Origin of the sequence: Pseudomonas aegrilactucae (assembly GCF_019168305.1) — a bacterium.
In the GTDB taxonomy this organism is placed as follows: Bacteria; Pseudomonadota; Gammaproteobacteria; order Pseudomonadales; family Pseudomonadaceae; genus Aquipseudomonas; species Aquipseudomonas aegrilactucae.
The window spans coordinates 1-115,343 of sequence record NZ_JAHTBI010000010.1; the positions used below are offsets into that span (position 1 = coordinate 1).

A 115,343-nucleotide genomic window follows, 5' to 3' on the forward strand; every position below is an offset into this window, starting at 1 on the left:
GAGTTGTCAGCCTTGGTGGTTCGACACCAGATCGCGGTGAAACCACTAAGTGCCAGACAGCATAGGTTGAGGCGCTCGATAGGCATCCTTCCTTGGAGGCGCGCCAGCACCGCACACCGCGGTCAGGTCATCTGCCGGAAACCTTCGAGGAAGTCCTTGGCCTGGGAGCGGAGCGCTTCGGGCATCGGCATGCTCTTGAGGTACGCCTCGCTTTTCTGCATTTTCTCCACCTCGTGGCCAGCCAGACCGCCGTATTGCGCGTACAGGCTGCAATAGAGCGCCTGGACGGTGTCCTTGTTGATCAGGTCGGGATAATCGCGCGCTTTCTTCATGCCTGAGCCATTGCCGGTCTTGATGTGGTCCAGGGTTCTTTCCAGCGAGTCGCCGTAGTAGCAGCGCCACAGCACGAACTGGGTCAGCGGGTCGATGCCGTCGAAGCAGCTTTTGCCAGTGGTGCTGATCTCGATGCCGGTCAGCAGCGGGTGGGTGTTGGTGATGATCTTGTCGATTTCGGCAGGGGTCTTGTCTACCCAACCATCGCCGATGCTTTTGCGCGCGGCGTCTACCCAGCCTTCCAGGGTCGTCAGCTTGTCGACGTTGAACGCGGAAAAGCCGGTGTGGCCGTCCGGGTAGGCGGGCATCAGGGCATTGGCGCCGTAGGACTGCACCAGGATCGTGGTGCTGTTTAGGCCCACGCTGGCTTCGGCCGCGATGGCCGACAGGGTCATGGCCGCCGAGGCTTTGGCGGTCATGTGGTTGACGATCAGGCGAAAGCCGGCGCCGTACTGCCAGCCGAGCATGCTGGGGTTGGTGGCCGAAGCGGCCTTGTGCAGGGTAGTGGTGCGCTCGTAGGAGAACACCACGATGCGCTGGTGCGCATCGCCTTCGGCCTTGGCGATGCTGCCGGTGAGCTTGGCGGCGGCGGTATAGTCGAGCAGTCGCGAGTTGATTTCCACCACCTCGCCGACCTCCAGCGCCCTGACCTCTTCAGGCGTGGGGAGGGTGACGTTGTCGAGATGGGCGATCTGTTTGATGTAATCCAGCGCCGTGACTTTTTCGCCCGGCTTGATCATGAAATAGGCCATTTGAGACTCCTTGTCGCTGTCCGGTAGTGAGTGATGTCGTTACGCCATCACTCAGAGTCTACTTGCGCCCCTATTGGCGTGGCTATCCCTGAGAGGGGGGATATTTGCGGAAATTTCGCTGATGGCCCCCCGGTGATCTCTCGTCTCAATGCATCCCGCGCGGCACTGTCTTGAGCAAGTCCTCAGGGCTGATATGCCCCACCACATGCTTCACGCTGCCCGGCTGCGGCAAATCGAGAATGTGACCCTTCATCTTGCCAATCACATGCATCTCGCACGGCTTGCAGTCAAACTTCAAGGTCAATACCTCATCACCATGAATCAACTGCATCGGCGCGACCTTGGTACGCACACCCGTCACGCCCTTGGCCTGCTTGGGGCACAGGTTGAACGAGAAACGCAGGCAGTGCTTGGTGATCATCACCGGCACTTCACCCGCCTCTTCATGCGCCTCGTACGCTGCATCGATCAGCTTCACCCCATGACGGTGATAGAAGTCACGGGCCTTCTGGTTGTACACGTTGGCCAGGAACGACAGGTGCGACTCCGGGTATACCGGCGGTGGCGTGGTCTCGGCCTTGCGCACGCCGCGCGGATGCGCCGCGATGCGCGCCGCTGTGAGCATTTCGATAACATCGCGACGCAATGCCTTGAGCTGCGAGTTGGGGATGAAGAACGCCTGCGGCGCATCCAGCACGACGCGTGTGGCGTGATAGTGGGTGGTGCCCAACTGGCCAAGCAGGTCTTGCAACTGCTCCAGCGCCTGCTCCGGCTTGTTGGCCGGGCCGAACGGGCCGGGCAGGGTGGCGCTGGCGTGCACGCCTTCCTCGCTGGTGGCGGTCAGCTCCAGGCGGTCTTCGCGCAGGCAGGCGTTCCAGTCAAGGCCGATGCGTCGCTCGGCAGAGGTCTTCTGCAGCGCCTGCTGCCAGTTATGGTCCAGGTTGCGGCTCAGCGGATGGTTGGGGCGCAACTGGTGCAGGCCCTTGGGCATCTCGTTGGGTTCGACGCGGTAGCGGTAGCGCTTCTCGCCGTCTTCATCGAACTCGCCTTTGGCTTCGGCAATATTGGCGCGGAAACCCACGACCTCACGCTTGACCAGCACGTTCAGGCCATCACCGTTGGACAGCGGGGCATGGGTGACCACCTGCAGGTCACGCTTGCCCACCTTCTCCACCACGCCCACCGGCAGGCCGGTAAAGGTCGGCGAGTCGAAGGCGCCGATGTCGATCTTGCGCTCGCTGACGAAGTAGTCGGTGCTGCCGCGGTGGAAGGTCTTGTCCGGGTCGGGCAGGAAGAAGTGCGCGGTGCGCCCGCTGGAAGCACGGGCCAGGTCCGGGCGGTCTTCCAGTACCTCGTCCAGGCGCTGGCGGTAGAAGGCGGTGATGTTTTTCACATAGCCCATGTCCTTGTAGCGCCCCTCGATCTTGAACGAGCGCACGCCTGCTTCGACCAGCGCGCGAATGTTGGCGCTCTGGTTGTTGTCTTTCATCGACAGCAGGTGCTTTTCATAGGCGATCACGCCACCTTTTTCGTCCTTGAGGGTGTACGGCAGGCGGCACGCCTGGGAGCAGTCGCCACGGTTGGCGCTGCGGCCGGTCTGGGCGTGGGAAATGTTGCACTGCCCGGAGAACGCTACGCACAGCGCGCCGTGAATGAAGAACTCGATCGCTGCATCGGTTTCGTCGGCGATCGCACGGATTTCCTGCAGGTTCAGCTCGCGGGCCAGTACCAGCTGCGAGAAGCCGGCCTGGTCGAGGAACCTGGCGCGCGCCAGGGTGCGGATGTCGGTCTGGGTGCTGGCATGCAGCTCGATGGGCGGAATATCCAGCTCCATCACGCCCAGGTCCTGCACGATCAGGGCGTCGACGCCGGCATCGTACAACTGGTGGATCAGCTTGCGCGCCGGCTCCAGCTCGTTGTCGTGCAGGATGGTATTGATGGTGGTGAACACCCGGGCGTGGTAGCGGCGGGCGAATTCCACCAGGCCGGCGATGTCGCTCACCTCGTTGCAGGCGTTGTGGCGGGCGCCGAAGCTGGGGCCACCGAGGTACACCGCGTCAGCGCCGTGCAGGATCGCTTCGCGGGCAATCGCCACGTCACGCGCAGGGCTGAGCAATTCGAGGTGATGTTTGGGTAGGGACATGTTTTTTTAGTCTGGCTGTTCACGGTAGGTGCGCATTGTAGCGGCGTAACGCGTGGCCGGCACCCTGTCGGGGTATAGTCCAGAGCAAATGGCCCATGCAGCGAGGAAGGACGGATGCACACTGACGCCAATGACACCCCGGCAGTCGCAGGCCTGGTGCTGGCTGCCGGGTTTTCCCGACGCTTCGGTACCGACAAGCGGCTGGCGCGCGTGCAGGACGGCCGAGCGCTGCTGGCGGCCAGCCTGCAGGTGCCGTGCGCGGTGCTGGAGCAGGTCTGGGTCGTATTGCACGAGGGGGATGACCCCGTGCAACTGGCGGTTTCACCCCAGGTGCGCATAGTGCACAGCCAGGACGCCGCAGAGGGCATGGGCAACAGCCTGGCCTGTGGTGTGCGCACCATTTCGCCGGCCAGCACGGCCTGTGCGGTGGCGGTCTTGCTGGGTGACATGCCGTGCCTGCAGCGCGAAACCCTGCAGGCGCTGGTGAGGGTCGCCAGCGCCGAGCGTATCGTGCTGCCGGTGTTCAATGGCGTAGCCGGTCACCCGGTGCTGTTCGGGCGACGCTTCTGGCCCGAGCTGGAGTGCCTACAAGGTGCCCAGGGCGCCAAGGCGGTGTTGCTGGCCCATGCTGATGCGGTGCAGCGGGTAGCGGTGAGCGACGCTGGGGTGCTGCTGGACATCGATACCCCCGAGCAACTGCACGCGCTGGTACACGAAAGGCATTGAACGGCTCACGCTACGCGCACGCTGCCCAGCGCGTCACGCTGCATCGACTGCAGGTTTTTCTCGATGGTTTCGCAGATGTTCTCCATCTGGATCTGGTGTTCGCTGGAGCGAAACGGGCTTTGCAGGTCGGTGCCGATGCGCTCGATGGCCAGCAGGATGAAGCCCACCACGGTCGACACCAGCGGGGTGAACCAGCCCAGCGCCTCCACCAGGCCCACCGGCACGATCAGGCAGAACAGCGAAATGAACAGGCGCGGAAAGTACACGTAGGGGTAGGGCAGCGGCGTATTGGCGATGCGCTCAAGCCCGCCCTGGCTGTTGGACAGTTCGACCAGGGTTGACTCCAGCCGCGCCAGGCGGATGCTGTCCAGGCGCCCGGCCTGATACTCGGCGGCCAACAGCGCGGCCGAGCCGTTGAGGATGTCGTTGGCAAAATTGTTGGTGGCAGTGCTGCGGGCAAACTCGTGCGCGGGGATGAACGCCTCTACCTCCTTGGGGCAGGGCTGGCCCTTGAGGTGCGCCGCCAGGCAGTTCACGTACGCCACGTGGCGACGCAGCAGTGTGGCCTTGATCGGGTTGACCCCGGCAGCCGGGTCGTCGAGCAAGGTCAGCACCTGACGCGCCAGGCTGCGCGAGTTGTTGACCATCGCCCCCCACAGCGTGCGCGCTTCCCACCAGCGGTTGTAGGCGCTGCTGTTGCGAAAGCTGATCAGCACCACCAGCGCCGAACCCAGCAAGGTCAGGGGCATCAGCGGCAGGTTGATCTTGCTGTTGAGAAACAGCATGAAGTCGACGGTGACGGCGATGTCCCACAGCAGCAGCCAGAACAGCGACCAGCCTACGTAGCCCAGGGTCTTGATGATCAGGCGGTATTTTTTGACGATGGCAGCTTTCAAACGGGAACCTCGCGGCGAGCGGTCAGCAACAGTGCGCTAGCTAGGACGTCCGCTACAGGGCAAAGGTTCGCATGCACAGCCTAAAGTTGTACAAAATACAAATCTGTACAGCTTTTACAGAAAGATGGCTTAATAGCGGCTCATTTCGGCATCGCCACGTACGCAACCGCCCCCGGAGTTCCCATGTTCACGCGCACTCGCAAACTTCAGGAAGCCCTGCTCGACAGCCGCACCCGCCAGGCATCCCTGGAGGCCGCGCAGGCTGCTCTCGGGCAGGCGATGGCAATCGTCACGTTCAGCCCCGAGGGCGAAGTCGTCGAGGCCAGCGAGTCATTACTGGCGATGCTGGGTTACGCCCTGAGCGAATTGCTTGGCAACCACCACCGCATGCTCTGCGAGCCGGCACACGCGCGCAGCCCTGAATACGCCGCACGCTGGCAACAGCTGCGCCAGGGGCGCAGTGTCGATGAGGAGTGCGTGTGGCTGGCGCGCAGCGGTCGGCGTTTCTGGGTGCAGGTCAGCTACGTCCCGGTGCGGGATGCCCAGGGCAGCGTGCAGCGTGTCATCACCTGCGTACAGGATATCGACGAGCGGGTGCGCCGCGCGCAAACCGCTGCCAGCTTCAGGCAGGCAATCGACCGTTCAATGGCGGTCATCGAGTTTGACCTCACGGGCAAGGTGATCAACGCCAACTCCAACTTCCTCAGGGTCATGGGTTATCGGCTGGAGGCGGTGGTGGGTCAGCATCATCGTCTGTTCTGCGCGCCAGGCGAGGTAAACAGCGACGCCTATCGAGACTTCTGGGCCGAACTCAACCGTGGCGACTATAAGGCCGGCCAGTTCCAGCGGGTCACCAGCAAAGGCGCCACCGTCTGGCTGCAGGCGACCTACAACCCGCTGTACGATGCCCAGGGGCATGTGTATGGCGTGGTCAAGTTCGCCACCGATATCACCCGCGAGGTGGTGCAGCGCGAAGCCGAGTCCAACGCTGCCCGCCTGGCCTTCGACACCTCACGTCAGACCGATGCCCATACCCGTCAGGGCACTGCTGTCGTGCAGCAGACCGTCACGGTGGTACAAAGTATCGCCGATGAGCTGGATCAGGTTGCTCAGAGCATCAGTGCGTTGAGTGCGCAATCGCAGGAGATCGGCACCATTGTCGACGCCATTCGCGGTATCGCCGACCAGACCAACCTGCTGGCCCTCAATGCCGCCATCGAAGCGGCCCGTGCCGGGGAGCAGGGGCGTGGTTTTGCGGTGGTCGCCGACGAGGTGCGCAACCTGGCACGGCGCACTGCGGCGGCCACGCTGGCGATCAGCGATGTGGTCGGCAAGAACCGCGAGCTGGCCCGGCACGCGGTGAGCAGCATGCAGTCCAGCACGCTCAAGGCCGGGCAGGGCGTGAGCCTGGCCAACCAGGCCGGCACGGTGATCCTGGAGATCCATCGCGGCGCGCAGCAGGTGGTGGAAGTGATGGGCGAGTTTGCCCAGGCACTGGACCAGCGACGCGGCCCGCTTCCCTAGACCGTGGCGCCACCCTGCGGGGTACAGCTCCAGTTCCATCCGAGGTGGATGCGTTTTGAAAGACAATGGCAATTGCGATTCGCACTCATGCGTCCTTCCCTGGAGGCTGCGTTTGCCTGGCGCGTGCTACGCGTCGGCCACCTGGCAGAGCACGGTGATGGCGGTGGTGCCGATGTTGACCAGACGGGAAGTCGCGGTCACTTTGCTTTATGTTGGATGCTGGCTTTAAGCTATTTATGTGATATCGCAGCGTCAATGACTTTGCAGAACGGATCGACTGACTCAACAGAACAGGCGTCAGCGGCAGGCGTGGGAGCGGCGCTCACGCCACCGGGTTGATGAACGGGCCACCGGTGAACTGGACGAAAAGCGAGCGGTACTCTTCGTTTTCCGGGGTGAGGATCAGGGCCTGGCGCAGGAACTCCAGCCCTTCGCGCGCATTGTCCAGCTTGCAGCTGAGGGCGAAGGCCAGGTAGAGGTTGTGCGGGTTGAAGAAGTCGAACGACAGCGCGACCTTGACCAGGTGCAGTGCGCCCTCGAGGTCTTGTGCACCCAGCCGCGCGCCCAGCGCGTCGTTGAACGCGTTGGCGTCCTTGAACCTGTGTGCCGACAGCCCAGGCTGCTTTCTGAGCACCACGGTGTGGCCGTTGCCGACCTTGGAATCGGTCTGTTCAACGCTTTCGAGCAACCAGTGGCCCAGGCCGACATTGTTGATCAGGTTGATCGCCCGCAGCATGCTCTGCAGCGAGAACACCAAATGGTGGCCGCGCCAGAGGTGCTCGGGGAGGCTGGTCATGTCGACGTGCTTTTCGTAGGCATCGATCATTTGTTCCAGGGTGGTCAGTGCGCGGACCCGGTCAGTGGGTTCGGCGTTTCGGTTGGGGAAGATGCAAAAGAAGACGCCCTCGTTCTTCACCACCCGCGAGGCTTCGACGTAGGCCGCGAACAGGTTGGGTACGTGCTCGATGACATGCGAGGTGATCAGGTAGTCGAAGGTCTCGTCCGGGAAGGGGATGTCCAGGAAGTCGCCCAGTGCGTCGACCCTGGCAGGTTCGGCAGCGTAGTTGGCCTGTTCCTGCTTGTAGTGGGTGTAGTCTTCCAGGTCTTGCGGGTACAGAAAGGACTCGCCGTCGCAGGGGGCCAGATTGATGCAGTCCGGCAAGTAGAAAGCGTTGTGCGCGGCAGCGCCGATTTCAAGGCCGCGACCCTGACAGTACTTGCTGGCCAACGCCATGCCTTTCACATTCATATCCACTCTTGTGTCCTGTGCAGATGAGTGCCAGTGCGGGGGCTGGCGCAGTAAGAGGGTATCGGCTGGGGGCAGAAACTATTGAGCGCCGGGGAGGCGTGACTCACATGCGCGGATCAGCCCGTTGCGGGCTCAGGTACCTTGCTGCACGTCGTCGGTCAGAGCAGGAACGTGTGGTTGCTCTGCTCGAAGTCGCGCAGTTCACCGTGCTCCAGCAGTTGCCGGATCCATGGTCCGAGCAGGTCCTGGGCGCTGTCCAGAGGCGCTTGCCGATGCCAGCGCAATGGCACCTGGGCGAAGCGCTGCTGGTTGGCGCTGACGTGCTCCAGAATCTTGCGGTCCTGCTTCAGGATCACCTTGAACAACGGCTGCAGCAGGCTGCGCTTGAGCCAGGCCGGCGCCCGCCCGCGGGCTGTGGCAACGCGCGCGAACAGGCGCAATTCACCTTCGCCAGCCGGGCTCAGCCAGGCGCTGACCAGCAGGTTGAGCCGGCCCTGGCGGTCGCGGTATTCGATCTCCGCCAGCCCCGGCAGGCGAAAGCGCCCCATGCTCAGGCCACGGTTGCCTTCGAGTAGGCGCGATAGGAGGCCCGATTGGGTGCCTTCTTCGCTGTACTGCGCTTCGATCCCGTCCTCCAGCTTGTGCACCCAGGCGCGAATGCGTTGGCGCTGGCGATCGTGGCGGATCCAGCCGGCATGCACGAAATGGGTGTGGAACCCATCGAGGAAGTTCTCCGCCGCGTCCTGCAAGGTGCAGCGCAGCTGGTCGCTGATCCAGAACACGTCCAGCGCCTGCGTCTGTTCAGCAGCCGTCACCGGCGCGGTGTTCGGCCGCTCGCTGGCGAGGCTGGCCCATACCAGCCCGTGGGCTTCGCAACTGTGCAGCGGTTGCAGCAAGGGTTGGCTGCAACGCTGCTGCGCCTGGCCCGGCAGGTGTGTGCAACGGCCCTGGGCGTCGAAGCGCCAGCCGTGGTAGGGGCACTGCAACTGGCCGTCGCGCAGCCGGCCTGCGCTCAGTGGGGCGAAGCGGTGCGCACAGCGATCCGGCAGCACGGCAGGCGCGCCGTCGGCATCGCGAAACACCACCAGCGGCACGCCGTGCAGGGTGCAGGCCAAGGGCTGCGTGTGCAACTGTCGGCTCAAGGCGACGGGCCACCAGGCAGGGGGGCTGTTCACAGTTTGAGTTTCCTCATCAGGGGCACGCCGATGCGTTGCAGCAGCACGGCCATCAAGTGCCAGACCGCGCGTCGTGCCCAGGGTAGGTGGGCGACATGGACCAGCGTGTATTCGATATAGGGCTGGCCGCCGCGCAGGCGCTTGAAGGCGGCCGCCCCGGCACTGAAGTTGAGCACCTGGCGGCGGTTCACCGCCTCTTGCAGGCACAGCCTGGTCAGTTGACGGTACAGGCCGCTGCGCTGGGGCAGGGCGGTGTCGTAACCGACGATAGGCGCGCTGATCAGGGTGCTGTTGGCGAACCAGCTCAGCGCACCGTCGATGCGCCCTTCGGGATTGCGCAGGGCGCGCAGCTCCAGCCAGCCCTCGGCGTGTCCGCGTTGCAGCCATTGCGCACTGTAGTGGGGGTTGAGGGTGCTGTACTTGTCCAGATAAAGCAGATTGTAGAGCTGCTCGATGCGCTGGAAGTCGGCCGCGCTCAAGGCACTGCCGGGCACCACGCGGTAGGGGCTGCGGCGCAGCAGGGTGGCGTCCAGGCGGGTGTTGTGGTGGCGCAGGAAGGCCGAGCCCTCGCCCTCGCGGCCGTCGAACAGGTACACCTGGCGACTGGGTATGGCCAGGTAGCCCAGCGCTTGCAGGCGCTCGCGCAGTGCGAGGTTGCTGAAGTCGTTGAGGGAGCGAAAGGCCAGGGCGTGGTCGGGAAACTGCTGGCGCAGCAGGTCGGTGATGGCTGGCAGGTCGGCGCCGCTCCAGTCGGCCGGGTAGAGGTTGGTCGACAGCAGCCAGTTGTTGACCTGCACCAGTCGGTCGACCTTGGCCGCACTCAGCAGGCAGTCGACACACTGGGTCAGCAGCTTGAGCGGCCAGGCCAGCCAGGGACGCTTCAGGCGCTGGAGCTCTTCGCGGGCATAGCCGCTGTAGGCGGTCTGGGGCGAGACCACATAGCAGTTGTCCGGCACCTCAGCGCCCTGGTTGATGCTCACCGGGAACTGATGGTGGCCGGTATCCAGCAGCGCCAGGGCGGTGGTGACGTTGCCGATCAGCGCCCCGCCCGCGCAGGTGCTGACGTAATGCCGGGCACTGCTGTCGCCGGTACGCGATGGCTGCAGGGCCAGTTGTTCGGGCATCAGCAGGTTCATGGGCATGGCGCCCCCAGCGGCTGGCCGTTCCATTCGATATCGGCGGTGGAGGCGGCCAGCAGCCCGCAGCGGCGGCTCAGGGCACGGCCGATGATCTCCGACAGGCTTAGCACCTGGCCCGTCAGCGGGCCGCGATCGCCGTCCTGCACGATCACGTCGCGGGCGTGCCGGTAGTCGTGCCAGAACGCGCGGTCCAGGACGCGCCGCGGCGCGGCCAGAAGCACCATGGCCAGGGCGATCATGCGTGGCTCCAGGGTCGCCTCCAGCGGTTCGGCGGCCTCGCTGCCGAGCGCTGCCACCAGTTGCACGCGCTGGTCGTCGAACAGGTGTACGCCGCTGGTGGCCCTGGGGTTGCATTCCAGCACATGGAAGCGGCCCTGGCTGTCCTCGATGAAGTCGAAGCCCACCTGTCCGGTGTAGCGGGTGGCCTGGCCGAACTGCTCGACAAAGGTGCGAATCGGCGCCGGCGCGCCGCTGTGAAAGTAGATCCCCGAGCCGCGCCCGACCCGGTAGCGCGGCTGATAGCTGCTGTGGGCGCGCAGCTGGCCGTCGACCAGCACGCTGAAGCTGCAGTGCTCCTGACCTGGCACAAACTGCTGGGCCACCCAGGGCGCCTGTGCGCTTGGCTTGACCTTCGCCAGTTGCGCGGGGCTGGGGCGGATCAGGGTCTGGGAGGCGAAGCGCGAGTAGGCCGGCTTGAACACCAGCGCATCGTGTTCGGCTACCCGTGCCTGCAGCGCCTGCGGGTCGCGTAGCAGTTGGGTGGGCGGCGCGGCCACGGCCCAGCCCTGGGTCATGGCGGCGAACTCACCCTTGTGGTGCAGGCGGTGCAGCACCTCGAAACCACTGGTGAACACCCGGCACAACGGGCGCAGGCGCTCCAGGCCGTGGGCCAGGTAGAAGACCTCTTCGCAGGTGGGCAGCAGCAGGTCGATGGCGTGTTGGCGCACCACGCTCGCCAACGCCTCGATCCAGGCCTCGGGGTCTTGCCGGGGCTCCGGCAGGCGCACGAAATGGTCCGCAGCGCGGCTGAAGCGGCTCAGGGGCTGGGCCAGGGAATCGGCGACGGTCACCGTCCAGCCCGCCTGCCGGAAGGCCCGGGCCCACTCCAGGCAGGCCGGGGCGCGGGCGCCGAGTATCAGTACACGCATGGCAGTCCTTCGGGGCGTTGCAGCATCAACAGGCGGCGTCTTTTCATCTGCGGCGGGGGTGCCTGCCAGTGACCGAAGCTCAGGCTGGGCGGCTGCAACCCTTGTTGCGCGCAGAGCTCGGCGAGGGCGTCGGTCAAGCGCTGGCACAGCCCGTGGTAGTCGCCCGAGGTGTGCAGGTTGACCTGCCAGAGCAGCCCTTGCTGGTGAATTTCGTACTCCTCGAGCTGCGCCCCCAGCATCAGCAACGCACGGCGCAGCACGTCGGGGTACAGCGGCGCCAGGTGCTGGCCGTCGAGGCGCGGCAGCCAGAGAATTTCGTCGGCGCGGCCCTCCACGGCAGCAATGGCTCGCTCCGCCCGGCCACAGGGGCAGGGCGTGTCGGCCACCCGCAGGATGTCGTTGAGGCGGTAGCGCACGATCAACTGCGTGCGCCTGGAAAAGTCGGTGATGATCGGCTGGAAGCGCGTGCGCTCGGGGTCCAGCCACTGTGGCTCGATGTGCAGGTGGCTTTCGTTGAGGTGCAGGGTGCCGGCCTCGCAGGTGTAGCCGAGAAAGCCTTCGCTGGCCTGGTAGATCTGCTGGGGCTTGCGCCCGAAGGCGTGCTGTACCACTTCGGCATCGCGGCTTTCCAGCACTTCGGCCACCGACAGGATATGCCGTGGGCGGATCGTCAACTGCCCGGCCAGCGCCGCCTGGGCCAGCCCGCGCAGCACCGTGGCCGGGGCCACCAGCACATCCGGGTTCTGCTGGTTGAGGCGTTCCAGAGAAGCCGCCAGGCCCAGGGTCAGGTCATGAAAGGCGAAGTCGATGCGCCGGCTTGCCAGGGTGGTGTACAGGCGGCTGTTGGCGCGCAGGAAAAAGGCGATGCGCAGCGGCGCAAGCCAGGGGCACAGCAACCGTGGCAGCAGCGCGCGCGGCAGGGTGCGTGCCAGCAGGATGCCGGCCCAGCGCTGGCGTTCAACGCTGCTGACCAGGAACACGCCCTGGGCACCGGAGGTGCCGCTGGACAGGCCCACCGTGATGTCCCCAAGTGTCGGGCTGAAGTTGCGCGAGTGTTCGGCCTGCAGGGCCACCGGCAGCACCTGTTCAAGGCGCAGGGCGCGGGTGTTGAAGCCAGCGAAATCGCCCATCAGGGTGGCCTTGTCCATGATCGGCAAGGCGTGCAGGTCGTCGTTGGCCAGCCCCTTGAAACGTTCGCCACGGGGCATGACCTTGGTCATGAAGTACGCCAGGCGCCGGGCCTGCCAGGCTTGCAGCCGCTCGCGGCGGCGAAAGCGCAGGCCATAGCGGCTGAACACGAACGCCCCGATGCTGCGCAGAGTCCCTATCAGGCGCTCACTGTTCATTGTTGAACGCCTCCCAGGCCTGGCTGCAATGCGACGGCAGCACCGCTACCGCAGGTTCGCGACGGATCAGCTGCCCCAGGCCGCTGTAGGTAGTCTGGTACTGCTTGCGCTCGGCGTTGGCGAACCACAGCGCCGGCGCCGCGGGCAAACGCTCGGCGCGGCAGGCCGGCACCGACCAGCAGGCGTCTGCCACCAGGAACGCGGGGCGCCCCTGGGCATCGGCGATGAACAGCCCCAGCTGGCCTGCACTGTGCCCCGGCAGCGGCACGCCGATCAGGCTGGCGTCGCCGAACAGGTCCAGGCCCTGCTCGAAGGGCGCCATCCAGCCCGGCAGGGTGCAGCGCGGGCGGGTGTCGGCCAGGCGCAGGCGGGCCGTGAAGTCGTCCGGCAGCAACCCCGGCAGGTGGCCACCGAGGGTTGCGCGCCAACGCTGGCCGCGCAGGCGCTCGATATGCCGGCAATCGGCTTGCAGGGCAATGAAGCGCGCATGGGTGAAGTCCCGCAGGCCGGCGACATGGTCGGCATGGAAGTGCGAAATGATCACGTAGCGGATATCCGCCGGGCCGATGCCCAGGGCATGCAGTTGTGCACCGAGCTGATCGGCGGCGGGCAACTGCACAGGCACCGCATGGCGGTACAGGCGTTCGGGCAGGGCGCGGGTGGCATGGAAGAAGTGCTCGGCGTAACCAGTGTCATAGAGGATCCAGCCGTGATCCGGGTGCTCGATCAGCCCGCATAGCGCCGGGAAGCGCACTGGCGCCAGGCGCCCGCCACGGTCAGCCATGCATTCCAGGTGCTGGCACCAGCCGGCCCGCAGGATCGTCAGTCGCACACGGCGGCTCATGCGCTGGGCCCCTGTTGCGCCCGCCACCACTGAGCATGCTGGGCGATGCCCTGTTGCTGGCTGATCACCGGGCGATAGCCCAGTTCGCGCTGGATGGCGCTGATGTCCAGGGTCTGGCTGAAGGCAAGCACCCCGGCGCCGTAGCGGGTGATCAAGGGCTCGGCGCCGTTGCCAAACTGCGCCTTCAGCTCCAGCAGGTGTGCCACGCCGTGCACCAGACGCCAGGGCAGGCGGCGGGTGCGCAGTGGCAACTGGAAGTGCTCGGCCATCTGTTGCAGCAGGTCCTTGAAAGCCAGGGGCGTGCCGTTGCTCAGGTTGTAGAGGCATAGTGGCCGCGGCAGGGGCCGGGTCAGGGCCAGCCACACGGCGTGCACCAGGTTGTCGATGCAGGTCAGGTCCAGTTGTGCAGTGCCGCCGCGCATCAGCGGAATCGCGCCGTGCTGCATGACCCGCAGCAGGCGCGGCATCAAGGTCGCGTCCCAGGGGCCGAACACGGCCCGTGGCCGCAGGATCACGCAGTCGGGCAGGCCGGCCTGGCCCAGCAGGGCTTCGGCCTGCGCCTTGCTGCGTGCGTAGTGGTTGACCGGTGCTGGCAGCGGCTGGTCTTCGCGGATGCCCAGGCGGTCGCTGAAGTCGAAATACAGGCTCGGGGTAGAGAGATGTACCAGCCGCGCAATGCGGTTTTCCTGGCAGGCGTGGATCACCTCGGCGGTGGAATCGAGGTTGGCCCTGGCAAATGCCTGGGGCGAACCCCAGGGCGAAGACAGGGCTGCGCAATGCACGATGGCGTCGTGCCCCACGCTGGCCCGGGTCAGGGCCTGCCTAGCGTGCGGACTGCCATGTTCGAGTGGCAGCCAGCACACGGGCGCCGCGCTATGGGCGATCACTTCGGCCGCCGCCTCGGGGTTGCGTCCGCTGAACTGCACCTGGCAGCCTTCGGCGGCCAGCCGCCAGACCAGATGCCGACCGATAAAACCGGTGCCACCGGTAACCAGGACTTTCATCAGAACTCCAGGATCATGCCGCCCAGGGACAGGCCGGCGCCGGTGCCGATCAGCATCAGCGTCTGCCCGCGTTGAATGCGCCCGTCACGCACCGCGATATCCAGCGCGGTGGGCAGAGACGCCGCCACCTGGTTGCCATGTCGGGCAAAGATATCGATGAGCTTCTCGGGGTCGACACTCAAGCGTCTGGCCGCGTGCTGCATGGCCTGCTGGCTGGCTTGATGGGGGATCACCCAGTCGATCTGCTCCAGGCGCAGCCCGGCCTGTTGCAACAGATCGTCCATCAGCGCGGGCAGGTATTTGGCCGCGAGGCGAAACACGCCCTTGCCTTGCATGGCGAAGCTGGTGAGGGGCTCGAATGGCACGTCGATGCGCCGTGGATGAAAGCGCGAGCCGCCGGCGGGTATCTCGCACAGGGCTGCGCCTTCGGCGTAGGTCTTGAGGCGCGAGGCGAGGATCTTCGGGCCGCCGTCGCCCGCGCCCAGCACCACCGCCGCCGCACCGTCGCCGAAGATGCCGCTGACTTCCACCTGCTGCCAGTCCAGCCCGCACGAGGCGATATCGGCGCACACCAGCAGCACGCGCCGGTAATGCCCGGCCTGGATCGGCCAGGACAGCGTATCCAGGGCGGCAATGAAGCCCAGGCAGCTGGCATTGATGTCCATCGCCGGGATACCCGAGTGCCCCAGGCCCAGCTCCCGTTGCAGCAGTGCCGCGTTGCAGGGCATGCCCTGGTCCTGGGTGGCGCTGGCACAGACGATCAGGTCCAGTTGCTCCAGCTCCACACCCGCCGCCTGCAGGGCCTGGCGTGCGGCGGTGGCGCCCAGGCTGGCGGCGTTGTCTGCCGGCCCGGCGACATGGCGCTGGAGCACACCGCTGATGCGCGCCACGCTGCCTGCCGGCAGGCCCAGTTGGTTGTCCAGCTCGGCACTGGTCACGATCCGCTCCGGCAGGGCGTGGCCGCTCCCGAGAATGGCCAGCACTCGGGCAGAGAGGGGGTAGGGCGCTGATCTGTGCATTCAGGTTCCGTGGGTAGGGGCGTCTGCAGTTGGCAGGTGTGATCAGGGATTCGAGGGCGCCACGGGGCACTGGCTCAGGAACGCCTGCAGCCCTTGCTGGTAGTCCTCGGCCGGCATCCGGTCGCTGTGCTTGGCGACCAGGCAGCTTAGGCCCTGGCGCACCATGTCTGCACACGCCACGCAGTAGAAGTCCGGCGTTTGCTGCACGCTCACGATCTGTTCCCAGGCCAGGGTGGTCTTGCCGCCGCGGGCCTTGTCCAGGGTGAAGCCCTGCTCGTCGAAGTTCAGGCAATACGCGCTTTCGATGGATTTGAGCGGCGCTCGCAGCCTGGCTTCGATCAGCCGCTGGTTCAGCCCGCGCACCGGCGCGCGAGGCTTGGCGTGGTTGGCGGCGATACGCGCTTGCAGGTGCTGGATCCAGCGCCCGGAAAAACGCCACCAGAGCGCACTGAATACCAGCGTGAACAGGGCCATGGTGATGCCGTTCTGCAGGGTGATGCTGCGCTCGGGGAAACAGATCGCCAGCAGGCCGCCGATCAGGCACAGCGTGAACATCACGGGCCCGACCAGACGGCTTTGCCACCGGGCAAAGCTGGCCATGACCCGGGCCTGCTGCTGGTCCTGCTTGAGCAGTTCCTGCTTCAGTGGCTCGGCGATCAAGGCTTCGATATGGGCAGGGGTAATGCTGTAGTGCAATTGCATGGGGTTTGGTCCGAGGTCCATGTTCGGTGAGGGCGGCAGTTTACCGACTTCTGCCAGGGTGGGTAGCAGGGGTCATCGACTGGGGGCCTCTGTGTGGGAATGTCAGAAGCCGGTCATAGTACAATTCTTCCTCACCGCTCTGCTCATATCCATAGAAGGAAGCACCATGCCCCGCGATGAGAACGTCGAAAGATCCGTCTGCCACTCGTTGCCCGGAGCGTGAATCGCCCCCTGTTCGTGTCTCTGGATGGCCCCAAGGGCGCCGGCAAGACCACATTGCTGGAGGCAGTCACGAAAGTACTGAGGGCCGACAACAGGAAGGTAATTCGGCTTTGCGAGAAAAAAAAGCGATCCTTATCGTGCTGAAACCATGGCCCTGGTCAACACACTGGTCAGAAACCCCAGCGCGGATCTGGAATGGGCGGTGTGTGAGCGCTTTGCCGATAGCCGCGCCTGGATCTCCCAGCACGTGCTGACAAGGCAGCCCGCCGACAGCATCATCCTGATCGATCGCTGGTACCCGTCGGATGCCGCGTTTCGCCGGATACTCCCGTTTGCAGAGATTCTGCGCTTGAACATCGAACGACAGGTGCGCGTACCGGACCTGCACGTAGGGGTTGTCACCCACCCGGACGTTTCATGGGCGCGGGCGGCGTCACGATCGCGTGGGTTGGGCAGCACGGTGATGCTCAAGCTGGAAGAGCATGTTGCAAGCACCGAGGCATTCGAGCGGGCGATTGCGGATCATGGCTGGGTGTTATGCCGTAATGAAGGCGCAATAGAGGCTGCAACCATGCAGGTGGTGCGCGAGATCTATCGGTTGCCGTCCCCAGGCGCCTGCGGGCGATGCTGATGGCTCAGCGCCGATAGCCTCATCGCCGGCACCCATCCATCGCCACGCCATTGCTCTGGCGTGACGGGCTGGCAGCACTGGCTTGACACCGACCCTGAGTTGTCAGGGGGAGGGCGGCTGCCCGATCGCGTGGGCTGGCGACGCTCGCTGCCAGCTGAAAAGTTTAGAAACATCTGAACTAAGTATTTGCCGCTAGCGATTTTTCTGACAGCGATACGCCACCAGAATGGTCGGATATTACTTAGAAAACTGTAAGGCCACGCGTGGACACGACCTTCCACCCGCCCTTGGGCGCCCATCAGATACCCCCCTTCGGTGGTATCGCGTCCAGGCTGCGCCTGCCCCTCGGTAGGTCAAGCGCGTGACCCACGCCCTCTACTGAAACACCCGATACCGAACGACAGCAGCCAGTGGGGCGATCCGTCCCGCCCGCGATCGGCTGACCCCATTAAACACGTCTTGTGTGCCTGGGATCACCTTTTCGCGAGTGCAGCTTGCTGCTTACGAGGTCGGTAACCCATCGAGAAAAGGAACATTGAATGGGCGTTACAAGGCGAAAACTATTGATTGGCGGCGGCGTGCTGGCGGTTGCCGCTGGCGCGGGGATTCTGACTCCCATGCTGACGCGCGAGGGCAGATTGGTCCCCGGCAAACCGAGGTTCGGCTTTGTGCAAGGCACCGAAGGGCCGCTTGCCAAGCAAGCAGACGTGGTGGTCATCGGTGCGGGTATTCTGGGCCTCATGACCGCGATCAACCTCACCGAGCGCGGTCTGTCCGTGGTCATCGTTGAAAAGGGTGAGATTGCTGGCGAGCAGTCCTGCCGGTTCTACGGTCAGGTCATGACCTACAAGATGCCTGATGCGACCTTCCAGTTGCACCACCTGGCCAAGCAACGGTGGCGCGAGATGAACGCCAAGGTGGGTGTGGATACCAGTTATCGCACCCAGGGCCGGGTCGAGGTGCCGTTCGATGAAGAGGACCTGGAAAACGTCAGAAAGTGGATCGATGTCAAAACCAGGGAAGCAGGCTCCGACATTCCCTTCAAGACACGGATCATCCAGGGTAGCGAACTCGAACAGCGGGTACGCGGTGCGTCGTCACGTTGGACAGTCGCAGGCTTCGAGGAAGACTCTGGCAGCCTGGACGCCGAGCGCGCCTCGTTTGTCATGGCAGAGTACGCGAAGAAACTGGGTGTGCGGATCTACACCAACTGCGCCGCGAGGGGGTTGGAAACCCAGGCGGGCGCCATTTCGGATGTGGTGACGGAGAAGGGTGCCATCAAGACGTCTCGCGTCGTCGTGGCCGGCGGTGCGTGGTCCCGGTTGTTCATGCAGAACCTGGGCGTCGATGTGCCGACATTGCCAGCCTATCAGTCGCAGCAGATCATCACCGCGGCCCCCCGTGCGCCTGGTGGCAACGTGGCGTTGCCTGGCAACATCTACTTCCGCGAGCAGGCCGACGGTACCTACGCCACCTCGCCTCGCGTCGTCGTTGCGCCGGTAGTCAAGGAGTCGTTCACGTACGGCTACAAATACCTGCCGCTGCTGGCCATCCCTGATTTCCCGGTGCACATCGCGCTCAACGAACAACTGATCAACTCCTTCTTCCAGCCTACCCACTGGAAACTGGATGAGGTTTCGCCGTTCGAGAAGAACAGGCTGATGACCGCGGCCCCGGACATTCCGGAGCTTGATGCATCCTTTGAGAAGCTGAAGGTCGAGTTCCCTGCCTTCGCAGAGTCGAAGTTGATCGATCAGTGGAGCGGAGCCATGGCGATCGCCCCGGATGAGAACCCGATCATTTCGCGGGTCAATGAGTATCCTGGCCTGGTCATGAACACCGCGACCGGCTGGGGCATGACAGAGAGCCCGGTGTCGTCCGAACTGACGGCAGACCTGCTGCTTGGCAAGGCGCCGGTGCTTGATCCAAAGCCGTTCAGCCTTTATCGGTTTTAATCACATTGGAATGGCCAGTGCACCTGTCATCTGATGCGTGCAGATACAACTGGCCAGTCATTTAGGGAGATACATATGAAGTTTGCTTTGAAGACCGTTGCCGCATTGGCCTTGACCGTTGCCGCTGTCGGCGGCGTTCAGGCACAGGATGTTGTGCGCCACAGTGCGGGTAGTTTCCCGATCTCGTCGGCGGTGGAGGTGCCTGCCGGCAAAGCGGTGGTCTATCTGAGCGGTAGCGTTCCGGCGGTCACAAATGCCAGTGCAGCCAAGGATTCGCTGGAGTCTTTTGGTGATACCAAGGCGCAGACGGTCAGTGTGCTTGAGCAAATCGAGCAACAGTTGAAAGCGCTGGGTCTTGGCCTCAAGGATGTGGTGAAGATGCAGGTGTTCCTGGTGGGCGGGCCGGAGAACGGCGGCAAGATGGATTTCGATGGCTTCATGGCAGGCTACACCCAGTTCTTCGGACCGGGCGCCAAGCAGCCTAACCTGCCTGCACGCTCGGCGTTCCAGATTGCCGGGTTGGCGCATCCTGCGTGGCGGGTTGAGATTGAGGTGACTGCGGTTCGTCCTTGAGGGGAGGGGATGCAGGCGGTTGACCGCAGTTGTTCAAGGTGAATAGTACAAGGAGTACGGATGTACTCCTTACATGAACCCCACGCCGCCTTGCAACTCAAACCTTAATCCGTTTAAGCCACTGGTTCACGCGCTCGCACTCAAATGCCGCTGGATCAAAAACATCGCCATGCCATTCAACCATCGCGTCATGCTCTGGATGATCGGGGTTGGCCATCACCTCCAGAAAGTCCTCGTAACCAGGCCCGCCACCCACGTCTTCCGGCGGGCAAGCATTGGCGCCCTCGATGCAGTACGGCAACTGAGGACAGGCAATAGCGGGTAGCGTTTTTTCGACCTTGATACTGTGATGCCAGCTGTCACCAAAGTCGTAGAGATAATTGAATGTGCGCTTTCCGCTCAGCGCCTTGATCAGCGTTTTACGGGCTTCCGGGTTCACCGCCGGCCCCCAGCCATCAGGGTCGGGCATGCCGTAATTCTCACCGGCAATTTCAAACTCATGCAGATGGCTATCACTCCAGCCCATCACGACCTGGATGACATGGTGCAGTTTGCCCAAGGTAATGTTCTCAGGCACCGCGAACCGACGCCAAATCTTCGGAGTGATCCACTTCAGCTCAATGTGCAGCAGCAACAAGTCGGGGGCGGGTTTGGGTAAACGGACAGTTTTAACCATGGATCAGGCGGCCTCGCAGTGTTCAGTGTGGTTCAAAGATATGTTCCAGGGCAGCAACGCAGTACCCACCAGGCTATAAATCGCAGCACCGCATGTTACTTGGGATTTTTTCAGCGCGGCAAGTCAGACCGCGAGGACGGGAGCTGTGACAACTGTGCAGCCGTTAGGGCTTCGCAGGTTTGAGAAACGGGAGATGACAAAATGCCTGAGCTTTGGATGCCATGGATGCTGATTTGCAAGGAGTACGGGGGTTTGTGGAATCGGCTGCGTAGGTTAGTGGAGACAGACAACACAGTATGAACATATCTTACATAGCATATGATTTAACATAATATACATTATGCGTACCTATCTATCCGATCACCGTACCCTGTGTAGGTCCGTTCTCAAGCTGCGCAATCATGCTCACGTCATGATCCCGATTGGTCATCGCGTCTGGTTTCCGATTTAATCCTGCGCTGGATCCCTCAACCCGCGAGGCTTTTGCATGAAGCAATGTATCACCGGGATTGTCAGCTTGTTGCTGCTCGCTGGCTGCGACATCTCAATCAACACCAACGCGCCCAATACAAGCACATCAACTGTAACGCTTTCCGACCCGGGCTCTGCGCAACAGCAGCGCCTGGTGGTCGATAAGGCTCTAGAGTTCTTGCTGTTGCTCGATGCAGGAAGAATCGATATGACCTGGCCGCCGTCGAGTTCAGCGCTCAAGGCGATCATGTCCGAATCTGTCTGGGTAAAAACAATCGGCGGCCTGCGTATGGGGCTTGGTGAGTTCAAGCAACGTGAGCGCGCGCAGATCTCTTTCACAAAACAGCTGCCTGATGCTCCTCCTGGCCATTACGCTGCGGTCCAGATCCAGTCGACCTTTGCAAACATGACCGTCACCGAGCTCATACTGCTTAGTGAAGAGGATGAACAATGGCGTGTTGCTGGCTATAACATCAGCAAAAGCGTCGAGGTTGCTGCGCAAGTGCGGCTCTTTTAATCAATAAGATCAAGCGTGCGGCCGCGCGTTGAAATGTAGACGTTGCACCGGGCAGCGCCCTGCCGCCGGAAAAAATTGATTGATTTTCATATAACTCAACTAAATAGACATTTAGTTGAGTTAAGTGTGTTGTCAAACCTGTCCGTGGTCATGCTGATCAATCGGCATGTCCTTCCCCTCTTCGTGACCGAGGCTACTCCGTCGTCCAGCACGCATACACCCCACACACCCCGCCCAGTGCACCCAACATCATCACACTGCCTGGAAAAACTCTCATCGCTAATCAGGTTCCTTCCCGCGCGCCTTGTGCAGGCACGGTTGCAAACGCGCAAGGCTCGCACGCTTTGGCGTGCCACTCAACGCCTTGCGCAACGTCGTATGGCTACAGCGTCGCTCGCAGTGCCTGCAACAGCGCAAGGTGCAGCGGGTAAAACCAGTACCCCCACTGCCCCACCGGCCAGACCTTGATCGCAATGGGCGTGCGCAGCAGCCACAGGCCGATCAGTGGCGCGGCGAACGCGCTACCCAGCACGGCCAGTGAGTAGGCATCCACGTCCATCGCCCTCGCCCACAGGCTGCTGCGGGTATTGATCGCCACGCAGAGTACGGCCGAAAGCACCCAACTCGGTCCCGGCCGTTTGATCGCCAGCAGCAACGCCGCCGGCAGCAGGCAACCCAGGAATCCGTACATCAACGGCCCGTCCATCCACGCGGCCAACGCGGCGGCGCCCACGGTCATGCCGGCGCTGAGTACGCTGCGGTAGTGAAACCCCCAGGCAATCAGCAGGCCCAGCAGCAAGGTGAACATCACGTTGAGCGTGCCAGCCGGGCTCATGGGGCGGTACACCGCCTCGGAAACGAGCGCGAATACCAGCATGTATGTCAGGTAACGAGCATTGGTGCTGCTGAACAACTGATCCGGTCGCGCACGTGCGACGTTGGCTGCGATCGCCAGGCAGAACAACGGGAATGCCAGGCGCCCGGGCACGAACAGGCTGTGCATGTATGGCCAGAGCAGGCGCAGATGGTCCAGCAGCATGGTCAACATGGCCAGCCACTTCACCAGGTCCAGCGCGGCATTGCGCGGGTACGCAGCGTATTCCGGGCGCAATGACGCGGGCTCAACCCTCATTCAACCTCCATGGGGCGCGCCACGGGAATACCCGGCAGCGCCCGATCGGGTGCGAATCTGGCTTGGAACATCATCGCCATCAGGCTGAATCGATTTTGACTGAACACCCTTACCTCCCTGTGCTGGGCAAAAAGCAGTGAATTGCCTATTCTTTCACGCTACCTTTTCAACAGCTCAACGGATTGCTCATGCTTGACGAACGCGACCTCGAGGCCAGCGCACTGATCGAGGCGGTCAACGGTTTGCGCACTTTGTTCAAACGGCTGGCGGATATCGATTTTCAACGCCTTGTGCTCTATACCGCAGCCGCACACTGCGTTGACCTGACGCAAGCCAACCATCGTATCGAGGCCTGGCTCAATAGTGACGCCTACACCGATACCCCCAACATTATCGAGATCATCAGTTTCCTGATGGCGCACTGTGCCATGCCGAAAACCGGCGTGACGCAGTCGTCGCTCAAAGGTACTGGTTTCGGGCAGTTGCAAGCGTTGCTGGCACACGCGTTCAAGCCTTGTAAGGAAGCTGACAGGCTATATCTGTTCGATGCGCTGTTTTTCCATGCGCTGGCCCGACTGTACAAGGGTAATGCGCGTCATTCAGCGAGTGTAGCGGCCCTGGCCAACGGGCTGCACCGCACCGGCGAACTGGTCGACATCCATGCCTACAGTGGTCAAGCCTTCGTGCTGGACCAGTCGATGCCGCAGGGAGAGCTGCCCTGTCTGCTTGACGCATTCACACTGCCCCATCAGGACCTGGTCACGCTCAGGCTGTACCTGTATGACGTAGAGCTCAAGCATGTGGAGGATTTCAAGGATCTGTGGGATGGGGGGCTGGCACTGATCGATACCCAGTTGCCGGGGATGTTCACGCCGGGCAAAGCGGTGGAGACGTTGCAGGAGGTGCTGCGACGCAGCCCCGTCAACCAACGCGTACTGGTTGTTCTGGGGCATACCCCGACTATCCCCAGTGCATTGAGGGAAAGGGTGATTGACGGCGAGTGGCTGGAAGCATTGATCGATTTCACCAGTTTCGACCAGCACGGCAAGCCGATACGGCTGACCGCCTGCCTGTTGAATCGCGATCATGCCAGTTCTGGCCAGGTGCTGTGTATCGATGCCTGCCTGCTGCAGACGCTTGCGCCGGATACGCCGGCAGCCCAGGCCATGTGGCTGGCGGCGGCAATCATAGATTTGTGGAGCCGTGCCCATCACATCACCCGCGAGTGCCACGCCAAGGTGACATCAGGCGCTTTCAGGCACTTGTTCGCCCAACGCTTCGGCAAGGCCTACAAGAACGTGGAAGGCCTGTGCAAGGCCGTGCCGATTGCAGATGCTCTGAGTGAACCGCTGACAGCGGCGCGGCACATGGACACCATTGCCACACTGTCGGGCTTGTCTCTGCTCGACACCCGACCATTGCATGACCTGCTGCTGAACGCGTCGGATACGCCACGCTGCATCTATGTGATTGGGGACAATGGCGCAGGCAAAAGCCTGATGCTCAATGCCCTGATCGAACAGCTAGACGAATGCAAGATCAACTCAGTCGGTATCGCATTCGGTCAGGCGGATCGCTTCCCCGTTGGCAAACCGCGCACGCGCACTCGTTTTCGCTACGAAGGCAACCGCACGGGTGATCAGAAGGTGTCACCACGACAGTCGGCAGCGCGACTGAACAAGCAACTGCTCAAGATCTACTGTGACGAACATCGCTTGCCTTTGTTCATGCACGCATTGCAGGGGCTGGATTTCAAACGCAGGCAGTACCTGTTGCCATTTGGCGTGCCGGACGAATTGCTCATGCACATGGGGGACTCTGCCGGCCAGGTTGCATTGACCGACGACGCCCTGCACAACACAACGTTGCTGGCCGCAAAAGATAGTCACTGGGAATTCAGCCTGCTGCGTGAGGATGCCTCGGCCGATACCCGCCACATCGTGCGATTCAGCCAGCTGAGTTCGGGCGAGCAACAGATCATTGCCTTGTTCGCCCGCATCGCGGCCACGGCAGAACGTGGTCAGGTGGTGTTGATCGACGAGCCGGAAATCAGCCTGCACGTCAGGTGGCAGCAAGCGCTGCCCTCGCTACTGGCCTGGACGGGCGAAAAAGTGGGTTGCAGCTTTGTGGTGGCAACCCACTCCCCTACCCTTGTCGCCAATGCGCAAGGCGACCACAGCCATTGCTTCCTTGCCAAGGGTGGCGCACTGGAGCCTATCCCAGCCGAGCAGCGACGCTCTGTGGAGACACTGCTGATGGAAGGGTTCCAAACCTACACACCGCACAACCGCGAGGTGCATGAGCGGTGTGCCGCCCTTGTGTCGCAAGCGATTCGGGCGAGCAATCAGGGTAATGATCAAAGCGTCAGCATGCTCAGTACACTGGGCGAACTGGAGCAGATCATGCTGCACAGCCTCCAGCACGACAATGGTCGTTTCAAGCAAGACCTCAACCTTGTGAAGCAGGCCAGGCGTGCCATCCGAGAGGTATTTGCACTTGCAAACGAGCCTGGCCACGCATGACCTACCGCCTTCCCGACCGCCTGACCATGAAGCGCGCGTATCGTCGCTACCTTGAGGGTGCCTATGAGCCCAGGAGCCGCCGCAAGGATGCGTTGCGACTGCTGATCCACTTGGGGCGTGTGGCACGTGCCGGCGATCGCACGGTATGGCAGCAATTGAGCGACCACCAGGACGGGACCCTGACCGGCGTACTGATCAAGAAGGCCCTGAGACGCTACCTGTTGACCGAGCAAGGCCATCGCTGTTGCTACTGCCAGCGTTGGTTGATGCATATCGCACACGCCTGCCCGATAGAACACGTGCTGCCGCGTAGTGCATACCCCCAGTTCACTGTGCAGTTCTGGAACCTGGCGCTGGCCTGTTACGACTGCAACCAGCTAAAGAAGACAGCGGTATGGGGCAGCCATGCACAAACCCGGCTGGATTACCTGCAGCCTGCCCAGGCGTTGGATTTCTTCCACCCCAGGTACCATCACTTCGATGAGCATGTTCGGTTTTTCAGAATTGAGACCAATCACGCGTGTTTCACTGCGTTCAGCGGCATAACCGAGCAGGGCAAACACCTGTGCACCGAGCTGCTGTACAAGGTCGCAGGCAAGGAAACCCTGTGCCGCAGCACCCCCGCCTTGGCTGGCCTGTTTGCTACGCTGGAGGCCTTCCAGGGGCCAGGCGAGGTTTTGCAGCGCCCGGAACTCGATGCGTTCCGGGCAGAGCTCGATACGGCGATCATTGACCGCCTCAACGACGGTGCTCGCACTCAGATGCTATAGCGTGGGACTGGCAGGGGCTGCGCTCACCTTCGTCAGCAGCACCTGAAGCGGATGCTGAATGCCCTGCCCCTCCTGGCGCTTGACCTGGCTGCGGCATGAGTAGCCGTCGGCGAGCAAGCGCCCGCCCTGGCCATGTTTGGCTACGATCGGCTGCCAGGACTGCTGGTAGATGATGTTGGAGGTCGCGACATTACGGGTTTCGTGACCGTAGGTGCCCGACATCCCGCAGCAGCCGCTGGGCAGCACGTGCAGCTTGAGACCCATGCGTTCGAACACCTGTTGCCACAAGCCGATCGCCGCCGGCTCGTTGGTCTTCTCGGTGCAGTGCGGCAGGAACTGATAGACCTCCTGGGCGGCCTCCCCCTCGGCCTTGGGCAGTACCGAGGCCAGCCACTCCTGCGGCAATGCCACGGTGGGCGCGTGATCATTGCCCAGGGTCTTGCGGTACTCCTGGCGATATACCAGCGTCATGGCCGGGTCCAGCCCCACCAGGGGAATGCCGCTGGCCTGCAACAGCAGCAGCGACTTGGCATTGAATTGCGCCGCCTTGGCGAACGCGCCCAGGAAGCCCTGGACCTGCAGCGGCTTGCCGTTGGGGGCAAAAGGCGCCAGATACACCTGGTAACCCAGGCGGCTGATCAGCTCCAGCCATTGCGCCGCCAGTGGCGTTTCGAAGAACCGGGTGAACGCGTCCTGTACCAGAATCACGCTGCGCTTGCGTTGCTCGTCCGACAGCGCCGACAGTTCGCCCACGCTCGCAACCCTGACGCTCCAGCGCTTGCATTCGGCTTCGAAGTCCAGCGTGCTGAGCAACGGGCTGTCGACCATGCCCGCCATATGCTGCAGCGCATAACGCACCGGGGTGGCGGCCATGATCGCGTTGTACAGGCGTGGCATGCGCGCCAGGTACGGAATGCTGAACTCCAGCGAGCCGATCAGGTAGTCCTTCATCGGGCGAAGGTAACGACTGTGGTACAGCTCCAGGAAGCGCGAACGGAACTCCGGCACGTTGACCTTGATCGGGCACTGGCCGGCGCACGACTTGCACGCCAGGCAACCCGACATGGCCTCGTACACCTCGTGGGAGAAATCCTTGCGCCCCACCAGGCGACTCAGGGAGTTCAGGGTACGCCGCGCCACCCCCGTCACCTTGCCTGCACTGGCCAGGTTGAGCACATCCACGCCCGCCTCGCCCTGGCGACGCAGCCACTCACGAATCAGCGAGGCGCGGCCCTTGGGCGAGTGAATGCGGTTGCGGGTGGCCTTCCACGACGGGCACATGGCGTCGTTCGGGTCGAAGTTGTAGCAGGCGCCGTTGCCGTTGCAGTGCACGGCGCTCTCGTAGTGTTGCCATACCCGCTCGTCGATGGTGCGGTCCAGGTCACCACGCAGGGTAACCGCGTCCACTTCGGTAAGACGCGCCGAGGGCACCGTCGCGGGGGTGGCGATCTTGCCCGGGTTGAGCTGGTTGAACGGATCGAACGCGGCCTTCAGGTCCTGCAGCGCTGGGTACAGTTCGCCGAAAAAGTCCGGCACGTACTGCGAGCGCAGGCCCTTGCCGTGTTCCCCCCACAGCAGGCCGCCGTACTTGTGGGTCAGCGCTGCGACTGCGTCCGAAATGGGACGGATCAGCGCCGCCTGGGCCGGGTCTTTCATGTCCAGGATCGGGCGCACGTGCAACACGCCGGCGTCGACGTGGCCGAACATGCCGTATTGCAGGCCGTGGCTGTCGAGCAAGGCGCGGAATTCGAAGATGTAGTCGGCGAGGTTCTCGGGCGGCACGGCGGTGTCTTCCACAAAGGGCTGCGGGCGCGCCTCGCCCTGCACATTGCCCAGCAGGCCGACCGAGCGCTTGCGCATGGTGTAGACCTGGTTCACCGCCTGTGCGCCGATCGCCAGCGTGTGCCCCAGGCGCACCACCGAGGTGTCCTGCTGCAAGTGCTGGATGAACGCGTCCACCGTCAGTTCCAGCGCGTCCAGGTCATCGCCGCTGAACTCGATCAGGTTGATGCCCAGTGTCGGGGTGTCCGGGTGCGCGGGGAAATACTGCGCCACGCCGTGCCAGACGATGTCCTTCATTGCCAGCATCAGCACCTTGGAGTCCACGGTCTCGATCGACAGCGGGCTGTGCGCCATCAATGCCTTGGCATCGCGCAGCGCATCCATGAACGCGGCGTACTGCACGTTGACCAGGATCGAATGCTTGGGGATGGGCAGCACGTTCAGCTTGGCTTCGACGATAAAACCCAGCGAGCCTTCCGAGCCGCACAGCACGCTGTTGAGGTTGAAGCGTTCGGGCGTTTCGCGCAGGTGCGCCAGGTCGTAGCCGGTCAGGCAGCGGTTGAGCTTGGGGAAGATCGCCTCGATCAATGCCGCCTTGTCATCGGCAATGCCCTGCGCGGTACGGTACACCTCGCCGATCTTGTCCGTACGGGCGGCCTGTGCCTGCAACTGCCGCGCATCGATCGGGGCGGTGTCCAGGCGGCTGCCGCCCAGCAGCACAGTGCTCAGCTCCAGCACGTGGTCGCGGGTCTTGCCGTAGGTGCAACTGCCCTGCCCGCTGGCATCGGTATTGATCATGCCACCCACGGTGGCGCGGTTGGAGGTGGACAGCTCCGGCGCGAAGAACAGGCCGTGGGGCTTGAGCGCGGCATTGAGCTGGTCCTTGACCACACCGCTCTGAACGCGCACCCAGCGCTGCTCCACGTTGATTTCCAGGATGTTGTTCATGTGCCGCGACAGGTCGACGATGATGCCGTCGGTCAGCGACTGGCCATTGGTGCCGGTGCCGCCCCCACGGGGTGTCAGCACCACCGAGCGGTGCAGCGGCAGCGCAATCAGGCGCGCCAGCAATTCCACATCCGCGGCATCGCGCGGGAACACTGCCGCCTGGGGCAGGCGCTGGTAGATGGAGTTGTCGGTGGCCAGCACGGTGCGCAGGCCCAGGTCGCGTGCGACTTCCCCGCGAAAGCCCTCGCTTTGCAGTGCATCCAGGAAGCGTTGGTAGTGGCTGGCGGGTTCACGGTCGGGGGCAAGCAAGGCGATCATGGCAAGGGTCCTGGGCGATAAATGACGCTAGGTCACATTCAAAACACGTATGCTTGGCAGCCAGGCAAGGTCTGCCGCATTCTTTATGGACGCTATGTTCCCGCTTGCGCAGCTGAGCAGCAACCGTATTTCGTGTGACTTTTGCATGAGTTTTATGAATGAATCCAAGACGGCTCACCCCCTCCATGTCGGTGCTGATCGCATTTGAGGCCTCGGCCCGCCACGGCAGCTTCACCAAGGCCGCCGAAGAGCTGGCGTTGACCCAGAGCGCGGTCAGCCGTCAGGTGCAGGCGCTGGAAGCCCAGCTGGAGGTAGCATTGTTCCGCCGCGAAGGGCGGCACATCGAGCTGACAGCGGCCGGGGCCTTGTACCATCACGAGCTCGCCGCCGCCTTGGCGCGCATACGCAATGCCACCTTGCAGACCATCGCCCACAAGGCCGGCGACGGGCCGTTGCACCTGGCGGTGCTGCCCACCTTCGGTTCCAAATGGCTACTGCCGCGCATGCAGGATTTCTACCGCCACCACCCTGGCGTACTGGTGCACATTCATTCGCGCATTGCGCCGGCTGATCAGGACAAGGACCAGATGCACGCGTCCATCAGCGTCGGCACCGGCCACTGGCCGGGGCATGTCGCGCATCGGTTGCTGTCCGAAAAACTCACCGTGGTTGCCAGCCCTTCTGCCCTGCCCGGCTATGCCGGCCTGGTGCCTGGCGATGTGTCGCAGCAGTCATTGCTCAGCGTGGTGTCGCGGCCCCACGCCTGGGCGGACTGGTTCGAGCAGAACGCCCTGCAACATCGGGCGATGCGCATGGGCCCGGGGTTCGAGCTGACCGCGCACCTGATCCAGGCAGCGGTAGCGGGCATCGGCATCGGGTTGGTGCCGCGCATTCTGGTACAGGACGAAATCCTGAGTGGCGAGTTGGTGGCGTTGTTCGACCCGGTGGACAGCGGGCGCGGCTATTACCTTACCTACCCCACGCGTTACCAGCACTTGCCGGCCTTGCAGGCGTTCACCCAGTGGTTGCTGTCGGTGGAGTTTCCGGACAGTTGAGTGTTGCTGGCGCCTGTACTGTGTACGCTAGCGAACAGACGCCTGCGCCCGGCGCCGCCACACTGGGGGCCAGACCCCGCGACGTGAGCACCGACAGGCCGTTATGGATAATTACTGGAGCCGTGCCTGCGCAACCCTGCGTAACCTGCGCCCGTGGCGCGATGCACCCCGCAAGTTCGAATACGAAGCCATCCTGCGTTCCGAGCTGTTCAGCGCCGAACAGATGGCCGGCCACGGCACCTGCCTCGCCCAGCACCACACCCTCAGCCCGCGCCATGGCAACGACGCCTTGCTGGCACGGCTTGCCGACAACGAACAGACCCTGGCCCACAGCTGCGTGGTGCTGGTCAGCGCCCAGCGCACCACACGGCGGGTAACGCCGGCCGCCGAGTGGCTGCTGGACAACTACTACCTGGTCGAAGAACACATCCGCATCGCCAAGTCGCACCTGCCCAAAGGCTACAGCCGTGAACTGCCGCGCCTGGCCAGTGGGGCTTCAAGCGGCCTGCCGCGGGTCTATGACATCGCGTTGGAAACCATTGCCCATGGCGATGGGCGGGTCGATGTCGAAAGCCTCGGCCGCTTCGTCGACGCCTACCAGCGCGTCACCTCGCTGACCCTGGGTGAACTCTGGGCGATCCCCATCATGCTGCGCCTGGCGCTGATCGAAAACCTGCGCCGCGTGGCGTCACGCGTGATGGCCAGCTGGGCCGACCGCGACCTGGCCAACGACTGGGCCGACCGCCTGCGCGAAACCGCCGAGCGCGACGCCAAGAGCGTGGTGCTGGTCCTGGCCGACATGGCACGCTCACAACCCCCGATGACCCCCGCCTTCGTCGCCGAACTGGCGCGCCGGCTGCACGGGCAAAGCGCCGCACTGATACAACCGTTGACCTGGGTTGAACAGATGCTCGCCGAAGCCGGCTTGAGCATCGAGCGCCAGGTACAGCTTGATGCCCAGCAACAGGCGGCCGATCAGGTGTCGGTGAGCAACAGCATTGCCAGCCTGCGGCTGCTTGCCACCAGTGACTGGCGCGAGTTCGTCGAGCACATGAGCCACGTCGAACGCCTGCTGCGCAGTGACCCGGCGGGCGTCTACCCGGCGATGGACTTTGCCAGCCGCGACCATTACCGGCATGTGATTGAGCGCCTGGCGCGGCACAGTGCACAGCCGCAGGATGCCATTGCCCAGGCCGCCGTCGAACTGGCTGGTGCCTCTGCGTCCACCCCGTGCGACGCCTGCGCAGCAGCGCATGTGGGGTATTACCTGGTCGGCGCAGGGCGGGTGCAACTGGAGCACCGCATCCAGGCCGGCGTACCGTTCGCCGAGCGCTGGCAGCGCCTGCTGCACCGCGCGCCGCTGGCCTTTTTCCTGGCCCCGGTGGGCTTGTTGACGTTGCTGTTCAGCCTGCCCCTGCTGTACATCACGCTGCGCGATGGCTGGCCGCTGGCTGTTGTGCTGGGCCTGGCGGTACCGACCCTGGTGATGACCAGTCGCCTGGCCATCGACCTGATCAACTGGCTGGTCACCTTGAGCATCACACCGCGCCTGCTGCCACGCCTTGATTTCAGCGAGGGCCTGCCGGCACAGGCGCGCACGCTGGTGGTGATTCCCACCTTGATGGCCAATGCCGCGGACATCGAGGAACTGGTGGAGGGCCTGGAGGTGCGCTTTCTGGCCAACCGCGACGATCACCTGCACTTCGCCCTGCTCACCGACTTCCTGGACGCCGCCAGCGAAACACTGCCCGCCGACGCCGCTTTGCTGGCCCTGGCCGGTCACCTGATCGACGGCCTCAACCAGAAGTACCCGCAGGCCGCCCGCTTTGCATTGCTGCACCGCCCGCGTCGCTGGAACCCCGCCGAACAGGTGTGGATGGGGTTCGAGCGCAAGCGCGGCAAGCTCGCCGAGCTCAATGCGCTGTTGCGCGGGCATGGCCATGAACGCTTCACGCTGCTGGTGGGCGATGTCGAGGCACTCAGCGGCGTGCGCTACGTCATCACCCTGGACACCGACACGCAACTGCCGCGCAACGCCGCCCGCCAGTTCGTCGGTGCCATGGAGCACCCGCTCAACCGTGCCCAGCCCACTGCACAGCCCGGCCAGGCCGACAGCGGCTATGCCATCCTGCAACCGCGGGTCGGCATCAGCCTGCCGAGTGCGGCGCGCTCGATGTATGCGCGGCTGTTCGGCAGCGATGCAGGCGTCGATCCCTATACCCGTGCGGTGTCGGACGTGTACCAGGACCTGTTCGAGCAAGGCTCGTTCATCGGCAAGGGCATCTATGCCGTGGATGCCTTCGAGCAGGCGCTGCAAGGCCGCCTGCCGGACAACCGTATCCTCAGCCATGACCTGATCGAAGGCTGCTATGCCCGCTGCGGGCTGCTCAGTGACGTGCAGGTGTTCGAGCAATACCCGGCCCGCTACGGCGCCGACGTGAAGCGCCGGCATCGCTGGATACGCGGCGACTGGCAACTGCTGCCGTGGGTGCTGCCCTGGGCGCCGACCGCCACTGGCGGCTATACGCGCAATCGGCTGGCTGCGCTGGCCCGCTGGAAGCTGTTCGACAACCTGCGCCGCAGCCTGGAGCCCGGCGCGCTGCTGGGCATGCTGCTGTGGGGCTGGCTGGCCTCCGGCAGGCCGGGGCTGTGGACCCTGGCGGCGCTGGGGTTGATTTCCACCCATGCGATCCTCTGCACCCTGCTGGAAATGCTGCGAAAACCGCTCGATGTGCCGGTTACCCAACACTTGTCGAGCGCCCTGCGCGGCGGTGCCCTGCACTTCGCCCGTGCCGGCTTGAGCCTCGCCTGGCTGCCGTTCGAGGCGTACTACAGCATGGATGCGATCCTGCGCACGCTATGGCGCATGCTGGTCAGCAAGCGCCGGCTGCTGCAGTGGAGCCCGTCACGCGAGGTCGAGCGCAGCAGCGTCAATCATCTGGGCAGCCTGTACCGCACGATGTGGAGTGCGCCGGCACTGGCGCTCGGCGTGGGGCTCTGCCTGCTGCCCGGCCCTGGCACCCTGGCGCTGGCTGCGCCGTTGCTGCTGCTTTGGCTGGCTGGCCCGGCGCTGGCCTGGTGGATCAGCCGACCCTCGGCGCGTGCGCGTTTCGACCCCAGCGCCGAAGACCTGCGTTTTTTGCGTAACCTGGCGCGCCAGACCTGGGCGTTCTTCGACCAGCATGTGGGCCCCGCCGATAACTGGCTGCCCCCCGACAACGTGCAGGAACTGCCGCTGGCCAGCGTCGCCCACCGCACCTCGCCCACCAACATGGGCATGGCGCTGCTGGCCCACCTGGCCGCGCACGACTTTGGCTACCTGGGTGCTGCACGCATGCTCGAGCGGCTGCAACAGATGCTCGACAGCATGGCGGGCCTGGAGCGTCATCAGCGTCACTTCTACAACTGGTACGACACCCTCACGCTCAAGCCCTTGCCCCCGCTGTACGTCTCGACGGTGGACAGCGGCAACCTCGCGGGCCTGCTGCTGACCCTCAAGCCCGGCCTGCTGGGCCTGGCCGACACAGCGCTGAACGATGTGCGCCTGATCCACGGTTTGCTCGATACCCTTGACGTGTTGCGCGACGCACTGGGCAGCGCAGGCCTGCCAGACACCGACGTCCAGGCGCTATGCCGTCGCATACGTGCCAGCCAGGCGGATGGCCTGGCCGACCCGGCGTCAATCAGTTCCGCCCGCCTGCTCGAATTGCTGCAAGCCGCCCTTGAATTGCCCGCACCCGCCGGCGCGCAGAGTTCAGAGGCGCGCTTCTGGTTCGACAGCCTGCACAGGCAGTGCACCGAACAGCGTGACGAACTTCAGCGTTTCATGCTGCCCACCCTCAGCGACCCGACCTTGGCGGCCCCCGCCCGTTGCTGGCGCGACCTGGCGGGCCTTGACGCCGAACAATGGCCCGGGGCCGATCGCCCGCAGGTGCTGCAGGTCAAGGCACTGGCGCGCCAGCGCATGCAGCAGGCCGCGCAGCTTGCCGAGCGTGCCGAGGCCCTGGCGGACATGGACTTCGGCTTTCTCTACGATGCCCACCGCGAGCTGTTCGTGATCGGCTACAACGCCGATGAGCGCCGGCTGGACAGCGCCTTCTACGACCTGCTGGCCTCCGAGGTGCGCCTGACCAGTTTCGTCGTCATCGCCCAGGGCCAGGTGCCGCAGGAAAGCTGGTTCGCGCTGGGGCGCCTGCTCACCAGCAATGCCGGGGTACCGGTGCTGCTGTCCTGGTCTGGCTCGATGTTCGAGTACCTGATGCCGATGCTGGTGATGCCCAGCTACCCGGGCACCCTGCTCGACCAGACCTGCCAGGCCGCCGTCGCCCGTCAGATCGAGCATGCCAGCCTGCTCGGCACCCCCTGGGGGGTCTCGGAGTCGGGCTACAACACCTTCGACGCGCATTTCAATTACCAGTACCGCGCCTTCGGCGTGCCGGGCCTTGGCCTCAAGCGCGGCCTGGGTGACGACAACGTGGTCGCGCCGTACGCCACGGTCCTGGCGCTGATGGTCGCGCCCACCGCCGCCTGCCACAATTTGCGCCGCCTGGCGCGCCAGGGGCTGGCCGGGCGCTTCGGCCTGTACGAGGCGGTGGACTACACTCCGGCGCGCCTGCCGCCCGGCACAGAGGCGGCGGTGGTGCGCTCGTTCATGGCCCACCACCAGGGCATGAGCCTGCTGGCCCTGACCTCGGTGCTGCTGGGGCAACCCATGCAGCGGCGCTTTGCTGCCGAGCCTGCGTTCCAGGCCTGCGCCTTGCTGCTGCAGGAACGCGTGCCCAAAAGCGCTACCCAGTACCTGCACGCGGCCCAGGCGCCGACCCTCGATGACGCGAGCCAGGGCAACGAGACCAAGCTGCGTGTATTCACCGACCCCGACCGTCGCCGCCCGGCGGTGCAACTGCTGTCCAACGGGCGTTACCACGTCATGGTCAGCAATGCCGGTGGGGGCTACAGCCGTCGCAACGACCTGGCCGTGACGCGCTGGCGCGAGGACATCGCCAGCGACAGCCTGGGTACCTTCTGCTACCTGCGCGATGTGGCCAGCGGGCGCTTCTGGTCCACGGCCTACCAGCCCACCCTGCACCGCGCACACAGCCAGGAGACGGTGTTCACCGATGCCCGCGCCGAGTTTCGCGTGCGCGAGCTCAACTTCGACTGTCACACCGAGATCGTGGTGTCGCCCGAAGACGATATCGAGCTGCGCCGCCTGCACCTGACCAACCGTGCACGCACCCGTCGCACCCTGGAATTGACCAGCTACGCCGAAGTGGTGCTGGCGTCGGCCATCAGCGACGCGCTGCACCCGGCGTTCAGCAAGCTGTTCGTGCAGACCGAACTGGTGCGCCCGCTGCAGGCCATCCTGTGCAGCCGCCGACCACGGGCCAGCGATGAGGCGGTGCCGTGGATGTGCCACCTGTTGGCGGCGCATGGCGTGGACATCGACCCTATCTCCTACGAAACCGACCGCGCCCGCTTCATCGGCCGTGGGCGCACCCTGGCGGCACCGGCCGCGCTGGAGGCTGGCTGTGAACAGCTGTCAGGCACCGCTGGGGCAGTGCTCGACCCGATCGTGGCGATCCGTTGCCGGATCACCCTGGACCCCGGCCAGAGCGCCACCATCGACCTGGTCAGCGGGGTGGCCGACAGCCGCCAGGCCTGCCTGCAGCTGATCGACAAGTACCGCGACCGACACCTGGCCGACCGCGTCTTCGACCTGGCCTGGACCCACAGCCAGGTGCTGTTGCGCCAGCTCAATGCGTCAATGGCCGACGCTCGCCTGTTCGAGCAGATGGCCGCGTCCATCCTCTATGCCAACCCCGCCTTGCGTGCCGAAAGCAGCGTGCTGGCGAGCAACCGGCGCAGCCAGTCGGGGCTATGGGGGCAGGCGATTTCCGGTGACTTGCCGATCGTGCTGGTACAGATCGCCGACCCTGCCAACATCGAGCTGGTGCAGCAGATGGTGCAGGCCCACGCCTACTGGCGCCAGAAAGGCCTGGTGCTGGACCTGGTGATCTGGAACGAAGACCAGGCCGGCTACCGTCAGCAGTTGCAGGACCAGATCATGGGCCTGGTGACCTCGGGGGTCGAAGCCGCCCTGCTCGATCGCCCCGGCGGCATCTTCGTGCGCCCGGCGCAGCAGTTGTCCAGCGAAGACCGCACCCTGATGCGCGCGGTGGCGCGGCTGATACTGAGCGACAGCCACGGCAGCCTGGCCGAACAGGTGCACCGTCGGCGCATCGAACCGACCCTGGCGCCCTTCACCCCAAGCGTTGCGAGCATGGCACCGCGTGCCGGTGCCAGCTATAGCCTCGAACCGCTGCCGATGGCACCCACCCTGGGTAACGCCTATGGCGGCTTCAGCGCAGACGGACGGGAATACATCATCAATCATCGCCCTGGCCAGCCGACCCCGGCGCCGTGGGTCAACGTGCTGGCCAACCCCCAGTTCGGCAGCATCGTCTCGGAAACCGGGGGGGCCTACAGCTGGTACGAAAACGCCCACGAATACCGCTTGAGCCCCTGGCACAACGACCCGGTCAGCGACCCCAGTGGCGAAGTGCTGTACCTGCGTGACGAAGACACCGGGCAGGTCTGGTCGCCCACCCCGGCGCCGTGCCCGGGCAGCGGCACCTACCGTACCCGCCACGGTTTTGGCTACAGCGTCTTCGAACATGTGGAGGACGGCGTGCACAGCGAGTTGTGGGTGTATGTCGCGCTGGATGCGCCGGTCAAGTTCTCGCGCCTGGTGCTGCGCAATACCGGTGAGCGCACGCGGCGTCTCTCGGCCACCTGCTATGTGGAGTGGGTGCTGGGCGATCTGCGCAGCAAGTCCGCCATGCATGTGGTCACCGAGGCCGACCCGTTCAGCGGCGCGCTGTTTGCCAGCAACGCCTACTCCATCGAGTTCTGTGGCCGGGTGGGGTTTGTCGACTGCGATTCGCCGCAGGCCAGCCTGAGCGGCGACCGGGTCGAGTTCCTCGGGCGCAACGGTACCCTGGCCGCCCCGGCGGCGCTGCGCCGGGCGCGGCTGTCGGGGCGCACCGGTGGTGGCATGGACCCCTGTGGTGCGTTGCAGGTGAGTGTCGAGCTGCTACCCGGCGAACGTCGCGAAGTGGTGTTTCGCCTCGGCGCCGAGCAGGATGCCAAGTCGGCCACCCGCCGTGTGCAGCAATATCGTGGCGTGCGCGCGGCCAACGTCGAGCTGGCGCGGGTCCGGGAGCACTGGCGCACCACCCTCGGCAGCCTCACCGTGCAGACCCCGGAGCCGGCGCTGGACGTGCTGGTCAACGGTTGGCTGATGTACCAGGTGATCGCGTGCCGCTTCCATGCCCGCAGTGGCTATTACCAGTCCGGCGGTGCGTTCGGCTTTCGTGACCAGTTGCAGGACAGCATGGCGATGGTCCACGCCGATCCCGCCAGCAGCCGCGCCCACCTGCTGCTGTGTGCCCGCCATCAATATGTGCAGGGCGACGTGCAGCACTGGTGGCACCCGCCGATGGAGCGTGGGGTGCGTACCCGCTGCAGTGACGACATGCTCTGGCTGGCCCTGGCCACCAGCCGCTACATCGAGGTCAGCGGCGATGTGGCGGTGCTGGACGAGGTGGTCGGCTATCTGGAAGGCCGGGCCCTCAACAGTGGCGAAGAGTCCTACTACGATTTGCCCGGCCACTCGCCGCTGCAAGAGAGCCTGTACCAGCATTGCCAGCGGGCGCTGGAGCACGGCCTTGCGGTTGGCGCCCATGGCTTGCCCTTGATGGGCAGCGGCGACTGGAACGACGGCATGAACAAGGTGGGCGAGCAAGGCATGGGCGAAAGCGTATGGCTGGGCTTTTTCGCCCACGAGGTGCTGCGCCAGTTCGCCGCCACGGCGCAGCGTCACGGTGATGCGCGCTTTGCCCAGCGCTGTGGCGAACAGGCAGCGATGTTGCGCGACAACCTTCAGGCCCATGGCTGGGACGGCGCCTGGTACCGGCGCGCGTATTTCGACAGTGGCCAGCCATTGGGCTCGGCAAGCAACCAGGAGTGCCGCATCGACTCCATCGCCCAGAGCTGGTCGGTGCTGTCGGGCGCGGCCCCGCTCGACCGTTGCCGCCGTGCGATGGCCGCCCTGGACCGCTACCTGGTGCGGCGCGATATCGGCATTGTGCTGCTGCTGGATCCGCCGTTCGACCAGGGTGCGCTGGACCCTGGCTACATCAAGGGCTACCTGCCGGGCGTGCGCGAAAATGGCGGCCAGTACAGCCACGCGGCAGTGTGGGCGGGCATGGCGTTTGCCCGGCTTGGCGACAGTGCCCGGGCCTGGGAGCTGATGCGCATGATCAGCCCGCAGAGCCAGGGCCGTGCCGAGCGCATCGACACCTACAAGGTCGAGCCGTATGTGATGGCAGCGGATGTCTACGGCGTGGCGCCGCATGCCGGTCGCGGCGGCTGGAGCTGGTACACCGGCGCGGCGGGCTGGATGTACCGGCTGATCGTCGAGTCGTTGCTGGGTGTGCAACGCCAGGGCGACAGTGTGCTGCTGCAACCGTTGCTGCCGCCTGACTGGTCGGGTTTTACCTTGCACTACCGCTACGCCAGCACGCTCTATCACATCGAGGTACGCCAGGGCGTGGACACGGAGCAGGTACTGAGTGTGGATGGACAGGTGATCGAAGGCGCGAGGCTGGCGCTGGTGGATGATGGCGTTGAGCATCAGGTCAGCGTGCTGTGTCGGCGCCGCTCCGCCAGCGGCACGCCGTGCACCAAAGGGGAGTACCCTAGGGCCTGACCCTGTGGATGCCGGCGCCCATGTCCAATGTTCACACCCCGCCATACAACTACCTGCTCGCCGCCCTGCCCGCCCCTGTACGCGAGCGCCTGCTACCCCACCTCGAACAGGTCGCGCTGCCGCTGGGCAAGGTGCTCTACGAGTCCGGCGACAGGCTGGAGCATGTCTACTTCCCCATCGACGCCATCGTTTCGCTGCTGTACGTGATGGAAAACGGCGCCTCGGCGGAGATCTGCGTCGTCGGCAACGAAGGCTTGGTCGGCATCGCCGTGTTCATGGGCGGTGAAAGCACGCCCAACCGGGCCGTGGTGCAGAGTGCCGGCGTTGCCTTGCGCCTGCCGGGGCAACGGCTGAAGGACGAGTTCCACCGTCATGGCGAGCTGTTGCTGCTGATGCTGCGCTACACCCAGTCGCTGATCACCCAGATGGCGCAAACCGCCGTGTGCAATCGCCACCACTCCATCGACCAGCAGCTGTGCCGCTGGCTGCTGCTGTCACTGGACAGGCTGGCCGGCAACCAGCTGAACATGACCCAGGAACTGATCGCCAACATGCTGGGGGTGCGCCGCGAAGGCGTGACCGACGCGGCGGGCAAGTTGCAGCGCCTGGGCGTGATTGAGTACAGCCGTGGGCATATCAAGGTGCTCGACCGACCACAGCTGGAGCAACTGAGCTGCGAGTGCTATGCCGTGGTGCGCCGGGAGACGGATCGGCTATTGCCGTACTTGCCCTCTGGCGACTAGCCGCAGGGGCGGTTGATGGCCTGCATGAACACATTTCCACGCGAATAAACGCCTTGACGGTCATGCCTGTCGGCGTTAGTTTCTCGCCCGCATTTTTGCAAGCCTGCACAGGAGTCCTGCATTGGACAGTTGCCCTAGTCGATTGCGACAGGTACAGCCGGCGAGCTAGTCCAGCAGCATCCTGCTGCCACTGGCTCACCGAACACGGTAGTCAGTGGCGATCCGCATCCGGTCCCGGATGACGCATCCCCCTTTCCTTCCCCATGGTTGACCCACCCGGTGTCGGGTGCAGTCGGCTGCGCGTACCCGTTGCCATCCTTATTTTTTTGCGCATGTGCGCGCCAGACGCCGACGGACTGTCGGCGCGTCGAGGTGGTGTATGGATTGGAAAGTATTCTTGCTGCGCGTAGCGGTCGCGCTGGTACTGGGGGCGCTGATCGGCGCCGAACGTCAACTGCGCCAGCGCCTCACGGGCCTTCGCACCAACGCGCTGGTCAGCACCGGCGCCTGCCTGTTCGTGCTGATGACCCAGGCCGTGCCGGGCATGCTCCCGGCCGACGCTTCACGGGTGGCGGCGTACGTGGTGTCGGGTATCGGCTTTCTGGGCGGTGGCGTGATCATGCGCGACGGCATGAACGTGCGCGGCCTGAACACCGCCGCCACGCTGTGGTGCACCGCAGCCGTCGGCGTGCTGTGCAGCCTGGGGCTGTTGCTGGAGGCGGCACTGGGCAGTTTGGTAGTGCTGTGCGCCAACATCCTGCTGCGCGACATTGCCCAGCGCCTCAACCAGCAGGACGTACTGCCGGCCAGCGAAGCCGAGCAGCGCTACGAGGTACGCATCGTGTGTCGCGCCGAAGACGAGATCCAGGTACGCAGCCTGATGCTGCACAGCTTTGGCAGCGGCGGCCTGCGCCTGCAGTCGCTGCACAGCGAAGACCTGCCCAACCCGGCCAAGCTTGAGGTACGGGCCGAATTGATGGGCGACCCGCAGGCACCCTCGCAACTCGAACACCTGGCAAGCCGGGTGAGCCTTGAAAAAGGCGTCAGCTCGGTGCGCTGGCAGGTGTTCGAGCTGGCCAGCGACTGAATGCACTCAGCAGTCGGCGCGCCACTGACGGATCTGGTCGAGGGTGGCGGTCACACCGCCGCACACCACCACCAGCACCGAGGTGTAGCGCTTGAGCGGCGCGCTCGGTTCATAGGCCAGCGCCAGTGCCGCACCGCAGGCAGGCTCCACCAGGATGCGGTGGTCGAGCAGGAAGCGTTCGCAGGCATCGAGCGCCTGTGCATCGGTCACGACATGGCTGTGCACCGCACGCTGCTGGCTCAACTCGAACGCCTGCTGGCACACCTGCTTGGCGCCCAGTGACGTCGCGACACTGGTGATCGCGTCCAAGGCTGCCGGCGCGTTGGCGGCCATGGACAGCGCCAGCGAAGCGGCGCCTTCGGTTTCCACGGCAAATACCGGAAGGTCTGCCCAGCCATTGCGCGCGAGCCCTTCGCACACACCGGCGAGCAAACCGCCGCCGCCGACCGACAGCACCACTGCATCGGGCTTGAAACCGCTGGCAACCACTTCGTCGATCAGGCTGGCATGCCCTTGCCACAACAGCGGGTCATCGAAGGGATGGATAAACGCGGCGTCCTCGGTCAGCAGCGACTGGGCGTAGGCGTTGGCTTCATGCCAGGCCTTGCCGTGCACGATCACTTCAGCGTCTTCCTGGCGTATCAGTTGCCTGGCGCGCTCGGTGGTCGTTTCAGGCACAACCACCGTGACCGGCAGGCCCAGGCAGCGCCCTGCGTACGCCACGGCGATGCCGGCATTGCCGCCGGACGACGACACGAAGCGTTGCTTGCCTTGCCGGGCATGTGCCTGGCAGGCCAGCCCCACACCACGCAATTTGAACGAACCGCACGGTTGCAGGGCATCCAGCTTGAGCCAGACGTTCTGGCCGCTTGCCAGGCTGAGCGGGCGCGACGGCACCAGCGGGGTTTCCAGATGCAGCGACATAGCAGGCTCCAGGTCAGGCCAATTCAACGATCAGTTCGATTTCGACACAGGCGCCCAGCGGGATCTGGCTGGCACCAAAGGCACTGCGGGCATGCTGGCCACGTTCACCCAGCACCTGCGCCAGCAAGGTCGAGCAACCGTTGGCTACCAGGTGCTGCTCGGTGTAGTGCGCCGCGCTGTTGACCAGGCACAGCAGCTTGACCACCTTGACGATGCGGTTCAGGTCACCGGTGGCGGCCTGCAGTGTACCCAGCAAGTCGATGGCCACCGCGCGCGCAGCCTGGGCGCCGGTGGCGGTGTCCAGGTCGAGCCCCAGTTGACCGACCCAGGGTGCACCGTCCTTGCGGGCGATATGGCCGGACAGAAACAGCAGCTTGCCGCTCTGCACCCAGGGTAGATAAGCGGCCGCCGGCGCCGCCGGGGCGTGCAGTTCGATGCCCAGCTGGGCGAGTGTCTGGTAAACGTCGGTGCTCATGTGGCGAACTCCTTTCAGTGGGTGGGCAGGTACACGGTGCCGCGCAGGTACAGCGCCGCCTTGCCGCTGATGATCAGCCGGCCGTTGTGCAGCACCTGGCATTCCAGTTGGCCCTTGCGCGCGCCGCCTTGCTCGGCACGCAGGTGAGCCTTGCCGAGCCTGCGTGACCAGTAGGCGGCCAGCGAAGTGTGTGCGGAGCCCGTGACCGGGTCTTCATTGACGCCCACCCGCGGCCCGAACCAGCGCGACACAAAATCATGCTCACGGCCTGGCGCAGTCACTGCGATACCACGCACCTCGAACTGCGCCAAGGCGGCGAAATCCGGCGCGAGCGCAGCGATCACCTGCGCATCGTCGACCACCACCAGGTAGTCGTCGCTCAGCAGCAGCGTTTCGACCGTGCACCCCAGCGCCTTGGCCAACCCGGCAGGTATTGGCGCGGGCTGCGGGTCCTTGAGCGGGAAGTCCATGGCCAGCCGGTCACCCTCGCGGCTGACCCGCAACTCGCCGCTGCGGGTAAAGAAGCGCAGGGTGTCGGCGCGCTCGCCCAGTTCGTTGAACAGCACCCAGGCGGCCGCCAGGGTCGCATGACCGCACAGGTCGACTTCCACCGTCGGGGTGAACCAACGTAACCGGTAGCCCTCACCTTCCTTGACGAAATAGGCAGTCTCCGAGAGGTTGTTCTCTTCGGCGATATGCTGCAGCGTGCTGTCGTCCAGCCACGCCGCGAGCGGGCAGACGGCTGCGGGGTTGCCGCCCAGCACCTGGTCGGTGAACGCATCCACCTGATAGATCGGTATTTGCATGGGGGCTCCTCAGCCTTTGCGGATTTCGTCGAGGTAGTTGTAGATGGTGTAGCGGGTCACCTCCAAGGCCGCTGCGGCCTTCTCCACCGCGCCCTTGACGATGAACAGCCCGCCTTCGTGCATCTGGCGCACGGCCTCGAGCTTCTGCGCCTTGCCGAACCTGCGGCCTTGGCTACGCGCGTCCGACAGCGCGGTATCGATGATCTGCGCCATCAGTTGTTCGAGGTCGGGTTGGCTGTCGGTGGAAGCGGCGCTCACCACCTCAGTTGCGGGCAGCAGTTGCTCCAGGCAGGCCTGGGCGGCGGCGATGCCACTGAGGTCGGTGTTCACGCACAGGCTGGCAAAGGGCTCGCCCTGGGCATCGCGGAACACCGCGGTGGCACTGCGAAAGGTCTTGCCGTCGCGGCCCTGGGTCGGGTAGTTGCCCACCACTACGGGGGCGTGACCGCCGGGTTCGCGCATCGCTTGAAGCACCGCGTTGAAGCCCTGGTCTTCGCGCGGGCCGGCGAGCACCGGGCTGCCGACGCTGCGCCCGCTGACATGGCCATTGGCGATGGCGATCACCGAATGCTCGGGGCGGGTGAGGTCATGCAGGACGATTTCGGTGTTGCGGCCCAGTACCGTACCCAGCATCTGCACGGTGGCCTGCAGTACATCTAGCACCCATTGGCGCTCTGAAGAAATGACCGGTTCGCGTGTCATGGTGTCTATCCAGAAGACGAACCGGGAAAATATCAACAAAAGGTATAAAAATCAACAAAACGTCTAATTCTGTCAGGGATGGCGCGTTAGCGGCGCTCATCCGACAGCGGCGTCGGCTGGTCTGGTTCAGGCACCTGGCGCGGTGCCTCGTCCGCAAGGCTCTCCACATCAGTGGGTGCCTCGCGCCGATCCCGGTCACCGTTCACGTTAGGATCGGTCACCGGGTCGTGCTCACGTTGAGGGTTGTTGATCGGGTCCTTCCACAGTGGATCATCCTGCGGGCGTGGGTCGCTAGCCATTGCAGTCACCTCGGGTCGAGGTCCAGCCAATCTGGGCCATACCTGTTCGAGGCTGACCAGGGCGGGCAGTGCCCGCCAGCCGATCAACGGCCACGCGCGTGACTCAGATGCGGAACTGCCCCACCAGCGCGCGCAGACGGCCTTCCAGCGACGACAGGTTCTGCGCGGTCTGGGCGCCCTGCCGGGTCTGTTCGGCCACACTTTCCACTGCCTGGGCAATCTGGTGCACGCTCTGGTTGATCTCTTCGGCCACCGCGGTCTGCTCTTCGGCGGCGCTGGCGATCTGCGCATTCATCGAACTGATGGTGCCGATCAGCGTTGCCATCGAGTCCAGCGAAACGCCTGCCTGGGTCGCCTGTTCCCGGGTGCTGCTGCCGGCCTCGCAGGACTGGCGCATCGCGTCCACCGCCGAGTGCGTACCGGCGGTCAGTCGATCGATCATCACCTGGATTTCCTGGGTGCTTTGCTGGGTACGGCTGGCCAGCCCGCGCACTTCATCGGCCACCACCGCAAAGCCGCGCCCGGCTTCCCCGGCACGCGCCGCCTCGATTGCCGCATTGAGCGCCAGCAGGTTGGTCTGCTCGGCAATGGAGCGGATCACCCCAAGCACCCCGACGATCGACTGCACGTCCTGCTGCAGGCTGTCGAGCGAGGTTTCGCTGCCACGAATATCTTCCACCAGTGCATGAATGCGCTGGATGCTGCCGTCCACCACCTGCTTGGCCTGCTGCCCCTGGCTATCGGTCTGCTGCGCTGCATTGGCGGCGTTCTGTGCGCTGTGCGCCACTTCCTGGGCGGCCGCCGACATCTCGTTGATCGCCGTGGCGACCTGCACGGTTTCGTGGCGCTGCTGTTCCATGGCGGTTTCGGAGCGTCGGCTCTGGCTCTCGACCGCTTGCACCTGGGTCGACAGCTGGCCACTGAGCTCCACCACCTGGCGTACCAGGCCCTGGATCTTCTCGACAAAGCGGTTGAACGAGCCCGCCAGTTGGCCCAGTTCATCGGGGCCTGCCGGTAAGCGGCGGGTCAGGTCGCCCTCACCAGCGGCAATGTCGTCCAGGTTGTCTTTCATCAGTTGCAGCGGGCGCAGCAACGTATTGCTCAGCATCAGGCCGGCAATCCCCAGACACACCAGCAGCACGGCAGCGATGGCCAGGATGCTGGTCAGGATCGACTCGATGCGCTGGTCGATATCGGCACGCAATTGCTGGATGCGCAGTTCGATGTTGTCCAGGTTCACCGCCGTGCCCAGCGCCATGTCCCACTTGGGCAGGTACAGGTTGTAGGCAAGCTTGGGCACCAGTACCGACTCGTTGCCCGGCAATGGCGAGCTGTAGTTGACGTAATGGCTGCCATCCTTGGCCACGCGCACCAGCTCGCGGTTGACGTACACGCCGTTGGGGTCGCGGCGCTCGCTCAGGTTGTTGCCCACGTCCACCGGGCTGTCACCGCGAAACACCCGCACGATCTTGGAGTCGTGGCCGAAGAAGTAGCCGTCCTTGCCGTACTTGATCTTCGACAGGATGGCCACGGCCTGGGCACGGCTGGCGGTGTCGCCGGGGCTGGCAGCGTCGTACAGGTGCTGCACCGAGCCCATGCCGATCTGGATGTAGTGCTCAAGGCTCTGGCGGCTTTCTTCCACCAGGCGCTCGCGGGTTTCGTTCACTTCGCTTTCGGCCAATTGACGCAAGATGCGGTCGGCTGCGCCACTGATCACCAAGGCAAAGACCAAGACTGGCAACACCGCCAGCAACAGCACTTTTGTTTTTAGTTTTATGTGCATCATTCCCTCCTCGAGGGGTTCTAGCGAATGCGAGAGGCGTGTTCAATGTCATCGGCATTGCAGGACACTTCTGAAGGAAAATATGCCCTTACCGCCCTAAAATCCGTATCGATAGCTGCGCAAGAACGGCGAAGGGCCGGTAAGGTAGGCAAAATCATCCACCAGAGGTGTTCCGTGGCGTCGTATACCCTGCGTCAGCTGAAATATTTCGTCACTACCGTCGACTGTGGCAGCGTGGCCGAAGCCTCACGCAAGCTGTATATCGCCCAACCCTCGATTTCCACGGCCATCAAGGGGTTGGAAGACGGCTTTGGCGTGCAGTTGCTGATCCGCCACCACGCTCAGGGCGTATCGCTCACGCCTGGGGGCGCGCGGTTCTATCGCAAGGCGCAGGAACTGTTGCGCATGGCCCATGAGTTCGAGCAGAACGCATTGGCCGATAACGACGTAGTGAGTGGGCAGATCGACATCGGCTGTTTCGAGACGGTGGCCCCGCTGTACCTGCCGCGTCTGATCGCAGGCTTTGGCCAGCGCTTCCCCGGCGTAGAGATTCGCCTGCAGGATGGTGAGCAGCAGGAGCTGGTACAGGGCCTGACCGGTGGCCGTTTCGACCTGGCGATCTTCTACGAGCACGACCTGGACAGCACCATCCAGACCGAGGCATTGACCGCACCGCAGCGGCCTTATGCGCTGTTGCCGGCCGGGCACCGGTTTGCAGGCCAGGCCCAGGTGTCGCTGCGTGACCTGGCGCTGGAGCCGATGATCCTGCTGGATGTGCAGCCTAGCCGTACCTATTTTGTCAGCATCTTCGAAGAGCTGGGGCTGAGCCCGAACATCGTGTTCAGCTCGCCGTCGATCGAGATGGTGCGCGGCATGGTGGGCCAGGGGTTTGGGTTTGCGGTGCTGGTGACGCGGCCCAGTTCGACCCTGACGTATGACGGGCAGCAACTGGTGTGCGTGGATATCGCCGAAGACGTGACCGGATCGGCGCTGGTGGCCGCGTGGCTCAAACGTGCGCAGCTGACCAAGCCTGCGCAGTTGTTTGTGGATTACTGCAAGGAGCAGTTCAGACAGTGGCTGACGTGAAAACGCATAGGCCACTGTCAGCTCGGGTTGCAACTGGCCAGCCTGGTCTCTTCGGAGGACAGCTTCGGCCGGAATGCTTCGAGATTCCACTGAGCGAAATCTCTTGCATATCGTGATACACATTCCAGTTGAGCACGCATGCCACCCCCGTCGTTGGTGGTCCATTGGCTGTCCAGGCCATGTTTATGCATCAACTCGGCGATGGCATTGTCGAGGTCTGCGTCCCCCACATATCTGCCACATGCCGAAGGCACTACCGACAGCGAAACCATGGTGCCACGGGTTATCCAGTTGGCGGAGTCGAAATAATTCGCACAGCGTGCAGACGGCGCGGCGGTACCCCGGATGATCGCCTGATCTACCGCAAAGAAATCGAATCTGGCTTCGCTTTTATCGACTTTGCCCGGAGGATCTCTGCGGTCAAAACTGGCTGGCAAGGTAATTCGGACAATCGGAATGACTCTACCGGCTTGGTTATAGAAATCCGTCTGGTTCTTCCTGGCTTCTTCAACACCCTGGCCGCTATAGAAAAACGCTTCCAAGGGTACGGTCTCAGGCGTGTTTTGCTGCCAAGGATAGAGCACCAATTCGTTCCACTGATCAAACAGGTCGTTGCCGAGCAATTTCATCGCATCTCTGATCGCCATGAAGTCCGCGGCTGGATTATTGTCTTTGGCATTTTTGCTGACGTCGAACCCGCACTTTTCATGCTGCGCGCCAGGTGACCTGAAATGAGCAAGCCACTGTGCCCCGGTGGTAATTCCTTTTCCCCGGCATGAATTTTCCGGTTTATCGCACGGCCCATCCGTCCTGTGCCAGCCATAGGCATCAACAGGAAACGCACACAGCACTTCCGGGTTCGACTTTCCCGCTGGCGCCGATAACTTCGGAAAAAAAATAATGCCGCTATTGTTATGCCAGGCCAGTGCCGCAAACTTCGTATCGGTTCTCATGTAGGAGAAAGACACACCTTTATGCCCCTCTTTTTGTGAGGTGCGACTGGTATTCCATACCGGGTTTACCTTGGCCCTGTCCACGACCCGCATAATGATCCCACTACATAAAAAAGCAGGGCGATTGCTGGTGCCACAATTATCGCGCGTATCGTAGTAGCGTTTTGTCAGGTTCTCGGCGAGGCGCATTCCGACAAGTAGCGTACTGCCACTTTCATCTCCAGCAGCAATCTGATTGAGCCGATCAATACTTTGTTGATCTATAGGGTTGCATCCCTCTGCCCAGAGTTGCGCTTGATCGGGGACAGAGGGGCGAAAGGGTTCGATGTTCCAGTCGTACTTTTCTTTTGTATAACGTGCGTGGCACTCGAATTGTTGTTGCATGACCCCACGATCGTAAACACGCCATTGCCAGTCCTGGCTATGGTTTCTCGAAAGTTCTTCGAATGCTTGGGCGAATTCCTGCTCGCCCATAGAGCGGCCTTTCGCTGTGGGCACGATACTTAGTGTCCAGGTGGGCTGTTTCGCTCGGGGGCTATCGCGCAACGCCCATGTGGCGCTGTCAATATAGATACCTTCCTGTGCATTGACACCAGACAATGCAGTGCAACTCAGGATCCATGCAGTGACGGATAGAAAGCCAGTGGTGATTTTTTTCATTTCAGCACTCTCCTTGTCGAGCAAAACATTACGTTCCACTCTGAGAGCGATCATAAGAGGTGATTGAAAAATCTCGCCACTGACAAAAATACCAGCGCTCTCCCGTCAGGCGGCTTGCATACTATTCGCTTTGTTGGATGATTAGGCGTACGCAGGCCCCGTGCAACTTTTCACGATATTTTTAGCGTCACTTACGGCGCAGTAACGCTCAATAGGTATCAATATAACAACATCGACCAATGATGATTCGATGACAATAGGCAGCGGGTCTTGAACACTTTGCGGATTGCAACTTTCCTTCACCGCAGCGTCGAGTGTCTAACACGGTCAGCGGGGTTCGACCCACTGTGCGGACTGGAGTCGCGCACATGCGTCGTTGCGCCACCTGCAACGCCGGTTACCGCCTGGTCGGCAGCCTACACCAGCGCGTCCCACCGCACTCCGCTCATGTCTCGCCCTCACCGTTGCCCCCTTGCAGGGCAAACAGTAACGATGAGCAACGACAGACCGCTACTGACAAAAATGTCAGTAGCGGGGCTACCGTACGAGCAGGATACTCACCAAACTCAACGTGCTGCCCAGGCGTTGAAGCGCTGCTCCAGCTCCTCGCCATGGTCAACCCAGAACTCTGCATCCACCGCGCGTGCGTTGGCCAGGTTGGCTTCGGCGGTCGGCAACTGCTTCTGTACATCGGCTGGCAGCAAGGCCAGCGCCTGCTTGTTCACCGGGCCATAAGGGATGTTCTCGGAGAACACCTTCTGGGTCTGCGGCTGGCTGGCGAACGCGATGAAGTCCTCGGCCAGTTTCTTGTTCGGCGTGCCCTTCACCACTGCCCAGTACTCCGGATCGTACAGGCTCTGCGGCCACACGATGCTCAACTTCATGCCTTCCTTCTGCGCCGCAGCGATACGCCCGTTGTACGCCGCGCTCATCACCACATCACCGGCAATCAGCCACTGCGCCGGTTGCGCCCCGGCTTCCCACCACTGGATGCTGGACTTGATCTGGTCGAGCTTGGCGAACGCACGCGAGACACCTTCCGGCGTACCCAGTACCTTGTACAGCTCATCGGCTTTGACCCCGTCAGCCAGCAGCGCGATCTCCAGCGTGTACTTGGCGCCCTTGCGCAAGCCGCGCTTGCCCGGGAAGTCGGTGACATTCCAGAAGTCGGCCCACGAGCTCGGCGCCTTGGCCAGCTTGCCCTGGTCATACGCCATGACCATCGACCACACGTAGGTGGCCACGCCACACTCGCTCAAGGTGCCGGGCACGAACTGGGCCGGGTCGCCAAAGCGCGCCGGGTCGAGCTTCTCGAACAGGCCTTCGTCACAGCCGCGCAACAGCTCCGGGCTTTCCACTTCGACCACGTCCCAGCTGGTGTGCCCGACATCGACCATGGCCTTGATCCTGGACAGCTCGCCGTTGTACTCGCCGGCAACGATGGTGCCGGCACCGCTGGCGTTGAACGGCTGAAAGTACGCCTTGTCCTGGGCCTGCTTGGTGGCGCCGCCAAAGGAGATGACGGTGAGGTTCTGCGGCGCGGCGAAAACACTGCTGCTCAACAGGGCCAGGGCAAACGGAACACTGCAACGCAAGGATCTGGACATGGATCACTTCCTCGACAAGACCGGCGCGCCCGTGCGCGGCGGTATAGGGGTGTTGTTAGGCAACCGGGTGGCGGTCGTCCTGCTCTACGGCAGTGAAAAGGTGCAATGGTAGCCGGCTGTACTCGCCGGTCTTCTGTTCAGGCCTGGCTCAGGTAAGCCGCCAGGCGCTCCATCAATCGATCACATGCGGCCAACTGCTCGACGCTGATGTATTCATCCGGTTTGTGGCCCTGCTCCATGTTGCCCGGCCCGCAGACCACCGCCGGTATCCCGGCCTGGTCGAACAGCCCGCCCTCGGTACCGAATGCCACCGTGCTGAAGGCCTCGCTGCCACACAGGCGGGCAACCAGTTGCGCGGCGGCACTGTCGGGTGGCGTGGCCAGGCCCGGGTAGCTCGACAACGGCTCGAAATGAATTGCGCTGTGCGCATTCACCGCCTGCATCGCAGGCTCCAGCTCGCGGGCGGCGTACGCCTGCAATTGATCGGCCACCGTTTGCGGGGCGAAATCGGGTAGCGCGCGCACTTCAAAATCGAAACGGCAATCAGCGGGCACGATGTTCAACGCGGTCCCGCCCTGGATCGTCCCCACCTGCACCGTCGAATACGCCGGGTCGAAGCGCTCGTCGTGCAGCTCGGGGGCGGCCAGGCGCTTACCGATCTCGCCCAGGTGGCCAATCAGGCGTGCCGCGTGCTCGATGGCGTTCACGCCATAGGGCGCATACGCCGAATGGCACGCTGCGCCTTTTATATGGCAGCGCATCGCCAGCTTGCCCTTGTGCCCGAGTACCGGCTTGAGTTCGGTGGGCTCGCCGATCAGGCACAGTGCCGGCGCCGGGATGCGCTGTGGCAGCACCTCCAGCAGGCTGCGCACGCCCAGGCAGCCGACTTCCTCGTCATACGAGAACGCCAGGTGCACCGGGCGGCGCAGCGGGCTTGCCAGAAACAGCGGCACGGCAGCCAGCACCGAGGCCAGGTAGCCTTTCATGTCCGCCGTGCCGCGACCGAACAGCTTGCCGTCACGCTCGCTGAGGCTGAACGGCTCAACCGTCCAGGCCTGGCCGTCGACCGGCACCACGTCCGTGTGGCCGGAAAGCACCACGCCGCCCGCCACGGCCGGGCCGATGCTGGCCAGCAGGTTGGCCTTGCTGCGCTCGGCGTTGTAGATCAGTTCACAGGTCACACCCAGCGCGGCCAGGTAGTCGCGCACGAACTCGATCAAGGCCAGGTTGGAGTCACGGCTGACCGTCGCGAAGCCGACCAGCTGTGCCAGCAGGCTGCGGCTGCGCCATTCACTCATCACCAGGTACTCCATAGCTGGGCGCCAGGGTCGGGTTCAGGGCGCGGGTCAGGTAGTCCTGCAGTTGCGGTTCGTAGGCGTGCCAGAGCCTGTGCAATTCACCGATCGGGTCTTCATCGGCCCAGTCCACCCGCAGATCGACGATCGGCCAGGTCAGATCGCCCACCACCGAGAGCGCCGCCGAGTGCACGGTGCCCGCCTCGCCGCCCGCCTGCTGGCCCGCTTGCAAGGCACTGAGCAGCCGGGCCGCCAGGCAACCTTCAGTGCCTTCAAAAGCCTCGACCATGCGCTGGATCACCTCGGCGCTGGCCAGCAGGTTGCCCGCCGCCACACATTGATCGCCCGCCACCGCGTTGTGCGTACCCAGGGCATGGCTGCCGCTGAAAATGGCGGTTTGGCCGTTGGCGTCCACTACCGCAACCTGCCGGTACTGGCCATAGCCGTTGCTGGACAGCGCCTGGTCCAGTGCGATGCCCGGCGCAAGGCCGCTGGCCAGGCCATCGAGAATCTGCGGGCCGAGTGCCGGCAAGGTGATGTTCTGGCTCGACACTGCGCCTACACCGGCGCGCAGCCAGGGGCAACGTGCGCCCACGGCAATGCTCGATGAACTGATGGCGATACCCAGCTGGCCGGTGTCGGCGCAGCGCCCGACGATAGAGAACGTCATGTGCAGCTCCTTATTCGGGGATCACCGCGATCACATCGATTTCCATCAGCCACTGCGGCTGGCCGAGGGCACTGACCACAAGCCCGGTGGAGATCGGGAACACGCCCTTGAGCCATTTGCCGACCTCCTGGTACACCGGCTCGCGGTAGCGCGGGTCGATCAGGTAGGTGGTGGTCTTGACGATATGGCTGAGGTCGCTGCCGGCCTCCTCCAGCAGTTGCTTGACGTTGCGCATGGCTTGTTCGGCCTGGGCCCGGGGGTCGCCCAGGCCGACCAGTTGGCCATCGAAGTCGGTACCGACCTGGCCGCGCACATACACCGTGTTGCCGGCCCGCACGGCCTGGCACAGGTCGTTGTCCAGGGTCTGGTTGGGGTAGGTGTCTTTGGTGTTGAACATGCGGATGCGGGTATGGGTAGGCATCAACGTACTCCCAGTTGCTGAACGTTCGAGTCGTGGTGGGTAGCCCCGCGTTGCGCGGCATCCTTGTAGTCGAAATAGGTGCGCTGTTTCACGATGTGCTCGGCGATATGCCGGGCGTCATGCCACACGCCCCAGATAAACGCCGAGCCGCGCCGCGACAGCCATGGCAGGCCGACGAAGTAGATGCCCGGCTCGCTGGACACGCCGCGTTGGTGCTGCGGTTTGCCGTCGGGCTTGAAGGCGTTGACCTTGAGCCAGCTGTAATCGGTCGAATAGCCAGTGGCCCAGATGATCGAGGTCACCCCGGCCTTGGTCAGGTCCAGCTCCAGAATCGGCTGGGACAGGCACTGCGGGTCGGGCAGCATGTGGCGCGCTTCGGGCTCCAGCGGCAAGTCCAGGCCATTGCGTTCTATATAGGCATCGGCGGCGTCCAGCAGTGCCAGGTAGTTCTCGTCGCCGCGGGCGATGTTGTCGGCAAGGTTGCTTTCAAAACTCGCCACGCCCTGATCGAAGGCACGGGTCAGGCCCACCAGCGTGATGCCCTGGTGGGCCAGCTTGCGAAAGTCCACCGTATGCCCGCCGCGTGCGCCACTCACAGCGATGGTCACGTGCTCCTTGCCGGGCTGCACGCCTTCGGCGTCCCATAGGCCCAGCACGCCCAGCCACCAGCAGAAGTCACGGTTGCGATACGCCCGTGGCGGCCGGTCATGTGCGCCTACCGACAGGTAGACCTGCTTGCCGGCGCGTTGCAGTTCATCGGCGATCTGCACGCCCGATGAGCCGGCGCCAACGACCAGCACGGCGCCCTCGGGCAGTTGCTGCGGGTTGCGATAGTCAGCCGAGTGAAGTTGCTCCACCCCTGCAAGCTGCGGGGCAATCGGCGGGATCACCGGACGCTGGAACGGGCCTGTGGCGACCACTACCTGATTGGCTTCGATCACCCCTTGGGAGGTCTGCACGGTAAATCCAGGGCGACCTTGGTTGCGTTCAACCTTGAGCACCTCCACGCCAGTACGAATCGGTGCGTTGATTTTCGCGGCGTAGGTTTCGAAGTAGTCGGCCACCTGGTCCTTGCCGGCGAAGGCGTCGGCGTCCAGGCCTTCGAATTCCAGCCCTGGGAAACGGTCATGCCAGGCCGGCCCGTTGGCCACCAGCGAATCCCAGCGCCCGGTGCGCCAGGCTTGCGCAATGCGGTTGCGTTCCAGCACCAGGTGCGCCACGCCGAGGCGGCCCAGGTGCTCGCTCATCGCCACGCCGGCCTGACCGGCGCCTACGACGAGCGTATCAATTCGAGTGTTATCAACGGTCATGGCGGTGTGCTTCTGCATGAGGGGGTTGCCCGCATTCTGTGCGCCGCCAGGTATTAGCGAAATGATGATTTATGTCGCCACTGACAAGGAAAAAGCGTGCCCCCCAAACGTCCCGCCGTGGTCGTGTTGCACAGCCTTGGTGCTTTGCGCAGACGGTGCGGCGGCGTCATTCACCGTTGCGGCTCACCCTCGCCTTGCACAGGCTCGGCTGCCGACCTCAATGCCTCCACCACCGCATCGCGCTCTTCTACCGACCGCTGCAACTGCTCGATCACCTGCATCTGCCGCTGATGCTCACCCACGCCCTGCTCCAACTGCTGCCCCAGCACCTGGTTCTGACGCAGCAACTCCTCCCGCGCGCCCAGCGACTGCGCAAGGCTGGCCATCAAGGTCTTGATCTCCTGGGCCTGCTGCGCCTGCTGATCCTGCAGTGCCTGGCGCTCACGTTGTACCTGCCGCGCTTCCACCAGCAACCGCTCATTGTCGCGGTTAAGCCGTGTCAGCTCGTCCTGCTTGACGATCAGGCTCTGCTGCAACTGGCGCACCTCCACCTGCAACTGCTGCACCTGCGCCTCATGCCGGCGCTGATCCTGCTCGCGCTGCTCACGCGTGGCGGTACGGTAATGCTCCAGCGCATCGCGTGCATGCTGGTGCTTGTCTTCCAGTGACTGGATCTGTTCGTCCTTGTCCGTCAGGCGCAGGTTCAGCTCACCCACAGCCTGATTCAACGTGGCATTGCGCGTCTGCTCGGTCTGCAAGGCGCTGCGGGTAGTGGAAAGCTCCGCCGACTCTACCGCCAGCGCCTGAGCCTGGATCTGATGCTGCTGTTGCAAGGCTGCCAACGCCTGCTGGCTTGCGTGCAGCTCTGCCTGCAGCGCCGCCTTTTCATGCTCGAACACGCCCTGCGCCGTCTCGATGCGCGCATCGCCCTCCTCCACCAACTGCTGCGCCAGTTGACTGACCAGGTTGGCCAGCGCCTCGCTCATGCCCGGCTTGTCTGCAGCCAGCGTGGGCTGCTGCGCATCCAGCTCCTTCAAATAGCGGTGAATCGTGGTTTTGGACCCTGTATTGCCCAGCTCGATACGTACCGCGTCGATGCTGGGGTGTTCACCACGGGCCAGCAGCGCCTGACGCGCCTTCTGAACGATTGCCTTGTTGATGCCGCCACGGGCCATGGGTGCTCCTACGATTTCGTAATGTGGTATGTACAATGTAAATACATACTATATCAAGGCAGAAAAATACCAATTTGTTTTTCATCAAAAGATGAAATAATCACGGCTTATCGCATGTGATACTTCAAAAACCGCACTATCGCGTCGCTCAGGCGTACGCCAGCAGGGAACCGCCCATGAACACCCTTGATCGCTACCTGGACGCCGCCGTACGGGATAACACCCGACGCAGCTATCGCGCTGCAGTGGAGCACTTCGAAGTGACCTGGGGCGGGTTCCTGCCGGCCACCGCAGACAGCATCGCGCGTTATCTGGCGGACTACGCCGAACAGCACTCGATCAACACCTTGCGCCAGCGCCTTGCCGCACTCGGCCAGTGGCACACCAGCCAGGGCTTCCCCGACCCGACCAAGGCGCCGCTGGTGCGCCAGATGCTCAAGGGCATCCGTGCCGTGCACCCGGCCGAGCAACGCCAGGCGGCAGCGTTGACGCTGGAGCACCTGCAGCAGACCATCGCTACACTCCACGCCCAGGCCGAGCAGGCGCAGCACGAGCACTGCCTGCCGACGCTGCTGCGTGCACGGCGTGACATCGCGTTGCTGCTGATCGGTTTCTGGCGTGGGTTTCGCGGTGATGAACTGGCGCGCCTGCGCGTCGAGCACATTCAGGCCCAAGCGGGTGTGGGCATGCAGCTCTACCTGCCGCAGAGCAAGGGCGACCGTCAGGGCCGCGGGGTGCACCACCGCGCACCGGCGCTCAAGACCCTGTGCCCGGTACAGGCCTATCTGGACTGGATCACCGTGGCCGGCATCGCCCACGGCCCGGTGTTTCGCAAGCTCGACCGCTGGGGCAACCTGAGCGAACAGGCGCTCAACAGCGCCAGCCTGATCGCCCTGCTGCGCAGGATCTTTGCCAGTGCCGGGCTGCCCGCCAGCCTGTACAGCAGCCATTCGCTACGCCGCGGCTTTGCCACCTGGGCCAGCGGCAATGGCTGGGACCTCAAGGCGCTGATGGCCCACGTCGGCTGGCGCGACATGAAATCGGCACTGCGGTATGTGGATGCGTCGGCATCGTTTGGCGAGCTGGCGCTATTGCCGGCCCCATGAGGGAGACGGGTGGTTGGCGTGCTCGTCATCGGGTGACGCATGCATGACGGCTTCCCCATGATTTGTGCAGTGTCCGTGCCTGGTACCTCCAGGCTAAGGAGGGCTACCGGCGCGGGCTACTGGCACAAATCACAGGTTTTCAGTCATGTTGTGAATAAGCGTGCGATCGAACGGTTATAGCTTGGCAATCGACACCTCGGTGGATTTCACAAAGGCAATCACTTCACTGCCAATGCGCAACTCCAACTCATGCACCGAACGGGTAGTGATGACCGAGGTGACGATGCCGGCCTGGGTCTGCACGTCGATTTCCGAGACCACCGGGCCTTCGATGATCTCCTTGATGGTGCCCTTGAACTGGTTGCGTACGTTGATCGCCTTGATGGTCATGGTGTAGCTCCTTAACGGTAGGGGGCACCGTGGTTGCAGTGCGTGATGAGCAGAGTGCACCCCTCGCCTAAAAATCAAAAAGAATAAATAACGACAAATATATTCTTTTTAGAAATATATGAATTCGCATATGCAAATGCCTATAAGTTATTTATTTATGGTTTTTTAGATCATTTAGGATCCAAGAAGCCCGGCCGCAAGGCCTGAACCTTATTCGTACAGGTAACCCGTGTGAGCGCCACGTTGCACACTTCACGACCCTCTCCATTGCTGATTGCACAAGACCTGGCCAGCGAGTTCGCCCGCAGCGTGGTCGAGCGTGATCACCAGGGCGGTACGCCCAAGGCCGAGCGCGATGCCCTGCGCAACAGTGGCCTGCTGGCACTGAGCATCCCACGTGAATTCGGCGGCCTGGGTGCCAACTGGACGCAGACCTTCGAGGTGGTGCGCGCGTTCGCCCGTGTCGACAGCTCGATTGCCCACGTGTTCGGCTTTCATCACCTGATGCTGGCCACGGTGCGTCTGTTCGGCGCCCCCGATCAATGGCAGCCGTGGTTCGAGCTGACCGCACGCAAGAACTGGTTCTGGGGCAACGCCCTGAATCCGCTCGACACCCGCACGGTGGTCCGCCACCACGGCAGTTGGCGTGAGTTCTCCGGCAAGAAAAGCTTCTGCTCCGGGGCCAGCGACTCCGAGATGCTGATCGCCTCGGCGGTCGATGAAAGCGCCGGCGGCAAACTGCTGATTGCCGCAATCCCAAGCGGGCGCACCGGCATCACCCTGCACAACGACTGGAACAACATGGGCCAGCGCCAGACCGACAGCGGCAGCGCCACCTTCGAGCGCGTGCGCGTCGAAGAAAGCGACCTGCTGCTGGACCCCGGCCCCTTGAGCACGCCGTTCGCCTGCCTGCGCCCACTGATCGCGCAACTGCATTTTGCCAACATCTTTCTCGGCATCGCCGAAGGTGCCTTCGACGAAGCCCGCGAGTACACCCTCAAGGAAACTCGCCCGTGGTTCAAGTCCAGCGCCCACAGCAGCCATGAAGACCCTTACGTGCTCGGCCATTTCGGTGACTTCTGGGTACGTCTGCAGGGCGCACGGCTGCTTCTTGATCACGCCGCTCGCGAACTCGATCAGGCCTGGACCAAGGGTGCAGCATTGAGCGCCGAGCAACGTGGCCAGGTCGCCGTGGCCATCGCCACCGCCAAGGTGGCCGCCAGCCGCGACGGGCTGGAGCTGTGCAGCAAGGTCTTCGAGGTGACCGGGGCCCGCGCCACGCAGACCTCGGTCGGGCTCGACCGGCACTGGCGCAACCTGCGCACGCAGAGCCTGCACGACCCGCTCGACTACAAACTCCATGAACTGGGTGACTGGGCCTTGAACCAGCGCCTGCCGATTCCGACGTTCTATTCATAGTGTGACTGCCATGCAATTGTTGACCCTACCGCCCTCGCCCGCCCTGGCCACCTCGATCCGCGCTACCGCGCAAGTGTTCGAAGACCCCAAGTCGCGGGCGCTGCTGGCGCACTTGCAACAGGTGGCGCCAAGCGAAGCCAGCGTGCTGATCATCGGCGAGACCGGTACCGGCAAGGAGCTGGTGGCACGCCACATCCACAACCTCAGCGGCCGGCGCGACAAGCCGTTCGTGGCGGTCAACTGTGGCGCGTTCTCCGAATCGCTGGTGGAGGCCGAGCTGTTTGGCCACGAGAAAGGTGCATTTACCGGCGCCCTGGCGGCCAAGGCCGGCTGGTTCGAGGAAGCCAATGGCGGCACGCTGTTTCTCGACGAGATCGGTGACTTGCCGATGCCGATCCAGGTCAAGCTGCTGCGCGTGCTGCAGGAGCGCGAAGTGGTGCGCCTGGGCTCGCGCAAGAGCATCCCCATCAATGTGCGAGTGCTGGCCGCGACCAACGTGCAGTTGGAAAAGGCGATCAATGCCGGGCACTTTCGCGAAGACCTGTACTACCGCCTGGACGTGGTCAGCCTGGAGCTGGTGCCGCTGCGCGAACGCCCCGGCGATATCCTGCCGCTGACCCGTCACTTTATCGAGGCCTACAGCCAGCGCCTGGGTTACGGGCACGTCAGGCTCAGTGCCAGGCCGAGCAGAAGCTGCGCAGCTACGGCTGGCCGGGCAACATACGCGAGCTGGAGAACGTGATTCACCACACCTTGCTGATCTGCCGTGACGGCGTGATCGAACAGGATGACCTGCGCCTGTCGAACATGCGCATCGAACGCGCCGACGACAGCCCGGGCACCGATGACTCGGCCCAGGCCCTGCTTGAACGGGCCTTCCAGAAGCTGTTCGAGGAACAGGCCGGTGCGCTGCACGAGCAGGTCGAGGATGCACTGCTGCGCGCCGCCTACCGGTTCAGCCATTACAACCAGGTGCACACCGCCGCCCTGCTGGGGCTGAGCCGCAATGTGACGCGCACGCGGCTGATCAAGATCGGTGAGCTGGCGGTCAATCGCCGCCGGCCCACCGGTACCACCCAGGGCGAGCGCGTGCTCAACCTGTCGATCTGATCACTCGCGCGCGGCGTATACCGCATTGCCCGCATCCGGCGCCAGGCGGCGGAACACCAGCGCCGATGCCATGCACGCCAGCCCGCACAGCAGCATGACCCAGGCCACATCGCTGGTGGCGGGCGTGGTGTGCCCGCGCAGGTTCATCAGCGCGCCCAGCAGCGACGCGGCAAGCCCCACCGACAGGCTCATGCTCAACTGCACCGTCATCGCCGACAGGCTGCTGGCCCGGCTGCTCAAGGCGGCGGGCACGTCGGCGTAGGTCAGTGCGCCAAGGGTGCTGTACTGCAGCGAACGAATCACCGCACTGCCAAACAGCATCAGCACGATCACCCAGTAAGGCGTAGTGCTGGTAAAACTGGCGCATGCGGCCAGGCTCAGGCCGGTCAGCAGCGCGTTGCCGGTGAGCGTGCGACGGATGCCGAAGCGGCGCACCACCCGCACCGCCAGCAGCTTCATCAGAAACGCACCGGCACCACCGGCCAGGGTCAGCAGGCCGGCATGCAACGGGCTCAGGCCGAAGCACAGCTGGAACAGCAGTACCAGCAGAAACGGCGATGACGAGGTGCCCAGGCGCAACACGTTGCCACCCCAGAAGCTGATGCGGTAGCTGGGGATGCGCAGCAGCGACAGGTCCAGCAGCGGCTCGGCGCAACGGCGTGCGTGGCGGATGTACAACGCACCGCACAGCAGCCCCAGCGCAATCATCAGCACCACCCAGGGCCGCGGCAGCAAACCATGCCCCAGCGCCTCGAAGCCGAACACCAGCGCCCCCAGCGCAACGGCGCTGAGCAGCAGGCCGCGCACATCCAGGCGCCGCCCCCGCACACCGGGGTACTGCGGCACATGGCGCAACACCAGTACGATGCCAAGCAGGCCGATCGGCAGATTGATCAGGAAGATCCAGTGCCACGACACGAAGGTCACCATCAGCCCGCCCAGCGGCGGCCCGATCATCGGCCCGATCAGCGCCGGGATGGTGAGGTACGACAGGTTGCGCAGCAAGTGCTCGCGCGGCGACCAGCGCAACAGGATCACCTGCCCCACCGGCACCATCATCGCCCCCGCCGCGCCTTGCAGCATGCGCGCCAGGCACAGTTGCAGGAGTGAGGTGGAGGCCGCGCAGGCCAGCGACGAGGCGATGAACAGCACGATCGCCACCACGAACAGGCGACGCGGGCCGAAACGATCGGCCGCCCAGCCACTGACCGGCACGCACAGCGCGGCGGCCAGCATGTACAGCGACACCACCAGGTTCATGCGCACGCTGGGCGCGCCGAAGTCGCTGGCCATCTGCGGCAGTGCGGTCATCACCACGGTGGCATCGATCAGTTCCATGCACAGCGCGCAGCCGATGATCATCGGTACCCGGCGCGACAGCGGCCGGGTGCTTGGCAGCGGTTCGGCCATGGTCACTCAGAACAGTCCCGAGGTCGGTGGTGGCGTGCCCTTGAGGTGCCAGGTGCCGACCGCGGCCGCCTTCCAGTGGCGCGGGTTGTGGTTGGCCACAGTGCGCGCATTGCGCCAGTGCCGGTCGAGGTTGTGGCGGCGCCCGGTGGTGGAGGCGCCGCCCACGTCGAACAGCAGTTCGGCGGCCTTGAGTGCCGACTCGGCGGCAATGTATTGCGCCTGGGCCACGTCGATGGCGGCCTGGTCAACGGCCTGCGGCTCCAGTTGCACGGCCCAGGCACGATCGATGCTGGCCGCGGCCTTGAGCACCACCGCCTCGGCGGTGAACGCGCGCGCCGCGACCTCGCCAACGCTCAGTTGCACATAGGGGTCGTCCACCGACTGGCTGGCGCTGCTGTGCTTGATCGGCCGTGCGTGCTCACGCGCGAAGTACACCGCATCGTCCAGCGCATTGCGCGCGATCCCGGCCTCGACGGTGGCCAGGAACAGCTGCAGGAACGGTGTGACGATGGTGCGCTTGCCCTCCTCCACGGTGCGCGGGCGGATTTCGCTGGCCAGCACCTGCACATCGTTCAGGCGTGTGGTGCCGCTGGCCGTCAGACGCTGGCCCATGGCGTCGAAGTCATCCACCAGCTCCAGACCCAGGCGATCACGTGGCAACACGAAGGACACCGGCTGGTCGTGTTCGTCCAGCGCTACCGCGCTGACCCAGTCGGCATACAGCGCGCCGGTACTGTAGTACTTGCTGCCGGTGGCGCGGTAGTGCTCGCCCTCGCGCACGATGCGTGCGCTGATCGCACCGTTGGCGCCGCCCACTTCCCAGCCGGCGTTGCCCAGCACCGCGCCGTCGAGGTAGCGCGCGAACCAGCGCTGGCGCTCCTGCTCGGCACCCTCATGCCGGGCGGCCAGCAAGCCTTCGACAAAGGCAAAGCCGGGGCGCATGGCCTGGGCGACATTGGAGTCCACGGCCGCAACCCGCAGCAGCAGGCCGATCACATCGCCTACCGCGCCACCCGGGCCGCCGTAGGCTACGGGGATGCGGGCGGTGTAGAGGCCGGCGGCGGCCAGTTGGCGGATCGCGTCATAGGGCAATTGCCGCTCGCGCTCACGCTCGGCTGCACCGCTGGCGATCTGCGGCAACAGCGCGTCCAGGCGCTCGTGCAACTGCGCGATACTGGTCAACGCGGGCTTGGGTACTTCGGACAGATGTGGCATTGGCGCCTCCTTGGGCGTTTGAAAAAGACCAGGCTGGTTCGTTGCTGCATTCAGATCGCCAGCTTGAGGAATTCGAAGGACGTGCGACGCCCGCTTTCCAGGTGCGGGATGGCGTCCAGCAAGGCCAGCGTGTAAGGGTGCTGCGGGTGGTCGAACACCTCGCGCACCGGGCCGCTTTCCACTGCCACGCCGTCTTTCATCACCAGCACCTCGTCACTGACATGGTTGATCACGCCCAGGTCGTGGGAAATGAACAGGCACGCCAGGCCGAGGCGCTGCTTGAGGTCATCGAGCAGTTCGAGAATCTGCGCCTGCACCGACACGTCCAGCGCCGAAACCGGCTCGTCGCACACCAGTATCTGCGGCCCGGCCGCCAGGGCGCGGGCAATCGCGATGCGCTGGCGCTGGCCGCCCGACAGCTCGATGGGGCGACGCTCCAGCAGCGCCGGGTCCAGGCGCACCAGGCCAAGCAGTTCTTCGGCGCGGCGTGTCCAGTCGGCACGCTTGTGCCCCGCCACCTCAAGCGCCTCGAACAGCACACGCTGCACGCTGTAGCGCGGGTCGAAGGAGCTGAGCGGGTCCTGGAACACCACCTGGATACTGCGGCGCAGTTGGCGCCTGTGCGCCTCGGAGAGCTTCAGCCAGGGCTGGCCCTTGATCTGGATATCGCCGCTGTCGGGGGTTTCCAGCCCCAGGATCATGCGGGTCAGGGTGGTCTTGCCCGAGCCTGACTCGCCGACGATGCCCAGGGTCTTGCCACGGCGCAGTTGCAGCGACACCTGATTGACCACGGTGCGCAGCTTGCCGTCCGGGCCCTTGAACGCCTTGCTCAGCGCGCGCACCTGCAACAGCGGCGGGTCTTGCGGCGCCTGCGTCGGCACGATTGCCAGTGGCGCACGGGCAGCACCCGGGGTGCGGCGAAAGTGCACGGCCCTGCCGGCACGCAGCAGGTACTGGGTGTAGGGATGCTGCGGGTCGTGCAGCACGGCATCGACGCTGCCTTGCTCCACGATCACCCCGTTGTGCATCACCGCCACCCGGTTGGCCAGACGCGAAACCACCGCCAGGTCGTGGCTGACGATCAGCATCGCGGTGCTCTCGCCACGCAGCGATTCGAGCAGGGCCAGTACCTGCGCCTGCACCGTGGCGTCCAGCGCGGTGGTGGGTTCGTCGGCAATCAGCAGGCGCGGGTTGCAGGCAATCGCCGAGGCAATCAACGCCCGCTGGCGCAAGCCGCCAGACAGCTGGTAGGGGTACTGCCGCGCCCGCAGTTCGGGCTCCGGCACCCCCACCGAGCGCAGCAGCTCGATCACCCTGGCCTGGCGCTGTGCCCGGTCAAGCTCGGTATGCAGTTGCAGCGGTTCGGCGATCTCCTTGCCCACTGGGCGCAGCGGATCGAGCGAGCCCAGCGCGTCCTGCATGACAAAGCCGATCTGCGCACCGCGCACGTTGCGCCAGGTGCGCTCGTCGAACTGGCGCAGGTCGTGCCCGGCGAACGACAGGCGGCTGGCCTGGATCTGCGCATTGACGCCGGTGAGGCCGGCCAGGGTGCGCGAGGTGACGCTCTTGCCCGAGCCCGACTCGCCCACCAGCGCCAGGCACTCACCCTGGTGCAGCTGGAAACTGATGCCCTTGAGGGTGGGCGCGGCGTGCGCACCGAAGCGTACCTGCAGGTCTTGCACATCGATCAGGGGTGGGTTGCTCATGGGCGTTTACCTTCGCTGCGGCGCAGCAGTTCGCGGCCGATCGCACTGATCGATACCACGGTCAATGTGATGGCCAGGGCCGGCCAGGCCACCAGCCACCAGGCGTTGGCCAGGTAGTTGCGGCCGATTGCGAGCATGCCGCCCCATTCCGGCGCGGGCGGCGGTGCGCCAAAGCCCAGGAAGCTCAAAGCGGCGCCGGCGACGATGTTGCCGCCGATGCCGATGGTGGCCAGGATCAGGATCGGTTTGATCGCATTGGGCAGCACGTGTCGCACGATCACCGATCCCCGCCCCAGGCCCAGGGTGGTGGCCGCCTCGACGTAGCCGGCGCCGCGTACCACCAGGGTTTGCGCACGCACCAGGCGTGCATAGCGCGGCACGCTGGCAATACCCACCGCGATAATGGTGTTGAGCTGGCCCTGGCCGAAGAAGGTGATGATCACCAGCGCCAGCAACAGGTCGGGGAACGCCAGCAGCACGTCGACCCCGCGCATTACCGCGCCGTCCAGCCAGCGTGGCCCCAGGCCTGCCGCCAGGCCGAACACGGTGCCCAGCAGCAGGCCGATGGCGGTGGCGGCCAGCCCCAGTACCAGCGACGGACGCACCGCGTACACCAGCCGGGTCAGAATGTCGCGGCCGTTTTCATCAGTGCCCAGCCAGTGCAGGCTGTCGGGGGCACGAAATGCCTGACGGGCACTGGCCTCCAGCGGGTCGCCCGCCACCAGCCAGCCGGGCTGGATGGCCGCGATCACCAGCAGCAGCACGAACAACCCGGCCAGGACCAGGCCTGGGCGCACGACCCAGCGCCGCGTACTGCGACGCTGCGCGACGAACAACGGCTCGGCCTGCACCAGGCCCAGGCTTGCACTTTGATTGACGGGCGCCATGGGCACCTCCACAGACAAGGGGTAGCGGCTCACGGCGCCGGGTTGGGGGTCAGTGCGTGGATCTGTTCGATGCGCGCCAGGGTCTCGGGGCTCAGTTGCAGGTCCAGCGCGCCGATGTTCTCGCGCAGTTGCGCAAGGCTGGTCTGCCCGGTCAGCGCACTGCTGACGAAGGGCTTGGCGATCACCGCCGCCAGGGCCAGTTGCGCGGGGCTCACGTGCAGCTCACGGGCCAGCGCTACATAGCCGGCGATGGCCTGCTGTGCGGGTCCGCTGTCGTAACGGTTGAAGGTGCGGTACACCGACGACAGCCGCGAACCCTCGGGGCGTGCGCCGCCCAGGTACTTGCCGGTGAGCGCGCCGAACGCCAGTGGCGAATAGGCCAGCAGGCCGACCCCTTCGCGGTGGCTGTACTCCGACAGGCCGCCTTCGTACAGGCGGTTGAGCAGGCTGTAGGGGTTCTGGATGCTGACGATGCGCGGCAACCCCTGCACCTCGGCGGCGCGCAGAAACTGGCCAACCCCCCACGGGGTTTCGTTGGATACGCCGAGATGGCGGATCTTGCCGGCCTGCACCTGCTCGGCCAGCACGCTCAGGGTTTCGCTGATGGCGATGGCCTGCGGATCGTCGACATAGGGGTATTCGCGCTGGCCGAAGATGTTGGTGGTGCGGTCGGGCCAGTGCAACTGGTACAGGTCCAGGTAGTCGGTCTGCAGGCGCTTGAGGCTGCCGTCCAGCGCGGCGACGATGTTGGCGCGGTCATGCCGGGTCAGGCCATCGCGGATATGCGCACCGCTGCCGGGCTGGCGGGACGGGCCGATGATCTTGCTGGCCAGCACGATATCGCTGCGCCGGCCGGTCCTGGCCAGCCAGGTGCCGATGAAACGTTCGGTGCTGCCCCAGGTATCGGCATGGGTCGGGGTCGGGTACATCTCGGCGGTGTCGATCAGGTTGACCCCGTGGTCCAGCGCCAGGTCGAGCTGCTGGTGGGCGTCCTGCTCGCTGTTCTGGTGGCCCCAGGTCATGGTGCCCAGGCCGATCAGGCTGACCTTGAGGTCGGTGTTGCCCAGTGTGCGGTAGTTCATGCGGTATGCCTCGCTAATCGGTTCAGACGGCCTCGGCCGCGCGTTGGTACTGGCTGGCCGGGTACGGCAGGCCGAGGTGGTCACGCAGGGTGCTGCCGGTGTATTCACGGCGGAACACGCCGCGCTGCTGCAGCAGTGGCACCACCTGCTCGACGAACACCTCCACGCCCGACGGGAACATGTCGGGCATGATGTTGAAGCCGTCGGCGGCGCCGGCGCGGAACCAGTGTTCAAGGGTGTCGGCGACCTGTTCAGGGGTGCCGACCAGCAGGCGGTGGCCGACCAGGATGCGCCGCGACAGTTCACGAATGGTCAGGTTCTCGCGGCGCGCCAGGTTCAGTTGCGCCTCGAGAAAACCGTGCGAGCCGCGCTCGAATTCGCTGACCGGACCGATGCGCTCCCACGGCAGCGGCGCGTCCAGGTCCAGTTCGTGCGGTGACAGCCCGACGCGAAAGGCCAACTGCTGCACCAGGCCGACCTCGCCGTGGTAGGCGTTGAGTTCATCGAAGCGCGCATGCGCCTCGGCCTCGGTGCTGGCGATCACGGTGGACAGGCCAGGCATGATCTTCAGGTGCTCGGGGTTGCGCCCCCAGTTGTGCGCACGCTGCTTCATCTCCTGATAGAACGCCTGGCCATCGGGCAAGGTGGTCTGGGTGGTGAAGATCGCATCGGCATAGCGCGAACCCAGCGCCTTGCCGCCTTCGGACGAGCCGGCCTGCACCAGCACCGGCCGGCCTTGGGGCGAGCGCGGCAGGTTGAGCGGGCCCTTGACCGAAAAATGCTCGCCGACAAAATCGATGCTGTGCACCTTGTGCGGGTCGGCGAAGCGCCCGCTCGCGGCGTTGCCGATGACCGCGTCGTCTTCCCAGCTGTCCCACAGCTTGAGGGTCACGTCGATGAACTCGTCGGCCCGCGCATAGCGGTCCACATGGCGTGGCGCGCCGGCCAGGCCGAAGTTCTGCGCCGCCGCGTCCCCGGCGTTGGTCACCACGTTCCAGGCGGCACGCCCGCCGCTGATATGGTCCAGCGAGCTGAAGCGCCGGGCCAGGTTGAACGGGTCGTTGTAGGTGCTCGACGCCGTGGCGATCACGCCGATGTGCCGGGTGGCCAGCGCTACTGCGGTCAGCAGCACGGTGGGCTCCAGGCGCCCGGCCGGGTGCTGGGCGATGTCGCCGGCCAGCGCCGGGCCGTCGGCGAGAAAGATCGCATCCAGGCAGCCACGTTCGGATATGCGCGCGATGTTGCGGTAGTACTCGACGTCCAGGTAGGCATTGGCGGGTACTTCGGCCTTGCGCCAGGCGCCGGCATGCGCGCCGAAGCCGAGGATATTCATGCCGATGCTCATCTGTTTTGCGGGCTGGCTCATGGCAGCTGCTCCTGATCTGTGGTCAAACCGCGCTGGCTTCATCGCGCACGGTGGCGCCGTCCTGCGCATGCAGCGCACGCCAGGCCGCGCCCGGGCTCACGCCATTGAGGTAATAGTTGCCCAGGGCGCGTTCGCGGTAGATGGCCGGGTTGTGCGAGGCCAGGGTGCGTGCGTTGCGCCAGTGTCGGTCCAGGCGCCGGGCCTGGCTGGTGGCCGAGGCGCCGCCCACCTCGAACAGCAGCGTGGTGGCTTCGAGCACCTGCTCCAACACCACCTGCTGGGCCTGGAAGGTGCGGATATCGGCCTCGACGTAATCGGCCTCTTGCGCGGTATCGCTCAGCTCGGCCTGGTGCACCCGCTCCAGTACCTCGGCGCTGGCCAGCACCAGGGTTTCGCTGGCGTAGGCCAGGCTCGACAGCCGACCGATCACGCGCTGCACCAGCGGGTCGTCCTTGGGGCTGGACTGGCCGGGTACGCCAAAGGCACGGGTGCGGCCCTGCACGAAGGCGCTGGCATCGCGCAACGCGGCGCGGGCAATGCCGGCCAGGGTGGCGAGGTGGAACAGCTGGTAGAACGCCGAAATGTACGACTCGGCGCGCAGTTCGCCAGGCTTGAAGCGACGCAGCACATGCGCCTCGGGCACCTCGACATTGTCGAAGCGGGTGGTGCCGCTGCCGCTCAGGCGCTGGCCAAAGCCGTCCCAGTCGTCCTCACGGGTCACCCCCGGGGCATCCACCGCCACCACCACACTGACGAAGTCCTTGTCGTGCATGGCCACGGCCGCGACCCAGTCGGCATAGATAGTGCCGGTGCAGTAGTACTTCTCGCCATTGAGCCGCCAGCCGCCCTCGCCTGCTGCCAGGCTCACCGAGTTGGTGCTGCTGTCGCTGCGCTCGGCCATGGCCGCGCCCCACAGCTGCCCGGCCACGACCTTGGCGAACCAGTAGTCCTGGGAAGCGGCATCGCGGCTGGACAGGCGCCCTTCGACAAAGCCGAAATGCGCCCGCACGATCTGCGGCAGGTTGGAGTCGGCTTCGGCCAGGTCGATCAACAGCCTGAACAGCACCGACAGGCTGACCCCGGCGCCGCCATGGGCCTGGGGTACGCGCAAGGCGCTGAAGCCGGCATCGCGTAGCAGGTGGACGGCCTCGAACGCCAGTTCGCGCTGCTGTTCGCGTTCGACGGCACCGGCGCCGATCTGCTCGAACAGCGGTTGGAAGCGCGCCTGCAGCGCGCGGTAGGAGGTTTGCTCTGTCATGGCAGGTCCTTGCAGAAAGATGGCATCACACGGCCTTGGCGCGCGGGTCCACCCAGTGATTGATCAGGTCGACGAGAAAGTTCACGACCACGTAGATGGCGGCGGCCAGCAGGGTGATCCCCAGCAGCAGCGGCATGTCCTTGGAAAGTGCCGCGTCGAGCATCAGCCGGCCGATGCCCTGGCGCGAGAACAGCAGTTCGATGACCACGGCGCCGCCCAGCAGGCTGGCGAACACAAACCCGGACAGCGTCACCAGCGGCACCAGCGCGTGGCGCAGCGCATGCTTGAGGCGCACGCCGGTTTCGGACAGGCCGCGGGCGCGGGCCATGGCGATGAAGGGTTGTTCGAGGATGTCTTCCAGTTCCTGGCGCAGCACCTGGCTGAGCACTGCCGCCACCGGCAGGGCCAGCGCCACGCTGGGCAGGATCAGGGCCTGCCAGCCCTTGGAGCCGGACGGTGGCAACAGGTGCCAGCCGAACGCGAACGCCAGCAGCAGGACCAGGCCGATCACGAACGAGGGGGCCGACGACAACACCAGTTCGGTGCCCGACACCAGCGAGCGGATCCACGCCGCGCGGTTGGCCGTGGTCACGGCCACCAGCACCGACAGCAGCACCGCCAGCGCCGCGGCGGCCAGCGACAATTGCACGGTGGCGCCCAGTTGCCCGGCAATCACCTGCCCCACCGGGATGCGCAAGCGATAGGACTCGCCCAGGTCACCCTGGGCCAGGCGCCCCAGGTACTGGCCGTACTGCACGATCAAGGGCTGGTCCAGTCCATATTCGGCGCGTACCTGGGCGATCAGTTCGGCACTGGGCATGGCCTCAGGGCCACCGAGGATGGCCAGTGCCGGGTCACCGGCGCTCAGGTTGATGGCCAGGAATGTCAGCGTGGCGGCGCCCCACAGCACGCCAAGGCCGGACAACAGTCGACGCACTAACAGGCGCAGGGTGTTCATTGGACCTCCGGGTCGAGCCATACACTGGTAAAGAAGGGCGTGTTGTGCGAGGTGTCGAAGATCACGCCCTTGACCGCCTTGCGGTAGGCGACCACCACATGCGCCTCGAACACCGGTATCGCCGGCACGGTTTCCACCAGGCGTTGTTGCGCGGTGCGGTACAGCGCCGCCAGTTCGGCCGGGTCGGTGGAGCGCCGCGCTGCCGAGAGTGCCGCGTCCAACGGGGCATCGCGAAAGCGACCGGCGTTCTGGCCGATGAGCTTGGGCGTGCTGATGGCGTTGCTGTGGTAGAGGATGTACAGCCCGTCCGGGGTGTTGGTGTGCCAGTAACCGCCGGCCAGCAGTTGGAAGTTGCTCGAATAGCGGTACTGGGTGAACTGCGCCAGGGGCATCAGGTCAATGGTCAGCTCAAAGCCGATCTTTTTCAGATCAGCCTGGATCGCCACGCCAACGCTGCTGGGGTAGGCGCCGGTCTCATAGGTGACCAACCGGGCGGCCAGGCGCTGGCCGTCCTTGACCCGATAACCGTCGGTATCGCGCTGGGCCCAGCCCGCTTCGTCGAGCAGGCGGTTGGCCTCGGCCGGGTCGTAGCCGAGCACGTCCTTGAAGGCGGGGTCGTAATAGCGCGTATTGGCGGCGAGAAAATCGCCTTTGGCCTGGTACTCGCCAAAGCCGGTGATCCACGTCAGGCCTTCACGGTCGATGGCCTTGGCCACCGCGCGGCGTACCTGTACGTCCTGGAACGGGAAGCGCTCGACATTGAAGACCATGCTGCGAAACGGGTTGGCCTTGCGGATGCGGCTGTGCATGCGCAGATCGGGGTTGGCGCGAATGGCCTTGGCGTTCTGCGCCGGGGCATCCACGGTGAAGTCCGACTGGCCCGACTCCAGCGCGCTGAAGCGGATCATCGGTTCGGGAATGATGCTCAGCTCGATGCGGTCCAGGTAGGCTTCGCCGCTGTGCCGGGTGACGGCCGGGGCCCAGTGGTAGCCCTTGCGCTTGACGAAGGTGAGGCTCTGTTCGCGGGTGTAGCTTTCAAGCACGAATGGCCCGGTGCCGATCGGGTGTTCGGCGATGGACTTGGGTGCCTGCAGAATCTGGCGTGGCGAGAGCATGCTCAGCCAGGACTGTGCCAGTACGTCGAGGAACGGCGAGTACGGTTCGCGCAGGCGCGCCTCGAAGGTGTATTCATCGACAATCCGCCCATCCACGTACGGCGCGATGTAGGCCGCCGCCAGGGGTGACTTGGTTGCCGGGTCGCGCATGTGTTCAAGGTTGACCTGCACGGCGCGGGCATTGAATTTCTCGCCGTCGCTGAAGGTCACGTCATCGCGCAGGTGGAAGGTGTAGGTCAGGCCATCGGGCGAGATCTCCCATGACTTGGCCAGCCACGGCGAGATATTGCCCTGCTCGTCCTGGTACAGCAGGCAGTCGAACAGGATGCGCCCCAGCCACTGCACGTTGCCGTGGGAAATCGAGTGCACGTCGAGGGTGGTGGTGTCCAGCGCGGTGGTGACGCGCAAGGTACCGCCCGGCTTGCCAGGGCTGGCCTCGCGAAAGTCCTCGGCGGCGTAGCTCACGCTGCCGTCGCGCAGCACACCGTCCAGGGTCGAACGGCTTGCGTGCGGCAGTTCGTCGGCCGGCTTGCAGGCGCCCAGCGCCATCACGCTGCCGAGTACGGCCAGGCGTGCGAGCCTTGTGATCAGGGTCATGTGCTTCCTCCGCCAGCGCCGGGTGCCTGTGCACCACGACGCTGGCCGCGCGGGCTTAGAAGTTGTAGGTCACGCCGGTGAAGGCGCCGAAACCGTCACCCGGGTACAGCGACGCGACGTCCCTGCCCTGCGCGTTGTAGGTCGGCAGCACAGCGGTCACGTAGTCCTGGTCGGTGAGGTTCTTCAGGTCCAGGTACACCTGCCAGGTCTTGCCCGGGTCGTCGTAGCCCAGCCGCGCGCCCCACAGCGTGTAGGACGGTGCGTAGAAGCTGTTGGCGTAGTCCACCGCCGTGCTCGACACCGAACGCACATTGACCCCGGCATAGAAACCGCTGGCCCACTGGTACTGCAGCTCGCTCTGGTACACGTGCTTGGGCAGCCCCGGCAGTTCGTTCTGCTTGAACAGCGGGTCGTTTTCGTAGTGGAAGTCGTTGAGCGTGTAGGCCTGGCGCCAGGTCAGGCTGTCGCCATTGGCGCCTTCCCACAGGCGAGTGCTCAAGCCGGCTTCGATGCCCTGGTGAATGGTCGGCGTGGCGTTGGAGGTGGACACCACCGCGGCCGAAGTGCTGGTGGCCGGCAGCACTTCGACGTTGAGCAGCTCGTTCTTGATCCACGACTTGTAGAACGCCAGGCTGCCGTCGAACACCCCCGCCTTGCCCTTGATGCCGAACTCGACGGTGTTGGCCGCTTGCGGTACCAGTGGCTTGGCGTAGTTGCTGGTGACCCCGGAGCCAGAGCTGGACCAGGAGCTTGGCGGGTCGATGGAGCGGCTGGCGTTGGCAAACAGTTGCACGTCTGGCGCGATGTAGTAGCGCAGGCCGATACGCGGCGCCAGCTTCCATTCATCGTACTGGTAGTGGTCCGGCAGGCCGCTGGTATTGGCCCGGTCGCTGAAGGTGACGTTGATGTCGCGCTTGATCTGGATCGCCGACAGGCCGGTGGCCAGGTACAGTTTGTCGGTCAGCCCCAGGTCGTTGCCCAGGCTGAACACGTGGTCGAACGAGCCATCGTACTCGACCTGCTTCTGCAGCACGCCCAGGTCCTTGTCGCCCCGGTAGGTGCGCACGCCCGAGCGCACATGCTCGGTACTGCTCCAACCCACGGTGCTGGTGCTCGGCAGCCCGAACAGCTGGTCGGTGCGGCTGTACTTGAGCGAGTAGTTGATGTCGCGCCAGTCCCAGTAGTTGGGGTTGACGGTGCTCTGACGGCTGAGGATCTGCGGATAGTTGTGGTACACCAGCCCCGCTTCGAGGGTGGCGTCGTCATCGAAGGTGTAGGTGGTCTTGCTGCCGACCCAGGTAGAGCCGCGCTTGGTCGAGTCGCCACGGGTGTCGCGGGTGGCCACGTTGGTCTGAGTGGAGTTCTTTTTCAGCTGGGCGCGGGTCAGCGCGCCCGAGTTCTCGTGGTACTCCTCGCGGTAGCGGATGTACAGGCGGGTTTCAAGCTTGGGGTTGAAGCGGTAGCCGAAGTTGCTGACCACGCCTTTGGCCTTGGTGAAGGTGAAGTCCTGGTAGCCGTCACGGCTGGAGTTGTCGACGCTGACGAAGTAGTCGGCGTTGCCGGCCACGCCACCGGTGCTCAGGGTCTGCTTCTGCCAGCCGAAGCTGCCACCTTCGACCTTGATGCGATTGCCCGGCGCGGTGAGCCCGGAGTGGGTCACGAAGTTGATCGCGCCGCCCAGCGACAACGCGCCGTATTCAAAGGCGTTGGCGCCGCGCAGTACTTCGGTGTAGTTCAGGCCCTGGGTATCCAGTAGTTCATAGGGCGTACCACCGGCACCGGTCAGTGCGAGGCCGTCGAAGAGGAACTTGGTGCCTTCACGGAAATAACCGGGCGAGGTATTGGCGCCCGAGCCGCGAATCGAAATCTTGATCGCGTCATTGCCACCGGCGGCCTGGGCATAGACGCCCGGTTGATAGGCCAGGGTATCTTCCAGTGTGGCCGAGCGGCCTTTTTCGACGTCGGCCTGGGTGACCAGGCTGGTACCGCCGGCGACCTCGTCGAGCTTGGCCTGTGCGGCTTGCGCAGGCGTCTGTTTGGCGGCCTGCACGGTCACTGTGCCCAGGCGCTTGTCGCCGTTGGGGCTGGTGTCGGCGGCCGACGCCAGGGGCGTAAAGGTTAATAGAGCGCTGCTCACAGCGAACAGGGATGAATGTCGCAATACTGCCGAAGTTGCCCAATGCACGCGTTTCAAGGTCTTGCTCCCCACCTGATTGAAAATAGGCGAGTTTCTATTGGTATAGTCAATCTCACGGTGACTATTGCAGCGAGCGTGCCAACTGGCGAAGTGCCTTGTTTATTGGGGAACCGCAGGGAATGGAGCAAGACGTAGTGTTGTTATACGGTGCTAGTGTCGAGAAGGTGTTGCGTGGTGAACAGTTGGTAGTTGGTGGTATATCCATATAACCGCGGCGACCCTTTCGCTGGCAAGCCAGCGCCCACAGGTACCCACTGCCCCTGGGGGTGGTGTAGCTCCTGTGGGAGCTGGCTTGCCAGCGAAGGCAATGTCAGCTCGAGCGCAACGCCCACAGCCGTGCGACATCCCGCGCCCGATCACGCAACAACGGCGCCGCCTGCGCGCAGGCCTGCTGCAAGCTCATCGGCCCGCTGGTCACGGCAAAGGCCGCATCGATGCCATGGGCATACAGGTCCTGGTAGCCTTCGCCCAACGTACCGGCAATCACCACCACCGCCACCCCGTGGCGCTTGGCAATGCGTGCCACGCCGAACGGTGTCTTGCCGCGCAGGGTCTGCGCATCGAAGCGCCCTTCCCCGGTGATCACCAGGTCCGCCCCGCGCACGGCCGCTTCCAGCCCGGCAAGGTCGGCCACCACCTCGATCCCCGCACGGAACTGCGCATTCAGGAAGGCCTTGGCCGCAAAGCCCATGCCCCCCGCCGCGCCGCAGCCCGGAAAGTCGCGCACATCCTCTTCCAGCAACCCTGCGCAATGGTCGGCAAAGTGCCCCAGCGCGCGGTCGAGCAAGGCCACCTGCTCGGGGCTTGCGCCCTTCTGCGGGCCGAAGATGGCCGAGGCGCCGTTGGCGCCGCACAGCGGGTTGTCGACATCCGCCGCTACCTGCACCTGCACCTGGGCCAGGCGCGGATCGAGCGTGCTGGCATCGAGGCGCGCCAATTGCGCCAGGGCCAGGCCGCCCGGCTCCAGTTCGCGACCGTCGGCGTCGAACAGTTGCAGGCCCAGTGCTTGCAGCATGCCGCTGCCGCCATCGTTGGTGGCACTGCCGCCAATGGCCAGGATGATTTGACGGGCACCGGCATCCAGCGCCGCGCCGATCAGTTGCCCGGTACCAAAGGTGCTGCTGCGACACGCATCGCGCTGCGCCAGTTCAAGCAGCTGCAGGCCGCTGGCCTGGGCCATTTCGATGATCGCGGTGTGGCTGTCGGCCAACCAGCCCCAACTGGCCTGCACCGGGGTGCCCAGCGGGCCGACTACCTGCAGCGTGCGCTGCTCGCCGGCGCAGGCCGCCACCAGCGCCTGCATGGTGCCTTCGCCGCCATCGGCCATCGGGCAGCACACCAGTTGCGCCTGCGGCAGCACCTCGGCCAGGCCCTGGGCAATGGCAGCGGCCACGCCTTCGGCACTCAGGCTGTCCTTGAACGAGTCGGGGGCGATGACGATTTTCATGGGTGTACTCCTGATCCAGATAGGCTGCATGCTGCCAGTTACGGGGGTTGCAGGCGTCGGTCGGATGCACAAGGTGGCGCCAGGTTATTTGTTCAGTTGGACAATCCGCTGTGCGCAGGCAGCAACTGCAACGCCAGGTACAGGCTCAACATCCCCTCCAGCCGCAACGGGTCCACCCCGCTCACTTCGCCAATGCGCTCCAGCCGGTAGCGCAGGCTGTTGCGGTGAATGCCCAGCGCCTCGGCGCACGCCTGGCTCTGCCCATCATGCGCGCACCAGGCACGCAGCGTGGCCAGCAACTGCCCGCTGGTGTCCTTGGCGCGAACCCGCTGCAACGGCGCCAGCAGCTCGTCCAGCGCATCGTCATGGCGATGGCGCCACAGCAACGCCGGCAACCGATAGCGTGCCAGGGTCAACAGGCGCTCCTGGGGCAGTACTTCGCGACCATAGGCCAGCAGGTCACGTACCCGACGGTAGCCACGGCGCAGGTTGTCCAGCCCATCGGCCGGCCCGGCCACCGCCAGGCGCTGCACCTGCCAGCCCTGGGCCTGCACCTTGTCGAGCAAGCGCTGTTCATCCAGCGCAGTACCGGCCGGGCGGCACCACAGCAACGACTGGCGGGCCGGGCTCACGCACCAGCTGTCGGGGTAACGCGCAGTCAGCCAGGCGGCCAGCGGCTCGGCGGCCGGGCCCTCCTCAAGCTCGAACAGGCAGGGGATGCGGGTCAGTTGCGGCTTGAGCCCCAGTTGCCTGGCTTCATCGACCAGGCGCGGCGAATCACCGGTCCCGCCCAGCAGCAAGGCCAGCAGGTCATCGCAGCGCTGCTTGCGCCATTGCTGCTCCACCTGCAGGTGGCGCTGGGCCAGCAGCATCTCGGCGGTCATGCGCACCAGCTCGGCATAGGTGCGCAGTTGCTGCGGGTCGCCGGTGATGCCGAGCACGCCGATCAGGCGCCCGTCGAGCAGCAGCGGCAGGTTGACCCCGGGCTGCACGCCCTTCAGGCATTTGGCAGCTTCGTCGTCGATCTCGACGATGCGCTGGTTGGCCAGCACCAGTTGCGCACCTTCGTGCCGGGTATTGATGCGCTGTACCTCGCCACTGCCCAGGATCAGGCCCTGACTGTCCATGACGTTGACGTTGTACGGCAGAATGGCCATCGCCCGATCGACGATATCCTGTGCCAGGTCGTGGTCGAGCTCGAACATGGAGGATCCTTGTGGTCGCATGGGTTGGTCCGGGGCACAGCGCCAGGGCGCAAAGGCTGTGCAAAAGCACAAAGACAGCGCCCGCTGGCTCAACGAGACTCGTCACAGCAGCTGCCTCGATGCAGACCTGCGGCGATAAACATAACAACAGAGAGAGAATCATGTCATACAGCCCTGCCCCTGACCAAGGCCACGACGTCGACCGCAACGCGCTGTACCGGCGCATCACCTGGCGGCTGATCCCGTTCATCTTCGTCTGCTACCTGTTCAACTACCTGGACCGCGTCAACGTCGGCTTCGCCAAGTTGCAGATGCTCGATGCGCTGAAGTTCAGCGAAACCATCTATGGCCTTGGCGCCGGCATCTTCTTCATCGGTTATGTGCTGTGCGGCCTGCCCAGCAACCTGGCGCTCAACCGCTTCGGCCCGCGGCGCTGGATCGCGCTGATGATGATCACCTGGGGCACGCTGTCGACCTGCCTGCTGTTCGTCACCACACCCATGGAGTTCTACGTGCTGCGCCTGTTGACCGGTGCGGCCGAAGCCGGTTTCTTCCCGGGCATCGTGCTGTACCTCTCGCAGTGGTTCCCGGCGCATCGACGCGGGCGCATCATGGCCTTGTTCATGTCGGCGATTCCGGTGTCGGGCCTGCTCGGTGGGCCGTTCTCGGGCTGGATCCTCAATCATTTCGCCGCCGGCCAGGGCGGCCTGGCCGGCTGGCAGTGGATGTTCCTGATCCAGGGCCTGCCGACCGTGGTGCTGGGCTGCCTGGCGGTGTTCCTGCTCAGTGACGGCTTTGCCAAGGCCCGCTGGCTCAGCCCGGCGCAGCGCCAGGCGGTGGACGCCGACCTGCGCGCCGATGCCGATGCCAAGCCGAAAACCGCCAGCGACAGCCTGCTGTCGGTGTTCGCCAACCCGCTGATCTGGACCTTCGGCTTCATCTACTTCTGCATCCAGAGCGGGGTGTACGCGATCAACTTCTGGTTGCCGTCGATCATCAAGAACATGGGCTTCAACGATGCGCAGCTGATCGGCTGGCTGAGCGCCATTCCGTACCTGCTGGCCGGGGTATTCATGCTGCTGGTGGGGCGTTCGGCAGACCTGCGCAACGAGCGTCGCTGGCACCTTGTGGTGCCGATGCTGATGGGTGCGGTGGGCCTGCTGATTGCAGTCAACTTCGCGCACAGCCCGGTGATCGCGATTCTCGGCCTGAGCATCGCGACCATGGGCGCGCTGACCGGCCTGCCGATGTTCTGGCCGATGCCGACCACCCTGCTGACCGCCGGTACCGCGGTGGCGGGCCTGGCGATCATCAACTCGGTGGGCCAGATGGCCGGCTTCCTCAGCCCCTACCTGGTGGGCTGGATCAAGGACCAGACCGGCTCCACCGATGCGGCGCTGTATTCGCTGGCGGGGTTGATCGTGGTGGGTAGCCTGGTGGCGTTGCGGGTCTCGCGCAGCAAAACCGGCACAGTCAAAGCCCTGGCCAACTGAGGACCGCGTCGCCTGCTTCGCTGGCAAGCCAGCTCCCACAATGTGCTTCGGTGTTCACAAGACCCCGTGGGTGCTGGCTTGCCAGCGAAGCTTTCTACCCTGTACAACGGATCGAATCCCTTCACGCAAAAGGATTCTCCAGCATGATCTACCGTCCCCTGGGCCGCAGTGGCCTGCAGGTCTCCGCCCTCACCCTGGGCAGCATGATGTTCGGCGAGCAGACCCGCACCGACGACGCGCTGCGTATCATCGACAAGGCCTGGGACCAGGGCATCAACTTCATCGACACCGCAGACGTGTACAACGCCGGGCGCAGCGAAGAAATCGTCGGTGAAGCCATTGCCCGCCACCGCCATGAGTGGATCGTGGCGTCCAAGGTCGGCTTCGGCCCTGCCGAAGGCCTGCCCAATCGCAGCGGCCTGAGCCGCAAGCACATCTTCAATGCGATCGATGCCAGCCTCACCCGCCTGGACACCGACTACCTCGATATCTACTACCTGCACCGCGAAGACCACAACACCCCGCTGGACATCAGCGTGGCGGCCATCGGCGACCTGCTGCGCCAGGGCAAGATCCGCTACTGGGGCGTGTCGAACTTTCGCGGCTGGCGCATCGCCGAGATCTGCAACGTGGCCGAGCGCCTGGGCGTACCCAAGCCGATCATCAGCCAGCCGCTGTACAACATCGTCAACCGCCAGGCCGAACCGGAACAGTTAAGCGCCGCGGCCTGCCATGGCCTTGGCGTGGTGCCCTACAGCCCGCTGGCACGCGGGGTGCTCAGCGGCAAGTACGCACCCGACGCCACCCCGGCCGCCGACAGCCGCGCCGGGCGCCAGGACAAGCGCATCCTGGAGACCGAATGGCGCAGCGAGTCGCTGGCCATCGCGCAGAAGCTGCACGCCTACACCCAGGCCAAGGGTGTGGGCATGGTCGAGTTCGCCATCGCCTGGGTGCTCAACAACCAGCACGTCAGCTCGGCCATCGTGGGCCCGCGTACCGAAGCGCAGTGGGACACCTATGGCGGCGCGCTGCAGGTGAAGATCACCGCCGAAGACGAAGCCTTCATCGACACGCTGGTGACCCCGGGCCACGCCTCCACCCACGGTTACAACGATACCGCGCACTTTGTCAGTGGGCGGCAGGCACGCTGAGTTCGCAACCGATCAGGTGGCTGATCGCGGCCTTGAGCTTCATCGGCCGCACCGGTTTGTGCAGCAGGCTGTGGCCCAGGTCACGGACCTGCTGCTTGAGCTCCACACCGTAGTTGGCAGTGATCATCAGCGCCGGTAGCGGTTTGCTGCGCCTGGCATTGATCGCCGCCACCGCTTGCAGGCCGTTGCGGTCGTTGTCCAGGTGATAATCGACGATCAACAGGTCGGCCACCGCATGCTCCAGCGCCACCTGGCGCGTCAGGTCGGCTTCGCTCAGCGCGGTAGTCACCTCGCACCCCCACTGCTCCAGCAGGCTGCGCATGCCCGCGCAAATCGCCGCATCATTGTCCAGCACCCAGATACGCGCACCGTCCAGACGCTCGGTCAGGGGTTCGGCCTGCAGTGCCTGCGCTTCACGGCGTGGCGCACGTTTGCTGCGCGGCATCTCGATGGCGAACACCGAGCCCTTGCCGGGGGTTGAACGCAGGTGCACACGGTGGCCGAGAATACCGGCGATCTTGTCCACGATCGCCAGCCCCAGGCCCAGCCCGCGGTCCTGGTCGGGGCGCTGCAGGTCGCCGCGCTTGAACTCCTGGAACACCTCGCTGCACTTGTCCGGCGCGATGCCGATGCCGCTGTCCCACACTTCGATGAACACGCGCTGGCCACGCCGCCGGCACCCCAGCAGCACGCGCCCGCTGGGGGTGTAGCGGATGGCGTTGCTGAGCAGGTTGCGCAGGATCCTGGCCAGCAACTGGATATCGCTGCGCACACGCAAGCCGCAGGGCACGTAGCATAGGCGCAGGCCCTCGCTGGCGGCGGCCTGGGCAAACTCGGCAGCCAGGTTGTCGAGCAGGTCGCTGACGGCAAAGGTGGCGACATCGGCCTTGATCACCCCGGCATCCAGCTTGCTGATATCGACCAGGGTGCCCAGCAGGCTTTCCACGTCATCCAGCGAATTGCTCACGTTGCGCACCAGCGCCGGGCTGGAACTGTTCTGCTCCTGCAGCGCACTGGTGAACAGGCGCGCGGCATTGAGCGGCTGCAGCAGGTCATGGCTGACCGCCGCCAGAAACTTGGTCTTGGACAGGTTGGCCTGCTCGGCCTCCTGCTTGGCGTCGCGCAGGCGCGCCTCGGCCCGGCGCCGCTCCTCGATCTCGCGCAGCAGCTGGCCGTTGAGCTGGGTCAGCTCGGCGGTGCGTTCGCGCACCCGCAGTTCGAGGTTCTGGTAGGCCTGGTGCAAGGCTTCGGCGGTACGCCGACGCTCGGTAATGTCGCGGATCAGCACGAAGATCCCCACCACTTCGCCGTTGGCCAACGGGTTGGGCACGTAGGAGCGCAGCATGTAGCGTTCCTGGCCATGGGCATTGGTTTCGGCGAATTCGAACGTAACGCTCTCGCCGGCCAGGGCACGCTCCACATAGCTTTCCAGGCGCTGGTAGTGCTCGGCGCTGTGCACCTCGCGCAGGCTCTGGCCGAGCATCACCCCGCGTGGCCAGCAGTACCACTGCTCGTACACCTTGTTGGTGAACTCGTACACCAGGTCGGCATTCAGGTAGGCGATCAATGCCGGCACATGGTCGGTGATCAGGCGGATCCAGCGTTCGCTTTCACTCAGCGCTTCGGCGTGCTGGTAGCGCTCGGTGATGTCGGTAAAGGTATTGACGAAACCACCGGCCGGCAGCGGATGGGTGCGCACCTCGAGCATGCGCCCGTCGCACAGGCGCTGTTCCAGCTCGTGAATGCTGCGCCCGTTGCTGTCCAGGCTGGCCGGTGTGAGCAGCGCCAGTTCGCTGTCGCCGATCACTTCGGCAAAGTCGCGGTGCGCGGCGATCGGTGCCAGGCCGCTGAGTTCGAGAAAACGCCGGTTCCACAGTTCCAGCACGCCATCGGCGTTGACCATCGCCACGCCCTGAGACAGGTTGTCGACGGCACGTTGCAGCAGGTGGGATTTTTGCGCGACGGCCTGTTCGCGGCGATGGGTCTCGCTACGCTTGAGCTCGGTGATGTCGGTAAACAGCATGACCCGCCCGCCGCCCTGGGTCGGCCGCTCGCTGACCTGCAACCAGCGCCCGCCCTGCAGGCGATACAACAGGTGTTCGGCAGTGGCGCCGCGTTGCTCCTCGCTGAACAGCCCGGTGCTCTGCATCAGCCGCTTGACCTCGGCCAGGCGCATGCCGCTGATGATGCGGATGCGGCTGTTGGCCCAGAACGCCTTGAAGCGCTGGTTGAACAGTACGATGCGCTGTTGCGGGTCGAACAGCACGAAGGCGTCGGAAATGCTCTCGATGGCGTCCACCAGGTGCTGGTGGGCTGTTTCGGCACGTAGCCGGGCCTCGCTGAGCAGGTGGTTGCTGGCCTTGAGTTCGGCCATGGCCTGGTTGAGCGCGTCGGTGCGTTCGCGCACCTGTTCGGCCAGCACCACCGAGTGCTGGAACGCCGCGTAGGCGTCGTCAGGGCGCGCTGCACCGGACTCCTGGCGCTCGATCAAGGCGGCGTTGATGCGCTGCAGCTTGCAGTTCTGGTGCTGCAGCCGGGCGATCAGTCCGGCCTGTTCAGACGCCACGCCGGGCTCGTGGCTGTCCGATGGCAACACCGGTGAAGGTCTGGTTGATGTGCATGCCATTGAACTGTTCTCCGTAGGAGTTGAAACCCACCACTGGCTGTTGCTTCAGGAAGTCACCCACCGCGTCGAGTTCGGCGCTGCCTTGCAGTTCCAGGCGGCGCAGGAAGCAGTCGCAGCCGATAGTCAGCAGCAGCGGCCCGAGACGTTCGCGCAAGCCGTCGAAGAGCGTACGCAGGTTGGGCAGCAAGGGGCCTGGTTGCATGGCAGTGAGCACGATGCCGTTTTCCACGGCGCAGTAGAAACTCAGGCTGCCGTCGTCGTGCACCTGCTGGATGGCACGCACGTAGTAACGATCGTTGATGCGCACCGCCAGCGGGTGTGCGGCGAAGGTGCGGTGGTCGAGTTCGTCGGCAGGCAAGCCGGTCAAGGCGGCGTACTCCTGCGCGGCGGGCTCGGCATTCAGTTCATAGACCCGGCGCAAAGTACTGTCGGCGCGGGTGACCACCAACTTCTCCTGGCGCGGCTGAATGTGGTGCGTGGTGAATACCTCGAAATCCAGGCAGGTGTTGACCAGCAGCATCACGGCGGCGCTGCTGTGGAAGGCACCGTCGAAGTACACATGGGTGTGGTGCAAGTAGTTGTCGTCGCCGGCCGAGCCGCCAAAATGCGGGATATCGCCCAGGGCCGCGCTGAGGGCGGCCAGCACGGTCTCTTCGCGGCTGGACAAACCGTCGAGCAGGGTCAGGGCGAAACTGTGGCCCTTGATTGGCGCCAGGGTATTGCTGCGACAGGTGCCGACCAGACGTTCGATCATCTGCTGGGCGTCGATCAGGCTGAAGTGCTGCATGGGCGCGATCAGTTCGGCGGCGATCGAGAACTGCCGGTGGTCGAAGCCCAGCGCGGTGATGCAGCCGCGACCGTAGCCTTCGGGGGTGATCTCGCCGGCGCTGGTGCAGCCGGCCAGGCGGATGCCGCCCAGGCTTTGCTGCAGGGCCTGGGCCAGGGCGGGTAGATCGTATTCGGCGGAACAGAAGAACAGCACGAAACCCAGGTGCGGGTGCAGCAGTTGGCGGGCGAGGTCTTGCGCGGCCTCTTCGGCGACGCTGGCGCGCGAAACGGCGCTGACGATGCCCTCGGCGGGGGGATGGTGCATGAAGGCCTCCGGCGGGGGCATGGGCGGGTGCACTCAGTGTACGAAGGGGTTGGAGAGGGTCGAATGCTACTTGGGTAGTGGGTGGGGGTGGCATTGGTTGTAGGTTTGTCATGGCCCTGCCCATGATGCAAAGATGCAGACTGGGCCTGCAGTTTTGCCGATTGTCACAGGCAAAATTGCACTGTTACGATCCTTCGATCCTTGAACACGCGTCCACGCCGCAACAAATCATGTGGAAAATCAATAACAAAGCAGGGAGACAGCGATGACCGCGCACGCTCAAGCCTCGGTCGATACCCCCGTACTGGCCGAAGTTCGCAACCATATCGGTCACTTGACCCTCAACCGCCCCGCCGGCCTCAACGCCCTCACGTTGAGCATGGTGCGCCAGTTGCAATCTGCGCTCGATGCCTGGGCCGCCGACCCGAACGTGCGCGCCGTGGTGCTTCGCGGTGAAGGTCCCAAGGGGTTCTGTGCCGGCGGCGACATCCGTTCGCTGTACGACAGCTTCAAGGCAGGAGACAGCCTGCACCGCGACTTTTTCGTCGAGGAGTACGCGCTGGACCTGTGCATTCATCATTACCGCAAGCCCATCGTGGCGCTGATGGACGGCTTCACCCTGGGCGGCGGCATGGGCCTGGCCCAGGGCGCGGAACTGCGCGTGGTCACCGAGCGCAGCCGCCTGGCGATGCCCGAAACCGGCATCGGCTACTTCCCGGACGTGGGCGGCAGCTACTTTCTTTCGCGTATCGCCGGCGAGCTGGGGATTTACCTGGGCGTCAGCGGCGTGCAGATACAGGCCGCCGATGCGTTGTACTGCGGGCTGGCCGACTGGTATGTCGACAGCGCCAGGCTCCCGGCCCTGGACGAGCGGCTCGACAGCCTGAAGTGGAGCGATCACCCGCTCAAGGACCTGCAGGGTGTGCTGGCCAAGCTTGGCACCCAGGCCCTCGACAACCCGCCCCTGGCCGCCCTGCGCCCGGCCATCGATCATTTCTTCGCGCTGCCCGATGTGGGGAGCATCATGGAGCAGTTGCGTGCCGTCACGGTTGCCGACAGCCATGACTGGGCGCTCAAGACCGCCGACCTGCTGGCCACCCGCTCGCCCCTGGCGATGGCCGTGACCCTGCAGATGCTGCGGCGCGGTCGACAACTGAGCCTGGAAGACTGCTTTGCCATGGAGCTGCACCTGGACCGCCAGTGGTTCGAGCATGGCGACCTGATCGAGGGCGTGCGTGCACTGATCATCGACAAGGACAAGCAACCGCGCTGGAACCCTGCCACCGTCGCCGCGCTGTCGCGCGCGCGGGTGGATCAATTCTTCGAAGGCCTGTGAAGGCCGGAGTACGCACATGCAAGACCTGGAACTGACTGAAGAACAGATCATGATCCGCGACATGGCGCGCGACTTCGCCCGTGGCGAGATCGCCCCGCACGCGCAGGCCTGGGAAAAGGCCGGCTGGATCGACGATGGCGTGGTGGCCAAGATGGGCGAGCTGGGCCTGTTGGGCATGGTGGTGCCCGACCAGTGGGGCGGCAGTTACACCGACTACGTGGCGTATGCGCTGGCGGTGGAAGAGATCGCGGCCGGCGATGGCGCCACCGGTGCGCTGATGAGCATTCACAACTCGGTGGGCTGCGGCCCCCTGCTCGCCTATGGCAGCGATGAACAGCAACACACCTGGCTGGAGCGCCTGGCCACCGGCCAGGTGATCGGCTGTTTCTGCCTGACCGAGCCGCAGGCGGGTTCAGAGGCGCACAACCTGCGTACCCGGGCTGAGTGGGTGGGCGATGAGTGGGTGATCAACGGCGCCAAGCAGTTCGTGAGCAATGCCCGACGTGCGGGGCTGGCCATCGTGTTTGCGGTGACCGACCCCGAGCTTGGCAAGAAAGGCCTGTCGGCGTTTCTGGTGCCGACCGACAACCCTGGCTTCGTGGTGGACCGCAGTGAGCACAAGATGGGCATTCGGGCATCGGATACCTGTGCGGTGACGTTGAACAACTGCCGCATCCCGGCTGCCAACCTGCTGGGCGAGCGTGGCAAGGGGTTGGCCATTGCGCTGTCCAACCTGGAAGGCGGTCGTATCGGCATTGCTGCCCAGGCGCTGGGGATTGCGCGGGCGGCGTTCGAGGCGGCGCTGGTGTATTCGCGTGACCGCATCCAGTTCGGCAAGCCGATCAACGAGCACCAGAGCATTGCCAACCTGCTGGCGGACATGCAGGTGCAGATCAATGCGGCACGCTTGCTGATCCTGCATGCGGCGCGCCTGCGCAGTGCGGGCAAGCCGTGCCTGAGCGAGGCGTCGCAGGCCAAGCTGTTTGCCTCGGAGATGGCGGAACGGGTGTGCTCCAAGGCGATCCAGGTGCATGGCGGGTATGGGTACCTGGAGGATTACCCGGTGGAGCGCTACTACCGGGATGCAAGGATCACGCAGATCTATGAGGGATCGAGCGAGATTCAGCGGATGTTGATTGCCAGAGAACTGAAGCACTACCCGTTGTAGAGGCGCAAGGGCGCGGCGCTTGACCTCAAGAGCGCCGCACATGCCGCTACTCCTCCACGTGCACACTGTCCAGGTACGTGCGCACGGCCCACAACGCCTCCTGACTCAGGTAGTCGGCCATCTTGGGCATGTACACGCGCCCGTCGCGCACCGCACCGTTGCGCACGCGCTCGACAAACCACTCGTCACCCGCCTCGCCTACATCGAGCAGGCGCAAGTCCGGCGCGATGCCGCCCGACTTGGCTTCAAGGCCATGACAGGCCGCGCAGTTCTGGTTGTAGGCCGAGGCACCGATTTCAACCGCCTCGTTGTGGTCCTTGCTGTTGCGGTAGGGGTTTTCGGTACGCCATTGGTCACCGAGCTTTTCCAGGTTGCCGGTGTTGACCGCGGTAGGGGTCACGTTGCCATGGGCGAACACTGCCCCGGTACTCATCAGGCCGGTAACCAGCACGGCGCTCATCCAGGCGTTCTTCACTGTTGTCATTGTTCTGCCCTCGACGGCTGCATTATCTGTACGGTTTGCACGCAGGCACCCCGCTGTTCAAAGGTGCTGCCGGGCATCTTAGGAACCGTGGCGTGCCACCCCCATGCTGCTTTGGTGGCCGCGTGCTACTCCCTTGGTAGTAGGGCTTGTGGGGCAGTGCCAAATCATGCACCGGCTGGGACATTTTCCCGGCCAGGGCGGGAGTTTTTCCGTATCACCGCAGGCGCTGGCGTCCCAGTCTATGCAGGCCAAAACCTCCATTGGGAACACCCACCATGACAATAAGATCGTTACCCGCCGCGCCTTCCCCTCTGTCTCTGGCCGTGCAGGCCGTGCTGCTGGTCGGCGCCATGGCACTGGCCCCGGCCGCCTCGGCCAAGCCGGTGACCTGGGAAGACATCGCCGACGACCACCTCAACACCCAGAACGTGCTGCAGTACGGCATGGGCACCAATGCCCAGCGCTGGAGCCCGCTGGCCCAGGTCAACGACAAGAACGTGTTCAAGCTGACCCCGGCCTGGTCGTACTCGTTCGGCGATGAAAAACAGCGCGGCCAGGAGTCGCAGGCGATCATCAACGACGGCGTGATCTACGTCACCGGTTCCTACTCGCGGGTGTTCGCGCTGGATGCCAAGACCGGCAAGCGCCTGTGGACCTACAACCATCGCCTGCCGGACAACATTCGCCCGTGCTGTGACGTGGTCAACCGCGGCGCCGCGATCTTCGGCGACAAGATCTACTTCGGCACCCTGGATGCGCGCGTGATCGCGCTGAACAAGGACACCGGCAAGGTGGTGTGGAACAAGAAGTTCGGCGACCACAGCGCCGGCTACACCATGACCGGCGCCCCCACCCTGGTCAAAGACCAGAAGAGCGGCAAGGTGCTGCTGATTCACGGCAGCTCCGGTGACGAATTCGGCGTGGTCGGCCAGCTGTTTGCGCGTGACCCGGACACCGGCGAGGAAGTGTGGATGCGCCCCTTCGTGGAAGGCCACATGGGCCGCATGAACGGCAAGGACAGCACCCCTACCGGTGACGTCAAGGCGCCGTCCTGGCCGAACGACCCCACCACCGAAACCGGCAAGGTGGAGGCCTGGAGCCACGGCGGTGGCGCCCCGTGGCAGAGCGCAAGCTTCGATGCCGAAACCAATACCATCATCGTCGGCGCCGGCAACCCCGGCCCCTGGAACACCTGGGCGCGCACCGCCAAGGACGGCAACCCGCACGACTACGACAGCCTGTACACCTCGGGCCAGGTGGGCGTCGACGCCACCACCGGCGAGGTCAAGTGGTTCTATCAGCACACCCCCAACGATGCCTGGGATTTCTCCGGCAACAACGAGCTGGTGCTGTTCGACTACAAGGACAAGGACGGCAAGCAGTACAAGGCCACTGCCCACGCCGACCGCAACGGTTTCTTCTATGTGGTGGACCGCACCAACGGCAAGCTGAAGAACGCCTTCCCGTTCGCCGACAACATCACCTGGGCCAGCCATATCGACCTCAAGACCGGGCGCCCGGTGGAGAACCCTGGCCAGCGCCCAGCCAAGCCTGAACCGGGCCAGACCAAGGGCAAGCCGGTCGAAGTGTCGCCGCCGTTCCTGGGGGGCAAGAACTGGAACCCGATGGCCTACAGCCAGGACACCGGCCTGTTCTACGTGCCGTCCAACCAGTGGAAAGAGGAATACTGGACCGAGGAGGTCAATTACAAGAAAGGCTCGGCCTACCTGGGCATGGGCTTTCGCATCAAGCGCATGTACGAGGACCACGTCGGTTCGTTGCGCGCCATGGACCCCACCACCGGCAAGATGGTGTGGGAGCACAAGGAGCGCCTGCCGCTGTGGGCCGGTGTGCTGGCGACCAAGGGCAACCTGGTGTTCACCGGCACGGGCGACGGCTACTTCAAGGCGTTCAACGCCAAGACGGGCGAGGAGCTGTGGAAGTTCCAGACCGGCAGCGGCATCGTGTCGCCGCCCATTACCTGGGACCAGGACGGCGAGCAGTACATCGGCGTGACCGTAGGCTACGGCGGCGCGGTGCCGTTGTGGGGCGGCGACATGGCCGAACTGACCAAGCCGGTGGCACAGGGCGGGTCGTTCTGGGTGTTCAAGATCCCGGCGTGGGACAAGACGGCCCAGCGTTGATCTAGCCAGAGGGGCGTTCTGCGGCGCCCCCTTCGCTGGCAAGCCAGCTCCCACAGGGTTTTGTGAGCACTGCAGAACCCTGTGGGAGCTGGCTTGCCAGCGAATGCATGTTCACTGCCCAAGGAGATTCCCATGAAGTACCTCCCGCTATTGCTCGCCGTCGCCCTCTGCCCCGCCTTCGCCGCCAGCAGCGACACCGGCGACGACGCCCCGCTCACGATCAACGGCTGCATCATCCAGCCCGAAAGCCAGTGCCCCGGCGCCAACCTGCAGAATGCCGACCTCAACAACCAGGACCTGCGCAAGATGAACCTGGCCGGGGCCGACCTGCGGGGCGCCAACCTGCGCCATGCCAAGCTGGACCTGGCCAACCTGGAAAAAGCCAGACTGCAAGGGGCCAACCTCACCCGCGCCAGCCTGCAGCAGACCAACCTGCGCGTCGCCGACCTCACCGGTGCCAACCTGATCGCGGTACAAGCCTGGGGCATGTTCGCCCAGGGCGCCACGTTCAACGATGCCAACCTCAGCGCTGCCTACCTGGAATTTGCGCGCCTGTCGGGGGCAAAACTGCACAACACCAACCTGCAAGCCGCCGACCTGGAGATGACCTGGCTGAGCCGTGCCGACCTCACCGGCGCACGCCTGGCCGACGCCAACCTGCAGGAAGCCAAGTTCGGTGAAAGCAACCTGGCCAAGGCCGACCTGCGCGGCACCCGCCAGCACTACGCCAACTTTCAGGACAGCAACATGGAAGGCTGCCAGGGCTGCCCCAAGACCTGGGACTAGGCGGCGATACGCAGCAGGCCGGCTTCGATCGCCAGGTGCACCAGTTCGGCGTGGGAGCTGACCTGCAGCTTGCTCTTGAGCAAGGTCAGGTAGTTGGACACGGTCTTGGCGCTGATGCACAACTGCTGGGCGATCAGGCGCGTCGGCGTGCCCTTTGCCAGCATCAGGAATATCTCGATCTCGCGCTGGGTCAGCCCCTGCAGACGGGCATGCCCACCCTGGGCCTGATGTGGCTGGCAGGCCAGTTGCGTGGCCAAAGGCTGCTCTATGTAGGCATGCCCGGCCAGTACCCGGCGCACAGCGTCCAGCACTACCGCAGGCGACGCGGCCTTCGACAGAAAACCACAGGCACCCGCCTCCAGTGCCTGACGCACCAGGCCAAGCTCGGTGTGTTCGCTGAAAAACAGCACGCGCAGGTGTGGCAGGCGCTGACGCAGGCGCCGTGTGGTTTCCAGGCCGCTGATACCGGGAAGGTCGAAGTCCATGATCACAAGCCCTGGCAACGCCTCCTGCACCTGCTGCAGGGCGTGCTCGCCACTGTCTGCTTCACGAATCGCAATGCCATTGAGGCCCGCGCCCAGGGCGCTGGCCAGGCCCAGGCGGATCATCGGGTGGTCATCGACCAGCAAGAGGCTCATCGCGCAGTACTCCTGTAGTGGCTATGCCCCATGCTAGAGCCGCCGCCGAGCCCCAGAGCTACTACTTTGGTACTGCTTGCTCTGTCGATGGTCGCATTCACAAAGCGCCAGTACTGGCCTGTAATACGGTGCATGACAAAAACGAGACTGACGCTCATGTTGCTGCGTGCCCTCGCCTGCCGGGCAGTCACTGGCTGGTCGACACCGGTGACGGTGCACTGGACTGGGCTACACGCGCCTGTACTGGTACCGTGACGGCCTGGATGCCTGGGAGGCGGCCGGCCTGTCCGTCCACCCCGCTGCCCCCGAAGCTTTCCCCTGAACACTGTCTGCCCTGCGGTCATCATCACTACAACAATAAGGTGCAAAGCCATGTACAAGATCCTGATCGCCGACGACCACCCGCTGTTTCGCGAAGCGATTCACAACGTCATCACCGATGGCTTTCCCGGCAGCGAGGTGATGGAGACCGCCGACCTGGACAGCGCCCTGGCGCTGACCGGCGAACACGACGACCTGGACCTGATCCTGCTGGACCTGAACATGCCGGGCATGCACGGCCTGGGCGGGCTGATCAACCTGCGCAACGAGGCGCCGACGATACCGGTGGTGATCGTTTCGGCCGAGCAGGACAAGCAGGTGGTGCTGCAGGCCATTACCTATGGCGCGGTGGGTTTCATCACCAAGTCGTCACCGCGCCTGCAGATGACCGACGCCATCGAGCAGATCCTCAACGGCAATGTCTACCTGCCACCGGACATCATCCGCACCCAGAAGAGCGGTACCCGCCGCAGCCACGGCGAGCAGACAGGCTTTGCCCCCGAACTGCTGCAGGCGCTGACACGCAAGCAGTTGCTGGTACTGGAGCGCATGACCAAGGGCGAGTCGAACAAGCAGATCGCCTACAACCTGGACATCGCCGAAACCACGGTCAAGGCGCATGTCTCGGCAATATTGCGCAAGCTCAACGTGCACAACCGGGTGCAGGCGATCCTGAGCGCCGGCGATATCGACTTCACCGCGTACCTGCGCCGCTGATTGCGATTGGCGGTTGCATCGGGCCAAGTGCCTGAAGTAAGCTCGGGCACATCAACTGGAGCACAGCATGTCATCGACTTCCCTCACCCAAGCACTGCACACCGGCCGCGACTCGCGCCAGGTGGCTGCGCCTGCGTGTGTGACGCTGTCTGCCAGCGGCTTTTATTTTGGGTATTGGTTTAGCCACAGGCGCCGCTGATACCCACACCGGCGCCCACTCCCCAGGGCCGCCGAACATGAGAATACTCAACCCCCGGTCGGCCCTGCCTACCGGGGGTTTTGTTTTTGGGCGCTGTACACAACCGACATTGACGAGGATTGCCACATGAACCACAACACTTATTACCGTTACCAAAGCCTTGCCTGGCGATTTAGCCACTGCCGCTCGGGCCAGCCAGCCGCCTCCGATCGGTCGAGTACAGGTGGCACACAGACACCGACACGAAATCGAACATCTCGCTAGGGCCGAAGGCGCGGGACCGAACCCGCCTTCCGCCCAAGGAATACCGACCATGCAAGCGTCCACCCAAGCTCTGAACCTGTCCCAACCGCACGCCACCGCCGCCAACAGCGCACTCAGCCTGCGCCTGCCCAGCCCGTTGCAACTCAAGCAGCAATTGCCCCTGTCCAGCGCCTTGAGCGCCCAGGTCGAGCGTCACCGCCGGGCGGTCAAGGCGATCCTCGACGGCGACGACAACCGCCTGCTGGTGATTGTCGGCCCCTGCTCGCTGCACGACCCGCGTGCTGCCCTCGAATACGCCGACCGCCTGGCCGCCCTCTCGCGCCAGGTCGATGACCAGTTGCTGCTGGTCATGCGCGCCTATGTCGAGAAGCCCCGCACCACGGTGGGCTGGAAGGGTCTGGCCTACGATCCGCACCTGGATGGCAGCGATGACATGCATGGCGGCCTGGTGCTGTCTCGCGAACTGATGCTGGGCATGCTTGAATGGGGCCTGCCGGTGGCCACCGAGCTGTTGCAACCCATGGCGGCGGGCTACTTCGATGATGTGCTGAGCTGGGCGGCGATTGGTGCACGCACCACCGAGTCGCAGATTCACCGCGAGATGGTCAGCGGCCTGGGCCTGCCAGTCGGGTTCAAGAACGGTACAGACGGCGGTGTTGGCATTGCCTGTGACGCGATCCGCAGCGCCGCGCACGCACACCGTCACTTCGGGCTGGATGCCCAGGGCCATCCGGCAATCGTCGAAACCCTCGGCAATGGCGATACCCACCTGGTACTGCGCGGCGGCCACAAGGGCCCCAACTACGATGCCGCGAGCCTGGAACAGGCACGCCAGGGGCTGAACAAGGCCGGCATCCGCCCGCGCCTGATGGTGGACTGTAGCCATGCCAACAGCGGCAAGGACCCGTTGCGCCAGCCTCAGGTGTTCAATCAGGTGCTGCAGCAACGCTTGCAGGGTGACCGCTCGATCATCGGCATGATGCTCGAAAGCCATCTGTTTGAAGGTTGCCAGGCACTGGGCAAGGCCCCCCTGCGTTACGGTGTATCGATCACCGACGGCTGCCTGGGCTGGGAGGCCACCGAAGCCTTGCTCAGCGATGCGGCGGCCAGCCAACGCCGTTAGTTGTGTACCGCACAAGAAGGGGCGCCACTGCGGCGCCACCCTCATCATGTGCGCTGAATACACCACGCTGCATGAATGTTGGTATTGAAGTAATCGGCACAGTGTATGGCATGGTTGGTGGCATGATAGAAGGCGAAACCACTCCCCCCGCAGCCGTTCTTCTCGCAAAGCCAGAAGTGCCAGTAGCCCCCGGTAACCAACGTGCGCCCATACACCCGCTGCAGGTCGGTCACCGCCCGGCCGCTGCACGGTTCGGCATTGCCCAGCGAATTCATCCAGGCTACGGCCTGGTGATGATTCACCGGCCCCCAGTTGTGTAGCAATCGATACACATTGCTGACCCGCACCGGGTAGCTCACCTGGGTACCTCGCAGATCGGTCGCACTGATGACAGCTGTACCGTTTCGGTTGCCTGTGACCAGCCCTGCCGCGTTGACGGTAGCCACTGTCGGGTTGTTGGACGCGTACGTGTACGGCGGCACGCCACCGCTGGCAACCCGAGTGGCGGTGTTGCCCACCGACACCGCGCTGGTCGCCTTCCACCCTTCGACCTTGATCGACAGGCCGTTGAGTTCAAGCGGAGACAGCACGATACCCAGCGCATTCCGTACCTGCAGGTTCAATGCAGGCGACACCCTTGATGGCTGGCCTTCGCGGGCAACGCTGAAGGTCACTTGGATCAGCTCGCCGGCATTGCCAAGCAGAACCTTGGCCGGCACGCTGATCACCACCGGACGGAAGGGTTCAACACGCACCGCGGGGGCGTTGTATGCCTGCTTGCCCGTGAGCCTGAGCACTACCTCGTCCCCCGCCAGCATACCTTGATAAGCGGCCTGAAGACGCACCCCCGAAGGCAGGAACGTCGGGTCCAGCACCGCGCCATCCACGTCCAGCACGACAGGCGCACGCAACACCACCGGCTCATCCGCGATGATCCGCAACTGGAAGGGTAAAGACAGCCTGAGCCGGCCATCGTCTGGGTTGCGTACCGTGTAGGTGACCTCGACCGAATGGCCGACAGATGCCTGCGCCACCGCTTGGGGCACCTTGTATACCCGCGCTTCGGCTACCCCTTCGCAGGTGCCGAGCGCCGTATCGCCCAGCCACTTTACGGTCACCACGCTGCCGGGCGTGATGCAGGGGTTGGCCGCAACGATCACGTCTACGCCACCGCGGGTGTCAGCCTGCGCCAACGTGCCATCGTCCCCGGCGGCGGGTACCTCAGGCGGCGCCAGCTCAGCGAGCAGCTCACCCACCTGCACCCACCCATGCAACGACTCCAGTGGGCTGGGCAGCGAATCGTTCGACACCTGGTAGCGCGGCTGCACGGCCCCCCCGTCGAGGGCCGACAGATGTTCGGCGCCTATGCTGAAGGTTATCTGCTGGCGCAGCGCATCGTTGCGGCTGACGCTACGCTCCAGTGTCCAGGCATAGGCGTAGCCTGCGCCCGTGTAGCCATAGAAGAACAGCTCCACCCAATCTCCTGGGCTCATGCTCGGGTAGCTGATGGCGACCGTGCAGCGTGGCAACGCAGGGTCCAATGTACCGTTGCGTGCTTCGACGAGCACCGGTTCAGGCAACTCCGGGGCAGGCCCCAGCACATCGATGTAACGGTGCAACGACTGCCCGACTTCGACGTTGCCGCGGCGCTGGGTATAGCCAACCATGAGCAGCCCGCGCGCCAGGCGCTGCACCTGCGGGTTGGGCAGCATGAACAGGTAGGCTTTGCCCACTTGGCCAATGACCTGGCGTGCGGGTCGGATCTCGACCCGTTGCCCCAGCGCGCCCATGCCGATACCGACCACCTCCAGCTCATCGCCCGGCTGAAAGTCAGGCAAGTCGACCTTCACGCTCAACGGTACATCGGCATTTCCCAGGCTCCGAGTATCGAGCACTTGCGGTGCATCGTTGTCAAACACAAAGGGCGCATCCAGCCCCTTACTGCCAAGACTCACTTGAACAAAAGTACGCGCCGAAGCTTTCTCGGACACATTGTTCAACGGGTCGATCACCCGGTAATACAGCGCCAGACCATCGCTATCGCCAGCGCTGCGCAGCACCTCGGCCGGCACATGCACGGTCATGGTCTGGCCGATGTCCTGCTCGCGCACCGGGTAGTCCTGCTGCTCCAGGCCGATGTGCAGTCGCAGGGTATCGCCCGCAGCCATGCCCAGGTAAGGCTCGATGGTGACCTGCACGAACTCCCCCAAAGTCTGCTCATCGACAAGTTGCATGACCTGTGGCGCGTTCAGCGCGCTATGCCAGGGCTCGTCCGGCTTCAGATCGGGCCCGGCGGGAAGGCTCAGCTTGCACCACACGCTGAGCCACGGCGACTCCTCGACCTCATGTGTGCCGGCACGGGTGACCCGGCAATACAGGTAGAGCATGCCCTCCTCGACCCGCTGCTGCGGCACGTACAAGGCAATGTCGAGGCCTTCGCGACCGATACCCAAGGTGGCTGTCTTGGCCGGTATGGGGGGAGTAATCAACGACTGCGGGTGCAGGAAGATCTCGATCACGTCCCCTGCCTGCATGCCCGGGTATGCCTGAGCCTCCAGCAGCAACCCCGTTCCGCTCTGTACCAGATTGCGATTGATGCCGATGTCCGTGCCGTTGCCCAGGATAAGTGCACCTGGCACGAACAGCGGCGGTATTGACGGCGCACTCATGATGCCGAACCCCTGTGCGCTCTGGTAGGCCCGATTGAAGGCTTGGCGCCTGTCATTGAGGGTGAGCGTGACGGCTTGCGGTTCGTCGGTGGCGTCTGTGGGAGTCGTGTTCATGTGGGTTCACCTTGGCGAATCAAAGGTTCTGGTCCTGGGGCAGGAAGGCAAACACCTGACCATTGCCCGCCCCCAGGTTGACCTGGATGACCGGCACGACCTTTTGCGCCTGCTCATAGTAATCGCGCTGAATGTACCGGGCGCCATTCAACCCGCCACTGCCGCGGGTATAAAAACTGGCCTCAAGGGCAAGCTGCCGGGGTATGTTCTGCGCCCAGGCGGCAATGATGATTTCGTTCCAGGCGCCGCCATGGGCATTAACATCGATGTTGAGCTGGAACTGCGCGGGGTTTGGCGCAAACGCGCACCCGGAATTCTGGCTACGCCAGGCGGCCACCGTGGTGATGCCCCTGGACTCGCAACTGGCCCGGCAACTGTCCGGGATGCCACTGGTACCCGCGTTGGCCGGGTAGGCGCAACGCACGATCAGCGGGTTGAGGACCGGCGCTGCGGTTTCGCGGTAGATCAGCCCCTCGGTCCCCGCCAGGCGCTGGGTACCGACATCAGCGCGAATATAGGAGAACGACACGCCATTGCGTCCCACCGAGTTGCTGCTCGGGTTCCAGGACTTGAAGCTGGCGGCGCCCTGCACCGCCCGGATCAGCACACCGTAGCAGTAGAAGGCAGCCCGCCCGTCGCGACAGGTGCTGGCCACTTCGGCAAAGCGCTGGTTGAGCCGCTCTGCAACCCTCTGGCCGTTATACAACTGATCTTGCTGATCGAAGCCGAACACATGCCCGCCCTGCGTATCGAGATCGACACGTACGATCGGCAGCCAGGTGCCGGTAGCCTGGAAGTAAGCCAGTTGGTTGCGCTGCGCACCGGCCAGGCCGGTCGCTTTGCCGGGGGCGTTCAGGGGGTAGTAGTACAGCGCCTGTATGCCAATTCGCGCCGGCAGGCTTTCATCCCAGTTCTGCACCCGCAGCGGGCGCTCATCCGGTTGTTGGCCCGCCACGACATCCCACGGCTGGGCAAGCGCCACGGCCGTCAGGCGATCGAACAGCAGGTAGCCATGGCTGTCGCGTGCAAGCATCTGCGATTGATCCTCGCGCAGGAACGTGAACGGTTCGTAGCCTTGTGCGATCGCCTGGGCATCGTGTTTCCAGAACGGAGTCGGATGCGCTCCGTCCAGCGTACGGGCCAGTACGCCGCTGCAATTGAGCGGCGCCAGGCCGCCCACGCACGTCCTCGTCGCCGTGAGGTAGCGCGCGTTGAGCAACTGTGCGGTCGAGGTCCCTTCCTGGGCCTGGAGTACACCCGCCAAAAGCCACAGCATCAATACATACAGGGGTTGGAGTAAGGTCGACATGGTTTCTTTCCTTTGATCACATGACCTATCGTGGCGACGCGTACCGACTAGGGCAGCGCTTGTACCGCCGGGTCGAACGAGAAAGGTTGGCCATTGCTGGCCAGCACGTCCAGCCTGACCAGCGCAAGCGTACGTCCGGTCTGCTGGAAGTAATCCCTCTGGAACGTCTGACCACCGCCCAGCCCGCCCACTGCACCGGCTGCGGGTTTGTAATATGAGTTCAAGCTGTAGAAGAACGCTTCGATCGGCAGCTTGAGTGCAATGTCCTGGGGCCAGGTGTCGATCATGATTTCGTTCCAGCCGGAAAACCCGGGCCGGGTGCGCCGTAAATCCATCATCAGTTGCACGTAGTCGGCCTGTGGCCGAAATGCGCAACTGCCGAAGACGTCGCCCGCGAAACTGGCCGTCCAGTCTGCCACGCTGGCGACGGGTGGGTTGCGTTGTTCGCACCAGCCGCGAAAGGTGCAGGGATAGGTGGTACCGGAATAGTGCGTTGCACCATCGGCCGGAAAAAAGCATCCCGCGCGCAGGGGGTAGGTGGCCGGCGCCGCCAACTCGCGAATCAGGTAGCCCTGCGGCCATACAACGAGCGTGATCGAGGCGTCGCGACGCAAATAGCTGAAGGACACCGCCCCGGCCCCCACCGAGTAGGGGCCGGGGTTCCATGCATGGAAGCTGCCCACCCCAGTAGAGCGCAACAGCACGCCATTGCAATCGAATGCCGAGTTCCCGTTGCGACAACGCATGTCGGTTGCCCCGTAGCGGACGTTGAGCCGTTGGGCGACCCTGTACCCCTCGCTCACCTGGTCGCTCTGGCTGAAGCCGAACACCTGCCCTTGCGCATCGTTGCGCTGCAAACGCAGCACCGGCAGCCAGACACCGGTTGCCTTGAAGTAATCCACCTGGCTGCGCTGGGCCTGCGGCAGGCCACCGGCCTTGAGCGTGTCATAAAACAAGCCCTGCACGGCAACCGCTTGCACGGACGCGCCCGCATCGACCTGCACAACGCCCGGTGACCCTGTCACCTGGGAGCCTTGATAGGGGGTGTTGCGGCCCACGGCAGTCAGCCGATCGAACAACAGATACCCCGACGTGGCGCTGAGCGACGCTGGCGGGCGGTCCTTGCGCAAGAATTCAAAGCGCAAGGTGCTGCTGCCCGGGTCAGTCGATGTCCAGAACGGCCCTGTGAACGTAGCGGGCACGCCGCGCAACAGCACACCACTGCACGAGAATGCGGGGGTGCGCCCGACGCACTGTGCAGGCGTATGGTTGTAGCGGGCGTTGAGTTGTCGAGCGACCTCGACGCCGCCCTCGGCCAGGGCCAATGCGCCGTGACCCGATAGCATCAATGCTACGCATACTCGCCAGATGATCGACATGTTGAGGGCCTCATGTTACGGGATAGGCAGGTCAGACGTTCTGGTCCTGCCGGTCCGGCTTGGGCAGGGGCAGTGGGTTGGCCGCTGTTGCGTCGATTACCGAGTGGCCTGATCGTTCGGGTCGTAGGTGAACAGGCGCCCATCTGTGGGCATCGGGTGCAACTGAAGCAGCGGCAAGGTACGGCCCGTATCGGTGAAGTAATCGGTCTGGAACCGCTTGCCACCTGCCAGGCCATCGCCCCCCAGGTGAGTGGTCCTGCTGTAGAGCAGCGCCTCAAGCGGCAACCCAAGCGGCGCACCGGCGGGCCAGGCAGCTACCATCAATTCATTCCAGCCAAGGCTATCGCTGAGTTGTTGGCGGATCTCGTTGGCCACCCGAAATTGTTGCGCCGCCGTGGAGAACCAACAACTTGAGTGCGGGCTGGCACGGTATCGCGCCAACCATGCAGCTGCCGAATCGATCCCCAGTGAGGCGCACGAAGGCCGAAAGTTGCACATGTCGGCCTGCCCGCCAGTGCCAGCATCGAAGGGGTACACGCACCGTAGAGACAAGGGTGTGGTTGCCGGCGCCGCCGCTTCGCGTATCACCAGCCCCTGCCCCTTGTAGGTGCGCAGCACCTTGGTGTCGGCGCGAAAATAACTGAAGGACACGCCATTGCCGTGTACCGAACTGGGGCTCGGATCCCACGCACGGAAGTTGCCGACATCGGTCGTGCGCAGCAGTACACCACGGCAGTAGAAGGCGCCCCGATTGCCCCGGCAGGTGTCGTCGCCATTGCCGGTGTCGAGGTAGCGTGCGTTGAGCCGTGCCGCCACCCGGTAGCCATTGTCCAGTTGGTCTTGCTGACTGAAACCGAAGACCTGCCCCTGTGGTTCGTCAAGCTGCAAGCGCAGTACCGGCAGCCATGTACCGGTGACCTGGAAGTAATCGCGCTGGCTGTTCTGTGCGCGCAACAGACTGCCGGCTTGCCCGGTGTCATAGAACACGCCCTGGATGGCGAGTTGCCCGGGCGCCTGCGCATTCCAGCCGTTCACCACCACCTCGCTCAGGTTGGCCGCTGTCTGAGTGGCCTGGTACGGCTTGCCGTGGGCCAGCGCCGTAAAGCGATCAAACAGCAAGAACCCCGCGCCCGAGCCCAACGTCGTCGGCACATGGTCTTTGCGCACAAAGCTGAAGCGCATGTCAGTGCCTTCGGCGGCGCCAGGCACCCAGAACTTCTCGGCCTGGTTGGGCATCAGCGTGCGCAGCACGATGCCGCTGCAGGCAAAGGCGGGTGCGCGCCCCACGCACTGGGGCGCGGTGCTGGCGTAGCGCGCATTCAGCAGCGCAGCGGTTTGTGCCCCCCCGAGGGCGTGCGCTGCACCCTGTACAAGGCACAAGGTGCAGCCCAGGCACAGTAAACGCATCAGGCTCTTCATTGTCGACTCCCTGGCCGCGTGGCCCACCGATCAGCGAATACCGGCCGGATAGGCCAGATCGTACTCGCTCGCATACCCGGCGGTGACCAGGTCGTCGTACATGTCCAGGTACACCGCCGTGCCGGCCCCCACCGCCTGCCCCCAGATCCAGTACGGGTTGAGGTCGTAGGTTTTGGCGAATGTGCCGGGTGCCAGCGAATACAGCTTCAGCATCACCCGAAAGTCCTGCTCGGTCGGCACGCTGTAGCCCCCGGCACTGGCCAGCGCCTGTGCCTGGGCCCAGGTGGACTTGTCCTGCGTGCTGAGCAGTTGCAGTTGACGTACTCCACGCACCGTCAGCGTGTAACTGGATGACGTACCCGCCGCAGTTGTGGCAGTGATGGTGACACTGCCATTGCCCCATACCGAAACCTGGCCATTGGCATCGACCCTGGCCATCGCATCGTTATCGCTGGTGTACTGCTGAGCACCGGGTTGCACGCGGGTAAATTGCGCATATGTGGGGATGGTGGGCGGCGGGTGCACCACGCCGTTGGCGTCACTGAACACGATGTAGGGGTGACTGCTCAGGTCCAGTGTCCGCTGTGCACTGAAACCCTCCCTGACCAGCACGGCCACCGCGTCAGAACGTTTGGGCGCCAGGTCTTCCTTCGTCAGGGTGTAATAGACCTGCAGCGTTTTGCCGAGGTTGTCCTTCAGATAGCGCTTTTCGATAGGTAGCGTTACCGATTTGCCGGCATTGCGCTGCGGGACGGGCCAGGCCACCGAGGCAAGCGTCTGGCCTTGCACATCGGCGAGGTATATGGTGAGTGTGTTCTGGGCCAGCACCACCGTTTCATCGACGCCGACACCGTCAACAGTGATGTTCAAGCCAGCCTCGGGCACCTGTTGCGGGTCTAGCGCGTTGCCCTGCAGCCCTGCAATCCGAGGCAGCTGCAGGTTGGGGTCGACGGCGTTCTGGGCAGTGTCGGCAAGGGCGTTGACCATGCCCAGGCAGACGTACAGCAACAGGGCCAGCGATGTGTTTATGGCTGATCTCATGAAAAGGTTGCTCCCTGGCGTGGCTTCATCAGGCCCCGGTAATGCCCACTGCATAGCCTTTTTGGGTGGCATCGACGCTGGTGACGCCCTGCGTTTCGAAATCGAAGAACGTCACGTTGCCTGCGTTGTCCGGCCCCCCCAGCAGGCCGTTGCCGGGCAGTTTCAGGTACTGCCCAATGCCTGGGTCGAGTTGTGCGTACAGGTCATTGAAACGACGGAAGTCGTCGGCATTGGGCAGGCGAAACCCAGGTAGGGCCTCAACGATGCGTGCAGCACCGGCTGCATCCAGGTCGGGCTGCGCGCTCAGCAGGTTCAGTTCCCTGACGCCGCGGATACTCAGCGTATAGCTGGCCAAGGGCGTACCCGCAGCGTCCACCGCCGTGATGGTCAGCGGTGGCTCGGCTGGGGAATTGCCAAGGATGCTCACCCTGCCACTGGCATCCACGCTGGCCACGTCAGGGGCACTGCTGATATAGCCCGCCGCTTGCGACAGCGCGCGTGTGAACTGTGCGTACGCCGGGGTTCTGGGAGGCGGTATGAGTGTCATGTACGAGTTGTAGAACACAAGGTGGTTGTCGGCCGCCAGGTCGAGCTCCATGGGCGCGTCAAAACTGTCCTTGACGGTAAACGGTAGCACTGCCGATTGCACCGGCGGCACGCCTTCCTTGGTAAGCGTGTAATAGGTCTTCAGCGGCTTGTCCAGATAGTCGCGAAACCACTCCAGTGCAATGTCCCATGTAGCGATTCTGTCTCGGTTCGGCACGGGCATGACGCCGGAATAGATGAGCGCTCCCCCCTCATCGCGCACGAACAGCTCCAGCGTGCTGCCGAACCAAGTTTTCTTGCTATTGACACTTACCCAGGCCTTGCCATTGGGGTCGAAAGCCAGTGCGCCGTTGTTCAGGGCATCGATCGTAGGTGCGGCGTAATCGGTCATGTCGTCAAACTCCTGCAAGTATGCACCCGACGCCTTGCTGCGTCGGGAGCGGGGCATATCAGCGAGGCAGATCAGGCATTCGGCAGTGTGCGCAGCCATTCCTCGTCGGCCGTGGCTGCGACGTTGGTGGCGCCCACCTTGTGCCCAGTCGTCACCAGGCCACTCAGTGCAGGCTGCACCGACGTACTGTCGCCACCGCCCAAGGCCTGGCCCCAGGTCACCACACGCCCGTCGGAAGTCAGCGCCGTGAACCCGTTGGAGTTGGCGTACACCGCACGCACATTGGTCAACTGGCCAACCACTCGACTGGTGTCACCGCCAGCCTCTGCTCGCCCCCAGGCCACGACGGTGCCGTTGCTGCGCAATGCCGCGAATGCCCACGCACTGCCCGTGACCTGCACGATGTCGGACAGTTGTGCCACCGCTGCCGGTACCGTGCCGCCATTGGCAGTGTTGCCCCATGCCACCACCCGCCCATTGCGCCGCCGCGCACAGAACGCATGCCAGGTGGTGGACACTTCAAGCACATCGGTCAACCCTGCGATCTCCGCCGGTACTGTGCCGCCGTGGCTGGCTGCGCCCCAGGCCACTACTTGACCGGTCGAGCGCAAGGCACTGAATGCCTGCGCAGTTGCCCCCTCCAGGGATTCCACATCGGTAAGGGTGGCAATGGCGAGCGGTACTGTGCCGCCGTAGCCGGCGTTACCCCAGGCGACGATTCGCTTGTTGCTGCGCCGCGCGGCAAACGCTGCAAAGTTGCCTTTGACGTAGATGATGTCGGTCAGTGCGCCAATGTCACTCGGCAAGGTGCCACCGTTTGCCGCACTGCCCCAGGCCACCAGTTGGCCATTGGCTTTTTGTGCAGCGAATGCGGTGCCGGCACCGTACACGGCGGTGTAACCGGCCTGGCCGATGATGGCAGGCGGGATATCGGCACCATTGGGCAGCGAGCCCCAGCCGCTGAGGCGGCCGTCGCGCTTGCGGCCCACGAACGCCACGGAGTTGCTGCGCACCTCGACGAAGTCCCCGGTTTCATTGGCACGCAGGGTCCCGCCCTCGGCGGCATTGCCCCAGCCCACCACAAAGCCGTTGGCCCGACGCGCCGCATAGGCACTGCGCGTGCAACTGATCTCGACGATATCGTCGAAAGTGATCAGGGTTGGCGGAATACTGGCCCCGTGTGCGGCACTGCCCCAGCCCACCATGTCGCGAACGCCACCGTCGCGTTCGTCGCGCAAGGCCACGAACGCTGCACTGCCGTTAACGGTGGCATCGTTGCCGTTGCCGATGATATTGGCGGGGTTGAGCTCCACTTCATCCGATTGGGTACGCACCCGCAGCGGTTTCCAGGGCTGACGGTCGAACCAGGTGGTGCCTGCGGTCCAGCTCGTCTCGTCCTTGTAGCGCCATTCGGCCAGAATGGGTTGCAGGGTCTGGCGATTGAAGGCGCTGAGGATGCGTGAGGTGCTTGACGCACGATAGGTGCTCGCCCCGTACCGGGCGCCGAAAATGCGCAGCTCACCGGTGCCGATCACGCGGTTGACCAGATAGACGTTCACCGGCGAGTTCTCGACCGGCACGCCGCTGGCGCGTACCACGGAATACTTGAGCTTGATCGACTGACGGTTGCTCGCATTGATGGTGGCGTAAGGCACAGTGATGCGCAGGGCCTTTTCCTCGGCGCCAGCAGCGATCGTCACAACCTGGGAGAAGTTGCCTGACGACACGGGGCTTTCGACCGTCACCGTGACCTTGTCCCCGCGCTTGAAATGCGCGACAGCATCGACCAGTACCGTTGCCCCTTTGGACACATCGTCCGGGTTCAACTGCTGGCCAGCGGTGGCCTCGACGAATACTGGAAGCGGCAAGGGGGCCTGCTGTACCCGCAGGTTGACGGTACCCGAGTACTGCTCGCTGCCGTCGAAGCGGTACACCATGTAGAACACCCGCACAGCGTTGTTTATGTTTGCCTCGACGAACTTGGCAGGTACCTGCATGCGGATTTCTGCGACCTGATCGGAAAGCGTCATATAGGATATCTGGGTCTTGCCGCCCATTCCGTCGCCGTCCCAGTCCAGCAGTACCTCGTCGCCATACTTGAGCTGTGCGCCCAGCGGGATCAGTACCGTGGCATCACCTGCTGGCGTGAGCATGCCATTGTTTGCACCTTCAACGATCGGGTCCGGCAAGGGCGTGCTTTGTTCGGCACGCTTGAGCGACAACGGCGCCGACACCCGGGTCGGCTGGTGGGTCTCGATCACCTGGTAGGTGACCTGCGCGCGCCCCGTGAGCGTAGTGCTCCAGTCCCCATGGGGAATATGGAAGACCACCGTTTTGCCGACGTTGCGCGAGGTGATCTTCATTTCGTCGTAGATGCACTTGCCCCCTTCATCGCACCACTGCGCCTGAACCGTCTGGCCGATTCGCATGTCGGTGTAAGGCGCAATCTCGATGGTGACCTCGTCGACAGTGTTCGGGTCCAGTTCGCCATCCTGCGCTTGGGGGCAGTACGGTGCGGGAAGCTCCAACTGCGCCTGGCCGACCTGCACGCCAAGCGGGGTCGACTCAAGCGGCTTGCCGAGGCCCTCGCGGACAACCTGGTAGCTGACTTCCAGGGTCCCGCCATTGAGCGGCTTGAGGTTCGCTGCCCCATCGACCTTGAACTCGATATCCTTGCCTACCATGGCGGTGGTTACCGGTCGCGTGGCGGTGTAGGTCAACGGGCTGCCATCCGACCGCAGGCCACGCCAGGTGATCGTCACACTGTCGCCATACTCAAGCTGGGCTTGCTTGGGCACCACCACCGTGGCCATTTGAAGGGTCGGCTGCAACACCCCGTCGACAGCCTCGCTGATCGAAGGCGGGGGCAACTGCACATTGCTGCCGATCAGGTCGATGCCGGCGCGCTTGGAGACAAGTTGTGCGCTGCCTTTGCGCGCGACGGTATACCAGGCCCGCGCAAAGCCCTGCGCCAATGCCTTGACCTGCGCATTGGGGATGGTAAAGGTCAGTACATCGGGCAGCCGGCTTTTGACCGTCTGGGCGGCAGGCGTGTAGGTGATCACCTGCCCCTGTGCGGTGGTACCGACCCACGTCAGTGTGACCACATCGTTGGGTTTGAGGCGACCACTGCGCTCGGCCCACACCAGCACGTCCACACCCTCGCCATTCAGCGCGCCTACATCGATCGGGTCGCCGGGGGCGGCGTCCGGATCGGGGTTGACGATCTCCGGGGCCTCAAGTTTGTCCGGGTCGAGCTCGACACTGACGTAACCGCGCAGCGACCAGTCGCTGCTGACGTTGATCACTTCGTCATAGATGCGGTAGACCAGTACCGTCTCGTCGCTGTCGCCCGCCTCGCGGATCTTGTCCTCGCTGACGCCGATCACGATATCCATGCCTTCTTCGCCAGGCAGTACCATGCGCTCGACAAACACCCCCCCCCCAACTGAACTGGATGGTGTCGTAGGCGCGCATGTTCGGGTACGCCGGCACGATCACGTTCATCCCGAGTGCCGGCTCGCCGTCTTCCCCCACGATCTCCTGGAAGTCTTCCTCGTGCACGATCTTGTCGGCTGGCGGGTTGACCAGTTGCGGTGGCAGCAGGTTGTAATGCCCGGGACGGTCCGGCTGCGGGTCGTTGCCGCCAGGCGCCACCAGGCGCACCAGCACCTTGAGCGTCAGCGAGGTTTCCTTGTTGGTCGCCCCCGCACGCGTCACCACAAAGAACAGGTCGCGAATGCCGGCCAGCACTTTTTTCGCCGGGATGTAGAACTCGATGTTGTTGCCCACCTGGTCGGCGAGCACCGAGAACCTGACGGCAGCAACCCGCGGGTCACCGAAGAAGACTTCGATCGCATCGCCGGCCTTCATCTGATCGTACGGCTGCACGACACACAGCAACCCGCGAACCGAGTTGACCATGTCCTTGTTCACGCCCACCTGGGCACCCGGGGTATAGATGGGCGTCACATAACCAGGAATGTAGATACGTTGCAGCGCCTGCGTGCCTGCCGCGAACATGCTGAACCTCGGGGCTGGCTCGGCAAATATGGCATTGAAGCTGTCGATCAGTTGCTGGACGTTCGAGATAGGCGTGGATGCATCGGTCGTCATGTGCGTTTCTCCAATCCGGGGGGGCCGAGGACTTTATCGACTGGCATGGGCTGTGACGGATTGAAAGAGAAAAAGGGGGAGCCGCACAACTGACAGAAATATCAGGTAGGCGTACAGGCCAAGCGCAACGGGGGGGAGAAATCAGCAGCCAATTGCGCTAGGCTGGACCTTTATCCAACAGGAGCATTTTCCATGGCAAAAGCCACCGCCCGTCACATCCTTGTCGCCAGCGAAGACAAGTGCAACGAACTCAAGGCCCAGATCGAAGGCGGCGCCGACTTCGCCGAAATCGCCAAGGCCAACTCCACCTGCCCGTCCAGCCGCCAAGGCGGTGACCTGGGCTCGTTCGGCCCCGGCCAGATGGTCAAGGAATTCGATACCGTGGTGTTCAGCGCCCCGGTGAACACCGTGCAAGGGCCAGTGAAAACCCAGTTCGGCTACCACCTGCTGGAAGTGACCAGCCGCCAGGACTGACCGGCCTTGGCCGCACTTGCCGGCCGTGTCGTGGGTGAGCCTGCTCCTGTGAGAGCGGGCTTGCCCAGGGTTTTCTTGCTGGCATTTCTGCTGTTCCCCTGCCAACCCTCGTTCGCCGCCCCCGCCCCCGCCCCCGGCCACGCCCTCACCGTCTACGGTGAAGCCCCACGCTACCCCGCCTCGTTCAACCATTTCGACTACGTCAACCCGCATGCCCCCAAAGGCGGCAGCCTGCGTCGCTCGGCGCTGGAAATCGGCGGCTTCGACCACGTGCTGCCGTACATCGACAAAGGCACCGGGGTCAGTGAAGTGGACGGCTGGTTGTATGCGCCGCTGGCGATTCGCTCACTGGACGAGCCGTACACCGTGTATGGCCTGATCGCGCAAAAGCTCGAGCGCAGCAGCGACGGCCTGTCGCTGCGTGTCTACATCGACCCACGTGCGCGTTTTGCCGATGGCCAGCCGGTGCGCGCCGACGATGTACGCTTCACCTACGACCTGCTGCTGCGCGAAGGCAATCTCAAGTACCGTACACAGTTTGCCGATGTGGCTGGCGTGGTAGTCGAGTCGCCCCTGCAGGTGCGTTTCGACTTCAAGAGCAACCAGAACCGTACCCTGGCACTGGACCTGGCTTCGCTGCCGGTATTGCCGCAGCATGGGCTCGACGATCAGGCATTCGCCAACGGTGGCGGCTTCGACGCCCTGCTGGGCAGCGGCCCCTACCGCATAGCACGGGTCGACAACGGGCGCAGCATCACCTTCGAACGCAACCGCGACTGGTGGGCACGCGACCTGCCGGTCAACCGCGGGCGCTACAATTTCGACCAGTTGAAGATCGAATACTTCGGTGACACCGATGTGGCCCGCCAGGTACTGCGCGGCGGCGGTTACGACTACAACCGCGAGTTCTCCGCCACCGGCTTCTCGATCGGCTACAACGGGCCGGCCCTGGACGACGGGCGCCTGCAGCGCGCGCACCTGGCCCGCGAGGCGCCGCAGAATGCCCAGGGCTATGTGTTCAACCTGCAACGCCCGTTGTTCCAGGACCGTCGCGTGCGCCAGGCGCTGGGCCTGCTGTGGGACTTCGAGTGGAGCAACCGGCAGATGATGCGCAACCTGTACATTCGCCAGCAGAGCTTCTTCGCCAACAGCGTACTGGCCGCCCGCGCCCTGCCCGACAACAAAGAGCTGGCCCTGCTCGAAGCGCTGCGCGGGCAGGTGCCGGGCGAGGTGTTCGAGCGGGTATTCGAGGCGCCGCGCACCGATGGCTCGGGGCTGATTCGCGACAAGCAGCTACAGGCCCTGGACCTCTTGCAGCAAGCCGGCTGGCGCCCGCAAGGCGATCACCTGGTCAATGCCAGGGGCGAGCCGCTGAGCTTCACCTTTCTCAATGGTCAATCAGGGCTTGAGCGCCTGCTGCTGCCATGGAAGCGCAGCCTGGCGCAGATCGGCATCACCCTGGAAATCCGCCGCATCGACGCTGCCCAGTACGTCAACCGCCTGATGGCGCGCGACTACGACATGATCGTCACCGGCTACCCGGTGTCGCCCTCGCCGGGCCTGGAGCTGTACAGCTACTTCGGCTCGGCCGCCGCCAGCGCGCCTGGTTCGAACAACTACATGGCCCTGCAGGATCCGGCGGTGGACCGCCTGATCGACGGTCTGGTCAAGGCCGACAGCCAGCCCGACATGCTGCGCCATGCGCATGCCCTTGACCGGGTGCTGCAGTGGAATTACTACTGGATACCCAATTACTACCCGCCCGGCAGCTCGACCGTGTGGTGGAACCGCTTTGGCCTGCCCAAGGTGCAGGCCAGCAATGACCCGGCGCTGGACACCTGGTGGGAGGTCAGCCCTACCCCGCTGACAAATGCGCAAATGGCCGAACGCCTGAAGGGGGCGCCATGACGGCCTACCTGCTGCGCCGGCTGTTGCTGATATTCCCTACCCTGCTGATCATCCTGCTGGTGAACTTCGCGATCATCCAGGCCGCGCCCGGTGGCCCGGTGGAGCAAGCCGTGGCGCGTCTGCAAGGCATCGGCAGCAGTGCACCGGGGGCCGGCAGCGACACGCTGCACACAGGCTCCCGGGCCAGCCGCGGGCTGGACCCCAAGCTGCTGGAAACCATCAAGCGCCAGTACGGCTTCGACAAGTCCGCCCCCGAGCGCCTGTGGCTGATGCTCGCCAGCTACGCCCGGCTGGATTTTGGCAACAGCTTCTTTCGCGGCGCCAAGGTCACCGACCTGATCCTGGACAAGCTGCCGGTCACCCTGTCGCTGGGCGTGTGGGCGACGCTGATCACCTACCTGGTGTCGATCCCGCTGGGCATTCGCAAGGCGATACGCCACGGCAGTGCCTTCGATGCCTGGAGCAGTGCGCTGATCGTGGTCGGCTACGCGCTGCCGGCATTTCTGTTCGCCCTGTTGCTGATCGTGCTGTTCGCCGGAGGCACCTCGCTCAACTGGTTCCCGGTGCGCGGGCTGGTGTCGGAAAACTTTGCCCAGTTGAGCCTGCTCGGCAAGCTGGCCGATTACTTCTGGCACCTGGTGCTGCCGGTGGGCTCGCTGGTGATCGGCGGGTTCGCCACCCTGACCCTGCTGACCAAGAACGCCTTCCTCAACGAGATCACCCGCCAGTACGTGGTGACCGCCCGGGCCAAGGGCCTGAGCGAGCGCCGGGTGCTGTACGGCCATGTGTTTCGCAATGCGATGCTGCTGGTGGTGGCCGGCATCCCGCAGGCGCTGATCTCGGTGTTCTTCGCCGGTTCGCTGCTGATCGAGGTGATCTTCTCCCTCGACGGGCTGGGCCGCATGAGCTACGAGGCCGCTGTGTCGCGGGACTACCCGGTGGTGTTCGGCTCGCTGTTCATCTTTACGCTGTTCGGCCTGTTGATCCGCCTGCTGGGGGACCTGTGCTACACGGTGGTCGACCCGCGCATCGACTTTGCCACGAGGCGCCACTGATGCGGCGCCTTTCGCCCCTGTCCAGGCGCCGGCTGGCGAACTTCAGGCGCAACCGGCGCGGCTGGTTTTCGCTGTGGGCATTCGGCGTACTGTTGCTGCTGAGCCTGGGCGCGGAGCTGGTGGCCAATGACAAGCCGCTGCTGCTCGGTTACCAGGGCAGCCTGTACTTCCCCGCCTTCACCCGCTACACCGAGCAGCAGTTTGGCGGCCAGCTGCCGTTCCAGCCTGACTACCGCAGCCAGTACGTACGCCAACTGATCGAGGGCCAGGGCGGCTGGATGCTGTTCGCGCCCATCCCCTTCAGTGCCGACACCCCCAACTACGACCTGCAGGTGCCCACCCCCAGCCCACCCACCACGAGCAATTGGCTGGGCACCGACGACCAGGCCCGCGACGTGCTGGCGCGGGTCTTGTACGGCACGCGGGTGTCGATCCTGTTCGCGCTGCTGCTGACGGCGATCAGCACCATCATCGGTGTGACCGCCGGGGCCCTGCAGGGTTATCACGGCGGCTGGGTCGACCTGCTCGGGCAGCGCCTGCTGGAGGTGTGGTCGGGGCTGCCGGTGCTGTACCTGCTGATCATTCTCAGCGGCTTCGTGGAGCCGAACTTCTGGTGGTTGCTGGGGATCATGGCGCTGTTTTCGTGGCTGGCGCTGGTGGACGTGGTGCGCGCCGAGTTCCTGCGCGGGCGCAACCTTGAGTACGTGCAGGCTGCACGGGCACTGGGCTTGCCCGACCGGCTGGTGATCATCCGGCATATCCTGCCCAACGCCATGAACGCCACCCTCACCTACCTGCCGTTCATTCTCACCGGGGCCATCTCGACCCTCACCGCGCTGGACTTTCTCGGCTTCGGCATGCCGGCCGGCAGTGCGTCGCTGGGGGAACTGGTGAACCAGGGCAAGCAGAACCTGCAGGCGCCGTGGCTGGGCTTCACGGCGTTCTTCGCGCTGGCATTGATACTGTCGCTGCTGGTATTTATCGGCGATGCGTTGCGCGAGGCGTTTGATCCACGGGCATAATCGCGGCCTCATTGCAGCGGAGCGGGCCATGCAAGACAGTGACAGCCTCAAGGACTATCAGCGCGTGCGCCAGTTGGCGATCCGTTCGCTGTTCGAAATCATCGAGCAGTCCAGCGAAGGCACGATCATCGTCGATCGTGACGCGCGCATCGTGTGGATGAACCAGCGCTATGCGCGACGTTTTGGCCTGGAGGATGCCAGTGGCGCCATTGGCCAGCCCTGCGAAAGCGTGATCCCCGGTAGCCAGATGCGCGAGGTGGTCACTCAGGGCCGGCCGATCCTGCTGGACCTGCTCGACACACCCAAAGAGCCGCTGGTGGTGATGCGCCTGCCGATTCACGACGCTGCGGGGGCGGTCATCGGCGCCATCGGCTTTGCCCTGTTCGATGAACTGCACAGCCTGTCGCCGTTGCTCAGACGCTACGCCAGCATGCAGCAGGAGCTGGCCTCGACCCGCTCGCTGTTGCGGGCGCGCCAGGCCAAGTACAGTTTTGCGCAGTTCATCGGTACCAGTGCGGCGAGCCTTGAGGTCAAGCGCCGCGCACGTCGTGCGGCCAGCAGTGATTCGCCGGTGCTGCTGCTGGGCGAGACCGGCACGGGCAAGGAGTTGCTCGCCCATGCCATCCATGCGGCGTCACCCCGAGCGCACAAGCCCTTCGTCAGCGTCAACAGCGCGGCCATCCCGCACGATTTGCTTGAAGCCGAGTTTTTCGGCACCGCGCCCGGGGCGTTCACCGGTGCTGACCGCAAGGGCCGACCCGGCAAGTTGCAGGTGGCCGACGGCGGTACGTTGTTCCTTGACGAGATTGGCGACATGCCGCTGGCCTTGCAGAGCAAACTGCTGCGGGTGCTGCAGGAGAAAGAGTATGAGCCGGTGGGTTCCAACCAGATGCGGCAGAGCGATGTGCGGGTGATTGCCGCGACGTCGCGTGATCTGGTGGCCGCCATGGCGCGCGGCGAGTTCCGTGCCGACCTGTATTACCGCCTGAATGTGCTGCCGATCGAGGTGCCGCCGTTGCGCGCGCGGCGGGACGATCTGCCCGCCTTGAGCGAGGCGATCCTGGAGGACCTGGGCAGCCGTCACGAGCTTGACCACGCTGCGCAGGTGCTGCTGGCTCGGCATGCCTGGCCGGGCAATATCCGTGAGCTGCGCAATGTGCTGGAGCGGGCCACGCTGATGGCGGATCAGCAGTTGCTGAGTGCGGTGCAGGTGCAGTCGGCGCTGGGGGAATTGACGCCGGTGGCGCTTGAGGCGCCCGTGCTCGACTACAAGCAGGCGTGTGCGGCGTTCGAGCGCCAGTTGCTGCAAAACGCCCTGGCCCGCTGTGCCGGCAATGTGCCGCAGGCGGCGCGGGAGTTGGGGTTGGGGCGCTCGACGCTGTACAAGAAGTTGGTTGCGCTGGGGATTCAGTCTCAATAAAGAGACATTCATCTCAAACAAGAGACGAGCAGTGCGGCAGCACCCTCTTGATCTGGCGTGAGCCTTTGCTGGCTCAGTTGAGATCACAGCAGTCTCCAAATAGAGACAAGGCAAGGGTAATTTCAACCAAAAAACAAATTAACCATTACAAATCAATAACTTAAAAACATGGCACGATCCTCGCTATCTCCTGCGCACCCACAAAAACAAGATGCACCCAAGGAGACACTCGATGAGTGTGATCATTGCCCTGGCAGCCCTGGCGCTGCTGATGCTGGCCGCCTACCGTGGCTACAGCGTCATCCTCTTCGCCCCCATCGCCGCCCTCGGCGCAGTACTGCTGACCGACCCCAGCGCCGTCGCCCCCGCCTTCACCGGGGTGTTCATGGAGAAAATGGTCGGCTTCATCAAGCTGTACTTCCCCGTGTTCCTGCTCGGCGCCGTGTTCGGCAAGCTGATCGAACTGTCCGGCTTCTCGCGCTCCATTGTCGCCGCCGCAATCCGCCTGCTCGGCACGCGCCAGGCCATGCTGGTGATCGTGCTGGTGTGCGCGCTGCTGACTTACGGCGGGGTATCGCTGTTCGTGGTGGTGTTTGCCGTGTACCCATTCGCCGCCGAAATGTTTCGCCAGAGCAATATCCCCAAACGGCTCATCCCGGCCACCATCGCGCTGGGCGCGTTCTCCTTCACCATGGACGCCCTGCCCGGTACCCCGCAGATCCAGAACATCATCCCCAGCACGTTCTTCAATACCACCGCCTGGGCTGCGCCGTGGCTGGGGCTGATCGGCACGCTGTTCGTGTTCTGCACCGGCATGCTGTACCTGCAACGCCAGCGCAACAAGGCGCAACGCGCCGGGGAAGGATACGGCACGGACCTGCGCAACGAGCCGGAAACCGCCGCCGACCTGACCCTGCCCCACCCGTTGCTGGCTCTCTCGCCGCTGCTGCTGGTGGGCGTGATGAACCTGCTGTTCACCCACTGGATCCCCGCCTGGTACGGCAAGACCCATAGCCTGAACCTGCCCGGCATGAGCGCCCCGGTGCAGACCGAGATTGCCAGGCTCACCGCCATCTGGGCCGTTGAAGCCGCCCTGCTGCTGGGTATCGTGCTGGTACTGGTGAGCGCATTCGGCGTCATCCGCACGCGCCTGGCCGAAGGCAGCAAGAGCGCGGTCAATGGCGCCTTGCTGGCCGCCATGAACACCGCATCGGAATACGGTTTCGGCGCAGTGATCGCCTCGCTGCCGGGCTTCCTGATACTGGCCGACGCGTTGCGCAACATCCCCGACCCGCTGGTCAACGAAGCGATCACCGTGACCCTGCTGGCTGGCATTACCGGCTCGGCCTCCGGCGGCATGAGCATTGCGCTGGCGGCGATGGCCGATAGTTTCATCACGGCGGCGCACGCGGCCAACATTCCCCTGGAGGTGCTGCACCGGGTTGCCGCCATGGCCAGTGGCGGCATGGACACGCTGCCGCACAACGGCGCGGTCATCACCCTGCTGGCCGTCACCGGCCTGACCCACCGCGAAGCCTACAAGGACATCTTCGGCATCACGATCATCAAGACCCTGGCAGTCTTCGTGGTCATCGCTACCTTCTACGCTACGGGCATTGTCTGAGGAGCCACACATGAACCTTTCCGGAAAAGTCGCACTGGTTACCGGGTCCACCAGCGGTATCGGCCTGGGCATTGCCCAGGTGCTGGCCGGCGCGGGTGCGGACGTGATTCTCAATGGCTTCGGCGACGCCAGCGCTGCGCTGGCCGAGGTCGGCCGCCACGGCACGCGGGTGGGCCATCACCCAGCCGACCTGGGCTGCGTGGAACAATTGGGCGAGCTGTTCGCCTATGCCGAGCGTGAGTTCGGTGGGGTCGACATTCTCGTCAACAATGCCGGCATCCAGCATGTGGCGCCGGTCGAGGCGTTCCCGGTGGAGCGTTGGGACGCGATCATCGCCCTCAACCTCTCGGCGGTGTTCCACAGCACCCGCCTGGCCTTGCCGGGCATGCGCCAGCGCAACTGGGGGCGCATCGTGAACATTGCCTCGGTGCATGGCCAGGTCGGCTCCGTGGGCAAGGCCGCGTATGTGGCCGCCAAGCACGGCGTGGTGGGCCTGACCAAGGTGGTGGGGCTGGAAACCGCCACCAGCCACATCACCTGCAACGCCATCTGCCCAGGCTGGGTACTCACGCCGCTGGTGCAGAAGCAGATCGACGACCGTGCAGCCGGCGGCATAGAGCCGGCGCAGGCGCAGCACGATCTGCTGGCCGAGAAGCAGCCCTCCCTCGCCTTCGTCACGCCCCAGCACCTGGGTGAACTGGTATTGTTTCTGTGTAGCGACGCCGGTAGCCAGGTGCGTGGCGCGGCCTGGAACATCGATGGCGGCTGGCTGGCCCAATGAAGCGCAGGCACCGCTGACCGGCAAGAACGCCACACCCGAGTGAAAAAGCCATGCAAGGTGAATACGGATGAACGACGTGTTGTGGCAACCCACTGAGGCACAGGTGAAGGCCAGTCGAATGGACCAGCTGCGCCGTGCAATCAACCACCAGTACGGGCTGGAGCTTGCCGACTACGCGGCGCTGCACCGCTGGAGCATCGAGCAGCGCCCGGCCTTCTGGCAGGCTATCGCCCAGACCTTCGACGTACAGTGGCATACCCCGCCCAGCCAGGTGCTGGAGGAAGGGCCACAGATGCCGGACGCACGCTGGTTCCCTTCGGCCACGTTGAACTTCGCCGAACACCTGTTACGCCGCCGCGACAGCCACCCGGCGCTTATCAGCCTGCGTGAGGACGGCACGCGCCACAGCCTCAGCCACGCGCAACTGGCCGCCGAAGTGGCCGGCCTGCAGCGCAGCCTGCAAGCCGCCGGTATCGGCATCGGCGACCGTGTGGCGGCCTGCATGCCCAATACCTGGCAGACGCTGGTGGCGATGCTCGCCTGCACCAGCCTCGGTGCGGTGTGGTCGTGCTCCTCGCCGGAGTTCGGCACCCACGGCATCATCGATCGCTTTGGCCAGATCGAACCCAGGCTGTTGCTGGTGTGTGCCGGTTATGAGTACGCCGGCAAGGCGCTGAGCCAGGTCGACAAGATCAACCAGGTGCTGGCGCAGTTGCCCAGCCTCGAGCACCTGCTGGTGGTGCCTTATACCCACACTCAGGCCCGTGTCGAAGACTTCGTGTGCGCCGCCACGGTCAGCCTGTGGGACGACTTCTATCAGGCGGGCGGCGAGCCGCGGTTCACCGCGCTGCCGTTCGATCATCCGCTGTACATCCTCTATTCCAGCGGCACCACCGGGGTGCCCAAATGCATCGTGCACAGCGCCGGCGGCGTGCTGTTGCAGCACCTGAAGGAACACGGCCTGCACAATGACCTGCGCGCCGACGACTGCCTGTTCTACTACACCACCTGCGGCTGGATGATGTGGAACTGGCTGGTCAGTGGCCTGGCCCTGGGGGCAACGCTGGTGCTGTATGACGGCTCACCCTTTCATCCCGGCCCCGCACGCCTGCTGGACCTGGTCGACGCCGAAGGCATCAGCGTGTTCGGTACCAGTGCCAAGTACCTGGCGGCGCTTGAGCAAGCCGGTTTGCAACCGCACAGCAGCCACCGCCTGGACGCGCTGCGGTTGCTGCTGTGCACCGGCTCGCCACTGTCGCCACAAAGTTATGACTACGTGTACCGGCACATGAAGGCTGATGTGTGCCTGGCCTCGATGTCCGGCGGCACCGATATCGTCTCCTGCTTCGTCATCGGCAACCCGGTGCTGCCGGTTCGCCGTGGCGAGATCCAGTGCAAGAGCCTGGGCATGGCCGTCGAGGTGTGGGACGACGATGGCCGGCGTGTGGTCGGTGAAAAAGGTGAGCTGGTGTGCACCCGGCACTTCCCGGCCATGGCGTTGGGGTTCTGGAACGACCCCGACGGCTCACGGTTCAAGGCCGCCTACTTCGAACAGTTCCCGGGGGTGTGGGCGCAGGGCGATTACGCCGAGGAAACCGCGCAGGGCGGCATGTTGATCCATGGACGCTCGGACGCGGTGCTCAACCCCGGCGGCGTGCGTATTGGCACCGCCGAAATCTACCGCGAGGTGGAAACGGTCGAACAGGTACTGGAAAGCGTGGCCATCGGTCAGCAATGGCAAGGCGATGTGCGGGTGGTGCTGTTCGTGCGCCTGCGTGAGGGGCTGAGCCTGGATGACGCGTTGCAGGCGCACCTGCGCCAGGTGATTCGCGCCAACACCAGTGCCCGTCACGTGCCGGCGGTGATCGTGCAGGTTGCGGACGTTCCGCGCACCATCAGCGGCAAGGTCGTGGAACTTGCAGTGCGCAATGTGGTGCACGGCCTGGCGGTGAAAAACACCGATGCGCTGGCCAACCCCGAGGCGCTGGCACACTTTCGAGACCGCGCCGAACTGCGCGATCAGGCATAATCAGCGGCTTTTACCTGCACCCGAGGCACCATGAAAGCACAGGCCCGCCATATCCTGGTCAAGACCGCCGAAGAGGCAGAGCAACTCAAGCAACGCATCGCCAAGGGCGAAGCCTTCGATGTGCTGGCCAAAAAGCACTCCACCTGCCCTTCCGGCAAGCGCGGCGGCGACCTGGGCGAGGTGCGTCCCGGACAGATGGTCGGTGCCATCGACCAGGTCATTTTCAAGAAGCCGCTGCGGGTGGTACACGGGCCGATCAAGAGCAAGTTCGGCTACCATCTGGTGCAGGTGTTCTATCGCGACTGACTAGAGACTGTCGTGGGCCTGGCGTGCCAGGGCCGTCTGCTTGTCGATGAGGTCACGGCGCAGGCCCGAGACCAGGTTGGTGATCGCACGGTTGCTGTTGAGCTGCGCAGCGCTGATACCGGTAACCTGCAGGTCGATGCGCTGAAAGCGGCTGTCGTACAGCTGTACGGTCAAGGAGTGGTCCGACGCCTGCGTACAACGACAGCGTACCGGTAAAAATCTGCTTTCGATGATGTTGCTCAGTTCCAGCGTGGATAACATATCCCTGTCTCCCTGGCAGTGGGCGGTGATGCACCGCACGTCCTGAGAGAGCGTAGGCCAGCGCCGTCCGGTTGCTCAGAACCTTTTCTGATATCACACCCGGTTTCGCGCGCCACCTGACATTTATGCCAGTTGTGACAGTGGGTAAGTGCCTGTATCACAGAAGCCACACTGACTCGCGAGGAAACGCCATGAGCGCTGCGTGGCGTGTGCTCCTGGCCGGCGTGCCACTGCTCGGCCCATTGTCGATGCTGTCCACGGCCCAGGCTGCCTGCTTGTTCGGCCCGGATAGCGGCAACGACCGCTATGTGTGCAGCAGCGGCAACGCGCCTGCCTTGACCGACCTGAACGGCAACAACAGCCTGCTGATGCCGGCCGACGGTACCGGCACGATCGTCGGCAACGTGATCTTTGGTGCGGGGGCAGACCACGTCGAGATCGCATCGGGCACCATTGGCGGGGTCGTCGACCAGGGCGCGGGCGTCGACACGTTCATCATGAGCGGCGGACAGATTCAGGCACTGCAGCAGGGCAACAGCCGCGACCTGTTCGACATGAGCGGCGGGCGCATCGTCGGCGCGTTCGAGGACGGTGACGTGGCGCGCATGAGCGGCGGACGTATCGGCCGTGTCGACATGAAGCTGGACAACAACCTGTTCGACATGTCGGGTGGCGTGATCGACGGCAACCTGGTGGCCGGATTCGGCAAGGACACCGCCCTGCTCAGCGGCGGGCGGATCGGCGGCAACGTCAGCCTCAGCGGTGGCGATGACCGTATCACCCTGACCGGCACCGAGGTGCTTGGCAATGTGCTGCTCAGTTTTGGCAACGACCAGTTGGTCTGGCGTGAGGGCGGTATCGTGTACGGCACGGTGCAGATGGGCGAAGGCGATGATCAGGCCCTGCTGGTCAATCTCGATGAGCACCGCCTGGGGCTGACCCGGCAACTGGACGCGGGCCTGGGCACCGACAGCCTGCTGCTGGATAACACTCGAACCAGCGTGGGCGCCCGTTACGTCGGCTGGGAACACGTCACCCTGCGCAGCGCCTCGGCCTTTACCCTCGACGATACCCTTGTGCTGGGCGATGTCGGCACGCGCACCGGTACATTGCAGATCGATGCCGGTAGC

The 115,343-nt window shown here is 64.4% G+C and carries 85 protein-coding genes and 5 pseudogenes (1 of these 90 running past the window's edge); 35 read left to right on the forward strand and 55 right to left on the reverse strand.

All coding sequences use genetic code 11. The annotated features are described in order from the left end of the window. Positions 1-122 precede the first annotated feature (122 nt). Positions 123-1,085, reverse strand: coding sequence for a hypothetical protein (locus KUO17_RS03275; RefSeq protein WP_217973595.1), 963 nt, complete (start codon positions 1,083-1,085; stop codon positions 123-125). A 145-nt stretch (positions 1,086-1,230) separates the two neighbouring features. Beyond that, positions 1,231-3,228: a peptidase U32 family protein gene (locus tag KUO17_RS03280; RefSeq protein ID WP_217973596.1), complete on the reverse strand. Its 1,998-nt coding sequence runs from the start codon at positions 3,226-3,228 to the stop codon at positions 1,231-1,233. 114 nt (positions 3,229-3,342) lie between these two features. Between KUO17_RS03280 and KUO17_RS03285 the strand changes: the two genes are divergently transcribed. Further along, positions 3,343-3,954, forward strand: coding sequence for a nucleotidyltransferase family protein (locus KUO17_RS03285; RefSeq protein WP_217973597.1), 612 nt, complete (start codon positions 3,343-3,345; stop codon positions 3,952-3,954). 5 nt (positions 3,955-3,959) lie between these two features. Here KUO17_RS03285 and KUO17_RS03290 read toward each other — a convergent pair whose 3' ends face one another. Then, the gene (locus KUO17_RS03290) at positions 3,960-4,850 is read right to left on the reverse strand and encodes a bestrophin family protein (RefSeq protein WP_217973598.1); all 891 of its coding nucleotides are present in this window, start codon (positions 4,848-4,850) and stop codon (positions 3,960-3,962) included. 183 nt (positions 4,851-5,033) lie between these two features. Here KUO17_RS03290 and KUO17_RS27025 point away from each other — a divergent pair. Both KUO17_RS27025 and KUO17_RS27030 read left to right on the forward strand, forming a co-directional pair. Next, positions 5,034-5,813 (forward strand): annotated as a pseudogene (locus tag KUO17_RS27025) (PAS domain-containing protein); the annotation flags it as partial. 117 nt (positions 5,814-5,930) lie between these two features. Next, positions 5,931-6,374 (forward strand): annotated as a pseudogene (locus KUO17_RS27030) (methyl-accepting chemotaxis protein); the annotation flags it as partial. 322 nt (positions 6,375-6,696) lie between these two features. On the opposite strand, the gene KUO17_RS03300 reads toward KUO17_RS27030, so the two are convergent. From KUO17_RS03300 to KUO17_RS03340, 9 genes are all read right to left on the reverse strand, one after another. Continuing rightward, on the reverse strand, positions 6,697-7,623 hold the full coding sequence (locus KUO17_RS03300) for a class I SAM-dependent methyltransferase (protein ID WP_255263382.1): 927 nt from the start codon (positions 7,621-7,623) through the stop codon (positions 6,697-6,699). A 158-nt stretch (positions 7,624-7,781) separates the two neighbouring features. Beyond that, positions 7,782-8,798 (reverse strand): Rieske 2Fe-2S domain-containing protein, encoded by a 1,017-nt coding sequence (locus KUO17_RS03305; RefSeq protein WP_217973600.1) that lies wholly within the window; start codon positions 8,796-8,798, stop codon positions 7,782-7,784. Then, positions 8,795-9,940, reverse strand: coding sequence for a hypothetical protein (locus KUO17_RS03310; RefSeq protein ID WP_255263383.1), 1,146 nt, complete (start codon positions 9,938-9,940; stop codon positions 8,795-8,797). The genes KUO17_RS03305 and KUO17_RS03310 overlap by 4 nt, the downstream gene beginning before the upstream one ends. After that, complete coding sequence (locus KUO17_RS03315) at positions 9,931-11,085, reverse strand: ATP-grasp domain-containing protein (RefSeq protein ID WP_217973601.1); 1,155 nt, start codon at positions 11,083-11,085, stop codon at positions 9,931-9,933. Before KUO17_RS03315 ends, KUO17_RS03310 begins: the two co-directional genes overlap by 10 nt. Further along, complete coding sequence (locus KUO17_RS03320; RefSeq protein ID WP_217973602.1) at positions 11,073-12,431, reverse strand: F390 synthetase-related protein; 1,359 nt, start codon at positions 12,429-12,431, stop codon at positions 11,073-11,075. Before KUO17_RS03320 ends, KUO17_RS03315 begins: the two co-directional genes overlap by 13 nt. Then, entirely contained in the window at positions 12,421-13,275 is an 855-nt protein-coding gene (locus tag KUO17_RS03325) for an MBL fold metallo-hydrolase (protein ID WP_217973603.1), read from the reverse strand. Before KUO17_RS03325 ends, KUO17_RS03320 begins: the two co-directional genes overlap by 11 nt. Further along, positions 13,272-14,279, reverse strand: coding sequence for an NAD-dependent epimerase/dehydratase family protein (locus tag KUO17_RS03330; RefSeq protein WP_217973604.1), 1,008 nt, complete (start codon positions 14,277-14,279; stop codon positions 13,272-13,274). Before KUO17_RS03330 ends, KUO17_RS03325 begins: the two co-directional genes overlap by 4 nt. Then, positions 14,279-15,298 carry a beta-ketoacyl-ACP synthase 3 gene (locus tag KUO17_RS03335; protein WP_217973605.1) on the reverse strand — a complete coding sequence of 340 codons (1,020 nt, stop codon included), beginning with the start codon at positions 15,296-15,298 and terminating at the stop codon, positions 14,279-14,281. The genes KUO17_RS03330 and KUO17_RS03335 overlap by 1 nt, the downstream gene beginning before the upstream one ends. A 42-nt stretch (positions 15,299-15,340) precedes the next feature. Beyond that, positions 15,341-16,000 (reverse strand): YcxB family protein, encoded by a 660-nt coding sequence (locus tag KUO17_RS03340; protein ID WP_217973606.1) that lies wholly within the window; start codon positions 15,998-16,000, stop codon positions 15,341-15,343. Between the two features lie 219 nt (positions 16,001-16,219). On the opposite strand from KUO17_RS03340, the pseudogene KUO17_RS03345 reads away from it, so the two are divergent. The 3 genes and pseudogenes from KUO17_RS03345 to KUO17_RS03355 all read left to right on the forward strand — a co-directional run bounded on the left by KUO17_RS03345 (position 16,220) and on the right by KUO17_RS03355 (position 19,381). Then, positions 16,220-16,853, forward strand: a pseudogene (locus KUO17_RS03345) (dTMP kinase). Positions 16,854-17,392: 539 nt separating this feature from the next. Next, the gene (locus KUO17_RS03350) at positions 17,393-18,808 is read left to right on the forward strand and encodes an NAD(P)/FAD-dependent oxidoreductase (RefSeq protein WP_255263384.1); all 1,416 of its coding nucleotides are present in this window, start codon (positions 17,393-17,395) and stop codon (positions 18,806-18,808) included. Between the two features lie 75 nt (positions 18,809-18,883). After that, positions 18,884-19,381, forward strand: coding sequence for a RidA family protein (locus KUO17_RS03355; RefSeq protein ID WP_217973607.1), 498 nt, complete (start codon positions 18,884-18,886; stop codon positions 19,379-19,381). 97 nt (positions 19,382-19,478) lie between these two features. Here the strand turns inward: KUO17_RS03355 and KUO17_RS03360 are convergent, their stop codons facing one another. Beyond that, positions 19,479-20,057 (reverse strand): plasmid pRiA4b ORF-3 family protein, encoded by a 579-nt coding sequence (locus KUO17_RS03360; protein WP_217973608.1) that lies wholly within the window; start codon positions 20,055-20,057, stop codon positions 19,479-19,481. A 487-nt stretch (positions 20,058-20,544) separates the two neighbouring features. Here KUO17_RS03360 and KUO17_RS03365 point away from each other — a divergent pair, with 487 nt between their 5' ends. After that, a complete protein-coding gene (locus tag KUO17_RS03365; RefSeq protein ID WP_217973609.1) occupies positions 20,545-21,045 on the forward strand; it encodes a DUF4019 domain-containing protein in 501 nt (166 codons plus the stop codon). 382 nt (positions 21,046-21,427) lie between these two features. On the opposite strand, the gene KUO17_RS03370 is transcribed toward KUO17_RS03365, so the two are convergent. Continuing rightward, on the reverse strand, positions 21,428-22,177 hold the full coding sequence (locus KUO17_RS03370; protein ID WP_217973610.1) for a TraX family protein: 750 nt from the start codon (positions 22,175-22,177) through the stop codon (positions 21,428-21,430). 188 nt (positions 22,178-22,365) lie between these two features. Here KUO17_RS03370 and KUO17_RS03375 point away from each other — a divergent pair, with 188 nt between their 5' ends. Both KUO17_RS03375 and KUO17_RS03380 read left to right on the forward strand, forming a co-directional pair. Beyond that, positions 22,366-24,699 carry an AAA family ATPase gene (locus KUO17_RS03375; protein WP_217973611.1) on the forward strand — a complete coding sequence of 778 codons (2,334 nt, stop codon included), beginning with the start codon at positions 22,366-22,368 and terminating at the stop codon, positions 24,697-24,699. Then, complete coding sequence (locus KUO17_RS03380) at positions 24,696-25,469, forward strand: HNH endonuclease (protein ID WP_217973612.1); 774 nt, start codon at positions 24,696-24,698, stop codon at positions 25,467-25,469. The genes KUO17_RS03375 and KUO17_RS03380 overlap by 4 nt, the downstream gene beginning before the upstream one ends. Here KUO17_RS03380 and ydiJ read toward each other — a convergent pair. Then, the gene (ydiJ, locus tag KUO17_RS03385; RefSeq protein WP_217973613.1) at positions 25,464-28,517 is read right to left on the reverse strand and encodes a D-2-hydroxyglutarate dehydrogenase YdiJ; all 3,054 of its coding nucleotides are present in this window, start codon (positions 28,515-28,517) and stop codon (positions 25,464-25,466) included. The two genes, KUO17_RS03380 and ydiJ, sit on opposite strands and share 6 nt — an antisense overlap. Positions 28,518-28,675: 158 nt before the next feature. Here ydiJ and KUO17_RS03390 point away from each other — a divergent pair, with 158 nt between their 5' ends. The 4 genes from KUO17_RS03390 to KUO17_RS03405 all read left to right on the forward strand — a co-directional run bounded on the left by KUO17_RS03390 (position 28,676) and on the right by KUO17_RS03405 (position 40,172). Further along, positions 28,676-29,572, forward strand: coding sequence for a LysR substrate-binding domain-containing protein (locus KUO17_RS03390; protein ID WP_217973614.1), 897 nt, complete (start codon positions 28,676-28,678; stop codon positions 29,570-29,572). A 103-nt stretch (positions 29,573-29,675) separates the two neighbouring features. Then, a complete protein-coding gene (locus KUO17_RS03395) occupies positions 29,676-38,342 on the forward strand; it encodes a glycoside hydrolase family 94 protein (protein WP_217973615.1) in 8,667 nt (2,888 codons plus the stop codon). A gap of 20 nt (positions 38,343-38,362) precedes the next feature. Continuing rightward, complete coding sequence (locus KUO17_RS03400) at positions 38,363-39,085, forward strand: Crp/Fnr family transcriptional regulator (protein ID WP_255263385.1); 723 nt, start codon at positions 38,363-38,365, stop codon at positions 39,083-39,085. 379 nt (positions 39,086-39,464) lie between these two features. After that, positions 39,465-40,172, forward strand: a complete 708-nt coding sequence (locus tag KUO17_RS03405) for an MgtC/SapB family protein (protein WP_217973617.1) — start codon at positions 39,465-39,467, stop codon at positions 40,170-40,172. Between the two features lie 6 nt (positions 40,173-40,178). Here KUO17_RS03405 and KUO17_RS03410 read toward each other — a convergent pair whose 3' ends face one another. The 7 genes and pseudogenes from KUO17_RS03410 to KUO17_RS27040 form a co-directional block, all read right to left on the reverse strand. Next, positions 40,179-41,096 carry a pyridoxal-phosphate dependent enzyme gene (locus KUO17_RS03410; protein WP_217973618.1) on the reverse strand — a complete coding sequence of 306 codons (918 nt, stop codon included), beginning with the start codon at positions 41,094-41,096 and terminating at the stop codon, positions 40,179-40,181. A gap of 13 nt (positions 41,097-41,109) precedes the next feature. Further along, on the reverse strand, positions 41,110-41,571 hold the full coding sequence (locus tag KUO17_RS03415; protein WP_217973619.1) for a RidA family protein: 462 nt from the start codon (positions 41,569-41,571) through the stop codon (positions 41,110-41,112). 14 nt (positions 41,572-41,585) lie between these two features. Continuing rightward, positions 41,586-42,377, reverse strand: a complete 792-nt coding sequence (locus KUO17_RS03420) for a PhzF family phenazine biosynthesis protein (protein WP_217973620.1) — start codon at positions 42,375-42,377, stop codon at positions 41,586-41,588. 9 nt (positions 42,378-42,386) lie between these two features. Beyond that, entirely contained in the window at positions 42,387-43,079 is a 693-nt protein-coding gene (locus KUO17_RS03425; RefSeq protein WP_217973621.1) for a helix-turn-helix transcriptional regulator, read from the reverse strand. An 86-nt stretch (positions 43,080-43,165) separates the two neighbouring features. Continuing rightward, entirely contained in the window at positions 43,166-43,378 is a 213-nt protein-coding gene (locus KUO17_RS03430; protein ID WP_217973622.1) for a hypothetical protein, read from the reverse strand. Between the two features lie 103 nt (positions 43,379-43,481). After that, positions 43,482-44,237, reverse strand: coding sequence for a methyl-accepting chemotaxis protein (locus KUO17_RS27035; protein ID WP_425274825.1), 756 nt, complete (start codon positions 44,235-44,237; stop codon positions 43,482-43,484). 102 nt (positions 44,238-44,339) lie between these two features. Beyond that, positions 44,340-45,164 (reverse strand): annotated as a pseudogene (locus KUO17_RS27040) (cache domain-containing protein); the annotation flags it as partial. A gap of 171 nt (positions 45,165-45,335) precedes the next feature. Here KUO17_RS27040 and KUO17_RS03440 point away from each other — a divergent pair. Next, a complete protein-coding gene (locus KUO17_RS03440) occupies positions 45,336-46,247 on the forward strand; it encodes a LysR family transcriptional regulator (RefSeq protein ID WP_217973624.1) in 912 nt (303 codons plus the stop codon). Positions 46,248-46,264: 17 nt separating this feature from the next. Here the strand turns inward: KUO17_RS03440 and KUO17_RS03445 are convergent, their stop codons facing one another. The 7 genes from KUO17_RS03445 to KUO17_RS03475 form a co-directional block, all read right to left on the reverse strand. After that, positions 46,265-47,860 carry a DUF2599 domain-containing protein gene (locus KUO17_RS03445; RefSeq protein WP_217973625.1) on the reverse strand — a complete coding sequence of 532 codons (1,596 nt, stop codon included), beginning with the start codon at positions 47,858-47,860 and terminating at the stop codon, positions 46,265-46,267. A 566-nt stretch (positions 47,861-48,426) separates the two neighbouring features. Further along, on the reverse strand, positions 48,427-49,467 hold the full coding sequence (locus tag KUO17_RS03450; protein ID WP_217973626.1) for a polyamine ABC transporter substrate-binding protein: 1,041 nt from the start codon (positions 49,465-49,467) through the stop codon (positions 48,427-48,429). 137 nt (positions 49,468-49,604) lie between these two features. Continuing rightward, complete coding sequence (argE, locus tag KUO17_RS03455) at positions 49,605-50,765, reverse strand: acetylornithine deacetylase (protein WP_217973627.1); 1,161 nt, start codon at positions 50,763-50,765, stop codon at positions 49,605-49,607. Next, on the reverse strand, positions 50,758-51,432 hold the full coding sequence (locus tag KUO17_RS03460) for a DUF1028 domain-containing protein (protein ID WP_217973628.1): 675 nt from the start codon (positions 51,430-51,432) through the stop codon (positions 50,758-50,760). Before KUO17_RS03460 ends, argE begins: the two co-directional genes overlap by 8 nt. Before the next feature lie 10 nt (positions 51,433-51,442). Continuing rightward, positions 51,443-51,853 (reverse strand): RidA family protein, encoded by a 411-nt coding sequence (locus tag KUO17_RS03465; RefSeq protein ID WP_003182257.1) that lies wholly within the window; start codon positions 51,851-51,853, stop codon positions 51,443-51,445. Beyond that, entirely contained in the window at positions 51,853-53,181 is a 1,329-nt protein-coding gene (locus tag KUO17_RS03470) for a flavin-containing monooxygenase (protein ID WP_255263386.1), read from the reverse strand. The genes KUO17_RS03465 and KUO17_RS03470 overlap by 1 nt, the downstream gene beginning before the upstream one ends. A gap of 152 nt (positions 53,182-53,333) precedes the next feature. Continuing rightward, on the reverse strand, positions 53,334-54,338 hold the full coding sequence (locus KUO17_RS03475; RefSeq protein ID WP_217973630.1) for a DNA-binding protein: 1,005 nt from the start codon (positions 54,336-54,338) through the stop codon (positions 53,334-53,336). A 176-nt stretch (positions 54,339-54,514) separates the two neighbouring features. Here KUO17_RS03475 and KUO17_RS03480 point away from each other — a divergent pair, with 176 nt between their 5' ends. Next, positions 54,515-55,444, forward strand: a complete 930-nt coding sequence (locus KUO17_RS03480; RefSeq protein WP_217973631.1) for a site-specific integrase — start codon at positions 54,515-54,517, stop codon at positions 55,442-55,444. Between the two features lie 174 nt (positions 55,445-55,618). Here the strand turns inward: KUO17_RS03480 and KUO17_RS03485 are convergent, their stop codons facing one another. Beyond that, entirely contained in the window at positions 55,619-55,834 is a 216-nt protein-coding gene (locus KUO17_RS03485) for a TOBE domain-containing protein (RefSeq protein ID WP_043862773.1), read from the reverse strand. Between the two features lie 231 nt (positions 55,835-56,065). On the opposite strand from KUO17_RS03485, the gene KUO17_RS03490 reads away from it, so the two are divergent. Beyond that, entirely contained in the window at positions 56,066-57,253 is a 1,188-nt protein-coding gene (locus KUO17_RS03490) for an acyl-CoA dehydrogenase family protein (protein WP_217973632.1), read from the forward strand. Positions 57,254-57,263: 10 nt separating this feature from the next. After that, a pseudogene (locus KUO17_RS03495) lies at positions 57,264-58,363 on the forward strand (sigma-54 interaction domain-containing protein). On the opposite strand, the gene KUO17_RS03500 reads toward KUO17_RS03495, so the two are convergent. From KUO17_RS03500 to KUO17_RS03555, 12 genes are all read right to left on the reverse strand, one after another. Further along, the gene (locus KUO17_RS03500) at positions 58,364-59,773 is read right to left on the reverse strand and encodes an MFS transporter (protein WP_255263387.1); all 1,410 of its coding nucleotides are present in this window, start codon (positions 59,771-59,773) and stop codon (positions 58,364-58,366) included. 6 nt (positions 59,774-59,779) lie between these two features. After that, on the reverse strand, positions 59,780-60,988 hold the full coding sequence (locus KUO17_RS03505; RefSeq protein ID WP_217973633.1) for an acyl-CoA dehydrogenase family protein: 1,209 nt from the start codon (positions 60,986-60,988) through the stop codon (positions 59,780-59,782). A gap of 50 nt (positions 60,989-61,038) precedes the next feature. Next, the gene (locus KUO17_RS03510) at positions 61,039-62,694 is read right to left on the reverse strand and encodes a dipeptide ABC transporter ATP-binding protein (RefSeq protein WP_217973634.1); all 1,656 of its coding nucleotides are present in this window, start codon (positions 62,692-62,694) and stop codon (positions 61,039-61,041) included. Further along, entirely contained in the window at positions 62,691-63,581 is an 891-nt protein-coding gene (locus KUO17_RS03515; RefSeq protein WP_217973635.1) for an ABC transporter permease, read from the reverse strand. The genes KUO17_RS03510 and KUO17_RS03515 overlap by 4 nt, the downstream gene beginning before the upstream one ends. Positions 63,582-63,610: 29 nt before the next feature. Continuing rightward, positions 63,611-64,663: an NADP(H)-dependent aldo-keto reductase gene (locus KUO17_RS03520; protein WP_217973636.1), complete on the reverse strand. Its 1,053-nt coding sequence runs from the start codon at positions 64,661-64,663 to the stop codon at positions 63,611-63,613. Positions 64,664-64,685: 22 nt separating this feature from the next. Continuing rightward, entirely contained in the window at positions 64,686-66,029 is a 1,344-nt protein-coding gene (locus KUO17_RS03525; RefSeq protein WP_217973637.1) for an LLM class flavin-dependent oxidoreductase, read from the reverse strand. Between the two features lie 22 nt (positions 66,030-66,051). After that, a complete protein-coding gene (locus KUO17_RS03530) occupies positions 66,052-67,287 on the reverse strand; it encodes an acyl-CoA dehydrogenase family protein (RefSeq protein ID WP_217973638.1) in 1,236 nt (411 codons plus the stop codon). A 25-nt stretch (positions 67,288-67,312) separates the two neighbouring features. Continuing rightward, positions 67,313-68,245 (reverse strand): ABC transporter permease, encoded by a 933-nt coding sequence (locus KUO17_RS03535; protein ID WP_217973639.1) that lies wholly within the window; start codon positions 68,243-68,245, stop codon positions 67,313-67,315. Further along, positions 68,242-69,957, reverse strand: coding sequence for an ABC transporter substrate-binding protein (locus KUO17_RS03540; RefSeq protein ID WP_217973640.1), 1,716 nt, complete (start codon positions 69,955-69,957; stop codon positions 68,242-68,244). Before KUO17_RS03540 ends, KUO17_RS03535 begins: the two co-directional genes overlap by 4 nt. 55 nt (positions 69,958-70,012) lie before the next feature. Continuing rightward, positions 70,013-72,142, reverse strand: coding sequence for a TonB-dependent receptor family protein (locus tag KUO17_RS03545; RefSeq protein ID WP_341869580.1), 2,130 nt, complete (start codon positions 72,140-72,142; stop codon positions 70,013-70,015). Positions 72,143-72,464: 322 nt separating this feature from the next. Next, positions 72,465-73,601 carry a glycerate kinase gene (locus KUO17_RS03550; protein ID WP_217973641.1) on the reverse strand — a complete coding sequence of 379 codons (1,137 nt, stop codon included), beginning with the start codon at positions 73,599-73,601 and terminating at the stop codon, positions 72,465-72,467. A gap of 92 nt (positions 73,602-73,693) precedes the next feature. Beyond that, positions 73,694-74,806 (reverse strand): sugar diacid recognition domain-containing protein, encoded by a 1,113-nt coding sequence (locus KUO17_RS03555; RefSeq protein WP_217973642.1) that lies wholly within the window; start codon positions 74,804-74,806, stop codon positions 73,694-73,696. Positions 74,807-74,967: 161 nt separating this feature from the next. Between KUO17_RS03555 and KUO17_RS03560 the strand changes: the two genes are divergently transcribed. Further along, positions 74,968-76,299 (forward strand): MFS transporter, encoded by a 1,332-nt coding sequence (locus KUO17_RS03560; protein WP_217973643.1) that lies wholly within the window; start codon positions 74,968-74,970, stop codon positions 76,297-76,299. Positions 76,300-76,442: 143 nt separating this feature from the next. Then, positions 76,443-77,450: an aldo/keto reductase gene (locus KUO17_RS03565; protein ID WP_217973644.1), complete on the forward strand. Its 1,008-nt coding sequence runs from the start codon at positions 76,443-76,445 to the stop codon at positions 77,448-77,450. Here the strand turns inward: KUO17_RS03565 and nahK are convergent. Further along, complete coding sequence (nahK, locus tag KUO17_RS03570; protein WP_217973645.1) at positions 77,428-80,076, reverse strand: hybrid sensor histidine kinase/response regulator NahK/ErcS'; 2,649 nt, start codon at positions 80,074-80,076, stop codon at positions 77,428-77,430. The two genes, KUO17_RS03565 and nahK, sit on opposite strands and share 23 nt — an antisense overlap. Then, a complete protein-coding gene (gene nosP, locus KUO17_RS03575) occupies positions 80,006-81,169 on the reverse strand; it encodes a nitric oxide-sensing protein NosP (RefSeq protein WP_217973646.1) in 1,164 nt (387 codons plus the stop codon). The genes nahK and nosP overlap by 71 nt, the downstream gene beginning before the upstream one ends. A 265-nt stretch (positions 81,170-81,434) precedes the next feature. Between nosP and KUO17_RS03580 the strand changes: the two genes are divergently transcribed. Together KUO17_RS03580 and KUO17_RS03585 are read left to right on the forward strand one after the other, a co-directional pair. Further along, positions 81,435-82,505 carry an enoyl-CoA hydratase/isomerase family protein gene (locus KUO17_RS03580; protein WP_217973647.1) on the forward strand — a complete coding sequence of 357 codons (1,071 nt, stop codon included), beginning with the start codon at positions 81,435-81,437 and terminating at the stop codon, positions 82,503-82,505. Between the two features lie 16 nt (positions 82,506-82,521). Next, on the forward strand, positions 82,522-83,673 hold the full coding sequence (locus tag KUO17_RS03585) for an acyl-CoA dehydrogenase family protein (protein WP_217973648.1): 1,152 nt from the start codon (positions 82,522-82,524) through the stop codon (positions 83,671-83,673). Between the two features lie 46 nt (positions 83,674-83,719). Here KUO17_RS03585 and pedF read toward each other — a convergent pair whose 3' ends face one another. Beyond that, entirely contained in the window at positions 83,720-84,157 is a 438-nt protein-coding gene (pedF, locus tag KUO17_RS03590) for a cytochrome c-550 PedF (protein ID WP_217973649.1), read from the reverse strand. A 275-nt stretch (positions 84,158-84,432) separates the two neighbouring features. Between pedF and exaA the strand changes: the two genes are divergently transcribed. Beyond that, on the forward strand, positions 84,433-86,301 hold the full coding sequence (gene exaA / locus KUO17_RS03595; RefSeq protein ID WP_217973650.1) for a quinoprotein ethanol dehydrogenase: 1,869 nt from the start codon (positions 84,433-84,435) through the stop codon (positions 86,299-86,301). A 132-nt stretch (positions 86,302-86,433) separates the two neighbouring features. Beyond that, positions 86,434-87,087, forward strand: a complete 654-nt coding sequence (locus KUO17_RS03600) for a pentapeptide repeat-containing protein (RefSeq protein WP_217973651.1) — start codon at positions 86,434-86,436, stop codon at positions 87,085-87,087. Here KUO17_RS03600 and KUO17_RS03605 read toward each other — a convergent pair. Then, positions 87,084-87,725 carry a response regulator gene (locus KUO17_RS03605; protein WP_217973652.1) on the reverse strand — a complete coding sequence of 214 codons (642 nt, stop codon included), beginning with the start codon at positions 87,723-87,725 and terminating at the stop codon, positions 87,084-87,086. The genes KUO17_RS03600 and KUO17_RS03605 overlap by 4 nt on opposite strands. Before the next feature lie 372 nt (positions 87,726-88,097). On the opposite strand from KUO17_RS03605, the gene KUO17_RS03610 reads away from it, so the two are divergent. Together KUO17_RS03610 and KUO17_RS03615 are read left to right on the forward strand one after the other, a co-directional pair. Beyond that, positions 88,098-88,763: a response regulator transcription factor gene (locus KUO17_RS03610; RefSeq protein WP_217973653.1), complete on the forward strand. Its 666-nt coding sequence runs from the start codon at positions 88,098-88,100 to the stop codon at positions 88,761-88,763. A gap of 512 nt (positions 88,764-89,275) precedes the next feature. After that, entirely contained in the window at positions 89,276-90,349 is a 1,074-nt protein-coding gene (locus KUO17_RS03615; RefSeq protein WP_217973654.1) for a 3-deoxy-7-phosphoheptulonate synthase, read from the forward strand. Positions 90,350-90,393: 44 nt separating this feature from the next. Here the strand turns inward: KUO17_RS03615 and KUO17_RS03620 are convergent, their stop codons facing one another. From KUO17_RS03620 to KUO17_RS03655, 8 genes are all read right to left on the reverse strand, one after another. Further along, positions 90,394-93,132: an Ig-like domain-containing protein gene (locus KUO17_RS03620; RefSeq protein ID WP_217973655.1), complete on the reverse strand. Its 2,739-nt coding sequence runs from the start codon at positions 93,130-93,132 to the stop codon at positions 90,394-90,396. A 19-nt stretch (positions 93,133-93,151) separates the two neighbouring features. After that, a complete protein-coding gene (locus KUO17_RS03625) occupies positions 93,152-94,441 on the reverse strand; it encodes a hypothetical protein (RefSeq protein ID WP_217973656.1) in 1,290 nt (429 codons plus the stop codon). 47 nt (positions 94,442-94,488) lie between these two features. Beyond that, positions 94,489-95,820 (reverse strand): hypothetical protein, encoded by a 1,332-nt coding sequence (locus KUO17_RS03630; protein WP_217973657.1) that lies wholly within the window; start codon positions 95,818-95,820, stop codon positions 94,489-94,491. A gap of 96 nt (positions 95,821-95,916) precedes the next feature. Next, complete coding sequence (locus tag KUO17_RS03635; protein ID WP_217973658.1) at positions 95,917-97,239, reverse strand: hypothetical protein; 1,323 nt, start codon at positions 97,237-97,239, stop codon at positions 95,917-95,919. Between the two features lie 30 nt (positions 97,240-97,269). After that, positions 97,270-98,280, reverse strand: coding sequence for an Ig-like domain-containing protein (locus KUO17_RS03640; protein WP_217973659.1), 1,011 nt, complete (start codon positions 98,278-98,280; stop codon positions 97,270-97,272). Between the two features lie 28 nt (positions 98,281-98,308). Further along, on the reverse strand, positions 98,309-99,217 hold the full coding sequence (locus KUO17_RS03645) for a hypothetical protein (protein ID WP_217973660.1): 909 nt from the start codon (positions 99,215-99,217) through the stop codon (positions 98,309-98,311). 71 nt (positions 99,218-99,288) lie between these two features. Continuing rightward, a complete protein-coding gene (locus KUO17_RS03650; RefSeq protein WP_217973661.1) occupies positions 99,289-102,615 on the reverse strand; it encodes an RCC1 domain-containing protein in 3,327 nt (1,108 codons plus the stop codon). Next, the gene (locus tag KUO17_RS03655) at positions 102,530-103,333 is read right to left on the reverse strand and encodes a hypothetical protein (protein ID WP_217973662.1); all 804 of its coding nucleotides are present in this window, start codon (positions 103,331-103,333) and stop codon (positions 102,530-102,532) included. The genes KUO17_RS03650 and KUO17_RS03655 overlap by 86 nt, the downstream gene beginning before the upstream one ends. 192 nt (positions 103,334-103,525) lie before the next feature. Between KUO17_RS03655 and KUO17_RS03660 the strand changes: the two genes are divergently transcribed. From KUO17_RS03660 to KUO17_RS03700, 9 genes are all read left to right on the forward strand, one after another. Beyond that, positions 103,526-103,807: a peptidylprolyl isomerase gene (locus KUO17_RS03660; RefSeq protein ID WP_056839673.1), complete on the forward strand. Its 282-nt coding sequence runs from the start codon at positions 103,526-103,528 to the stop codon at positions 103,805-103,807. A gap of 75 nt (positions 103,808-103,882) precedes the next feature. Then, on the forward strand, positions 103,883-105,715 hold the full coding sequence (locus KUO17_RS03665; RefSeq protein WP_255263389.1) for an extracellular solute-binding protein: 1,833 nt from the start codon (positions 103,883-103,885) through the stop codon (positions 105,713-105,715). Beyond that, on the forward strand, positions 105,712-106,770 hold the full coding sequence (locus KUO17_RS03670; RefSeq protein ID WP_217973664.1) for a microcin C ABC transporter permease YejB: 1,059 nt from the start codon (positions 105,712-105,714) through the stop codon (positions 106,768-106,770). Before KUO17_RS03665 ends, KUO17_RS03670 begins: the two co-directional genes overlap by 4 nt. Continuing rightward, complete coding sequence (locus tag KUO17_RS03675; protein ID WP_217973665.1) at positions 106,770-107,792, forward strand: ABC transporter permease; 1,023 nt, start codon at positions 106,770-106,772, stop codon at positions 107,790-107,792. The genes KUO17_RS03670 and KUO17_RS03675 overlap by 1 nt, the downstream gene beginning before the upstream one ends. Before the next feature lie 28 nt (positions 107,793-107,820). Continuing rightward, positions 107,821-109,212: a sigma-54 interaction domain-containing protein gene (locus KUO17_RS03680; RefSeq protein WP_217973666.1), complete on the forward strand. Its 1,392-nt coding sequence runs from the start codon at positions 107,821-107,823 to the stop codon at positions 109,210-109,212. A 232-nt stretch (positions 109,213-109,444) separates the two neighbouring features. Further along, positions 109,445-110,836, forward strand: a complete 1,392-nt coding sequence (locus KUO17_RS03685) for a GntP family permease (protein WP_217973667.1) — start codon at positions 109,445-109,447, stop codon at positions 110,834-110,836. 10 nt (positions 110,837-110,846) lie between these two features. Continuing rightward, positions 110,847-111,617, forward strand: a complete 771-nt coding sequence (gene hbdH, locus KUO17_RS03690; protein ID WP_217973668.1) for a 3-hydroxybutyrate dehydrogenase — start codon at positions 110,847-110,849, stop codon at positions 111,615-111,617. Between the two features lie 67 nt (positions 111,618-111,684). After that, positions 111,685-113,646, forward strand: a complete 1,962-nt coding sequence (locus KUO17_RS03695) for an acetoacetate--CoA ligase (protein WP_217973669.1) — start codon at positions 111,685-111,687, stop codon at positions 113,644-113,646. A 30-nt stretch (positions 113,647-113,676) separates the two neighbouring features. Beyond that, the gene (locus KUO17_RS03700) at positions 113,677-113,952 is read left to right on the forward strand and encodes a peptidylprolyl isomerase (RefSeq protein WP_128325339.1); all 276 of its coding nucleotides are present in this window, start codon (positions 113,677-113,679) and stop codon (positions 113,950-113,952) included. Here the strand turns inward: KUO17_RS03700 and KUO17_RS03705 are convergent, their stop codons facing one another. After that, positions 113,953-114,213: a DUF1652 domain-containing protein gene (locus KUO17_RS03705; RefSeq protein WP_217973670.1), complete on the reverse strand. Its 261-nt coding sequence runs from the start codon at positions 114,211-114,213 to the stop codon at positions 113,953-113,955. It abuts the gene before it with no gap. A 191-nt stretch (positions 114,214-114,404) separates the two neighbouring features. Between KUO17_RS03705 and KUO17_RS03710 the strand changes: the two genes are divergently transcribed. Then, positions 114,405-115,343, forward strand: partial view of an autotransporter family protein gene (locus KUO17_RS03710; RefSeq protein WP_217973671.1) — the 5' end (the start) only. 1,494 nt of this gene lie beyond the right edge of the window; 939 of the gene's 2,433 nt are visible here — the first part of the coding sequence; its start codon is at positions 114,405-114,407; its stop codon lies beyond the right edge, outside the window.

Coding starts and splice junctions, on each gene's coding strand:
- KUO17_RS03645 (WP_217973660.1), bottom strand. CDS start 99,217: ATGACCGATTACGCCGCACCTACGATCGATGCCCTGAACAACGGCGCA.
- KUO17_RS03625 (WP_217973656.1), bottom strand. CDS start 94,441: ATGTCGACCTTACTCCAACCCCTGTATGTATTGATGCTGTGGCTTTTG.
- KUO17_RS03540 (WP_217973640.1), bottom strand. CDS start 69,957: ATGACCCTGATCACAAGGCTCGCACGCCTGGCCGTACTCGGCAGCGTG.
- KUO17_RS03370 (WP_217973610.1), bottom strand. CDS start 22,177: ATGAGGGTTGAGCCCGCGTCATTGCGCCCGGAATACGCTGCGTACCCG.
- KUO17_RS03360 (WP_217973608.1), bottom strand. CDS start 20,057: ATGGTTAAAACTGTCCGTTTACCCAAACCCGCCCCCGACTTGTTGCTG.
- KUO17_RS03700 (WP_128325339.1), top strand. CDS start 113,677: ATGAAAGCACAGGCCCGCCATATCCTGGTCAAGACCGCCGAAGAGGCA.
- KUO17_RS03355 (WP_217973607.1), top strand. CDS start 18,884: ATGAAGTTTGCTTTGAAGACCGTTGCCGCATTGGCCTTGACCGTTGCC.
- nahK (WP_217973645.1), bottom strand. CDS start 80,076: ATGGCATGCACATCAACCAGACCTTCACCGGTGTTGCCATCGGACAGC.
- KUO17_RS03300 (WP_255263382.1), bottom strand. CDS start 7,623: ATGAATGTGAAAGGCATGGCGTTGGCCAGCAAGTACTGTCAGGGTCGC.
- KUO17_RS03555 (WP_217973642.1), bottom strand. CDS start 74,806: ATGTTCGAGCTCGACCACGACCTGGCACAGGATATCGTCGATCGGGCG.
- KUO17_RS03685 (WP_217973667.1), top strand. CDS start 109,445: ATGAGTGTGATCATTGCCCTGGCAGCCCTGGCGCTGCTGATGCTGGCC.
- KUO17_RS03525 (WP_217973637.1), bottom strand. CDS start 66,029: ATGAGCCAGCCCGCAAAACAGATGAGCATCGGCATGAATATCCTCGGC.
- KUO17_RS03425 (WP_217973621.1), bottom strand. CDS start 43,079: ATGACACGCGAACCGGTCATTTCTTCAGAGCGCCAATGGGTGCTAGAT.
- KUO17_RS03465 (WP_003182257.1), bottom strand. CDS start 51,853: ATGCCTACCCATACCCGCATCCGCATGTTCAACACCAAAGACACCTAC.
- KUO17_RS03580 (WP_217973647.1), top strand. CDS start 81,435: ATGACCGCGCACGCTCAAGCCTCGGTCGATACCCCCGTACTGGCCGAA.
- KUO17_RS03390 (WP_217973614.1), top strand. CDS start 28,676: ATGAATCCAAGACGGCTCACCCCCTCCATGTCGGTGCTGATCGCATTT.
- KUO17_RS03605 (WP_217973652.1), bottom strand. CDS start 87,725: ATGAGCCTCTTGCTGGTCGATGACCACCCGATGATCCGCCTGGGCCTG.
- KUO17_RS03480 (WP_217973631.1), top strand. CDS start 54,515: ATGAACACCCTTGATCGCTACCTGGACGCCGCCGTACGGGATAACACC.
- hbdH (WP_217973668.1), top strand. CDS start 110,847: ATGAACCTTTCCGGAAAAGTCGCACTGGTTACCGGGTCCACCAGCGGT.
- KUO17_RS03330 (WP_217973604.1), bottom strand. CDS start 14,279: ATGAAAGTCCTGGTTACCGGTGGCACCGGTTTTATCGGTCGGCATCTG.
- KUO17_RS03450 (WP_217973626.1), bottom strand. CDS start 49,467: ATGTCCAGATCCTTGCGTTGCAGTGTTCCGTTTGCCCTGGCCCTGTTG.
- KUO17_RS03470 (WP_255263386.1), bottom strand. CDS start 53,181: ATGCAGAAGCACACCGCCATGACCGTTGATAACACTCGAATTGATACG.
- KUO17_RS03550 (WP_217973641.1), bottom strand. CDS start 73,601: ATGAAAATCGTCATCGCCCCCGACTCGTTCAAGGACAGCCTGAGTGCC.
- KUO17_RS03530 (WP_217973638.1), bottom strand. CDS start 67,287: ATGACAGAGCAAACCTCCTACCGCGCGCTGCAGGCGCGCTTCCAACCG.
- KUO17_RS03560 (WP_217973643.1), top strand. CDS start 74,968: ATGTCATACAGCCCTGCCCCTGACCAAGGCCACGACGTCGACCGCAAC.
- KUO17_RS03505 (WP_217973633.1), bottom strand. CDS start 60,988: ATGCCACATCTGTCCGAAGTACCCAAGCCCGCGTTGACCAGTATCGCG.
- exaA (WP_217973650.1), top strand. CDS start 84,433: ATGACAATAAGATCGTTACCCGCCGCGCCTTCCCCTCTGTCTCTGGCC.
- KUO17_RS03405 (WP_217973617.1), top strand. CDS start 39,465: ATGGATTGGAAAGTATTCTTGCTGCGCGTAGCGGTCGCGCTGGTACTG.
- KUO17_RS03285 (WP_217973597.1), top strand. CDS start 3,343: ATGCACACTGACGCCAATGACACCCCGGCAGTCGCAGGCCTGGTGCTG.
- KUO17_RS03485 (WP_043862773.1), bottom strand. CDS start 55,834: ATGACCATCAAGGCGATCAACGTACGCAACCAGTTCAAGGGCACCATC.
- KUO17_RS03310 (WP_255263383.1), bottom strand. CDS start 9,940: ATGCCCATGAACCTGCTGATGCCCGAACAACTGGCCCTGCAGCCATCG.
- KUO17_RS03635 (WP_217973658.1), bottom strand. CDS start 97,239: ATGAAGAGCCTGATGCGTTTACTGTGCCTGGGCTGCACCTTGTGCCTT.
- KUO17_RS03275 (WP_217973595.1), bottom strand. CDS start 1,085: ATGGCCTATTTCATGATCAAGCCGGGCGAAAAAGTCACGGCGCTGGAT.
- KUO17_RS03670 (WP_217973664.1), top strand. CDS start 105,712: ATGACGGCCTACCTGCTGCGCCGGCTGTTGCTGATATTCCCTACCCTG.
- KUO17_RS03585 (WP_217973648.1), top strand. CDS start 82,522: ATGCAAGACCTGGAACTGACTGAAGAACAGATCATGATCCGCGACATG.
- KUO17_RS03660 (WP_056839673.1), top strand. CDS start 103,526: ATGGCAAAAGCCACCGCCCGTCACATCCTTGTCGCCAGCGAAGACAAG.
- KUO17_RS03375 (WP_217973611.1), top strand. CDS start 22,366: ATGCTTGACGAACGCGACCTCGAGGCCAGCGCACTGATCGAGGCGGTC.
- KUO17_RS03610 (WP_217973653.1), top strand. CDS start 88,098: ATGTACAAGATCCTGATCGCCGACGACCACCCGCTGTTTCGCGAAGCG.
- KUO17_RS03430 (WP_217973622.1), bottom strand. CDS start 43,378: ATGGCTAGCGACCCACGCCCGCAGGATGATCCACTGTGGAAGGACCCG.
- KUO17_RS03515 (WP_217973635.1), bottom strand. CDS start 63,581: ATGGCGCCCGTCAATCAAAGTGCAAGCCTGGGCCTGGTGCAGGCCGAG.
- KUO17_RS03535 (WP_217973639.1), bottom strand. CDS start 68,245: ATGAACACCCTGCGCCTGTTAGTGCGTCGACTGTTGTCCGGCCTTGGC.
- KUO17_RS03650 (WP_217973661.1), bottom strand. CDS start 102,615: ATGGATATCGTGATCGGCGTCAGCGAGGACAAGATCCGCGAGGCGGGC.
- KUO17_RS03620 (WP_217973655.1), bottom strand. CDS start 93,132: ATGAACACGACTCCCACAGACGCCACCGACGAACCGCAAGCCGTCACG.
- KUO17_RS03460 (WP_217973628.1), bottom strand. CDS start 51,432: ATGACGTTCTCTATCGTCGGGCGCTGCGCCGACACCGGCCAGCTGGGT.
- KUO17_RS03400 (WP_255263385.1), top strand. CDS start 38,363: ATGTCCAATGTTCACACCCCGCCATACAACTACCTGCTCGCCGCCCTG.
- KUO17_RS03350 (WP_255263384.1), top strand. CDS start 17,393: ATGGGCGTTACAAGGCGAAAACTATTGATTGGCGGCGGCGTGCTGGCG.
- KUO17_RS03640 (WP_217973659.1), bottom strand. CDS start 98,280: ATGAGATCAGCCATAAACACATCGCTGGCCCTGTTGCTGTACGTCTGC.
- KUO17_RS03340 (WP_217973606.1), bottom strand. CDS start 16,000: ATGCAATTGCACTACAGCATTACCCCTGCCCATATCGAAGCCTTGATC.
- ydiJ (WP_217973613.1), bottom strand. CDS start 28,517: ATGATCGCCTTGCTTGCCCCCGACCGTGAACCCGCCAGCCACTACCAA.
- KUO17_RS03395 (WP_217973615.1), top strand. CDS start 29,676: ATGGATAATTACTGGAGCCGTGCCTGCGCAACCCTGCGTAACCTGCGC.
- KUO17_RS03630 (WP_217973657.1), bottom strand. CDS start 95,820: ATGTCGATCATCTGGCGAGTATGCGTAGCATTGATGCTATCGGGTCAC.
- KUO17_RS03420 (WP_217973620.1), bottom strand. CDS start 42,377: ATGCAAATACCGATCTATCAGGTGGATGCGTTCACCGACCAGGTGCTG.
- KUO17_RS03705 (WP_217973670.1), bottom strand. CDS start 114,213: ATGTTATCCACGCTGGAACTGAGCAACATCATCGAAAGCAGATTTTTA.
- KUO17_RS03445 (WP_217973625.1), bottom strand. CDS start 47,860: ATGAAAAAAATCACCACTGGCTTTCTATCCGTCACTGCATGGATCCTG.
- KUO17_RS03365 (WP_217973609.1), top strand. CDS start 20,545: ATGAAGCAATGTATCACCGGGATTGTCAGCTTGTTGCTGCTCGCTGGC.
- KUO17_RS03325 (WP_217973603.1), bottom strand. CDS start 13,275: ATGAGCCGCCGTGTGCGACTGACGATCCTGCGGGCCGGCTGGTGCCAG.
- KUO17_RS03600 (WP_217973651.1), top strand. CDS start 86,434: ATGAAGTACCTCCCGCTATTGCTCGCCGTCGCCCTCTGCCCCGCCTTC.
- KUO17_RS03520 (WP_217973636.1), bottom strand. CDS start 64,663: ATGAACTACCGCACACTGGGCAACACCGACCTCAAGGTCAGCCTGATC.
- KUO17_RS03655 (WP_217973662.1), bottom strand. CDS start 103,333: ATGACGACCGATGCATCCACGCCTATCTCGAACGTCCAGCAACTGATC.
- KUO17_RS03695 (WP_217973669.1), top strand. CDS start 111,685: ATGAACGACGTGTTGTGGCAACCCACTGAGGCACAGGTGAAGGCCAGT.
- pedF (WP_217973649.1), bottom strand. CDS start 84,157: ATGACAACAGTGAAGAACGCCTGGATGAGCGCCGTGCTGGTTACCGGC.
- KUO17_RS03410 (WP_217973618.1), bottom strand. CDS start 41,096: ATGTCGCTGCATCTGGAAACCCCGCTGGTGCCGTCGCGCCCGCTCAGC.
- KUO17_RS03380 (WP_217973612.1), top strand. CDS start 24,696: ATGACCTACCGCCTTCCCGACCGCCTGACCATGAAGCGCGCGTATCGT.
- KUO17_RS03510 (WP_217973634.1), bottom strand. CDS start 62,694: ATGAGCAACCCACCCCTGATCGATGTGCAAGACCTGCAGGTACGCTTC.
- argE (WP_217973627.1), bottom strand. CDS start 50,765: ATGAGTGAATGGCGCAGCCGCAGCCTGCTGGCACAGCTGGTCGGCTTC.
- KUO17_RS03615 (WP_217973654.1), top strand. CDS start 89,276: ATGCAAGCGTCCACCCAAGCTCTGAACCTGTCCCAACCGCACGCCACC.
- KUO17_RS03680 (WP_217973666.1), top strand. CDS start 107,821: ATGCAAGACAGTGACAGCCTCAAGGACTATCAGCGCGTGCGCCAGTTG.
- KUO17_RS03335 (WP_217973605.1), bottom strand. CDS start 15,298: ATGCACAGATCAGCGCCCTACCCCCTCTCTGCCCGAGTGCTGGCCATT.
- KUO17_RS03315 (WP_217973601.1), bottom strand. CDS start 11,085: ATGCGTGTACTGATACTCGGCGCCCGCGCCCCGGCCTGCCTGGAGTGG.
- KUO17_RS03280 (WP_217973596.1), bottom strand. CDS start 3,228: ATGTCCCTACCCAAACATCACCTCGAATTGCTCAGCCCTGCGCGTGAC.
- KUO17_RS03415 (WP_217973619.1), bottom strand. CDS start 41,571: ATGAGCACCGACGTTTACCAGACACTCGCCCAGCTGGGCATCGAACTG.
- nosP (WP_217973646.1), bottom strand. CDS start 81,169: ATGCACCATCCCCCCGCCGAGGGCATCGTCAGCGCCGTTTCGCGCGCC.
- KUO17_RS27035 (WP_425274825.1), bottom strand. CDS start 44,237: ATGGAACAGCAGCGCCACGAAACCGTGCAGGTCGCCACGGCGATCAAC.
- KUO17_RS03500 (WP_255263387.1), bottom strand. CDS start 59,773: ATGGCCGAACCGCTGCCAAGCACCCGGCCGCTGTCGCGCCGGGTACCG.
- KUO17_RS03320 (WP_217973602.1), bottom strand. CDS start 12,431: ATGAACAGTGAGCGCCTGATAGGGACTCTGCGCAGCATCGGGGCGTTC.
- KUO17_RS03565 (WP_217973644.1), top strand. CDS start 76,443: ATGATCTACCGTCCCCTGGGCCGCAGTGGCCTGCAGGTCTCCGCCCTC.
- KUO17_RS03475 (WP_217973630.1), bottom strand. CDS start 54,338: ATGGCCCGTGGCGGCATCAACAAGGCAATCGTTCAGAAGGCGCGTCAG.
- KUO17_RS03675 (WP_217973665.1), top strand. CDS start 106,770: ATGCGGCGCCTTTCGCCCCTGTCCAGGCGCCGGCTGGCGAACTTCAGG.